This window comes from Winslowiella toletana (assembly GCF_032164335.1).
Lineage (GTDB): Bacteria > Pseudomonadota > Gammaproteobacteria > Enterobacterales > Enterobacteriaceae > Erwinia > Erwinia toletana_A.
Window position 1 is genome coordinate 1552294 of the sequence record NZ_CP134152.1, and the last position, 115343, is coordinate 1667636.

General features: G+C 54.0%; 104 protein-coding genes, 2 pseudogenes and 1 riboswitch (2 of these 107 only partly in view). Of the genes and pseudogenes, 54 read left to right on the plus strand and 52 right to left on the minus strand.

Going from position 1 to position 115343, the window contains the following annotated elements; all coding sequences use genetic code 11:
* Positions 1-863, plus strand: the 3' portion of a protein-coding gene (locus RIN69_RS07335; RefSeq protein WP_313856520.1) for a DUF6708 domain-containing protein. It extends 226 nt beyond the left edge of the window; only the last 863 of its 1089 coding nucleotides appear in the window; its start codon lies beyond the left edge, outside the window; its stop codon occupies positions 861-863.
* Positions 864-1099: 236 nt separating this feature from the next.
* Here RIN69_RS07335 and RIN69_RS23030 read toward each other — a convergent pair.
* Positions 1100-1219 (minus strand): annotated as a pseudogene (locus RIN69_RS23030) (replication initiation protein); the annotation flags it as partial.
* A 256-nt stretch (positions 1220-1475) separates the two neighbouring features.
* Here RIN69_RS23030 and RIN69_RS07345 point away from each other — a divergent pair.
* From RIN69_RS07345 to RIN69_RS07355, 3 genes are read left to right on the plus strand one after another with little or no spacing between them, the layout of a single operon-like run.
* Entirely contained in the window at positions 1476-1736 is a 261-nt protein-coding gene (locus RIN69_RS07345; protein ID WP_313856521.1) for a toxin VasX, read from the plus strand.
* Entirely contained in the window at positions 1733-2056 is a 324-nt protein-coding gene (locus RIN69_RS07350; RefSeq protein ID WP_313856522.1) for a hypothetical protein, read from the plus strand. The genes RIN69_RS07345 and RIN69_RS07350 overlap by 4 nt, the downstream gene beginning before the upstream one ends.
* Complete coding sequence (locus tag RIN69_RS07355) at positions 2049-3143, plus strand: DUF6708 domain-containing protein (RefSeq protein WP_313856524.1); 1095 nt, start codon at positions 2049-2051, stop codon at positions 3141-3143. Before RIN69_RS07350 ends, RIN69_RS07355 begins: the two co-directional genes overlap by 8 nt.
* A gap of 936 nt (positions 3144-4079) precedes the next feature.
* On the opposite strand, the gene RIN69_RS07365 is transcribed toward RIN69_RS07355, so the two are convergent.
* The gene (locus RIN69_RS07365) at positions 4080-5528 is read right to left on the minus strand and encodes an AlkA N-terminal domain-containing protein (RefSeq protein WP_313857630.1); all 1449 of its coding nucleotides are present in this window, start codon (positions 5526-5528) and stop codon (positions 4080-4082) included.
* Between the two features lie 191 nt (positions 5529-5719).
* Between RIN69_RS07365 and RIN69_RS07370 the strand changes: the two genes are divergently transcribed.
* The 3 genes from RIN69_RS07370 (at position 5720) to pnuC (ending at position 8173) form a co-directional block, all read left to right on the plus strand.
* Complete coding sequence (locus RIN69_RS07370) at positions 5720-6217, plus strand: methylated-DNA--[protein]-cysteine S-methyltransferase (protein ID WP_313856525.1); 498 nt, start codon at positions 5720-5722, stop codon at positions 6215-6217.
* Between the two features lie 155 nt (positions 6218-6372).
* Positions 6373-7434, plus strand: a complete 1062-nt coding sequence (nadA, locus tag RIN69_RS07375) for a quinolinate synthase NadA (protein WP_313857631.1) — start codon at positions 6373-6375, stop codon at positions 7432-7434.
* A gap of 22 nt (positions 7435-7456) precedes the next feature.
* On the plus strand, positions 7457-8173 hold the full coding sequence (pnuC, locus tag RIN69_RS07380; protein ID WP_313856526.1) for a nicotinamide riboside transporter PnuC: 717 nt from the start codon (positions 7457-7459) through the stop codon (positions 8171-8173).
* Positions 8174-8177: 4 nt separating this feature from the next.
* Here pnuC and zitB read toward each other — a convergent pair whose 3' ends face one another.
* The 4 genes from zitB to RIN69_RS07400 form a co-directional block, all read right to left on the minus strand.
* The gene (gene zitB / locus RIN69_RS07385; RefSeq protein ID WP_313856527.1) at positions 8178-9110 is read right to left on the minus strand and encodes a CDF family zinc transporter ZitB; all 933 of its coding nucleotides are present in this window, start codon (positions 9108-9110) and stop codon (positions 8178-8180) included.
* Positions 9085-12228 (minus strand): hybrid sensor histidine kinase/response regulator, encoded by a 3144-nt coding sequence (locus RIN69_RS07390; protein WP_313856529.1) that lies wholly within the window; start codon positions 12226-12228, stop codon positions 9085-9087. Before RIN69_RS07390 ends, zitB begins: the two co-directional genes overlap by 26 nt.
* Positions 12210-12803, minus strand: a complete 594-nt coding sequence (locus RIN69_RS07395) for a response regulator transcription factor (protein ID WP_313856530.1) — start codon at positions 12801-12803, stop codon at positions 12210-12212. The genes RIN69_RS07390 and RIN69_RS07395 overlap by 19 nt, the downstream gene beginning before the upstream one ends.
* Positions 12804-12897: 94 nt before the next feature.
* Positions 12898-13242, minus strand: coding sequence for a YbgS-like family protein (locus RIN69_RS07400; RefSeq protein WP_313856532.1), 345 nt, complete (start codon positions 13240-13242; stop codon positions 12898-12900).
* Between the two features lie 291 nt (positions 13243-13533).
* Between RIN69_RS07400 and aroG the strand changes: the two genes are divergently transcribed.
* Positions 13534-14586: a 3-deoxy-7-phosphoheptulonate synthase AroG gene (aroG, locus tag RIN69_RS07405; protein ID WP_313856533.1), complete on the plus strand. Its 1053-nt coding sequence runs from the start codon at positions 13534-13536 to the stop codon at positions 14584-14586.
* A gap of 591 nt (positions 14587-15177) precedes the next feature.
* Positions 15178-19446, plus strand: a complete 4269-nt coding sequence (locus tag RIN69_RS07410; RefSeq protein WP_313856534.1) for an SET domain-containing protein — start codon at positions 15178-15180, stop codon at positions 19444-19446.
* Positions 19447-19533: 87 nt separating this feature from the next.
* Here RIN69_RS07410 and gpmA read toward each other — a convergent pair whose 3' ends face one another.
* The 8 genes from gpmA to treB form a co-directional block, all read right to left on the minus strand.
* Positions 19534-20286, minus strand: a complete 753-nt coding sequence (gene gpmA / locus RIN69_RS07415) for a 2,3-diphosphoglycerate-dependent phosphoglycerate mutase (RefSeq protein ID WP_313856535.1) — start codon at positions 20284-20286, stop codon at positions 19534-19536.
* 233 nt (positions 20287-20519) lie between these two features.
* The gene (galM, locus tag RIN69_RS07420; RefSeq protein ID WP_313856536.1) at positions 20520-21569 is read right to left on the minus strand and encodes a galactose-1-epimerase; all 1050 of its coding nucleotides are present in this window, start codon (positions 21567-21569) and stop codon (positions 20520-20522) included.
* On the minus strand, positions 21563-22711 hold the full coding sequence (gene galK / locus RIN69_RS07425; protein ID WP_313856537.1) for a galactokinase: 1149 nt from the start codon (positions 22709-22711) through the stop codon (positions 21563-21565). The genes galM and galK overlap by 7 nt, the downstream gene beginning before the upstream one ends.
* Entirely contained in the window at positions 22708-23760 is a 1053-nt protein-coding gene (galT, locus tag RIN69_RS07430; protein WP_313856538.1) for a galactose-1-phosphate uridylyltransferase, read from the minus strand. Before galT ends, galK begins: the two co-directional genes overlap by 4 nt.
* 236 nt (positions 23761-23996) lie before the next feature.
* A complete protein-coding gene (gene modF / locus RIN69_RS07435) occupies positions 23997-25469 on the minus strand; it encodes a molybdate ABC transporter ATP-binding protein ModF (protein WP_313856540.1) in 1473 nt (490 codons plus the stop codon).
* 75 nt (positions 25470-25544) lie between these two features.
* On the minus strand, positions 25545-26327 hold the full coding sequence (modE, locus tag RIN69_RS07440; RefSeq protein WP_313856542.1) for a molybdenum-dependent transcriptional regulator: 783 nt from the start codon (positions 26325-26327) through the stop codon (positions 25545-25547).
* 95 nt (positions 26328-26422) lie between these two features.
* Positions 26423-28093: an alpha,alpha-phosphotrehalase gene (gene treC / locus RIN69_RS07445; RefSeq protein ID WP_390902501.1), complete on the minus strand. Its 1671-nt coding sequence runs from the start codon at positions 28091-28093 to the stop codon at positions 26423-26425.
* Positions 28094-28149: 56 nt separating this feature from the next.
* Positions 28150-29568, minus strand: a complete 1419-nt coding sequence (gene treB / locus RIN69_RS07450) for a PTS trehalose transporter subunit IIBC (RefSeq protein ID WP_313856544.1) — start codon at positions 29566-29568, stop codon at positions 28150-28152.
* Between the two features lie 235 nt (positions 29569-29803).
* Between treB and treR the strand changes: the two genes are divergently transcribed.
* From treR to RIN69_RS07480, 6 genes are all read left to right on the plus strand, one after another.
* On the plus strand, positions 29804-30760 hold the full coding sequence (gene treR / locus RIN69_RS07455; protein ID WP_313857633.1) for a trehalose operon repressor TreR: 957 nt from the start codon (positions 29804-29806) through the stop codon (positions 30758-30760).
* A gap of 90 nt (positions 30761-30850) precedes the next feature.
* Positions 30851-31006: an AcrZ family multidrug efflux pump-associated protein gene (locus RIN69_RS07460; RefSeq protein ID WP_313856546.1), complete on the plus strand. Its 156-nt coding sequence runs from the start codon at positions 30851-30853 to the stop codon at positions 31004-31006.
* A gap of 142 nt (positions 31007-31148) precedes the next feature.
* Positions 31149-31925, plus strand: coding sequence for a molybdate ABC transporter substrate-binding protein (modA, locus tag RIN69_RS07465; protein ID WP_313856547.1), 777 nt, complete (start codon positions 31149-31151; stop codon positions 31923-31925).
* Complete coding sequence (gene modB, locus RIN69_RS07470) at positions 31922-32611, plus strand: molybdate ABC transporter permease subunit (protein ID WP_313856548.1); 690 nt, start codon at positions 31922-31924, stop codon at positions 32609-32611. Before modA ends, modB begins: the two co-directional genes overlap by 4 nt.
* The gene (gene modC, locus RIN69_RS07475) at positions 32611-33669 is read left to right on the plus strand and encodes a molybdenum ABC transporter ATP-binding protein ModC (protein WP_313856549.1); all 1059 of its coding nucleotides are present in this window, start codon (positions 32611-32613) and stop codon (positions 33667-33669) included. The genes modB and modC overlap by 1 nt, the downstream gene beginning before the upstream one ends.
* Positions 33670-34707: 1038 nt before the next feature.
* A complete protein-coding gene (locus RIN69_RS07480) occupies positions 34708-34848 on the plus strand; it encodes a hypothetical protein (protein ID WP_313856550.1) in 141 nt (46 codons plus the stop codon).
* Positions 34849-35392: 544 nt separating this feature from the next.
* Here RIN69_RS07480 and RIN69_RS07485 read toward each other — a convergent pair.
* From RIN69_RS07485 to RIN69_RS07510, 6 genes are all read right to left on the minus strand, one after another.
* Positions 35393-36034 carry a reverse transcriptase domain-containing protein gene (locus RIN69_RS07485; protein ID WP_313856552.1) on the minus strand — a complete coding sequence of 214 codons (642 nt, stop codon included), beginning with the start codon at positions 36032-36034 and terminating at the stop codon, positions 35393-35395.
* Positions 36035-36060: 26 nt separating this feature from the next.
* Positions 36061-36393: a hypothetical protein gene (locus RIN69_RS07490; RefSeq protein WP_313856553.1), complete on the minus strand. Its 333-nt coding sequence runs from the start codon at positions 36391-36393 to the stop codon at positions 36061-36063.
* Between the two features lie 51 nt (positions 36394-36444).
* Positions 36445-37008 carry a fimbrial protein gene (locus RIN69_RS07495; RefSeq protein ID WP_313856554.1) on the minus strand — a complete coding sequence of 188 codons (564 nt, stop codon included), beginning with the start codon at positions 37006-37008 and terminating at the stop codon, positions 36445-36447.
* 69 nt (positions 37009-37077) lie between these two features.
* Positions 37078-39624, minus strand: a complete 2547-nt coding sequence (locus RIN69_RS07500; RefSeq protein ID WP_313856555.1) for a fimbrial biogenesis usher protein — start codon at positions 39622-39624, stop codon at positions 37078-37080.
* A gap of 133 nt (positions 39625-39757) precedes the next feature.
* Complete coding sequence (locus RIN69_RS07505; protein ID WP_313856556.1) at positions 39758-40459, minus strand: fimbria/pilus periplasmic chaperone; 702 nt, start codon at positions 40457-40459, stop codon at positions 39758-39760.
* Positions 40460-40530: 71 nt separating this feature from the next.
* A complete protein-coding gene (locus RIN69_RS07510) occupies positions 40531-41124 on the minus strand; it encodes a fimbrial protein (RefSeq protein WP_313856557.1) in 594 nt (197 codons plus the stop codon).
* 525 nt (positions 41125-41649) lie between these two features.
* Between RIN69_RS07510 and RIN69_RS07515 the strand changes: the two genes are divergently transcribed.
* Both RIN69_RS07515 and RIN69_RS07520 read left to right on the plus strand, forming a co-directional pair.
* The gene (locus RIN69_RS07515) at positions 41650-42390 is read left to right on the plus strand and encodes a winged helix-turn-helix domain-containing protein (RefSeq protein WP_313856558.1); all 741 of its coding nucleotides are present in this window, start codon (positions 41650-41652) and stop codon (positions 42388-42390) included.
* A 1-nt stretch (position 42391) separates the two neighbouring features.
* The gene (locus RIN69_RS07520; RefSeq protein ID WP_313856559.1) at positions 42392-42853 is read left to right on the plus strand and encodes a hypothetical protein; all 462 of its coding nucleotides are present in this window, start codon (positions 42392-42394) and stop codon (positions 42851-42853) included.
* Between the two features lie 299 nt (positions 42854-43152).
* Here the strand turns inward: RIN69_RS07520 and RIN69_RS07525 are convergent.
* Positions 43153-44287: pseudogene (locus RIN69_RS07525) on the minus strand (transposase).
* Between the two features lie 104 nt (positions 44288-44391).
* On the minus strand, positions 44392-45222 hold the full coding sequence (locus RIN69_RS07530; protein WP_313856560.1) for a pyridoxal phosphatase: 831 nt from the start codon (positions 45220-45222) through the stop codon (positions 44392-44394).
* A gap of 157 nt (positions 45223-45379) precedes the next feature.
* On the opposite strand from RIN69_RS07530, the gene pgl reads away from it, so the two are divergent.
* A complete protein-coding gene (gene pgl / locus RIN69_RS07535) occupies positions 45380-46375 on the plus strand; it encodes a 6-phosphogluconolactonase (protein ID WP_313856561.1) in 996 nt (331 codons plus the stop codon).
* A 60-nt stretch (positions 46376-46435) separates the two neighbouring features.
* On the opposite strand, the gene RIN69_RS07540 is transcribed toward pgl, so the two are convergent.
* The 4 genes from RIN69_RS07540 to bioA form a co-directional block, all read right to left on the minus strand.
* Positions 46436-46912 carry a kinase inhibitor gene (locus tag RIN69_RS07540; RefSeq protein WP_313856562.1) on the minus strand — a complete coding sequence of 159 codons (477 nt, stop codon included), beginning with the start codon at positions 46910-46912 and terminating at the stop codon, positions 46436-46438.
* A 19-nt stretch (positions 46913-46931) separates the two neighbouring features.
* On the minus strand, positions 46932-47612 hold the full coding sequence (locus RIN69_RS07545) for a type 1 glutamine amidotransferase domain-containing protein (protein ID WP_313856563.1): 681 nt from the start codon (positions 47610-47612) through the stop codon (positions 46932-46934).
* Positions 47609-48664, minus strand: a complete 1056-nt coding sequence (locus RIN69_RS07550) for an NADP-dependent oxidoreductase (protein WP_313856564.1) — start codon at positions 48662-48664, stop codon at positions 47609-47611. The genes RIN69_RS07545 and RIN69_RS07550 overlap by 4 nt, the downstream gene beginning before the upstream one ends.
* A 75-nt stretch (positions 48665-48739) precedes the next feature.
* Positions 48740-50032 (minus strand): adenosylmethionine--8-amino-7-oxononanoate transaminase, encoded by a 1293-nt coding sequence (gene bioA / locus RIN69_RS07555; RefSeq protein WP_313856565.1) that lies wholly within the window; start codon positions 50030-50032, stop codon positions 48740-48742.
* 90 nt (positions 50033-50122) lie between these two features.
* Here bioA and bioB point away from each other — a divergent pair, with 90 nt between their 5' ends.
* From bioB to bioD, 4 genes are read left to right on the plus strand one after another with little or no spacing between them, the layout of a single operon-like run.
* On the plus strand, positions 50123-51154 hold the full coding sequence (gene bioB, locus RIN69_RS07560; RefSeq protein ID WP_313856566.1) for a biotin synthase BioB: 1032 nt from the start codon (positions 50123-50125) through the stop codon (positions 51152-51154).
* The gene (bioF, locus tag RIN69_RS07565; RefSeq protein ID WP_313856567.1) at positions 51154-52308 is read left to right on the plus strand and encodes an 8-amino-7-oxononanoate synthase; all 1155 of its coding nucleotides are present in this window, start codon (positions 51154-51156) and stop codon (positions 52306-52308) included. The genes bioB and bioF overlap by 1 nt, the downstream gene beginning before the upstream one ends.
* Positions 52289-53047 carry a malonyl-ACP O-methyltransferase BioC gene (bioC, locus tag RIN69_RS07570; protein ID WP_313857635.1) on the plus strand — a complete coding sequence of 253 codons (759 nt, stop codon included), beginning with the start codon at positions 52289-52291 and terminating at the stop codon, positions 53045-53047. Before bioF ends, bioC begins: the two co-directional genes overlap by 20 nt.
* Positions 53040-53714 (plus strand): dethiobiotin synthase, encoded by a 675-nt coding sequence (gene bioD, locus RIN69_RS07575; protein WP_313856568.1) that lies wholly within the window; start codon positions 53040-53042, stop codon positions 53712-53714. Before bioC ends, bioD begins: the two co-directional genes overlap by 8 nt.
* Before the next feature lie 33 nt (positions 53715-53747).
* Here bioD and RIN69_RS07580 read toward each other — a convergent pair whose 3' ends face one another.
* Positions 53748-54464: an ABC transporter ATP-binding protein gene (locus RIN69_RS07580; RefSeq protein WP_313856569.1), complete on the minus strand. Its 717-nt coding sequence runs from the start codon at positions 54462-54464 to the stop codon at positions 53748-53750.
* A 249-nt stretch (positions 54465-54713) separates the two neighbouring features.
* Between RIN69_RS07580 and RIN69_RS07585 the strand changes: the two genes are divergently transcribed.
* Positions 54714-54929 (plus strand): hypothetical protein, encoded by a 216-nt coding sequence (locus RIN69_RS07585; protein WP_313856570.1) that lies wholly within the window; start codon positions 54714-54716, stop codon positions 54927-54929.
* A 390-nt stretch (positions 54930-55319) separates the two neighbouring features.
* Positions 55320-57344 (plus strand): excinuclease ABC subunit UvrB, encoded by a 2025-nt coding sequence (uvrB, locus tag RIN69_RS07590; RefSeq protein WP_313856571.1) that lies wholly within the window; start codon positions 55320-55322, stop codon positions 57342-57344.
* A 46-nt stretch (positions 57345-57390) separates the two neighbouring features.
* Here uvrB and yvcK read toward each other — a convergent pair whose 3' ends face one another.
* Entirely contained in the window at positions 57391-58299 is a 909-nt protein-coding gene (gene yvcK, locus RIN69_RS07595) for a uridine diphosphate-N-acetylglucosamine-binding protein YvcK (protein WP_313856572.1), read from the minus strand.
* Positions 58300-58536: 237 nt separating this feature from the next.
* Positions 58537-58677, plus strand: a riboswitch (molybdenum cofactor riboswitch).
* On the opposite strand from yvcK, the gene moaA reads away from it, so the two are divergent.
* From moaA to RIN69_RS07635, 8 genes are all read left to right on the plus strand, one after another.
* Entirely contained in the window at positions 58665-59654 is a 990-nt protein-coding gene (gene moaA / locus RIN69_RS07600; RefSeq protein ID WP_313857637.1) for a GTP 3',8-cyclase MoaA, read from the plus strand. (Overlaps the previous riboswitch by 13 nt.)
* An 18-nt stretch (positions 59655-59672) precedes the next feature.
* Complete coding sequence (gene moaB / locus RIN69_RS07605; protein ID WP_313856573.1) at positions 59673-60188, plus strand: molybdenum cofactor biosynthesis protein B; 516 nt, start codon at positions 59673-59675, stop codon at positions 60186-60188.
* A gap of 2 nt (positions 60189-60190) precedes the next feature.
* Positions 60191-60676 (plus strand): cyclic pyranopterin monophosphate synthase MoaC, encoded by a 486-nt coding sequence (gene moaC, locus RIN69_RS07610; RefSeq protein WP_313856574.1) that lies wholly within the window; start codon positions 60191-60193, stop codon positions 60674-60676.
* Positions 60669-60914, plus strand: a complete 246-nt coding sequence (moaD, locus tag RIN69_RS07615; protein WP_313856575.1) for a molybdopterin synthase sulfur carrier subunit — start codon at positions 60669-60671, stop codon at positions 60912-60914. The genes moaC and moaD overlap by 8 nt, the downstream gene beginning before the upstream one ends.
* 1 nt (position 60915) lies before the next feature.
* On the plus strand, positions 60916-61380 hold the full coding sequence (gene moaE / locus RIN69_RS07620; RefSeq protein ID WP_313856576.1) for a molybdopterin synthase catalytic subunit MoaE: 465 nt from the start codon (positions 60916-60918) through the stop codon (positions 61378-61380).
* Positions 61381-61464: 84 nt separating this feature from the next.
* Positions 61465-62283: a CPBP family intramembrane glutamic endopeptidase gene (locus RIN69_RS07625; protein WP_313856577.1), complete on the plus strand. Its 819-nt coding sequence runs from the start codon at positions 61465-61467 to the stop codon at positions 62281-62283.
* Positions 62284-62368: 85 nt separating this feature from the next.
* Positions 62369-63460 (plus strand): DUF1615 domain-containing protein, encoded by a 1092-nt coding sequence (locus tag RIN69_RS07630; protein ID WP_313856578.1) that lies wholly within the window; start codon positions 62369-62371, stop codon positions 63458-63460.
* A gap of 116 nt (positions 63461-63576) precedes the next feature.
* On the plus strand, positions 63577-64287 hold the full coding sequence (locus RIN69_RS07635) for a Bax inhibitor-1/YccA family protein (protein ID WP_313856579.1): 711 nt from the start codon (positions 63577-63579) through the stop codon (positions 64285-64287).
* A 79-nt stretch (positions 64288-64366) separates the two neighbouring features.
* Here RIN69_RS07635 and RIN69_RS07640 read toward each other — a convergent pair whose 3' ends face one another.
* From RIN69_RS07640 to RIN69_RS07650, 3 genes are read right to left on the minus strand one after another with little or no spacing between them, the layout of a single operon-like run.
* Positions 64367-65323 carry a lysylphosphatidylglycerol synthase domain-containing protein gene (locus tag RIN69_RS07640; protein WP_313856580.1) on the minus strand — a complete coding sequence of 319 codons (957 nt, stop codon included), beginning with the start codon at positions 65321-65323 and terminating at the stop codon, positions 64367-64369.
* Positions 65323-66564 carry a cardiolipin synthase ClsB gene (clsB, locus tag RIN69_RS07645; RefSeq protein WP_313856581.1) on the minus strand — a complete coding sequence of 414 codons (1242 nt, stop codon included), beginning with the start codon at positions 66562-66564 and terminating at the stop codon, positions 65323-65325. Before clsB ends, RIN69_RS07640 begins: the two co-directional genes overlap by 1 nt.
* A complete protein-coding gene (locus RIN69_RS07650; protein ID WP_313856584.1) occupies positions 66561-67322 on the minus strand; it encodes an endonuclease/exonuclease/phosphatase family protein in 762 nt (253 codons plus the stop codon). Before RIN69_RS07650 ends, clsB begins: the two co-directional genes overlap by 4 nt.
* A gap of 182 nt (positions 67323-67504) precedes the next feature.
* Between RIN69_RS07650 and RIN69_RS07655 the strand changes: the two genes are divergently transcribed.
* The 4 genes from RIN69_RS07655 (at position 67505) to RIN69_RS07670 (ending at position 71897) form a co-directional block, all read left to right on the plus strand.
* Positions 67505-67897: a YbhQ family protein gene (locus RIN69_RS07655; RefSeq protein ID WP_313857640.1), complete on the plus strand. Its 393-nt coding sequence runs from the start codon at positions 67505-67507 to the stop codon at positions 67895-67897.
* A 227-nt stretch (positions 67898-68124) separates the two neighbouring features.
* Complete coding sequence (rhlE, locus tag RIN69_RS07660; protein ID WP_313856585.1) at positions 68125-69576, plus strand: ATP-dependent RNA helicase RhlE; 1452 nt, start codon at positions 68125-68127, stop codon at positions 69574-69576.
* Between the two features lie 124 nt (positions 69577-69700).
* Positions 69701-70636, plus strand: coding sequence for a tRNA dihydrouridine(16) synthase DusC (gene dusC / locus RIN69_RS07665; RefSeq protein WP_313856587.1), 936 nt, complete (start codon positions 69701-69703; stop codon positions 70634-70636).
* Between the two features lie 67 nt (positions 70637-70703).
* On the plus strand, positions 70704-71897 hold the full coding sequence (locus RIN69_RS07670) for an MFS transporter (protein WP_313856589.1): 1194 nt from the start codon (positions 70704-70706) through the stop codon (positions 71895-71897).
* An 87-nt stretch (positions 71898-71984) separates the two neighbouring features.
* On the opposite strand, the gene RIN69_RS07675 is transcribed toward RIN69_RS07670, so the two are convergent.
* The gene (locus RIN69_RS07675; protein WP_313856590.1) at positions 71985-73118 is read right to left on the minus strand and encodes a L,D-transpeptidase family protein; all 1134 of its coding nucleotides are present in this window, start codon (positions 73116-73118) and stop codon (positions 71985-71987) included.
* A gap of 186 nt (positions 73119-73304) precedes the next feature.
* Positions 73305-75119: a glycoside hydrolase family 15 protein gene (locus RIN69_RS07680; RefSeq protein WP_313856592.1), complete on the minus strand. Its 1815-nt coding sequence runs from the start codon at positions 75117-75119 to the stop codon at positions 73305-73307.
* A gap of 176 nt (positions 75120-75295) precedes the next feature.
* Between RIN69_RS07680 and RIN69_RS07685 the strand changes: the two genes are divergently transcribed.
* Entirely contained in the window at positions 75296-76075 is a 780-nt protein-coding gene (locus tag RIN69_RS07685; RefSeq protein WP_313856594.1) for an SDR family oxidoreductase, read from the plus strand.
* Positions 76076-76114: 39 nt separating this feature from the next.
* On the opposite strand, the gene RIN69_RS07690 is transcribed toward RIN69_RS07685, so the two are convergent.
* The gene (locus tag RIN69_RS07690) at positions 76115-76690 is read right to left on the minus strand and encodes a DedA family protein (protein ID WP_313856596.1); all 576 of its coding nucleotides are present in this window, start codon (positions 76688-76690) and stop codon (positions 76115-76117) included.
* Between the two features lie 224 nt (positions 76691-76914).
* Here RIN69_RS07690 and RIN69_RS07695 point away from each other — a divergent pair, with 224 nt between their 5' ends.
* The 3 genes from RIN69_RS07695 (at position 76915) to RIN69_RS07705 (ending at position 81294) form a co-directional block, all read left to right on the plus strand.
* On the plus strand, positions 76915-77502 hold the full coding sequence (locus RIN69_RS07695; RefSeq protein ID WP_313856598.1) for a Yip1 family protein: 588 nt from the start codon (positions 76915-76917) through the stop codon (positions 77500-77502).
* A gap of 179 nt (positions 77503-77681) precedes the next feature.
* Entirely contained in the window at positions 77682-78617 is a 936-nt protein-coding gene (pbpG, locus tag RIN69_RS07700; RefSeq protein WP_313856600.1) for a D-alanyl-D-alanine endopeptidase, read from the plus strand.
* 241 nt (positions 78618-78858) lie between these two features.
* Complete coding sequence (locus RIN69_RS07705; protein ID WP_313856603.1) at positions 78859-81294, plus strand: DUF3772 domain-containing protein; 2436 nt, start codon at positions 78859-78861, stop codon at positions 81292-81294.
* Between the two features lie 54 nt (positions 81295-81348).
* On the opposite strand, the gene dld is transcribed toward RIN69_RS07705, so the two are convergent.
* Positions 81349-83091 carry a D-lactate dehydrogenase gene (gene dld / locus RIN69_RS07710; RefSeq protein ID WP_313856606.1) on the minus strand — a complete coding sequence of 581 codons (1743 nt, stop codon included), beginning with the start codon at positions 83089-83091 and terminating at the stop codon, positions 81349-81351.
* A 93-nt stretch (positions 83092-83184) separates the two neighbouring features.
* Positions 83185-83880: an MgtC family protein gene (locus tag RIN69_RS07715; RefSeq protein WP_313856608.1), complete on the minus strand. Its 696-nt coding sequence runs from the start codon at positions 83878-83880 to the stop codon at positions 83185-83187.
* Between the two features lie 614 nt (positions 83881-84494).
* Here RIN69_RS07715 and bglX point away from each other — a divergent pair.
* The 3 genes from bglX to idi all read left to right on the plus strand — a co-directional run bounded on the left by bglX (position 84495) and on the right by idi (position 89422).
* Positions 84495-86792, plus strand: a complete 2298-nt coding sequence (gene bglX, locus RIN69_RS07720) for a beta-glucosidase BglX (RefSeq protein ID WP_313856611.1) — start codon at positions 84495-84497, stop codon at positions 86790-86792.
* Positions 86793-87619: 827 nt separating this feature from the next.
* Positions 87620-88729, plus strand: a complete 1110-nt coding sequence (locus tag RIN69_RS07725; RefSeq protein WP_313856613.1) for a suppressor of fused domain protein — start codon at positions 87620-87622, stop codon at positions 88727-88729.
* Between the two features lie 159 nt (positions 88730-88888).
* On the plus strand, positions 88889-89422 hold the full coding sequence (idi, locus tag RIN69_RS07730; RefSeq protein ID WP_313856614.1) for an isopentenyl-diphosphate Delta-isomerase: 534 nt from the start codon (positions 88889-88891) through the stop codon (positions 89420-89422).
* 49 nt (positions 89423-89471) lie between these two features.
* Here the strand turns inward: idi and RIN69_RS07735 are convergent, their stop codons facing one another.
* Positions 89472-90941: an MFS transporter gene (locus tag RIN69_RS07735; protein ID WP_313856615.1), complete on the minus strand. Its 1470-nt coding sequence runs from the start codon at positions 90939-90941 to the stop codon at positions 89472-89474.
* Between the two features lie 243 nt (positions 90942-91184).
* On the opposite strand from RIN69_RS07735, the gene osmF reads away from it, so the two are divergent.
* From osmF to RIN69_RS07755, 4 genes are read left to right on the plus strand one after another with little or no spacing between them, the layout of a single operon-like run.
* Complete coding sequence (gene osmF / locus RIN69_RS07740) at positions 91185-92105, plus strand: glycine betaine ABC transporter substrate-binding protein OsmF (RefSeq protein ID WP_313856616.1); 921 nt, start codon at positions 91185-91187, stop codon at positions 92103-92105.
* A gap of 57 nt (positions 92106-92162) precedes the next feature.
* On the plus strand, positions 92163-93323 hold the full coding sequence (locus tag RIN69_RS07745; RefSeq protein WP_313856617.1) for an ABC transporter permease: 1161 nt from the start codon (positions 92163-92165) through the stop codon (positions 93321-93323).
* Positions 93320-94255, plus strand: a complete 936-nt coding sequence (locus RIN69_RS07750) for an ABC transporter ATP-binding protein (protein WP_313856618.1) — start codon at positions 93320-93322, stop codon at positions 94253-94255. Before RIN69_RS07745 ends, RIN69_RS07750 begins: the two co-directional genes overlap by 4 nt.
* Entirely contained in the window at positions 94255-94986 is a 732-nt protein-coding gene (locus RIN69_RS07755; RefSeq protein WP_313857641.1) for an ABC transporter permease, read from the plus strand. The genes RIN69_RS07750 and RIN69_RS07755 overlap by 1 nt, the downstream gene beginning before the upstream one ends.
* Here the strand turns inward: RIN69_RS07755 and RIN69_RS23035 are convergent.
* The 9 genes from RIN69_RS23035 to RIN69_RS07800 all read right to left on the minus strand — a co-directional run bounded on the left by RIN69_RS23035 (position 94967) and on the right by RIN69_RS07800 (position 101336).
* On the minus strand, positions 94967-95074 hold the full coding sequence (locus RIN69_RS23035) for a membrane protein (protein ID WP_052896699.1): 108 nt from the start codon (positions 95072-95074) through the stop codon (positions 94967-94969). The genes RIN69_RS07755 and RIN69_RS23035 overlap by 20 nt on opposite strands.
* Before the next feature lie 75 nt (positions 95075-95149).
* Entirely contained in the window at positions 95150-95683 is a 534-nt protein-coding gene (locus RIN69_RS07765; RefSeq protein ID WP_313856621.1) for a DUF3833 domain-containing protein, read from the minus strand.
* A 37-nt stretch (positions 95684-95720) separates the two neighbouring features.
* Positions 95721-96227, minus strand: a complete 507-nt coding sequence (locus tag RIN69_RS07770; RefSeq protein WP_313856623.1) for a DUF2878 domain-containing protein — start codon at positions 96225-96227, stop codon at positions 95721-95723.
* Positions 96224-97453, minus strand: coding sequence for a cyclopropane-fatty-acyl-phospholipid synthase family protein (locus RIN69_RS07775; RefSeq protein ID WP_313856624.1), 1230 nt, complete (start codon positions 97451-97453; stop codon positions 96224-96226). Before RIN69_RS07775 ends, RIN69_RS07770 begins: the two co-directional genes overlap by 4 nt.
* A complete protein-coding gene (locus tag RIN69_RS07780; protein ID WP_313856625.1) occupies positions 97453-98169 on the minus strand; it encodes a DUF1365 domain-containing protein in 717 nt (238 codons plus the stop codon). Before RIN69_RS07780 ends, RIN69_RS07775 begins: the two co-directional genes overlap by 1 nt.
* On the minus strand, positions 98166-99431 hold the full coding sequence (locus RIN69_RS07785; RefSeq protein ID WP_313856626.1) for an NAD(P)/FAD-dependent oxidoreductase: 1266 nt from the start codon (positions 99429-99431) through the stop codon (positions 98166-98168). The genes RIN69_RS07780 and RIN69_RS07785 overlap by 4 nt, the downstream gene beginning before the upstream one ends.
* Positions 99432-99435: 4 nt before the next feature.
* Positions 99436-100152 carry an SDR family NAD(P)-dependent oxidoreductase gene (locus RIN69_RS07790; RefSeq protein WP_313856627.1) on the minus strand — a complete coding sequence of 239 codons (717 nt, stop codon included), beginning with the start codon at positions 100150-100152 and terminating at the stop codon, positions 99436-99438.
* Positions 100149-100592, minus strand: coding sequence for a nuclear transport factor 2 family protein (locus tag RIN69_RS07795; protein WP_313856629.1), 444 nt, complete (start codon positions 100590-100592; stop codon positions 100149-100151). The genes RIN69_RS07790 and RIN69_RS07795 overlap by 4 nt, the downstream gene beginning before the upstream one ends.
* Positions 100593-100604: 12 nt before the next feature.
* Complete coding sequence (locus RIN69_RS07800; protein ID WP_313856631.1) at positions 100605-101336, minus strand: MerR family transcriptional regulator; 732 nt, start codon at positions 101334-101336, stop codon at positions 100605-100607.
* Between the two features lie 146 nt (positions 101337-101482).
* Here RIN69_RS07800 and RIN69_RS07805 point away from each other — a divergent pair, with 146 nt between their 5' ends.
* From RIN69_RS07805 to RIN69_RS07815, 3 genes are read left to right on the plus strand one after another with little or no spacing between them, the layout of a single operon-like run.
* Positions 101483-102046: a helix-turn-helix domain-containing protein gene (locus RIN69_RS07805; RefSeq protein WP_313856632.1), complete on the plus strand. Its 564-nt coding sequence runs from the start codon at positions 101483-101485 to the stop codon at positions 102044-102046.
* Positions 102043-102579 carry a GNAT family N-acetyltransferase gene (locus RIN69_RS07810; protein ID WP_313856633.1) on the plus strand — a complete coding sequence of 179 codons (537 nt, stop codon included), beginning with the start codon at positions 102043-102045 and terminating at the stop codon, positions 102577-102579. The genes RIN69_RS07805 and RIN69_RS07810 overlap by 4 nt, the downstream gene beginning before the upstream one ends.
* Before the next feature lie 55 nt (positions 102580-102634).
* Positions 102635-103057: a GNAT family N-acetyltransferase gene (locus RIN69_RS07815; protein WP_313856634.1), complete on the plus strand. Its 423-nt coding sequence runs from the start codon at positions 102635-102637 to the stop codon at positions 103055-103057.
* Here the strand turns inward: RIN69_RS07815 and RIN69_RS07820 are convergent.
* Positions 103039-103326, minus strand: coding sequence for a hypothetical protein (locus RIN69_RS07820; RefSeq protein WP_313856635.1), 288 nt, complete (start codon positions 103324-103326; stop codon positions 103039-103041). The genes RIN69_RS07815 and RIN69_RS07820 overlap by 19 nt on opposite strands.
* Positions 103327-103601: 275 nt before the next feature.
* Between RIN69_RS07820 and dinG the strand changes: the two genes are divergently transcribed.
* Both dinG and ybiB read left to right on the plus strand, forming a co-directional pair.
* Complete coding sequence (dinG, locus tag RIN69_RS07825; protein WP_313856636.1) at positions 103602-105755, plus strand: ATP-dependent DNA helicase DinG; 2154 nt, start codon at positions 103602-103604, stop codon at positions 105753-105755.
* Positions 105756-105815: 60 nt separating this feature from the next.
* Positions 105816-106793 (plus strand): DNA-binding protein YbiB, encoded by a 978-nt coding sequence (gene ybiB, locus RIN69_RS07830; protein ID WP_313856637.1) that lies wholly within the window; start codon positions 105816-105818, stop codon positions 106791-106793.
* An 81-nt stretch (positions 106794-106874) separates the two neighbouring features.
* On the opposite strand, the gene RIN69_RS07835 is transcribed toward ybiB, so the two are convergent.
* From RIN69_RS07835 to hutH, 3 genes are all read right to left on the minus strand, one after another.
* Positions 106875-108029: a M20 aminoacylase family protein gene (locus tag RIN69_RS07835; protein ID WP_313857643.1), complete on the minus strand. Its 1155-nt coding sequence runs from the start codon at positions 108027-108029 to the stop codon at positions 106875-106877.
* A 143-nt stretch (positions 108030-108172) separates the two neighbouring features.
* Entirely contained in the window at positions 108173-109858 is a 1686-nt protein-coding gene (gene hutU, locus RIN69_RS07840) for a urocanate hydratase (protein ID WP_313856638.1), read from the minus strand.
* An 11-nt stretch (positions 109859-109869) separates the two neighbouring features.
* Positions 109870-111414, minus strand: a complete 1545-nt coding sequence (gene hutH, locus RIN69_RS07845) for a histidine ammonia-lyase (RefSeq protein ID WP_313856641.1) — start codon at positions 111412-111414, stop codon at positions 109870-109872.
* Between the two features lie 223 nt (positions 111415-111637).
* On the opposite strand from hutH, the gene hutC reads away from it, so the two are divergent.
* Positions 111638-112393, plus strand: a complete 756-nt coding sequence (gene hutC / locus RIN69_RS07850) for a histidine utilization repressor (protein WP_313856643.1) — start codon at positions 111638-111640, stop codon at positions 112391-112393.
* Here the strand turns inward: hutC and RIN69_RS07855 are convergent.
* Together RIN69_RS07855 and RIN69_RS07860 are read right to left on the minus strand one after the other, a co-directional pair.
* On the minus strand, positions 112377-112919 hold the full coding sequence (locus tag RIN69_RS07855) for a HutD/Ves family protein (protein WP_313856645.1): 543 nt from the start codon (positions 112917-112919) through the stop codon (positions 112377-112379). The genes hutC and RIN69_RS07855 overlap by 17 nt on opposite strands.
* Positions 112920-112938: 19 nt before the next feature.
* Positions 112939-114294, minus strand: a complete 1356-nt coding sequence (locus RIN69_RS07860) for a formimidoylglutamate deiminase (protein WP_313856647.1) — start codon at positions 114292-114294, stop codon at positions 112939-112941.
* Positions 114295-114379: 85 nt separating this feature from the next.
* On the opposite strand from RIN69_RS07860, the gene hutI reads away from it, so the two are divergent.
* Positions 114380-115343 carry the 5' portion of an imidazolonepropionase gene (gene hutI / locus RIN69_RS07865; protein WP_313856649.1) on the plus strand. 254 nt of this gene lie beyond the right edge of the window, so the window shows 964 of its 1218 coding nt (coding positions 1-964); its start codon is at positions 114380-114382; its stop codon lies off the right edge, out of view.

Below are 115343 nucleotides of genomic sequence, written 5' to 3' on the forward strand. Positions count from 1 at the left end.
CTTTCTTTTTTTGCTGGTCATTTTTCGGTTTCTTTGTTTGGCAACTGATTACAACCCTGGTGCAGGGAGAGTTTGTTTTTTTTGACTGGTTTTTTTTTATAGGTATGTGGAGTGTTGCCCTTCTTATTTCTTGGGCAACATATCGATTAATGACCTCTGAGATGTTTTTCAGTACCTATTACCCGATCCGCTTTAACCGTAAAAACGGGATGGTGTATGTCCACCAGTCCGGTGGAGATGTTTTATCAGTACCGTGGCAGGATCTTCGTTTTGTTCTGACTGGTGGAAAGAATTTCACCATTACAGAATGGACCATTACAGGGTGTGTTATGGCAGATGACGGGGACGCGATCACGCGGACCTTCCCCCTTCCGATTAATCTGGCCTGGGATCCCGAAGACCTGACCATGTGCTGGGAATTTATCCGCTGTTATATGGAAGAAGGTGACGAATATCTTCCGGATCTGGTGGATACGATACCCTGGTGCCCGCCGGTGGAAAATCAGAAAGAGGGCTGGCTGTTCGGATTACTCTATCTCAGTAAGCAGTACGGGCGGCTCGGATTGCTGGTAAATGCACTGCAGTTTCCCTTCTTTTTCATCATCAGCTTTTCACGCTGGCTGGTCATGAAAACCAGTAAGGTACCGATCTGGCCTGCGGAGATAGCTGCGACCTGTCAGCCGGATGAAAACGACCCGGTCAACAAGGGGGCTGAGCACAATCCGCCGCAGGTCTGGCGGCCAATGCTGGGGCTACAGGGTAGAACGCGCTATGCACAAAGCTTTGCCCGGGAGCGCGAGGCGATGGACCGGATTACCGCCCGCCTGAGAGTCAAATATGGTGGGCAGGAGAGCGCAGACTGACGGCCTACCAGGTCACGAACCGAAAAGGATCTCCTCGAGATCCTTTTTCTTTGTGCGTAATCTCCTGCTCTGTAAACGAAAAAAACTGGCAGATGATTTTTCCGATGGACAGAAAATCCAGGCAGATTCTCTAGCCGAGGTAACTGGGTGTACCAGGCCGCAATTACCAAATCTGCTCTCCCGGTGTAGCTGTACTCAAGCCACAACTTCAGGACCTCTTTAGTACTCCTTAGTTGCACACCCCTGTTACCAATGGCTGCTGCCACTTGCGCGTTGTCGTGCCTTACCGGGTTGGACTCAAGATGATAGTTACCGGAACGGGCGCAGCAGTCGGACTGAACGATGGGTTCGTTCACCCGGTCGCTGTAAGCGTCACCTTCGCGCTCTGTCCCGCACCTGTCGCTGGATGCACCGCAGGTGCCTTTGCGAAAAGGATTTTGTCCGTTTCTCTTTTTCCGGAGGTCGTCAGTCCTTTGCCTCTCATCGTGTGCCTTCAGGTATCCAGTAAATTTCGCTTATGTCATGCGTGGTGTATGATGAGGAGATAACCACCATAAAAACAGGGGCATAGTGCCGGTCAGCCTCCCTGACAGGAAAAGGAACTGACTCATCATGAGCAACGCGAAGGGATGCAAATTCTGCCGGCGCTACGGTTTACCCGTCTTACCGGTTCGTCCGGCAGTCATGGAAAAAGGCGACAGGCTGCCGACGCCGCCAGGCAGCATCACTGTGGCGGCGGAAGGCGAGGCCGACTACGCCGCCCGGCTGATGCGGCAGGGGTATCTGTATATCCTGGCGGAACGCTCACAGCGCTGGATGAACTATTACGCCACCGGCGACGGTTATTTTTATCCGCTGCCGGTGTCGGGATGATGACCGTTGGTGGAGGCAGCAGAATATCCGTTGCGCTCCTCACCTCATTGTTTGGCGTATCGCGGGCCACTCTGGCCGGCTTCCAACTGGCGGCGTTTTTGCTGGGACCAGCGGGGATTTTTGTCGGGATGCTGCTGGCTCTGGGAGCGGGAGCCTGGCTGTTAACTCACAGCCGCAATAATATACAGAGCTGGCTGCTCAGCACGCAGTGGCGGCGGGTGCCGCCGGGTGAGAACGATATTCCGGCTATTTATCCGGACGCACTTATGGAAAAGGATGGCTATATGGCCCTGAACGCACAGGGAGCGGCACATGTTTAATCCCTTTAAACGACTCCCTATCGACCCGTCAAAGCGGTTTTACACCGGGTTTCTCCGGCTCAGTGATGAAAATGTTAGCCGGATTTATTCGCACACAACAGGCGACCCGGATGTGAAAGGGATTTACGGGTTCGACAGCGTGGTGCGGCTGAACTCGACCTATCTCGAGCTGGTTGATCGTTCTTACAACTGGCGTGGGACGTGGACGCTGGCCGGGGCTTTCTTTTTTTGTCTGATATTTATAGGCACCTTTCTCTCATTGATAGTTCCTATGCTCTGGGAGGGCGGGTATCCGCTTCAGACTTGGATATATTTGATTGTGGTATGGTGCTTAATATCACTTCCACTCTCTTGGGTAACATACCGGTCGATGACCTCCGAGATATTTTTCAGCACCTACTATCCGATCCGTTTTAACCGTAAAAACGGGATGGTGTATGTGTACCAGTCCGGTGGGACTGTGCTGTCCGTTCCGTGGCGGGATATCCACTTTGTTCTGTGTTCAGCAAAAATGCCATTATCAACGCAGTGGACCATTGTGGGGTGCACTACGGAAGAAGACGGGGACACGGTAGCGGAGGTGATCCCCCTTCCGATTGATTTGAGCCAGGGCCCTGAGGTCATACTCATGTACTGGGAATTTATCCGCTGTTATATGGAGGAGGGCGATGAGTACCTCCCGGACCTGGTGGACACCATTCCCTGGTGCCCGCCGGTGGAAAAACAGAAGGAAGGCTGGCTGTTCGGTCTGCTCTACCTCAGCAAGCAGTTGTTCGGGCGGCTCGGTCTGATTGTGAATGCGCTGCAGCTGCCCATTTTCTTCGTGATCAGCTTTCCGCGCTGGCTGGTGATGGCGACCAGCAAAATTCCGGCATGGCCGGCGGAGGTGGTTGCGGCCTGTCAGCCGGCTGCAGACGATCCGGTAAATAAGGGGGCGGAGAATAACCCGCCGCAGGTCTGGCGGCCGATGCTGGGGCTACAGGGTAAAACGCGCTATGCACAAAGCTTTACCCGGGAGCGCGAGGCGATGGACCGGATTACCGCCCGCCTGAGAGTCAAATATGGTGGGCAGGAGAGCGCAGACTGACGGCATACCAGGTCACGAACCGAAAAGGATCTCCTCGAGATCCTTTTTCTTTGTGCGTAATCTCCTGCTCTGTAAACGAAAAAAACTGGCAGGTGGTTTTTCCGATGGACAGAAAATCCAGGCAGATTTTCTAACCGAGGTAACTGGGTGTACCAGGCCGCAATTACCAAAACTGCTCTTCCGGTGCAGCTGTACTCCAGCCACAACTTCAGGACCTCTTTAGTACTCCTTGTTGCACACCCCTGTTACCAATGGCTGCTGCTACTGGCGCTTTGTCGTGCCTTTCCGGGTTGAACTCAAGATGATAGTTACCGGAACGGGCGCAGCAGTCGGACTGAACGATAGGGTCGTTCACCCGGCCGCTGTAAGCGTCACCTTCGCGCTCTGTCCCGCACCTGTGGCTGGATGCACTTCAGGTGCCTTTGCGAAAAGAATTTTGTCCGTTTCTCTTTTCCGGAGGTCGTCAGTCCTTTGCCTCTCATCGTGTGTCTCAGGGACAGTCAGGTATCGAGTAAATTTCGCTTATGTCATGCGTGATATCGCCATGCCGGAGCCGGGCATGGCAGACGTTATCGGGCGGTGAGAGCAGTGGCACCGTGGTTACCTTTACGGGCAGAAGAGCGGGAGATGCCGTTTTTCGGTATGTACGTCGCGGTCGGGATATCCGGCCTTCGCTCTGCCAGAGGCGTAACCATTTAAAGACCAGATTATCATTAACGCCTTATTCACGGGCAAGCCCGGCAACGCTCGCCCTCTTCTTCACTGACCTTGAGTGCCGTTTTGACCAGTAATATTGCAGACAGGAACGTCGTTGTTGTGTACTCACGGAGGTGTCCACCTGTAGAAATAAGTGGATGCCTTAACGACAGAGCCTGACGAAGAGAACCAGACGATGCTGAGTTGACGCTTACCTACGCCCAATGGCACCTTCCTTTTCTACGACATATTTTTCCAGATATGCATCACCGCATAACTGCGCCACGGTCGCCATGCCTGCGACATCTCTTCAGCCTGTTTTGCGCTAACGCCCCCAAGATTGTTTCTTACCGCAATATCCTCTTTCGGAAAGGCATCCGGCCAGCGTAGCGCGCGCATCGCAATATAGTTAGCGGTCCACTGGCCGATACCTGGCAGCGTCACCAGTTGAGCTATCGTTTGATCCGGGTCGTTGCCCGCCTCAAGCCGAAGATCACCGGATGCACAAGCTTGCGCCATGGCAATAATGCATCTGGCTCGGGCACTGACAATCCCGAGGCTGGCGATATCATCGATACTGGCATCGATAACACGGGTCGCCAGTGGTGACAGGCGGCTGAGTCCGGCAAACGGTGTGGTAATCGGGTCGCCAAAAGCGTCGGCAAAGCGACAGGCAATAGTGGTCGCGGCTTTAACGGTGATTTGCTGGCCGAGAATCGCGCGGATCGCCATTTCGAAGCCATCAAATGCGCCGGGTACCCGCAGACCTGGATTAGTGAGCAGGCTCTGTTGCAGCAGCGGATGCTGTTGCAAATGGGCAGCAATCAGATCCGGACGGGCACTGAGGTCAAACAGGTTGCGTAAGCGCCGTAACAGTGCTGGCAGCACCGGGGTTAACGAATGGGTAAACTCGACCATTAGCGCGTGTTTCGCCGGCGCATGCGTCACGCGCACCCATCCGGTATGGCTGCCAAGACGGACGGTGCGTGCATAACTGTCATCAGTGATTAATTCCACATCTTTAATCGCGCGCAGGCTGAGAAACGCCAGCATCGCCTGCCAGTCGTAGGGCGGGCGGTAGCTCAGTTGTAGAGTCGAGGTTTCACTATTGATTAAGCGATAGTTCGGATCAACGGCTGCTTTCCGCAGGCGGCTGGGCGACAGGCGATACTGGCGATTAAACGCATCATTAAAGCGGCGCAGGCTGGAAAAACCACTGGCAAAAGCAATCTCAGTGACTGGCAGCTGAGTCTCGGTCAGCAATTGCTTGGCTAACAACAGACGCCGCGTCTGCTTCAGTTCGCGCGGCGAAACGCCGAGCTGTTGGTTCACGATACGCCGTAGCTGGCGTGAGCTGATACCCAGCTGTCCGGCAATAGTATGCAGGCTCTCTTCTTCTGCAACATTTTCATCAATCCGCTGCACTAACAGTTCGGCGATACGGTGCGCGTTGTCAACCGGCGCATGGCCGGGGGCCAGTTCAGGGCGGCAGCGCAGGCAGGGGCGAAAAGCGGCTTTTTCTGCCGCTTCGGCACTGTCGAAAAATAGGCAGTTTTCCTGGCGTGGCGCTTTCACCGGGCAGATCGGGCGGCAGTAAATACCGGTTGAGGTGACACCAACATAAAATACGCCGTCGAAACGCACATCGCGCGAGGTGAGTGCCTGATAAGCGGCATTGTTATCCATGATGCGGAACTCCTGACGGTAAAAGTTAACGCCACTGTAGAGCAAGCCATCACCCGCGACTGGCCATTTTCGGACATGAAACTATTTTAACCTGATGGCCGAAAACGGCCAGTTGTTGCCGGCAAATCAGCGATAATCGCTGTCATTAGTGCGGTTGTCATCCCGACGCCGCAGCAGCAACCAGAGAGCAGAAAATGGCTTACTACTACAAACTGATGACATCGCCGGTAGGCGTACTGACGTTACTGGCCAGTGATAACGGACTGGCCGCGGTACTGTGGCAGGATGACGATCCGCAACGGGTGCGTCTGGGCCCGGCTGGCGAGCATAACCTGCATCCGCTGCTGCTGGAAACTGAACGCCAGCTGAATGAATATTTTGCCGGTCGGCGACGCAACTTTGAACTGCCACTGGATTTTGTTGGCACCGAATTTCAGAAAAAGGTCTGGACAGCACTGGTGGCGATTCCGTTTGGCGAAACCCGCAGTTATGGCGAAATTGCCAGACAGATTGGGCATCCTAAAGCGGTGCGTGCCGTTGGCGCCGCAAATGGTAAGAATCCGATTTCAATTGTCGCCCCTTGTCATCGGGTGATTGGTGCCAACGGCAAACTCACCGGCTTTGCTGGCGGTCTGGCGACCAAAGCGTTTTTACTGGATATCGAAACCGCCCGGTCGACAGCATCGGAATGATCCGCGTCACAACTTGCGTTTAAAGATAAAAATTCAGCGACAGGCACAAACAATTTCGCTATCGTGTTTAGCATATAAAACATCTGGCGCTTAATGCCGGATTGAATGCTGAAATTTGGCTTAATACGTTAAGTCGAAGAAACGAGATGGGTGATATGAGCTTGATGTTCGATCCGGAAACCGCAGTGTATCCATTTCCGCCAAAACCGGCGCGATTGTCTGCCGATGAAAAACATTATTACCGGGAAAAGATTAAGCGTCTGCTGAAAGAGCGCAACGCGGTGATGGTGGCGCATTATTATACCGACCCGGAAATTCAGGCGCTGGCGGAAGAGACCGGCGGCTGCATTTCCGATTCGCTGGAGATGGCGCGCTTTGGCAGCAACCATTCAGCATCGACGCTGCTGGTTGCGGGCGTGCGATTTATGGGCGAAACAGCGAAGATTCTTAGCCCGGAAAAGACCGTGTTGATGCCGACTTTGCAGGCGGAGTGCTCGCTGGACCTCGGCTGCCCAATTGAAGAATTTAATCAGTTTTGCGACAGCCATCCGGATCGTACCGTGGTGGTGTATGCCAACACCTCTGCGGCAGTTAAGGCACGCGCCGACTGGGTGGTGACCTCCAGCATCGCGGTTGAGCTGATTGAACATCTCGACAGTCTGGGTGAGAAGATCATCTGGGCGCCGGATCGCCATCTTGGACGCTATGTCACCAGGCAAACCAATGCTGATGTGCTGTGCTGGCAGGGGGCCTGTATTGTGCACGATGAATTTAAAACCCAGGCGTTGCAGCGGATGAAAGCGCTTTATCCGCAGGCTGCGGTGCTGGTGCACCCGGAGTCACCACAGGCGATTGTCGATCTGGCGGATGCGGTGGGATCGACCAGTCAGCTGATTCAGGCGGCGCAAAATCTGCCGCATCCGCAGATGATTGTGGCGACCGACCGCGGTATTTTCTACAAAATGCAGCAGGCGTGTCCGGATAAAGAGCTGCTGGAAGCGCCGACCGCTGGCGAAGGTGCCAGTTGCCGCACTTGCGCGCACTGTCCGTGGATGGCGATGAACGGATTAAAGGCGATTGCCGACGGACTGGAGCAGGGTGGCAGTCAGCATGAAATTCATGTTGATGAGGCTTTACGCCAGGCGGCATTGATCCCGTTGAATCGTATGCTATCTTTTGCTGCAGATCTCAAACTCAAGGTAAAGGGCAACGCCTGATATCCCGCCATAAGGTGCCAGTATGGATTTTTTTAGCACGCAGAATATTTTGGTTCATATCCCAATTGGAGCAGGTGGTTACGATCTGTCATGGATTGAAGCTATCGGAACGCTCGCTGGCCTGTTGTGTATCTGGCTGGCGAGTAAAGAGAAGATCATTAATTACCTGTTTGGCCTGATCAACGTTTCACTGTTTGCGGTAATTTTCTTCCAGATTCAGCTTTATGCCAGCCTGTTACTGCAGCTGTTCTTTTTTGCCGCCAATATTTATGGCTGGTACGCCTGGAGTCGTCAGAACGCCGATCATCAGGCCCAGCTGAAGATCCGCTGGCTGTCATTGCCAAAAGCGATTGGTTGGGGCGTTGCCAGCGTGGTGGCGATTGCTTTGATGACCCGCTTTATCGATCCGGTGTTCGCTTTCCTGACGCGAATCGCGGTTGAGATGATGCAGGCGCTGGGCTTCAGTGTGGCAATGCCGGAATTGCAACCGGATGCCTTCCCATTCTGGGATTCGTGCATGATGGTGCTGTCGATTGTGGCGATGATTCTGATGACGCGTAAATACGTCGAGAACTGGCTGCTGTGGGTGATTATCAATGTAATCAGCGTCAGCATCTTTGCCCGTCAGGGAGTCTATGCGATGTCGCTGGAATATGCGCTGTTAACCTTGATTGCGCTGAACGGCTGTTGGCTGTGGATGCGCAGCGCGCGTGAAAATGGTTCGCGCGCGCTCTCCTGATACCTTAGTGCTGGTGGTGGTGGGTGTGCGGCTGGCCGGAATGGCCTAAATCACAGTCGTCACCGCCACAGGGCTGATACTCCATCTGCACCGTGGCGTGATCGATCTGATAATTACGGTGCAGATAATCATGAATACGATGTAACAGCGCATCGTGATCGTGAGGCGGAATCACCTGAACGTGCAGCGTCATTACCGGTTTTTCTCCCACCTGCCAGATATGCACATGATGCACATTGCGCACTTCTGCAATACTCAGGGTTAAATCGCGTTTCAGCTTATCGGCATTGACTGAACTGGGTGACCCTTCGAGTAGCTCGTGAAAACTCTCTTTCAGCAGTGACCAGGCGCTACGCAGAACCAGCGCCGAAACCAGAATCGACAGAATCGGATCGATGGGCGTCCAGCCGGTGGACATAATAATCAGCGCGGCAACGATCGCGCCGACCGAGCCGAGCAAATCGCCAAGCACATGCAGTGCCGCAGCCCGCACGTTAAGATTTTTCTCTTCACTGCCACGATGCAATAGCCAGAACGACAGAATATTCGCCAGCAGGCCCGCCACCGCGACCCCCAGCATCAGTCCACCGGCTACCGGCTCCGGCTGATAAAACCGACGTATCGCTTCCCAGACTATCAGTACAGTAATCACCAGCAGCGCCAGCGCATTTACAAAAGCGGCCAGCGTGGTGAGGCGCAACAGGCCAAAGGTGTGGCGCGCATTCGGTTTACGTTGGGCAAAGTGCATCGCCATCAGCGCGACCAGCAACGCTGCCGTATCGGTCAGCATATGTCCGGCATCCGCCAGCAGCGCCAGTGAACCGGAGAGCAGTCCGCCTGCCACTTCGACCACCATAAAAACCGCAGTAACGATAAATGCAGCCAGTAACCGGTTACGATTACCACCGCCTTCAGTGTGATTGTGTTGATGCGCCATAATCTTCCAGTTTTTTCAGTAATTTCTCAGTTAATGATATCAACAAATTCCATTCCGGCACGCAGATGGCATGCTGTTTCGCCTGTTCAATAATCTGCTGACAAAGCGCTTCCCCCTGCTGATAGCCCAGCAGCAGCCAGCTGCCTTTAATACGGTGAGCGATCTGCTCTGTTTCTTGCCACTGTTGCTGGCGGATTGCCGCCGCCAGTGCCTGGCTGTCGTCGCGCAGCGCCGCACGTAAGGTATCAACAATACGCGGCACAAAGTGTGGCTGATGGTTAGCCAGCCGCTGTATACGTGCATCAAGGTCGTCGAATGGCTGCCGAGCGTGCTGGTGCAACAGCGCGGCAATATCCGCCAGCGACACCGGTTTTAACAGAAAGGCATCGGCAAAGGTGAGGGCAGCCGACTGCGCATCAGCAGAACAGAGTACCAGCGTCGGTGGCTGCGGATGATGACGATAGCGACGGCGCAAAATACGCGCTACCGTGTTGCCATCAGGGCGCGGCATACTGTAGTCGATAAACACCAGATCAAACGGCGGTGAATTGCTGGCCCGCAGCAGTTCTGTACCGTTGTCGAAGGTGATCGCGTTTACGCCAAAATGCGCCAGCTGTTGCTGCATCACCAGCAGATTCGTCGGATGGTCGTCTACGATGGCGACCCGCAGCTGGTTAAGCGGCGGATTAGCGCTCTCAGCCGCGGCTGGTGGCGCGATCGATAAACTATCAGCCTCGACGCTGATCAGCGGCAGCCACACCGTGACGGTGGTTCCCTCGCCCTGCAGCGAGTGCAGTTCGATGCTGCCGCCCATACGGCTGATAATCTCGCGACAGATGGATAAACCTAAACCACTTCCCTGTACCGACAGTGCTTTACCGGACGGCGTCTGATACCAGGGCTCAAACAGCCGCGACTGCTCATCCGCCGCAATACCGCTGCCGTTGTCGCTGACCTGCAAACAGAGCTGTGCAGCGTCAGTTTGCGCCAGCGTCAGGCGGATAGTGCCGTGACGGGTAAATTTAATCGCATTGCTCATCAGGTTATTGGCGATCTGCTGCAAGCGCTCACAGTCCAGCATCACGGTTTGCGGTAGCGGCGTCAGCGCCGCAATCTGTAACTCCGGGCCATCGTCACGCAGTAACGGGTGATAAAAATCATTTAGCTGTGCCAGCCACTGTTGCAGGTCCACCGCGCGCGGGTGCAGCGTAAAGGTATTACTTTCGATCTTCGCGTGATCCTGCAGATCGTTCAGCAAGGTCATCAGCGAAGCCGCGCTGCTGTGGATCACCGTCAGATTAACGGCCTGCGGCTGTTTCGCCAGCTCCACTTCCAGCAGGCCAAGTATCGCCTGCATCGGTGTGCGCAGCTCGTGGCTGACGGTCGCCAGAAACTGACTTTTCATCTGGTTGGCGCGCAGCGCTTCTTCACGCTGCTGCTCCAGTTGACGACGCTGGCGCAGTTCGCGCCGCTGCTGGATATAGCGGCGCAGCAGCAGAATCAGCAGAAAAGCAATCGCGAACAGCGCGGCGATAAACAAAAATAGCGAGACTGGCCGCATATTACCGCTGTCACCGTTCGCCAGTTGAGGATTATTACTCCAGTTCTCGCGCATGCGCTGCTGGGTTTCAGGTGGAATCTGTTGCAGACCCTTATTCAGTATCGAACGCAGCAGCGGCTGCCCGGCGCTGATCCCCATGGCAATCGGCCAGGCGGTATCACTGGCGGCAAACGCCAGATGAATCACGTCATTGTAGCGCGCCTGAATCAGCCAGCGCGCCGACAGAACATTATCCACCAGTGCATCCAGCTGGCCATTAGCCAGCGCGTCATACAATGCTTTACTGTTGTCGAACGGAATCACATTCAGCCCACTGGGAACCAGCTCAGCCGCGATATCGCCGCGCCTGACGCCGATGCGCATGCCCGATAAATCCTGCCAGCTGAGAATGCTGCGCGGCGAATTGGCGGTATAAACGCCCCACAGCGCGCGCCATACCGGCAGCGAGTTTCCCTGCATATTGTCATTGCCGGTTAGCGGCAGCATCAGTTGCAGCATTGGACGCGGCTGTTTCAGCAGGCTTTTGGCCTGTTGGCTGTTGTCTACCCAGCGCGGCTGAAAGCGCAGCCCGGTATTCTGACCGATGGCATTAAGTAACTCGACGCTGTAGCCGCTGGCCGTGCCGTTGGCGGTGCGATAGCTCCACGGATAGTCGTCGGCCAGCGCCGCATAGTCAATCACCGGATGTTGTTCGATCCACTGACGTTCCAGCGTGGTCAGACGGGCGGTATTGGTATCGAAATAGCGCGGCAGCTGGCTGTTCCAGCGGCCCTGAATCTCGTTGACCACATCCATTGGCAGCTGGCTTAAGAAACTGTCGAGTGCCGCCGTCAGTGCACTGTCACCGCTGACCGCCAGTAAATTCAGCTGACCGGGATCCATCGGCGATTCCAGCTGATAGATTTGCCCCTGTTGCAGCTGATTGAGCAAGAATCCGGCGCTGGTCTCATCGGCCACCACATAGTCAGTTTGCTGATTAAGCAGGGTGTAAAGCGCCTGCAAATCGCTGTCGAGCGTCAGCCACTGATGCTGACGGGCAAAATCGACATTAACCCGTTGCAGCGTCTGTTTACCAATGGCGATGCGGACACCCTGGGTATTAAACATTACTGGCCGCTGATTGTTGCGGTTGCGATAGATACGCAGTGGGCTGCTGTACCATGGCTGAGTCGCATACAGTCCGGCAGGTAACGGATATTGCGGTATGCCGAACAGCAGGTCGAGCTGGCCCTGTTGCAATGCCGCAAGCATCGCCGGCCAGTCTGGGTAGCCGACAATTTCAAACTGTAATCCGCTGCTGTGGCTCAGCAACGCCAGATAGTCGGCGTTAATGCCATACAAATCGTTACCGACGGCGATATTCCACGGCGTGCTGTGGTCATCAAGAATACCGACGCGTAAGCGTTTACCTTGCCACGGACGCAGTTCCGCGGTGGGCATCATTCCGCCGGGTAGCGAAACGCTGCTGATAGCGTGATACGCCGCCGGTGCACTGGCACTGACCAACAGGCAGAACAGCGCCAGCATGCGCAGCCACTTCACTGCTGCGCTTTCCATATCGCGGCGAGGTCGACCACCGAGCTGGCACCGGTTTTATCCAGAATATTCTTTTTATGGGTGCTGACGGTTTTATTGCTGATATGCAATTGCTCAGCAATTTGCAGGTTAGAAAGCCCGCGTGCCAGCAGCGCAAGAATTTGCATCTCTTTGCTGGTCAGACTGGCGGTAGCTGTATTGCCCGACTCGCTGAGATCGGGAAACGCCTGCTGCCCGCCAAGGATTGCCAGAATGGCGGCCAGTAGCTTTTCCATCGGCTGACGTTTGGCAATATAACCGGCCGCACCCGCCGCTTGCGCCATGCGGATATACAGCTGCTCCTCCTGAGCGGAGTAGATCAACACTGCCTGATGTTCATCACGGTGTTTCAGCCGCTTAAGCAGTTCCAGCCCGTCGCTGTCGGGCAAGCCAATATCGAGAATGATTAAATCAACCGGGCGATCGCGCAAAGAGTCGCGTGCCTGTTGTTCGCTACTGACGGCAAAAAGCTGAAGCGGAATCGGCGAGCGCGTCAGGGCAGCTTCGAGCGCCACCTGTACCAGTGGATGATCGTCGATTAACAGCAGAGTGGCCATGATGAGATCCGAATGTAATCAAGGCGTTCAGCATAGCGGAGCGGGGGAGGGATGCAACAAAATCAAAGGAGAGCCGAAGCTCTCCTGTTAGTGATTACTGCGTGGTGCCGTCGGTTTTGGTGTTAACGTCACCGCCACCCACTTTAGTTTCCACTTTTTTATTAACGTCGGGGCATTTACCGTCTTTGCACTGGGCGTTTTTATGAATCTCATCAGCAGTCATATTGCTGCTGTCGGTTGCGGTGCTGGAAGTACCGCTGCCGGTGTTGATTTGGCTGTTATCAACATTGTTCGGTTGCAAATTCTGTTTTGCGCCGCCTGCTGCTGCACCCGCATCTGCGGCCTGATTAGCAGTACCGTTGTTGCTGGCGGCCATTGCTGCACCACTACCCAAAGTCATGGCGGCGGTTAAAAAAACGATTGCGAACTTCTTCATCATTTTGCTCCTGTTAATTTTATTGGTGGCCGAGCTCAACCCGATACGGCGTGTAAACTGTTAAAAAATCATATCGACAAAATAAAATCGCGACTTTAGACCACAATTCAAACAATTGTGGTGTGAATGCGATCTTTTTAAGTGTTTACGCTTAAAAGTGTAGTAAAGCAGGCTTAAAACGCAAATCGGTTATGATGCAAAAAACCGCAGAGTCGATTTACACCACAGTTTCTACGGGATAAATTGGTCGGGTTAGCCCGATGCGCATTGGGCAAAGAATTTAATGGAAAAGTTATGAATTACCAGAATGATGACTTACGAATCAAAGAGATAAAAGAACTACTTCCTCCTGTTGCACTGCTTGAAAAATTTCCGGCTACGGAAAAAGCCGCTGAAACCGTCTCCCGCGCTCGTCAGGCAATTCACAATATTCTTAAAAATAAAGACGATCGTTTGCTGGTGGTGATTGGGCCTTGTTCGATCCACGATACCGAAGCAGCAAAAGAGTATGGTGCACGCCTGCTGAAACTGCGTGAAGAGTTGAGCGACAGCCTTGAAGTCGTGATGCGCGTCTATTTTGAAAAGCCGCGCACGACGGTTGGTTGGAAAGGGCTGATCAACGATCCGCATATGGATAGCAGCTACCAGATTAATGACGGGCTGCGCATTGCGCGTAAGCTGTTGTTGGATATCAATAACAGTGGTCTGCCTGCCGCCGGTGAGTTCCTTGATATGATCACCCCACAGTATATGGCCGATCTGATGAGCTGGGGCGCGATTGGCGCGCGCACCACCGAATCACAGGTGCACCGTGAACTGTCATCCGGTTTGTCCTGCCCGGTAGGTTTTAAAAACGGTACCGATGGCACAATTAAAGTGGCGATTGATGCAATCAATGCCGCCAGCGCGCCGCACTGCTTCCTGTCAGTGACCAAGTACGGTCATTCAGCGATTGTCGAAACCAGTGGTAACAGCGACTGTCATATCATTTTGCGCGGTGGTAAAGAGCCAAACTACAGCGCGCATCATGTCAGCGCGGTTAAAACCGGGCTGGAAAAAGCCGGGCTGCCGGCGCAGGTGATGATCGACTTCAGCCATGCCAACAGCAGCAAACAGTTCCAGAAGCAGATGGTGGTGGCAGAGGATGTTGCCGGACAGATTGCCGGTGGTGAGCAGGCGATTATGGGCGTGATGATTGAAAGCCACCTGGTGGAAGGCAATCAGAATCTGGAGAGCGGCGAACCGCTGGTCTACGGTAAAAGCGTGACTGATGCCTGCATTGGCTGGGAAGATACCGAAACGGTTCTGCGCCAGCTGGCGGCGGCGGTGAAAGCGCGTCGCGGCTAATTTTCGGCAGCAGAAAACAGCATGATAAATCCGCCTTTCGGCGGATTTTTTTCTTCGCGCTAACCTGAACTGCGACAAATGTCGCTAACAGTACAAAAGGAATTAATTAAATCATCATAGCGTGAATTAATATTTTTGAAATCTAAAAAATAACAATAGTTAATTAATGTTTTTATTATTAAATAATATTAAATTTTTATAAGGGTCGTCAGCGTTTTTCAGAAGTGAAAATAAAAACTTTTCATTATTGTTGATGTAAGAATTAATCAGATTTTATCTTTCTCGCAGTGCGTGATTCTCCCTTTAATGTGATATCAGCAATGGAATGCGCTTATGCCAGTAATAATAAATGATATTGTTCGTATGTTTAATAATTTAGCTATTGGTAATGATCACGATTCACTATTTAGTTTTCGCTGTCATGAGATCAGAAATATCAGCACATCGCTTTCAGATAAAGCGAATAAGCAGTGTGAGAAAATGTGGCAGGAACTGAGTCGCCTGCAGCCGGTATCACCCGGACAAGGAATTTTGCCAGTAATCAGAGATATTTCCTCGCTTCCCGCGCTATCTTCACCGAGGGGTGAGGGAATGGCAAAGAAGATCACGCGAGCTGGCGTACTTGCCCTGTTGAGTGCGCATACGAAGGATTCTGGAATGCTGCACCGCGTCGATAACGCCGTTAACCGGGTCATGCAGCATCTTCTGCCCTGGGCACCAGCACAAGCGCAGCAGTATTCGGCATCGGGCAAGCCAGCTGACGTTGCCGGGAGGCCTGGCAGCTTGCCGAAAAATATTGACACCGATCGCTTGAGTCAGCAGTTGGATGAGTTTCTGCTACGTACTAATCTGTCGCTGGATAAAAATCAGCGGCAACAGCTGATGGCCAGTCTTTCAGGAACAGAGATTATTTTTATCACGCCTCCTGCTGCTGAAAATTCCCGACAGGAGCGGGCGCATGCCGATGAGATGAAAACGCGAATAATGCTGTATCAGGTGTCACTCAGAGATCAGCGACTGGCCGATGGCAGCGTCGGTGCGCGTATGGTTGGCTGGGGGGAGAAACAGAACAAAAACAGTTACGCATTATTTTTGCAGGGTCACCAGTCGGGTAGCCGGGCACATTTTCTGGCCTCGGGAACCATGGCGCTATTAGGCAAATTTTCGCAAACGCTTGGTGAATTGTTCAGGGGGGAAATTCTCGATCCTGAGCCAGGAGAATCCAGTGGCGAGCGATGGCTAAGACTGGCATCGAATGTGGTTATGCCACCGGAAATGGCGGCGGGTAAGGCATTTCGCTTCAGATTGACGCCGGCGATAAAACCGGTGCTGGCGTTGCCCGGGACGCTGATTACCCATTCAACAAGCGGGCTGACGCTACAATCGGTGCTGCAAACTAAGATTGCCGGGATGCGCTGGCATCTGTTTCCACAAGGAGGGCAGCTCGCTACGGCGGTGCCAGTGGGAAGCTCTGCCGTGACAGGGCGCATGGCAACGCGTAATCCACGGAATAATAAATGGCGGATCGAAAACATGCCTGGGGAGTATCGTTTCACTCAGAGTTCAACCCCGGGCTTCTTTGTAAAAAACAGCGATGGCTATTTTGCGGTTACTCCCTCGCTTGATGACGGCACTATGCGACTGTCGGACGGGCAAAAAATTTATTTTAATCAGCATACTCAGCAATGGGCGCCATTCTATGCCGGTAACACACACCTGCATGCCCGCAGCCTGGCGGTGATACCCGAAGCAGCAATGACTGCCGAACCTGGACGGCAGGGGGTGCTGACCACCCGCTCCGGCTCGGAGCGCAGAGTATGGCAAACACAGCAGGGAAAATATTATCTGGAAGTCCGGTCGCAGGCTGACAATCCAGGAAGTGCAAAAATCGATTATATCGAGGGCTGGCCCGAAGGCGATTTTTTCACTGTCAGAGGCAGTGAAGATGCACCTTCGCCTCAGCTGCCAGTATTAAAATGGCAGCCGTCGACCAGCAGATGGGATATCGTCACTTCACCCTTCAGCCAGCTAACCGCGGCCGAAGGAAAAATTGATGCCGGCTGGTTGCGCAAGGATGTTGCCCCGCAGGCGCTGACGCCGGTTGCTGGCAGGCCGGGATTGTACAATCTGGAGCACCGCTACCTGTTGCGCTGGCGCGCTGAAGCAGAGGGTGACATGAGCTATCTGGCGCTGGTGCCGACCGAACATCCGGCCCGTTATCATCCTGAGCAGGCGGGCGCGGACGATATGCGTTTCCACTTCGATGAGAATCAGCAGCAATGGCAATTTGCCGCGCTGGAGCACAAGGCATTTGCCGATGTGCCAGATGCGCTGAAAGTGCAGCCCGATAACCCTTTCTCTGCCAGCTATGCGCTGCCGGGATACCAGCTTACCTACCGCAGTCGCGGTGAGATTTTTATCCATACAGGCAGCGATAAGCAGGGGGCGGCGCAATATATTGCGGTTAAGCAGAATGAAGTTAATCCTGACCTGTTCACTTTGCCGCTGGAGAATAACGACGGGACGGATAGTGAGTGGTTATTTCGTTATCAGCGCGATGAGGAAGTTTATGAGCTGGTGGAAAAGCGTTTGTGCCAGCGAAGTAAGCGGGCTGATGAAGAATCTTGTGCCGGCCCGTCGTGGATCACTGACGGCGAGAAGAGCTGGCTGGCGCTTCATCCGCAGCGAGATAATGAAAGCAAGGTCGACTATGCCCGCCGTCTGTTTAACTACCCACCTAATCGCCCCTCTGACAATGCAATTGCCTTTCATACCGGGATCGATCGCCAGACACTCCTCAGCAGTTTACATCAGCTTCCTCCCCGGCAACCGCAACCACCCATCAGTCAGATTAAACGCCCGGCGCAGCAGGGTATAGAGACTGGCGCAGAGGAGAGTCAGAGCGGCGGAAGCAAGTGGGGGAGAAAAAAAATCAATAAAGCGGCGATGAGAAACTGGGAGCAACAGATTGTTATTCACCAGGAACCCGGAGAAACGGCACTCGATTATGCCGTGCGCGTGTACGACGATTCGCTCACTGTCATGAAGTTTGCCGATATTGCTAAGATGGCGGGCGTCGATGAGTTTACCTTGTCAAATCGGCTAAGCGAACTGTGGCTGGAGAAGCGAACACTGCGGGACGAAGAAAAGCAATGGTTACGAAACTATCCGCGCCAGCAGGGTGAAGGTGACACCGCTTATGCTGTGCGTTTGCTCGGCTTACGTGAAGAGCAGCTGGCTGACGGAACGCTGGTGAGCGGGACGGTCGACAAAAACAGCATCACCAGTTTTGCCAGGGCGACATTGCAATCGGTGATGGTCACCCTGCGCGAACGGAATAAATTGTGGTTGCACAGCCACCCGAGATTAACAGAAGAGTCTGCCGCGCCGACGGATGACTTCGAAAGCTGGCAGCAAAAAAGCATTTTGTTTGCGCGACGCCTGCTTCAGCAACGTGATGAACCCCCGAAAGCGATGCTGGTAAGCATCAAGGATATTGCCACCTACGCCGGTATCGAACCTCACTTTTTACGACAAAAGCTGGAGACTGAAAAGGCCAGCTGGCTGGAAGATATCCCGCGGTTGCCAGATGAAGAGACCGACAGCGATCAAGATGGCCTGGTTATTCAGCATAAAAATCAGCGCTATGCGCGACGGCTGGCTGAACAGCGCGAACAGCAACAAATGAGCTGGCTGATTTCAAATAAAGAGATCGCCGCTCATGCCCGAGTCACCGTTAATGCGCTGCGGGAAACGCTTCAGCCAGAATTCAGCGCTTCGCTGCCGTTACCGATAAAGCCAGATCCTGACTCCGGCATAGTAACGGATAACCGGTTGCTGAGAAGTCAGTGGTCAGACTTTCGAGCGCTGTTGGTTGACGCCAACGATCTGTCCCGTAGCCTGACTAAAGAGCTGATCGCTTCTCCGGTTAGTGCCAAACCCACTTTCAAACCGCAAGGCAGGCCGGGAACGGAATGGACTAAACGATGGGAAAAGTTTAGTGCGCAAGCGCAAGCGCTGGTCGACAGCGATGGTGCCAGTCAGGCGGCATTTACCAGAGATAATCTGAAAGTTGTCTATGATGAACAGCAACCGCAGGTAGGTTTGCAGGTTCAGGCGAAGAGAACGATTCCAGCCTCGACCTTTATTGGCGGCTACAGTGGCGTCTGGCATCCAACGGATGAGTCACTGACCACCGAATACCGAAAAATGGGTTCTGAGAAGGTGCTGACTTATCTCTGGGGAACCAACACTGAGGGATCGGTCAGTGGTTTACAAAATGCGAATAAACTGGCGTTGATTAATACCGCCAGCCTGCGCGGGCTTCCGGCGCTGGGTGAGAATAACTTAGCAATCGGTTATATCAATGATATTTTGCCATTTTATTATACCACCAGAGAAATCAAAGAGAATGAGCAGCTGTTGGTTGATTATGGTGACAATTACAATCCAAAATATCTGCTGCAAAAAACTGTGGATAACGATAAATTTACCGTCATTGCCCGTTCAGAGCAGAAATACTTTGTCATTCATGACTGGAACAACGGCTATCAGGTATTTTCTCCTGACGGCATAAATAGTCCGGTGCCTAAAGGCAGCATTGCTTATCATCTGAAAGAACGAATGGGTGACAGGGGAATTATTCGTTACGATGTTATGGCTAAAAAAGGCCGCAAGAACAGCGTAATTAAAATAAGTGATAATGAAAATATCTATTTTGCCCTGGCAACTGCTATCAGCAATGGTGGTGGAGAGGATATTATTCAAGAGAACGTTAGCCGGATGAAACAGGCTGTGGTTGCAGCACATCCTGAAGATGCACTTAATATTAAGCTGGAACAGCCTGACGACAGGAGATAAAAAAAGCCCCATCAAAAAATGATGGGGCTTTTTATTATGCGCCGACCGGATGGTTTAACCGATCGGCTATCGCTGGTCGGCGAATGATTACTTCGCTTTGCCCTGGTTAGCGACGGCTGCGGCTTTCGCGGCAATCTCATCGGCATCACCGAGGTAATAACGTTTCAGCGGTTTAAAGTTCTCGTCGAACTCATACACCAGCGGAACACCGGTCGGGATGTTCAGCTCAAGAATTTCATCTTCGCTCAGATCATCGAGGTATTTTACCAGCGCACGCAGTGAGTTACCGTGTGCAGCAACGATCACGCGCTCACCGCTTTTAATGCGTGGCAGAATGGTTTCATTCCAGTAAGGAATTACGCGATCGATGGTCAGCGCCAGGCTTTCGGTCAGTGGCAGTTCTGCGTCAGTCAGTTTGGCATAACGCGGATCGTGGCCAGGGAAGCGCTCATCTTCACGGGTCAGTTCTGGTGGGGTGATGGCAAAGCCACGACGCCACTGCTTAACCTGCTCGTCACCGTATTTTTCAGCGGTTTCAGCTTTGTTCAGACCCTGCAACGCACCGTAGTGACGCTCATTCAGCTTCCATGATTTCTCAGTTGGCAGCCAGGCCTGATCCAGTTCGTCAAGAACGTTCCACAGGGTGTGGATGGCACGTTTCAGCACGGAGGTATAAGCAAAATCGAAAGCAAAGCCTTCTTTTTTCAGCAATTCGCCTGCTGCTTTGGCTTCAGTACGACCTTTATCGGACAGATCGACATCATACCAACCGGTGAAGCGGTTTTCGTTGTTCCACTGGCTTTCGCCGTGACGTACCAGAACCAGTTTAGTTACAGCCATAGCTTAACTCCTTAATCATCTGACATTTCTATGAAAGCGATTATACCCATGTCGGCCGAAGCTGCAGCCCGATTCGTCTCTCTCATTGACCGGAGTCAATGATTCAGCGGCGGCAACGGCAGTAACACCGGGTAATGATTGCCATTCTGACAACCTGTATCTCTCTACCATAGCTGAAATCTGCGCACTGCGTAAGCCTGAGACGAACGCAGTGCGCGTTTTTCATCCGGAATTTAACCGGCAGTCAGGGTATAACGCGTCACGGACTGCCAGCGTTCACCTGGCTGCAACCAGCAGCTGGCCTGGGGCCATTCAGCATGGTTAGGCGAATCTGGCAGGAATTCACTCTCCAGTGCGATACCGTCGAAGGCGGCATACTCGCCCTGTCCACGCGCGGGAGTACCGTCAAGATAATTGCCGGAGTAGAACTGCAGCGCCGGGGCAGTGGTGTGCACCGTCAGCTGTAATTGTCCGTCAGCCGACCATAGCTCGGCAGCTGGCTGGCTGTCATCACCCTGCGCATTGAGCAAAAACGCATGATCGTAACCGTTTACCACTCGCTGGTCTTCATCCTGCAAAAACTGTGCGGCGACGGTTTTCGGCTGGCGAAAATCAAAACTGTTCCCGGTCACCGGTTTTAATTTTGTTCCGTTGGCGTCCGTTAGCGGAATGCCGTTACTGTCGACCGGCAAATAGCAGTCTGCCAACAGTTGCAGACGATGCTGACGTGCATCGCCATGCTGCGCATCCAGATTAAAATAGGCGTGGTTGGTCAGATTGACCGGGCAGGGCTGGTCGACCGTTGCCTGATATTCAATCGACAGGCAGTTATTGTTATCGAGGCGATAGCATACCGAGGCCAGCAGATTGCCGGGAAAACCCTGATCGCCATCCGGCGAATCAATGCGGTAACGCACTTCGGTTTCACTCTGGCTGACGATCTGCCAGCGGCGCTTATCGAACCCTTCCGGACCGCCGTGCAGCTGATGCTGGCCCTGATTAGCCGCCAGCCTGATATTGCCCTGTTGCAGCGTGGCGTTGGCGATACGGTTAGCGTAGCGGCCAACGGTGGCACCGAGGTAGGCCGCCTGATTCAGATAATCTGATGGCGTGGCACAACCTAACAGCGCCTCACGTACCGTGCCGTCTTTCATCGGCACGCGCGCCGAGAGCCAGGTGGCTCCCCAGTCCATAAAGGTCACCACCATACCGTTTTGATTGCGCAGCACGGTAATACGCCACGGCTGGCCGTCCGGCGCCAGCGAATGAGGTTGATTTAGCATTGACCGGCTCCTGCTGATGCTTTGCAGATATACACCGTCTCTTGAATGCCCGATTTGGCCTGATACTGTTCGGCCAGCGCCGCTTTAACGCTGTCGACCCGATCAACAGGCATCAGCGCAACCACACAGCCGCCGAAGCCGCCGCCGGTCATACGCACGCCGCCTTGATCGCCAATCACCTCTTTAACGATATCGACGATCATATCGATCGGTGGCACGGTAATTTCGAAGTCGTCACGCATCGACGCATGGGACTCGGCCATCAGCACGCCCATGCGCGCCAGGTCGCCACGGCTTAGCGCATCGGCAGCCTCCAGCGTGCGGGCATTTTCCGTCAGCACGTGGCGCACGCGTTTTGCCACTTCCGCATCAAGCTGCTGCTCAGCCGCGTGAAATTCGCTGATATCGACATCGCGCAGCGAAGACTTACCGAAGAATTGCGCGCCGGCTTCACACTGCTGGCGGCGGGTATTGTATTCACTGCCGACCAGGCTGCGGCGGAAGTTAGAGTTAATGATCACCACCGCGATCTCTTCCGGCATTGATACCGGACGAGTACCCAGCGTGCGGCAGTCGAGCAGCATTGCGTGGTCCTGTTGGCCCAGCGCCGAAATTAACTGATCCATAATGCCGCAGTTACAGCCGACGAACTGATTTTCGGCTTCCTGACCATTCAGCGCGATCTGCGCGCCATCAATCGGCAACTGGTAAAGCTGCTGTAATACCGTGCCGACCGCCACTTCCAGCGAGGCCGACGAGCTGAGACCGGCACCCTGCGGCACGTTGCCGCTGATCACCATATCAACGCCGCCAAAGTTGCTGTTGCGCAGTTGCAGATGTTTCACCACACCGCGCACATAGTTGGCCCACATTTTGTCCTGAATACTTTCGATTGGCGCATCCAGCGAGAAGATATCCTGCTGATTGTCGTAGTCCACCGCGATAACGCGCACCTGGCGATCGTCACGCTTTGCGCAGGCGATCACCGTCTGATAATCAATGGCGCAAGGCAGCACAAAACCATCATTGTAATCGGTGTGCTCGCCAATCAGGTTCACGCGGCCCGGTGCCTGAATAAAATGGGTTGGCTGATAGCCAAACTTATCGTTAAAAATCTGCTGGGTAACGGCTTGTAAACTCATTGTGATGCTCCGGTCTCGCGGAAATGAATATCGCTGACAGAACGCAGGCGTTCTGCCGCCTGTTCCGCCGTTAAGTCCCGCTGGGTTTCAGCCAGCATTTCGTAGCCGACCATAAATTTACGCACGGTCGCCGAGCGCAGTAACGGGGGATAGAAGTGGGCATGCAGCTGCCAGTGAGTGTTTTCTTCACCATTAAACGGTGCGCCGTGCCAGCCCATCGAGTAGGGGAAGGAGCACTGGAACAGATTGTCATAGCGGCTGGTCAGTTTTTTTAGCGCCAGCGCCAGATCCTGACGCTGGGCATCCGTCAGATCGACCAGTCGTTTAACGGTGGCTTTCGGCAGCAGCAAGGTTTCAAATGGCCATGCCGCCCACCACGGCACTACCGCCAGCCAGTGTTCGGTTTCCACCACCGTGCGGCTACCGTCATTTAATTCACGCGCGCAGTAATCCACCAGCATCGGCGAGCCGTGCTGCTGGTAATAAGCGCGCTGTAGCTCATCTTCACGTTTGACTTCATTGGGTAGAAAACTGTTGGCCCAGACCTGACCATGCGGATGCGGATTGGAGCAGCCCATTGCCGCGCCTTTGTTTTCAAACACCTGTACCCAGGGATAGTGCTGACCGAGATCGGCGGTTTGCTCCTGCCAGGTACGCACCACCTGTTCCAGCGCCGTCAGAGACAATTCCGGCAGCGTTTTGCTGTGATCTGGCGAGAAGCAGATCACCCGGCTGGTGCCGCGTGCGCTCTCGCAGCGCATCAGCAGGTCGTCGGTTTGCGGCGCATCCGGGGTGTCGGTCATCAGTGCGGCAAAGTCGTTAGTGAACACATAGGTATGGCTATAGTGCGGGTTTTTATCGCCGGTCACACGGGTATTGCCCGGGCATAAAAAGCAGTCAGGATCGTGCGCCGGTAATTTATCTTGCGACGGCGTTTCCTGTGCGCCTTGCCACGGACGTTTAGCACGGTGCGGAGAAACCAATACCCATTGGTCAGACAGTGGGTTGTAACGGCGATGCGGATGATCGACCGGGTTAAATTTTTCCATTTTCAATCCTGATAACCGAATAAAGCCAAGAGTGCCTGAGTAAAAAGTAGCACATTCAGGCCGATGAAAGCGTGATCAAGTCTGAATAAATGGAATCGTTTACACAAGCTTAATAATCTTAATTATCAGTCTGGATGATGGTGATTAACCATGAAGGAGTTGAAAATAGCCTGAGTGGTGGTAGCGGTTACATTGTCAGGTTGCAGACCGGTGATTAACCGGTCTGCCATCAGCCGTTAGCTCAGGGCTTCCTGCTGATAATGATAGATTTCACCCTCGGGGACAAAAGTTAAGCGGTGGGTAATACACTGCGGTGCATCCTCCGCATGATGTGAGACAAACAGCAGCTGGGTTTGCCCCTCGCCAATCAGCACATCAATAAAGCGGCGAACCAGCAGGCGGTTAATCGGGTCCAGCCCCTGTAACGGCTCATCAAGAATTAATAGCGCCGGATGTTTGACCAGCGCACGCGCGATCAGCACCAGCCGTTGCTGACCCCATGACAGACTGTGGAATGGCGCATCGGCACTGGCTTTATCCATGCCGAGCAGCGCCAGCCAGCGCGTTGCCAGATGCTGCTGACGATCGGAAACTGCCTGATAAATCCCAATTGAATCAAAGTAGCCGGACAGGATCACGTTGCGCACGCTGGAGCTGACGCGGTAATCGAGATGCAGACTGCTGCTGACATAACCGATATGTTGCTTGATATCCCAGATGGTTTCGCCGCTGCCGCGCCGGATGCCAAACAGCGTCAGATCGTTGCTGTAACCCTGGGGATGATCGCCGGTGACCAGGCTCAGCAGGGTGGATTTTCCGGCACCGTTCGGCCCGACAATCTGCCAGTGCTGACCCGGTTTCACTTCCCAGCTTAGGTGGTGCAGAATGGCGCGATCGTTATACGACACCACGCCATCGTTCAGCACGATAAGCGAGGCATCGGCCGCCAGCGGGGGGGTAACGCTTGCATCATCGGCTTCCGGCAGCGCCATACCCGCCAGTTTTTCACTGTGTGCCAGCTGCGCCACCAGCGCCTCGGAGAGAATTTCCTGACGCGCGCCAAGGTGCGTCAGGGTACATTCCGCCAGTACCCCAACGTGCTCAACATAGTCAGGAATATCATCAAAGCGGTTCAATACCAGTACCAGCGTCAGCCCCTGCCGATGCAGTTCGCCAAGCAGCGTCGCCAGATTGCTGCGCGACTGCACGTCAAGGCCATCAAACGGTTCATCGAGGATCAGCAGATCGGGTTGCGCCATCAGCGCCTGACACAGCAGGGTTTTGCGCGTCTCACCCGTGGAGAGATATTTAAACCGGCGTTCCATCAGATGACTGATACCGAATTGTGCCGCCAGCCGCTGCGCACGGGCGGCATCCGTTACCTCATGCTGGATAATTTGCGCGGTGGTGCGGCCGGTATCATCTTCACCCGGGCTGAGTAAATCGGTATTGTTGCGCTGCCACTCTTCTTCCACCAGTTTTTGCAATTGTTCCAGCGAAAGGCGGGCGGGGCGCTGAAACTGGCACTGACGCGTGCCGGTCAGCTGGGTCAGTTCGCCAGAAAGCGCACGCGCCAGTGAGGATTTGCCGCTGCCGTTAGCGCCAACAAAAGCCCAGCTTTCGCCGCTGCGCAGGGCGAGATCGTTGAGAGTCAGTATTCGGGTATCGCTAAGACGAAACGTGCCTTGCGTAATTTGCAATACAGCCATTTTACATCCCATTTTATGCATTGTATTAATGGTTTTAACCACTGGCTGACACAATGTCAAACAGGATGCGGGCTTTCACAGCAGTGTGGCGATGATAACGCGATCGGCATTGAAACAGGCGGTAACGCTGTCGCCAGGCTGAAAGTTTTGCTGCTCCATCAGCTGCGCGGGTACCGTGGCACAGAGCGTTTCACCGCTGGCCAGCGACAGCAGCACTTCACTCTGATGCGGCGCGCGTTCAATGTCGCTGATGGTGCAGGCCAGTTGATTATCGGCTTCGCTGCTGGCACGCGTCAGCTCCACCCACGGCGCTTTGATCAGTATCAGTACCTCTTTACCGGCGCTCAGCTGCAGGCGATCGGCACTCTGTTCGGTCAGTGCCACCTTAATCCGGCTGACGCCATCGGCCAGCAGTACTTCAACATGCTGTTGCACCTGCAAACGGTCGCGCTGGGTCACCGTGCCAAACAGCTGATTGCGCGCGCTGGTTTGCAGCGAAAACCGCGAGATGGCGGCCAGCAGACTGTCCAGCGGCAACTGGTCATCCTGTAATACGTCGAACGCTTTTTGCTGGATTTGCTCCATTAACTGAAACAGCTGGATCAGACGGTCGCCATACTGCGTCAGCACCGCGCCGCCGCCGCCTTTACCGCCGGTCGCGCGTTCAACCAGCATCCGATCGGCCATCTGGTTCATTTCATTGATCGCATCCCAGGCGCTTTTATAGCTGATGCCTGCCAGTTTCGCGCCCTGGCTAATTGAGCCGGTGTGCTTGATCTGCTTCAGCAACGCGATACGCCGCGGATCGGCAAACAGTTTTTGTTGCAGCTTGATGATGAGTGAAATGTCGGCCTGCATAGAATTTTCCGGCAATAAATCATGGAGCAGAGTGTAAAGCACAGGCAGGAATTGTTACAGGGGCGGAGAGAATTCCACCCCCGACAGGATCAGGGTTAAGGCTCCAGTAGCCACCATGCTGCTTCATAAGGTTGTAGCGTTAGGGTGTCTGCCGACGGCTGAGAGCCGGGATAGTTGCTGTAAAGCAGCCACCAGTGGCTGCGATCTGGCAGCAGATTCTCACTCAGCGTCAGCGGTTCGCCACTAAGGTTAGCGATGACCCGCAGCGTAGTACCGGCTGTCTGGCGCTGATAACACCATAAATGCGGGTGATCGGGTGCTAAATCGGTATAGTCACCGTGGGTCAGCACCGGCAGGGTTTTACGTAACGCAATCAGCTGCTGATAGGTGTACAGCACCGAGTCACTGTCGGCCTGCGCCTGTGCGACATTAATCTGGCGATAGTTATCGGCCGGTTCAATCCAGCTGTCACCCTCGGTAAATCCGGCGTTGCGCCCGGCATCCCACTGCATCGGCGTGCGGCTGTTATCACGTGATTTCTGACGCAAAATGGCCAGTAGCTCTTCGGCATCGCGCCCCTGTTCGCGCAGCGTATTGAACATATTCAGGCTTTCCACGTCGCGATACTGATCAATCTGCGTAAAGTGAGGATTAGTCATGCCGATCTCTTCGCCCTGATAGATATACGGCGTGCCCTGCATGCCGTGCAGCGCCATCGCCAGCATTTTGGCCGCCACGTTGCGCAGCTCACCTTCGTCACCAAGGCGCGAGACGATGCGCGGCTGATCGTGATTACACCAGAACAGCGCGTTCCAGGCATAGCCGTGCATACCCTGTTGCCACTCCGAGAACAGCCGTTTCAGCATCAGCAGATCCGGTTTGGCACGGCTCCATTTTACTCCGCCCGGATAGTCAATTTTCAGATGATGAAAATTAAAGGTCATCGACAGCTCTTGGCCATCTAACCTGGCGTAGCGGCGGCAGTGCTCAAGCTGAGTGGAGGACATTTCACCGACCGTCATCAGTCCGCGCGGCTGAAACACATCCCGGCTCATCTCATGAAGAAACGCATGAATGTTAGGACCATCGGTATAGAAGCGGCGGCCATCTCCCTGATGGTCGTCTGGAAAATCCGGATGTTTCGATACCAGGTTAATCACATCAAGACGTAAGCCATCCACGCCTTTATCCGCCCAGAAATGGCACACCTGTTTAAGTTCGTTGCGTACCGCCGGATTTTCCCAGTTCAGATCGGCCTGCTCGACGGCGAACGAGTGCAGATAATACTGTCCGCTCTCCTGGTGCCATTGCCATGCCGGGCCGCCAAACTTCGAATGCCAGTTATTCGGTGCTTTACCCTCGACGCCATCGCGCCAGATATAGTAGTCGCGCAGTGGGCTGTGCGGATTGCAGGCGTCCTTAAACCACGCGTGTTCGGTCGAAGTGTGGTTAAACACCATGTCCATCACTACGCGTATATTGCGCTGATGCGCTTCTGCTACCAGCCGCTCGAAATCCGCCATGGTGCCAAAGGCGGGATCAATGGCGTAGTAATCGGCAACGTCGTAGCCATTATCCACCTGTGGCGAGAGGTAAACCGGCGTCAGCCAGATGGCATCGACACCCAGCCACTGCAGGTAGTCGAGGCGCTGAGTGATACCATTAAGATCGCCGACACCATTACCACTGCTGTCCTGAAAACTGCGTGGATAGATTTGGTAAATAACGCCGTTCTGCCACCAGGGAGTGGGGGTGTTGTTCATCATAAAACGTCCTGTATTAGCGCGGTGGTGCAAAATTTCTGCGCCACCGGGTTTAAAAATTACATTACCGGCAAGGCATTCATGCGGGTTTTACGTTTGTAAACTGCGATGGTCAGCACCAGCGGCACCACAATCGCAACCATCATCGCGATGCTGTAGATCTGCCAAAATTGCGGCTGAATCGACAGAATGCCGGGTAAACCGCCGACGCCAATACCGTTTGCCAGCACGCCAAAGCTGCCGCAAATCAGCCCGGCACAGGCCGAACCGATCATTGCGCACAGCATCGGGAAGCGATATTTCATATTGATGCCGTACATAGCCGGTTCGGTGACGCCGAGATAGGCAGAGATCGCGGCTGGGACCGATATTTCGCGTTCGTTGGCTTTACGGCTGATCAGGATAATTCCCAGCACCGAAGATGCCTGAGCGATATTCGACAGCGCGATAATTGGCCAGACCGGTGTGCCACCGAGGTTCTGAATCAGCTGTAAATCGATAGCCAGCGTGGTCTGATGCACGCCGGTAATCACCAGCGGTGCGTAGAGGAATCCAAATAAGGCGGCACCAATCGGAGCGAAACTGCCGGTCATCAGCCCTTTTACCGCCCAGGCGACGCCATCACCTATCATGCGTCCCAGTGGACCGATCAGCGTATGGGCGAGGAATACCGCCAGCAGCAGCGAGACCACCGGCACCACCACCATATATAAGTAAGCCGGCACCCAGCGTTTCAGGCGCAGTTCAATAAATGCCAGCGCCATACCGGCCAGCAGTGACGGGATCACCTGTGCCTGGTAGCCCACTTTCTCAATGGAAAACAGCCCAAAATTCCAGACTTCCGGTATTTGTTGGCCGATCTGATAGGCGTTCATCAGCTGCGGCGAGACCAGGGTGATGCCAAGCACAATGCCCAGCGCCGGGGTGCCGCCCATTTTTTTGACCGTTGACCAGCAGATGCCCACCGGCAGATAGAAGAAGATCGCTTCGCCAATCAGCCACAAAAAGTCGTACACCGTTTGCCAGAACGGATGCCCCTCGGTTAATGGCCGATCGCCAAACAGCGGCACATCACCGATAACGTTGCGGAAACCGAGAATCAAGCCGCCGCTGATCAACACCGGCAGCAGTGGGAAAAAGATTTCGGCAAAGTGAGAGATCAGACTCTCATGCCAGCTCATATTTTGACGTGCGGCGCGTTTGGCGCTCTCTTTATCGCTGGAGTCCAGTGCGGCACGTTGCAATAACAGCTTGTACCAGTCATCAACATCGACGCCGATCACTACCTGAAACTGGCCGGCATTGGTAAAGCAGCCTTTTACCATCGGCAGGAATTCAATCGCCTTGGGATCGGCAATCGTTGGATCATTTAGCACAAAGCGTAAGCGGGTAATGCAGTGCGTGACGGCGGCGATATTGGCTTTACCGCCAACCAGCGCAATCAGGCGATCTATATCCTGGGGATTGGATTTTTTCATTATGTTTTCCTGCCAGTTTCACGGAAGAGACAAGGGCAATCTGGAGCAGCGTGAAGATATCGGGTTCCGCGGGATAACATAAGTGGGAACGTTCCCATTTATGATTGCTGTCACAAAAAATCTGCGTTTTCCGGCTAAATTTACCGGACAGATCGCTACCGACGGCAGAGGTGGTACACTCAGCAAATTGGCTTTATGGCAGCGTTGCCCCGAACAAGGCTTACCTTTCAATACCATGCAATCATCTCAACCGCGTCTTACCATTAAAGATATCGCTCGTCTTAGCGGCGTCGGTAAATCTACCGTCTCCCGCGTGCTGAATAATGAAGGCAAGGTGAGCCAGCAAACCCGCGAGCGGGTAGAGGCGGTGATCCGCGAACAGGGTTTTATTCCGTCGAAATCTGCGCAGGCGATGCGCGGGCAGAGCGATAAAATCATCGGCATTATTGTTTCCCGTCTTGATTCCCCTTCGGAAAATCAGGCGGTACGGGCAATATTGCCGCTGCTGTATGAGCAGGGCTACGATTCCATTCTGATGGAGAGCTTATTAAACGCCGAGCTGGTAACGGAGCATTTGCGCGTGCTGCATCAGCGTAATGTCGATGGAGTCATTCTGTTTGGCTTTACCGGGCTGCACAGTGAGATGCTGCTGGAATGGCAAAGTAAAATGGTGGTGATGGTGCGTGAATACGCCGGATTATCCTCGGTATGCTTTGACGATGCCGGCGCGGTCAGCTTGCTGATGAAGCGATTGCACCAGCAGGGCCATCAGCAAATCAGCTATATTGGCGTGGACGAAAAAGACGAAACCACCGGACGTCTGCGCCATCAGGCATACCGCGATGCCTGCCAGCACTATAATCTGACGCCGCATGCGGCGCTGGGCGATCTCAGCTATCAGAGTGGCTTCAACCTGGCGGCGCAGGTGATTAAACCCGACACCAGCGCGCTGATTTGTGCCTCGGATACCATTGCGCTGGGGGCGATCAAATACGTGCAGCAGCATCCGCAGACGCGGTTAAAAATTTGCAGCATTGGTCATACTCCGCTGCTGAGCTTTCTGTTTCCCGATACCGTGTCGGTGGATTTAGGCTTCAGCGATGCCGGACAGGCAGCGGCGCAACAGCTGGTTGGATTGCTGAACGGGCAGTGCGAAATTCGCCAGCTGACGGTTCGCTGTCAACTTGATTGAGTCAGTGCAATGTAAAGCGCACAAAAGGTCAGTGCACTTTTTTCTGCTGCCGTTACAATAGTTTCTTTGCACAGCTCAGTTGAGGCTTCCATGTTTGAATTATTAAAAAGTCTGGCATTCGCTGTCATCATGGTGCCGGTAGTGATGGCTCTTATCCTCGGTGCGATTTATGGCCTGGGTGAAGTGTTTAACATCATCTCCAAAATTGGCCATCGTGACGACCAGCCAGCTAAAAACCGCCAGTAATCCTGTTTTCAACGCCTGACTCTGTCAGGCGTTCAGTTTTATCCCCCCCCCTCAATTTTCATCACCGTTTGCCGATAAACCACATGACAGCTTTTGAATTGTCGTTATATCATTAAATATATAACGTAACCTGGAGAGTGCTATGTCTGTTAAATTGAGCCGCTGGTTTACCGGCGCCGCGATAACGTTATCGCTGGCGGGCCACGCGGTGGCGGCTGACAATACCATTACCGTTTTTGCTGCGGCTTCGCTAACTAATGCGCTTGAGGATATTGCCACGCAGTATCAGCAGGGAAAGCCGGTTAAAATCGTCTCATCATTCGCCTCATCTTCGACGCTGGCGCGCCAGATTGAGCAGGGCGCGCCAGCGGATCTGTTTATCTCTGCCGACCAACAGTGGATGGACTATGCCATCGATAAACACAGCGTTGATAAGCAGACGCGTTACACGCTGCTGGGCAATGAACTGGTACTGATTGCCCCGACGGCCAGCCAGCCACAGCCGGTCGATATCAGTAAAACCACTGACTGGAAAAGCCTGCTGAAAGGTCAGCGGCTGGCGGTCGGCGACCCGGATCATGTGCCTGCCGGCATTTATGCTAAAGAGGCGTTACAAAACCTGGGTGCCTGGGAGACGCTTTCTCCGGTGATGGCGCGTGCCAACAATGTGCGTGCAGCGCTGGCGCTGGTCGAGCGCGACGAAACGCCTTACGGCATTGTGTATGGCTCCGATGCGGTTGCCAGTAAAAAAGTGAAGGTAGTCGGAATCTTCCCGGCTGACAGCCACAAGCCGGTGGAGTATCCGATGGCGATTGTCAGCCAGCATCCTTCCGCCGCCGTCAGTGCCTTCTTTCAATACCTGAAAAGCCCGGAAGCGGCGGTCATCTTTAAACGCTATGGATTTGCACCGCGGACATGATATTGAGTGATGCCGAATGGCAGGCGGTTGAACTGAGCCTGAAAGTCTCCACGCTGGCGGTAATCTGCAGCTTGCCGCTCGGCATCCTGATGGCGTGGATTCTGGTGCGCTGTCATTTCCCCGGTAAAGCGTTACTCGACAGCGTCATCCATCTGCCGCTGGTGCTGCCACCGGTCGTGGTCGGTTATCTGTTGCTGGTGGCGATGGGACGACGCGGCTTTATCGGCGAATGGTTATATAACTGGTTTGGCTTCAGTTTTGCCTTTAGCTGGCGCGGCGCAGCACTGGCTTCGGCGGTGGTGGCCTTTCCGCTGATGGTCCGCGCTATACGTCTGGCGCTGGAAGCGGTCGATACCCGTCTGGAACAGGCGGCGCGTACGCTGGGAGCCGGGCGCTGGCGGGTATTTTTCACCATAACCCTGCCATTGACGCTGCCGGGTATTATTGTTGGCACCGTGCTGGGTTTTGCCCGCTCACTGGGCGAATTCGGTGCCACCATTACCTTTGTGTCCAATATTCCGGGTGAAACGCGCACGATTCCACTGGCGATGTACACGCTGATTGAAACGCCGGGTGCTGAAGGCGCGGCGGCACGACTCTGCGTCATTGCTATCGTGCTGGCGCTGGCGTCGCTGCTGGTTTCCGAATGGTTGGCCCGCTGGGGCCGTAAACGGCTGGGGGCCTGATGCTGGAACTTAACTTCACTCAGCAGCTGGGTAACCATCAGCTGACGATAAACGAAAAACTGCCGGCGAAGGGCATCACCGCAATTTTCGGCGTATCCGGTGCGGGGAAAACCTCGCTGATCAACGCCATCAGCGGCTTAACCCAGCCGCAGCAAGGCTTTATCCGGCTTAATGGTCGGATGCTGAGCGACGCAAAAAACCGGATTAATTTACCGCCGGAAAAGCGTCGCGTCGGCTATGTATTTCAGGATGCGCGGTTGTTTCCACACTATCGGGTACGCGGTAATTTGCAGTACGGCATGGCGAAAAGCATGAAGCCGCAGTTTGACAGCCTGGTGCAGCTGTTGGGTATCGAACCGTTACTGGCGCGCTTTCCCTGGTCGCTATCCGGCGGCGAAAAACAGCGGGTGGCAATTGGGCGTGCGCTGCTGAGTGCGCCGGAAATTTTACTGCTGGATGAACCGCTGGCTTCGCTTGATATCCCGCGTAAACGTGAGCTGTTACCTTATTTGCAAAAGCTGGCGCAGCAGGTCGATATTCCGCTGCTGTATGTCTCGCACAGCCTGGATGAAATACTGCATCTGGCCGACAACGTGCTGGTGCTCGATCAGGGCAAAGTAAAAGCGTTTGGCGCGCTGGAACAGGTGTGGAGCAGCAGTGCGATGCGGCCTTGGCTGCCGCGTGCCGATCAGAGCAGCGTGCTGCGCGTGCAGGTGCAGGAACAGCACCCGCGCTATCAGATGACCGCGCTGTCGCTTGGCGATCAATCTATCTGGGTCAGTCGGCTGGAGCTGCCGCTGAAAACGCCGCTGCGCATCCGCATTCAGTCCGCTGATGTCTCGCTGGTATTGCAGCCGCCGCTTAACAGCACCATCCGAAATGTGCTACCCGCGAAGGTGACAGAGCTGCTGGACATTGAGGGGCAGGTCGAAGTCAAACTGCAGATCGGTAACAGCGAGCTGTGGGCGCGAATCACGCCCTGGGCGCGCGATGAACTGGCGATCAAGCCGGGCATGTGGCTGTATGCGCAGATTAAAAGCGTGTCGATCACGCCCTGATTACAGCACTTCGCGATAAATGATTTCTGCAATGCCCGGCTCGAGATTGGTGCCGATAACCCGGCGCAGCCAGGCTTTGGTATCGTCTTCCAGGTAGAGTTGCGTTTCCCGTTCGCGGAGTTGGTCAGTACACTCCCGGTAATAGGGTTGCGTGCCTTTTACAACATCGTCAGTAAGGGAATGATGTGCCTGGACTGCCGCCAGTCAATACCCTCCAGCAGCATCGCTAACTGGGCAGGCGTCAGGAATACCGTCCAGTGCAGAAGGCCAGGCGAAGCGGCCTTCGCTCTGCCAGGGCGCATCCATTTAAAGAGCCGATTATCATTAACACCAAATTCGCTGGCCTTAAGCGTCAATTTGACCAGTTTAAGTTCAGTTCAGGGATAAATCGTTGTGTGGCCGCGACTCCTCCTGTGCTTAAAATCCAGGTCAGATTTTTCTACGGGCCAGGGGGGTGTACTTCACTGTCACGACGTAACCTGGCCGTCAATGTAGATATTTTACCAAAGTGATGCTTAAATTTGTCGTTGCAGTCGTATCACTATCCCCCGAGAGTTTTTAGTTCTTCCTACGTAAATACCAAAACTGGTGCCATCATAACTACCTTAATATCCGGGTTGATATTGCAAATCTGATTAAGTATTACCGTTCAAGTCATCTCCTGGACACGGTCGACCTGGGTATCCTTCCGGGGCGTATCCCTGTAGACATTAAGTGGAAGAGAATCTGAGTCTCTGACGAGTACGAAATCCATGTTCAGTGGTGCTTATTCGGGCACAATCGATTTTTGCAAAAGTACACTTCCGTACACCCATTGCCATTACAACGTTATCACCATCGAAACAGGGTAGCGGCGAATTACACTATTGCTCGTTTTACAGAATCGACAGTGTCATTGTCAGAGTCCACCGATAACTCCCCGGGGCTAAAGGTGCGGAATTTGTCCGTGGCCATCGGAGTTCATAATCAGATACTTCTGTCAGGAATCGCCCGAACGTTACGACGTTTGTACCTTCCGTAGCGGCAGACTCTGCACCCATGAAAATCATACCAGGTTTCTCTGCGGACGGGTTGTCCGGCGAGGATTCCAGCCGCCATGCAATTGTTCCTTGCATAGGTTGTCCATCGGCGCATGTGGCGCAGTTTATTGCTACCGGTACTGGGGTTTCGGTCGACTGACCGGGGTTGATATCACCCAGATGCAAAGCCCCTGGTAGCTGCAGGGTAGGTTGCGGCTTCGGAAAGGTATTTTCCAACTGTACATGGATGCGAACTATTTCCACCATTTCAGTGATTACCATGGCTGCAAGGGTCCGCTGGCTGGGGCGATACGCACAATAGAAGGAGTACTGAGAGTTTTCGGTGACGCCCGCCATGTTTCCGATAACGAATTTCGAAGGATGCATGGACCAAGTACCTTGGGTTCCCCAAGAACCAACCGAATGGTTGTACCGAAAAGGTGTACCAGGGATACTATCAGACGCCTGTATAGCAGTAGTATATAGAGCGTCCAACGAGGCGTTGCATATGACGTAGGCGGGGCCAGGGCGGTCGGGCGTATAGATAGCTCGGTCGATCGTTTCCGTGGGGAAAACCCACCCAGATTGTTCCTGAAAATTCGCTAGAATGAAATACCTAGCAGCCGTGACGTATGTCGGGTGCGCTTCAGCGGTACACACCGCAGCGGAGGTGATGATGAGTAGCAGAGCTGTGGGTATGAGCTTCATGATGGTTTACCCCATGTTATTGATTTTGGTGTTAGGGACGACAAGTCAGGTCGAGTGCGAGTTGCGGAGGTACGGTTAGCATGACTCAGACAGCCTTTTGTCCACCTCTTCCATCGTTCATCATACATATGCACCCGTTGCCGGGCTTGGTTATCGGATTTGCCCTGCCGGCGAGCTTGCTCATAAAGCCGCATACGTCTTTTGATGTGATTATCTAACGCGCGTGGAGCTATGGCGGGCGGGCAGTCTGAAAACCAGACACCCAGCCAGTCAAAGCCGTTGCAAATTCGCCCGCTCTGCGTTTTATCGGGATGTCGCTCAAAACCACACAGGTCAAAAAACGCTGCCAGCCTTGCAATATTTCGCCGCAACTGCCAGCGCGTGCGAGTGAAAAACAGAAAATCATCCATGTATCTGACATAAAATATCTCATGCGGATCCAGACTCCGGTAAAAATCGTCAATATGATGTAGCAGACTGCCACCAAACAAAGGGCTCAGCGCACACCCGCGCGGAATAACGCTTGAAGGCGTGTGTATCTCGCCACCTGATTCCACACTGTAATTGATGTACTGGATTATCAGTTCATAACAGATAGGATCGGTTACGTATTGACTCACCAGCGAAGTAAGCTGCACCTTGTTGATATTTCGGTAATATCCTCTTATGTCCGTTCGATGGACGATTTGTACTGCTCTGAATGCAGAGCATGGCTGACTTCGCGCAGGCTTTGCCTGACAACTTTACCTTTAAGGTGGTGACAGGCTTCAGGCCGAGGTAACTGACTCTCTATCTGCAAAGCCACCCACTTAAGTACAAGATCATCCACAGCTGACCACATCTCTCTGGCGGACTGACCTTGTCCGTAAAGCTCCATAGGTAAAAGGTGAAAGCATCCCTGAGTTACCGTGCGAAAAAAGTCTCTTTTATCACAGGCCAGCGCCATCTCAGATGCCAGATATCTGCATTTGCCGGAGCGTTTTTTCTCTGGTTGCACAGCCATCCATAGGCAACGTAAAAACAGGTCAAAGGATCGTCAGCCATTTTGTTACTGATAATCGAACCGCAGGTTGACAACTGAACTAAAACTCCCTGCTTTTACCGTTTCCTGCGTACTGACATAAGCCGCTTTATACGTAAGAGTATTATCTACTGCAGGTTGCAGGACGCTTGTTTCTTTGATGCTGCCATCAGGTCTGAACAGAGTTTTACCGTCTGTCTGATAAAAATACAGGCCAACTCCGGCAGCGCCACCGGCCGCCGTGTTTGCAAAAGCAGAGAGGTCATCGGCGTCTGTTCCCCCTGACGCCGTAACAATCACGCTGCTCGTCGCCTCGCCACAGTTCTTAAGGGTGATATCAATTGTTTTCTCGCCCCCCGTTCGCCCCTTTCCTGAGAGGTCTCGATCGCCGATATCAGGCAGTCTGATGTTCTGCACTGCAGAAGACGTATCTACAGTGCAGGAGTTAGCCAGTACGCGACCAGTGATGTTGAGGGTCGCGGTGTTGCCATCGGCGTTAACTCCGGATATCAGGCTGCTGCTCAGCAGCATAATGACACCAGGCAATGAGGCCATTCCCCTTAACGTCAATTTTTTTTTCACCTTTGGCATAATTGTTCCCTTGTGATTCTGTGTTCAAATGCGTAACACATATAATTTCTCTGACTCTTGGCACTACTCTCAGCTACAGATACTGTTGATCCTGACTACAGGTTGGTCTTGATTTTTTTCGGGCAGGCGATATGGGGCTGAGCATGTGCGCCCACTACCCCAGTCTGCTTTTACCGCTCCGCTCTCTGACATGCCTGAGAGATAGACCTGCCCCTCATCGCCTACTATGCCGCCGCGTTCTCCCACTGTTACGGTCGTACCAAACGGCAGGAGCTTTCCGTTATGCGTCAGCGTCATCAGCACGCGGCTGCCCGTGTTCGCCTTAAAGGTTGCCCGGACCACGGCGCCGCGGGTCGGTACCACCCGGCTGACGGCATCATCAATTTCTGTTTGGTCATCCAGCGAGGCCGTATCCAGCGCCACGCGATTCTCTCTGTACATTGATGCATAAGGTTTAATGGCATACCCTCTCCAGTCTGTACGCACGCCAGTCTCGTTCTCCAGCGCCACACCGGACACGCCGGGTGCGGCGACCAGCACGCTGGTTTCCCCCAGAGACTGCCCGAGGGTTAGCCCCCCTGCGTGCAGAAGCGCGCCGCCTGATAGTCCGTAGTTCACCTGACGATAGCCGCTGCTGTAGCTATATCCAGCCCGCGTGCTGCCATAAGTGCCACGATAATCTGCCCCCAGGCTACCACTGCTTCCCCCTTCTGAGCCATATCCCTGGGATGCATTCCAGCTCAGGTTATCTCCCTCCAGTGCGGTACCGCTGAGCCCCGCCTGATGAGTAATCGTCCCCCGGCTGTCGCGGCTGTCGCTGTATGTGGCGTAAGTGTTACCGGGCCCCCTGTTGCCCGCTATCAAAGAACCAAGTGGCACAGACAGAGACAAAAACGCTGCGCCCTCTGAACCTGCTCCGCCTGAGGAACGGCTGTGACTGTAATTCAGGTTGTAGTTAACGCTCCCTATGGCGCTGCTGAATCCGACCTGAAGAGAGTCGCTGGTCTGGTTCGTATTGCGGTACGTCTGCCGGACGGCGGAGAGATAAAGCGAGCCCTGCTTACCAATACGCTGCGATATGTTTGCCTGAAGCTTTGAACGACGGCTGTTATACAGGTTGTAATAGTCCGTGTAGCTCTGTTGAGCGGGTCTGCCGTCGGTGGTTAACTCATCCGTTTCATAAAGCCAGCCTTTCATGGCTTTCAGGGCTGTTTCATCCAACGTGTGAAAGCCCTGAGAAGAGTAGCGATAGCCTGTCAGCTGTACGGTGGTTCCCAGCGAGTTCAGCGTACGGGCGTACAGCATGCGTAGAGAATGTCCCTGATGACGAGAACCGTCAGCAAGTGTACTGTCGGCCTGCGTGACGTCGACTGAAAATGCACCTAACGTCCCCATATTCAGTCCGCTGCCCAGAAGCCCGGCAAAGTAGTTTTTTGAGTACTGCATCCCGCCATAAACAGTGACGTCACGGGGCAGTCCCCATACCAGGGTTCCCTGGAAAAAGTCCGGATCTTCATAGCGGTCGCCGGTTGATCGGTAGCGTCCGGCGGTCAGGGTATACTTCAGCCGTCCCTCACGCAGCAGGACCGGAACAGAGGAGTAGGGGATGGTGAATACCCTTGCGACACCATCAGCCTCTGTGACAGTCACTTCAAGGTCGCCGCTTGAGCTGACGGGATAAAGATCGTCAATTGCAAAGGCACCCGGAGCCACAAAAGTCTGGTAAATTGTGTAGCCATTCTGCCGGATGGTGACCCTGGCGTTAGTGCTGGCCGTACCGCGTACCACGGGTGCAAATCCTCGCTGGCTATCCGGAAACATGGAGTCATCCGTTGCGAGTTGCACGCCGCGGAATCCCAGCGAGTCAAATATATCGCCGCTGGTTGAACTGTCACCCACCACCATCTCACTGCGCAGTGGCATGATGGCCCGCCCGGCATAGGTTTTGATGTGCTGCCATTGATGGTAGCTACTGTAAGGACTGCTGGATTGATTCCATGTCCGGTAATCACGAAGTCGCCACGGGCCCAGATTCAGGCCGCTGTTGAGATTGAGATAGTGACTGCTGCTGTTACCGCTGCTGCCTTTGCTGGTATTTCCGCTGAAGTTGTAATTAAGCAGGGCAGCATTAATTCCCTCATCCCAGCGTTCAGGAGAAATATAACCGTGCACGCTTTTGTGCATGGCGGCTTGCGGGATACTGATGTCCAGACGCATGTGTTGAAAATCGAATTCAGTATATGCATCTGGAATATTTTTACCCGGCGATATGCATGATGTGTCATCCTGGTCGTCGAACGCAGGAAATGCCACGGTGTTTATACCAAAACTATCAAGTTCTTTACGCGTCAGGCAGGCCATAAGTCCGGTTTTGTCCCGGATGTCAGAACGGCTATTATTTTCACTCTTTGCATTTTTTTCATGGTCGGCAGCATCAATAAATTGCAGATCGCGCGTAGTGACAAGTGTTCCGTTTACGAAAATATCTACTTGATAGGTTCCCGGAAGCTGTGTACCTGCCTTTTCAAAACGAGACAGGTCTGCCACCATTTGTGGATCGGAGGCGATTAATTCCGGTGCAAAATAAAGCTCAGCGTGAACGGCTGCTGGTAGCATAAAAGTTATGCCCGAAAGTATCCAATATGCAGCGGAATTAATACCGTGGGCATGGCGGTTTTTTTCAAATGCAAAGTGGAAAATCATAAACAGTCCGAAAACAGCTGGCTTAATAAACCTAAAGTATGTAACCCTATTTCAACACGGCATTAATTACCGGCGTTGCGGCACCGAAATCATTGATAGTGCGGAAAGCTATATTGCTGCCAGTACCGACCGGTAGTGGCAGGGAGATATTGTTGCTGGGGCCTACCATGGTGTCAGGCAATTTATGATCGCCGACTCTGATTTGTACCAGCGTGATATGGTAAGGGGTCGGATTTTCAATGCTTACATTATTGCCTTTTCTGTGAAAAGTCAGTTCAGCTGGTGCCTTATCGATGGCGGGCTTGAGACCATCCGGACGAACAAAAAGCTTTATCCGCGTGACAGCCGCTACCATCAGAATATTTTTTCCTTCCATGTTCTTTTTGTCGAGCGATGGGATGGATTTCGTATTGAAGTAATACAAGGTTTCCTGATCGGTTCTTACCGGCTTTCCTGCATAAATCATCCTCAGGGTATTTTCATTTCCGGGGCTGCTGACGTAAAGTGGCGGAGTCACGATGAAATCCTGACTTTTATTTCCATCAGCATCTTCCACCCATGACTGAACCATAAAACTTGCCTGGTCTGACATATTACGCACAGACATTGTGGATTGCTTCTGACCTGCAGGGTAAATAACCCGCGTTCCCCCAAGAGTTATTCCTCCGGCCGATGACTGAAATGACGCCACTGTGGCGGCTGAGATCGCGAGGGCATATAAGGTATTACGGAACAGGGTGCGAGACATATTTTGTCCTTGATTATGATGAGCCAAGCGCTCCTGCCTCCATTAAAGAATGGGACAGGAGCGACACAGGGTTACTCGTAAGTAACCTGGAAGTTAACTGTGGAGTTTGCAGAGCCGGCTACGACGCCATCGGCAGTGGCAACATATGCTGCACTGAACGGGATTTCGTTCGCGCCAGCATAGATTTTTTGAGCGGCTGTAGCGGCGCTTCCATCAACGGTCACTGGTATATTGTTTTGCAGGATCTGAAGACCCACGTTTTTGGCAGCAGAGGTCGTATCACCGGCACCGCTTGCCGCAGAGGAGATAGCCAGAGTAGAGCTGTCGCCTGCGGTTGCCCCATTGAACGTGATTGAAGCGCTAGTGTAGCTGACAGCTTCGGTTTCATCCCCGGAATTATCAGGTGTTAAATCACAGCCCGTAAGCCTGATGGTAAATGGTACAGTCGAACTTGTATCACCTTTAGCAGAAAGGCGGTTTGCTGGGATCTGCCCCAAAACGACCGTCTGTCCATCGGACGTCGCATCAACCGCACACGGCGCAGCGATGACAGCCCCGGTAAAGTTAATTTTACCACCATCAACGGTTACAGAATCGGCAAATGCAGGAACAGTACCAAACATCATTACTGCAGGTATTAAAGAAGCTATAATATTTTTTTTCATTTATAAAAATCCTTATAAAATGCTAATTAAACTCAATTGCCGCTGCTAACCCACCTCGGATGTACGAAGTTCAATTATTAGGAGCAATCTATCTATTTACATTATCAAAAAAATCATACTAAACAGAATGTTCTGCTTGTACACATTTTCGATGTGGATATTACAACAAGAAAAGTTAATCTTAAGGAACTATATAATTCAAAAAAATAAAATTATAACAAAAAAACTTGAAATTATGACATTTTGAAGCATAATGTTCTGCATTGCTGGTTCCGGTAACGTGGGCGAAGCAGTCCAGGATTGCTTTAATGCACACCTAATTTAAATGTCGAAGCTTCCCAGAGGATTACTGAAACGCTGTTGGAATCAGATAATCTTAAAAATTGAAAATGTTACAACCCATCAAATTAAATAATTTTAACCTCGTTAAAGTCTATAAAAAAAGTTGCTACTATTTTTTATTTAATTTATAGTACTAGCAGTGAAAGGCGCTTGCATTTTTATTTTTTTTCTGGGGTCGAAAAAATGAACTACCTTATTAAAAATGAAATAATTTATAATTCATTTGATGGTTCCTTAAGACATATAAAAGATGAGCTGGAAAATTCTATAGTTATTTCAAAAATAGCGAATAGTATTTTACTCTTACTCATTAGCAGGCAGGGTGAGGTTATCTCCAGAGACATGTTTTTCTCTGAGGTGTGGGACAAAGAAGGTCTGATTTCTTCGACAAACACACTAAACCAATATATGAGTAAGTTAAGAAGAATATTTTCTGATTTCTTTCCAGATGAGACGATAATTACAACTATTCCCAGGATCGGATACCTTTTTACTAAGGATATCAGTGTAAGTGCTATTACCATTAAAGAGATGGAAGTTGAATCATCAGTCAGTATAAAAAAAAAGCTTTTTTGTTTGGCTTCATTAATTATTATTTCCACAATATGTGTTTTTTTTATCAGTGATAAAATTACTATGAAATCAGATAATTCAACACCGAGATTGGTTTATTATCATGAGTCATGTCCTGTTTATGAGGTTTCAGGACCTAAAAGTCTGGAAGTAAACGATTTAAAAGATGAGTTTATTCATAAAGCTATATTTGCAAGCAAATTAAGTTGTGAAGTTAATTCAATTTTTTACATATTTGCTAACAAACTAAAACACATAAATAAAGAATCAAGTGTTTTAGTGTCCAGGTGCATTGAAGGGAGTAGTCAAAAAAGCACTTGCGTAAATGTATATTTCACTATCTGGAAATAGTATGAAAAAGAAAATTTCTATTTTTTTACTAATCTTAGTGACCGCATTAATTATCTATCTGAACAGAAGCAGGAATATCGATCTGACCTGCTCGACTATCTTAGTACAGAAAAAAGATAATCTGAATGAAAAAGATCTCTTCAGTATAACGCTTACAATCATTTTATATAAAAATGGTCAGGGTTTAATTCACGCATACGGGGAGGCATATGATAATGAAAAAAGCTTCAAGGTAAACAGGAGTGTAGTATTAGATTATGTAAAGTTAGAAGAATCAACTTATGAAATGACGATGAAGTCAGTCATTAAGCCTTCTTTGGATAATGTTCCAGAAGAACTAAATGTTCAATATTTCAAAGGGTTAAGTTCGGGGTCTGTGCGGATCATTACCTTTTCAAAGTTGGATGATAACGTTATCGCATCAATAAGTTCTGGTGCGTATTTTATATGCGTAACACCTTGATGATATAGATTAATTTATTTTTATATAAGATAATTAGACTTGATATGCTTAAAGTAACTACCAAACTTTCCGGCTTACACCAGCCAAAGCTTCTGCGAATTCTCTAAAACCACAGCCCACATCCTCCTAAATCATATCGGCCTTAGAGCTATAGTTCTTGCAGGACCCATCACTGCCGTAGACATCAGTTCTGTGACGACCTAACCGTTGTAGTCGTGTTTACGAAAAAGCTAAGAGGCCGCTCAATTAAACGCATTCAGATTTTCCGAATCTATTCTTTCTGCACTTTGATACTTCTTTCAAGGCAGTGAGTGTTTAGTGGTCAACAAAACTGGCCACTGCTCTAAAGTTTTCCATAACAATCGTTCTGATTCATTCGTCGTCAAACTACCATTATATTGATGAGGTCTGAGCTGGCTGTAATTTCACGTGATGTAATTCGTTATCGCCGCATTGGCTTAAGTTAAGTTTGCATACACGTTATCCGGCACACACTTCGTTTTCAGGCTTTAATTTATCTAATGTCACCACGGTAACTGTCTAAAATTACTGGTTATATAGTAAATTTCTTGATCCGAGTGATACAACAAATTAGTCGGTTTTTCCCATGCTTTACAGGCCATCGGCAGCGCTTTCGCTGTCAGTGCTGAACCTGAGAAAAATGACATCGCTTAGCCGACCGGTTTACGGGCAAATAAATCGTTTACAGCAGCCAGATAAGCTCAGCGTTTTCCCGTCCAGATATAAGTCATATCAACGCATCAGGCCTGATTAGGCTCAAAAACAGCTAACTGACGATCCTGATAATTAGAGAACCCAATGTGTTCCTTAAACTCCTTCTTACAACGATGGCCGGGCTGCTGACAGCTGATAATATTGATCGCCTTCTTTAGCTTTGTTGCCCTCCAGCGGCTCAATTTTATAACTTTAGTTGTGACCATAGCGGCAATGCTGCGCGCTCCTGCTGAGTCGTTACTTTCGCGATAAACTTAACGTTCAAGGCTCAGTAATGCCACTTTCGTGAAATCAGACTTTTTGGCTGCCACCAGTATTTATAGCTGCCGAGATGGATCCCAGACACGTTGCACAGAATGGCAATCGGAAACCGCGCCCTGAATTTCTCAACTAATAAGAACTGTTCAGGGAGTATGAAATCAAGAGCGCGGTAGCTTTCTTTAAAATATCTCTCTATTTCAACGTGTTGATGTCTTTTCTAAAGCTCGCATATTTCAATCTGTACAGGTTTCATTGGCGAAGGAGTGAGCGACTTTCCACCACGTTCTTCTTTAAGTTGTCGAACCCCTTGTTCATAGTAGATTTGCCAACATTCATTGCCGTGGGAGCAGCGGCAATAGTGTAATGCTGATCGAGTACAAGCTGGGCATCTTCGAGGCGAAACTCGGAGCTAAAATTGCGTTTGTTAAGTCCCGTCATAGTTTTGACTGTGAAGCGATGATATCACCTCTATTCAGGTGGTCAAATTCAGTGTGCCGCTACAATTTATGACGTCTTAACCTAACTGACATTCAGACAATCTTTTATGCGGGTAGACTGGCAAAGCACTTTTTAACTACCTCTGAAATTCCAGATTCAGCATTAGTACCTATCACTAAATCAGCACATTCTTTCACTTCATCTACGGCATTACCCATAGCCACGGCAAGACCAGCATTTTTTAGCATACTAAGATCGTTATGGTTATCCCCAAAAGCAATAACCTGGTTCATTGATAATCCCTGCGATTCAACCCATTGTGCTAATCGTTTACCTTTGCTATTTCCCAATTGTGCAATATCAACCTGATCGTGCCATGACCATTCGCACGCCAGACCGAGCTGTTGTTCTACGCTGTCAGCGAACTGCTGTAATGCGCTGGTGTCTGGGTGGGAGAGGGCAAATTTCCAAATTGACTGTGCCGATTGCGCCGCTTCAGCCAGGCTGTCGACCTGCAGGAAGGTCGGACGCTGCGATTCCGGCAGTGACTGCGCCCAGTTAAGCGTGCGGGTGACGTGACCGGTGGCGTTCTGATACAGCATCGCGTTATCGACATACAGCAGACCATGAATCGACTGCTGCTCGAGCATTTCAATCACTCTTTGCGCCTGCGGTTTGGCCAGTGGGTCGGACGCCAGCACCTTTTTCGCCTGATAATCATACAAATAGGTGCCATTACAGCAGATTGCAGGTGTATCTAACGCCAGTGCCTGATAAAAAGGATGGATAGCCACGTGATGACGACCGGTGACGATCAGCACTTTTACGCCAGCCTGTTGCGCCTTCGCCAGTGCTTCCAGCGACTCAGGGAGTATGGTTTTATTGGGGGTCAGCAGGGTGCCGTCGAGATCAAGGGCAATTACGCGATAGCTCATAAGTCATTCCGGTGGTAATTATTAATAAGTCAATGATACTACACCTTGCTGCTGTTTCGACCAAACCAGCCGGTGACAAATCCAACTGACGGGCTGCCGTAAAACACGCTACGCTTTGCGGCAGGTCTCTCTTTCAGGCATTGAACAAGGAGCATTCATGAAACAAGTTGTCTACACCGCCAGCCCCGAAAGCCAGCAAATCCACGTCTGGCAGCTCAGCGAGCAGGGCGAGCTGACGTTACTGCAGGTGGTTGACGTCGCCGGACAGGTTCAGCCAATGGTAGTGAATCCGACCCAGGGTTATCTCTACGTCGGTGCCCGCCCAGATTTTCGTGTGATCGCCTTCCGTATTGCTGAAGACGGTACGCTGACAGAGGCCGGACAGGCTTCGCTGCCGGGCAGCCCGAGCCATATTTCCACCGATCGCAACGGTCGCTTCTTATTCAGCGCCTCGTATAATGATGCCTCTTTCAGCATCAGCCCGATTGGTACAGACGGCTTGCCACAGGAGCCGAGCCAGGTGATTGGCGGACTGGAAGGCTGCCACTCGGCCAATGCTGATATCAGCAATCAGACGGTGTTTGTCCCGGCGCTGAAACAGGACCGCATCTGCCTCTATTCGCTGAGCGCTGATGGCAAGCTGGAACCGCGTCAACAGGCGCAGGTGACTACCGTTGAGGGCGCAGGGCCGCGCCATATGGCGTTCCATCCGAATCAACAGTATGCCTATTGCGTGAACGAGCTCGACAGCACCGTAGACGTCTGGCAGCTGAACAATGCTAATGGCGAAGTGGAACGCGTACAGAGTCTGGATATGATGCCGCAGGGCTTTAGTGATACGCGCTGGGCGGCCGATATTCACCTGACGCCGGATGGCCGTTATCTCTACGCCTGTGACCGTACCGCCAGTGTGATAACTGCATTCCGCGTCAGTGAAGAGGGTGGCCTGCTCGAAGTGGTTGGCTATCAGCCAACTGAACAGCAGCCGCGCGGGTTTAATATCGACCACAGCGGCCAGTATCTGGTGGCGGCAGGACAGAAGTCGCACCATATCGAAGTGTATAAAATCGCTGCTGAGACCGGGCTGCTTAACCCGTTAGCACGTTACGCGGTAGGCCAGGGCCCGATGTGGGTGGTGATTCACCAGCTGTAATTATCCTGGATGCCAGTTTCTAAAGTGGGCGGCGAAATGTCGCCCACTTAATTTGCTGAATTAATTGAAAATTACAGTTAATGATGCGCTGCCCAGGGTATGGAAATGCACATTAAAACCGAGCACGGCACCACTGTCGTGTTCATCCACTTCCAGCTTTTCCACATCTAACGCATACACGGTAAAGATATAGCGATGCGATTCACCTTGTGGTGGCGCAGCACCGCCGTATCCGGCATGACCAGAATCGGTACGGGTCTGTACCGCCTCGGCAGGCAGTTCGGCAATGCCGGAACCCGCACCCTGCGGCAACACCGTAATATTGGCCGGAATATTCGCCACGCCCCAGTGCCACCAGCCGGAACCGGTTGGCGCATCAGGATCGTAACAGGTGACAACAAAACTTTTGGTGCCGGATGGCACCTCATCCCATGCCAGATGCGGAGAGATATTCTCTCCCTGATAGCCTTTGCCGTTAAACACATGGCGCAGCGGCATCTTCTCTCCGTGATTGAGATCCTGGCTGTAAATTCTCATCAACGCTCCTGTATATAATTTATTTCTGCAGTAACTTCAGTAACGCTTCAGCGGCGGCGGCGGAAGAGGCGGGATTCTGCCCGGTCACCAGCTGACCATCGGTCAGGCTAAGTACGCCCCAGTCATCGGTACGTTCAAACTGTGCGCCCAGCTGTTTCAGCTGATCTTCCACCAAAAAAGGCACCACGTCGGTCAGCCCGACCGCCTCTTCTTCACTGTTGGTAAACCCTGTCACGCGCTTGCCGGCCACCAGCGGCGTGCCGTCAGCATTCTTAACGTGACGCAGTACACCGGGCGCATGACAGACCGCGCCAATCGGTTTACCGCTGGCATACAGGTTTTCAATCAGCGCGATGCTGTATTTATCTTCGGCCAGGTCCCACAGGGGGCCGTGACCGCCGGGATAAAACACCGCGTCATATTTGCTGCTGTCGACAGTTTCCAGCTTCAGGGTATTAGCCAGCGCCTGCTGCGCGGCGGAGTCCTGACGGAAGCGGTCGGTATCGGCAGTTTGTGCCTCAGGCTGATCGCTGACCGGATCAAGCGGTGGCTGCCCGCCCAGCGGTGAAGCCAGCACCACATTGGCACCGGCATCTTTAAACACATAATAGGGTGCGGCAAATTCTTCCAGCCAGAAGCCAGTCGGCTTGCCGGTGTCGCCCAGTTTATTGTGGGAGGTTAATACCATCAGCACTTTCATTTTTGTTCTCCGGGTTGATCAGCGGCAACGCGTACCACCACTTTGCCAAAGTTTTTACCTTCCAGCATACCAATAAAGGTTTCCGGGGCGTTATCCAGCCCGTCAACCACATCTTCGCGGAACACAAAGCGATCTTCCGCCACCCACTGGCTCATCTGACGGAAAAATTCCTCAAAGCGATGGGCATAATCCTGGGTGATGATAAAGCCCTGCACGCGCAGGCGTTTACGCAAAATGGCGCCCTGGAACTGCGTCAGGCGGTCCGGGCCGGCTGACGGACCAGTCGCATTATAGCTGGCGATCAGCCCGCACATCGGGATACGCCCTTTGCTGTTCATCAGCGGCAGTACCGCATCAAATACTTTGCCGCCAACGTTTTCAAAGTAGACGTCGATGCCGTCGGCAGCGTAGCGTTTCAGTTTTTCGGCCAGATCGTCCTGATGGTGATCCAGGCACTTATCGAAGCCCAGCACGTCCTCGGCGTAGCGGCATTTTTCCGCACCGCCAGCGATACCAATCACATGGCAGCCTTTCAGTTTGGCGATCTGTCCGACAATCGAACCCACTGCACCGGTTGCGGCAGCCACCACCACGGTTTCGCCCGCCTGCGGCTGACCAATATCCAGCAGCCCCATATAGGCGGTAAAGCCGGTCATACCGAGCATACCCAACGCCCAGGAAGGGTGCTTGAGTACCGGGCCGCTCAGTTTAAACAGGTCGTTGCCGTTTGACAGGGCAAAGTCCTGCCAGCCGCTCTGGCTGACCACCCAGTCACCCGGCGTATAGTCATCATGGTTAGATTGTTCAACAATCGCGACGGTGCCGGCACCCATCACCTCATCAATCGCCACCGGTGGCACATAGGACGGGGCATCGCTCATGCGTCCGCGCATATATGGGTCGAGCGACAGCCAGACGGTGCGCAGCAGTACCTGCCCCTCTGCCGGGACAGGGACATGCTGATGCTCAATGCGGAAATTGGCTTCAGTCGGGGCACCGTGAGGGCGCGACGCCAGTACTACACGGCGATTGGTGTCTGTTAGTTGCGACATAATCGGCTCCTTTGCGTTTTAGTCAGTGACTAAAAGCGTAGCGCATCACTACTCGCCGTGCCCGCTGGCAGGTGTTCAGTGCCCCTGAAACAGCACAGGCTGTTCAACCGCGGCGATAATTGCATCGGTCAGCTGCTTAAGCGCTGATGCTTCAATCACATACGGTGGCATCAGGTAGATTAAGCGACCAAATGGCCTGATCCAGACGCCTTGTTCAACAAAGAACTGCTGGATTTCCGCCATCTTCACCGGCTGGTGCGTTTCAATCACGCCGATGGCACCGAGTACGCGCGCATCGGCCACCCGCGGATGATCGCGCAGCGGTAACAGCGCGCTGCGCAGCTGCTGTTCGATGCTGGCAACCTGATCCTGCCAGTGGTTTTCCGCCAGTATCGCCAGGCTTTCGCTGGCTACCGCACAGGCCAGCGGATTGCCCATAAAGGTCGGGCCGTGCATAAAGCAGCCTGCTGCACCGTTACTGATGGTCTCTGCCACCTGACGAGTGGTCAGCGTGGCAGAGAGCGTCATGGTGCCGCCGGTCAGAGCTTTACCAACGCAGAGAATATCCGGCGTGATATCGGCATGTTCACAGGCGAACAGTTTGCCCGTGCGGCCAAAGCCGGTGGCGATTTCATCGGCGATCAGCAGTACCTGATGCTGGTCACACAGCTCACGCACCCGCTGCAAATAGCGCGGATGATAAAAACGCATGCCGCCCGCGCCCTGCACAATCGGCTCCAGAATCACCGCCGCCAGCGACGATTTATGGTTGCCGATCAGTTGTTCAAACGAATCGACATCGCGCTCCAGCCAGCGGTCGTCAAAGCGACACTGTGGCGCATCGGCAAAGCGATGGCTCGGCAGGTAACCCTGATACAGGCTGTGCATCGAGTTTTGCGGATCGCAGACCGACATCGCGGCAAAAGTATCGCCGTGATAACCGTTACGAAGGGTGAGAAATTGCTGACGCTTTTCGCCGCGCGCCTGCCAGTATTGCAGCGCCATTTTCATCGATACTTCGACCGCTACCGAGCCGGAATCGGCGAGAAATATACACTCCAGTGCCGCTGGCGTCATCGCCACCAGCTTACGGCACAGCGCGACCGCTGACGGATGCGTAATGCCGCCAAACATCACGTGCGACATCTGGCCGATCTGCTGCTGCATTGCCTGATTGAGGCGCGGATGGTTATAACCGTGGATCGCCGCCCACCAGGATGACATGCCATCGACCAGCAGGCGTCCGTCGCTCAGTTGCAGTGAGGTTCCCTCAGCCGCAACGACCGGATAGCAGGGCAGGGGATCGGTCATCGAGGTATAGGGGTGCCAGATATGATTGCGGTCAAAAGCGAGGTCGGATGGGGTCATAGCGAGACTTGTAAACCAAAATAAAAAGATTTAGTTTACAAGTATAACTCAGCAGTGAATATTTACGACCCCCTTTTTTTGGAGCAAGCAATGGCAAACCGTTGGACAATCGCACAGGCGCAGGCCCTGTTTAACAAGCCTTTTCTCGAACTGATGTTCGAAGCGCAGCAGGTGCATCGCCAGCATTTTGATCCGCGACAGGTGCAGGTCAGTACCCTGCTTTCAATCAAAACCGGAGCCTGCCCGGAAGATTGTAAATACTGTCCGCAGAGTGCGCGTTATAAAACCGGTCTGGAATCCGAACGCCTGATGGAAGTCGAAGAGGTGCTGGCGTCAGCACGCAAGGCGAAAGCCGCCGGCTCCAGCCGTTTTTGTATGGGCGCAGCCTGGAAAAATCCGCACGATCGCGATTTACCCTACCTTGAGCAGATGGTGAAAGGGGTCAAGGCGATGGGCATGGAAACCTGCATGACGCTCGGCACGCTGAACGACAGCCAGGCGCACCGCCTCGCTGACGCCGGTCTCGATTTTTACAATCACAACCTCGATACCTCGCCAGAATTTTACGGCAGCGTGATCACCACCCGCAGCTATCAGGAGCGTCTGGATACGCTGGGTAAAGTGCGCGATGCCGGGATTAAAGTCTGTTCCGGCGGCATTGTCGGGCTGGGCGAAACGGTGAAAGATCGCGCGGGTCTGCTGGTACAGCTGGCGAATTTGCCGGTGCCGCCAGAAAGCGTGCCCATCAATATGCTGGTGAAAGTGAAAGGCACGCCGATGGCTGATAACGAAGACGTCGAGCCGTTTGATTTTATCCGCACCATTGCCGTGGCGCGCATTATGATGCCGGCTTCCCATGTACGCCTGTCAGCCGGTCGCGAGCAGATGAGCGAGCAGACGCAGGCAATGTGTTTTATGGCCGGAGCCAACTCGATTTTCTACGGTTGCAAATTGCTGACTACGCCAAACCCTGAGGAAGATAAAGACCTGCTGTTGTTCCGCAAGCTGGGGCTGAATCCTGAGCACACCACCACTGACGCAGGGGATAACGAGCAGCAGCATGTGTTGACCGAGCAGCTGTTTAATGCCGATAGCGATAAGTTTTACAACGCGGCGGTCTGATGAGCTGGCAACACCGCATACAGCAGGCGCTGACGCAGCGCCGGGAAACCGGCCGACTGCGTCAGCGCATCCTTAATCAACAAGGCGATGCGCGCTGGATTGAGGTCAATAACCAGCGTTATCGCAACTTTTCCGGTAACGATTATCTTGGACTGAGCCACGATTTACGGGTGATACGTGCCTGGCAGCAGGGGGCTGAACGCTACGGCGTTGGCTCTGGCGGCTCGGGGCACGTCACCGGTTATACCGCTGCCCATGCCGAGTTCGAAGCGCAGCTGGCCGACTGGCTCGGCTATTCCCGCGCCTTGCTGTTTATTTCCGGTTTTGCGGCAAATCAGGCGCTGATTGCGGCGTTAATGGCGAAAGGTGACCGTATCTTCGCCGATAAATTAGCGCACGCTTCATTGCTGGAAGCCGCGAGCCTTAGTCCGGCAACCCTGCGTCGTTTCAGCCACAATCAGCCCGCCAGCCTGCAAAAATTGCTGGCCGGTGACAGCGCAGCGGAAACGCTGGTGGTGACCGAAGGGGTATTCAGCATGGACGGCGATGCCGCTCCGCTGGCGCAGCTGCATCAACTGGCACGGCAGGCCAGCAGCTGGCTGATGGTGGATGACGCGCACGGGATTGGGGTGCTGGGCGAGCAGGGGCGTGGCAGCTGCTGGCAGCAACAGATCAAACCGGAATTGCTGGTGGTCACCTTTGGCAAAGCTTTTGGCGTCAGCGGGGCCGCGGTGCTCTGCGATAACGATACCGCCGACTATTTGTTGCAGTTTGCCCGTCATCTGATTTACAGCACCTCAATGCCGCCTGCGCAGGCCTGTGCGTTACAGGCAGCACTCAGGGCGGTTCAGCAGGGCGACGAACTGCGGCAGCAGCTGGATGAAAATATCGCCCGTTTTCGTCGTGGCGCAGGCGAACTGCCCTATACCCTCGGCGATTCACAAACGGCGATCCAGCCGCTGATCGTCGGGGAAAACCAGGCCGCCGTGGCGTTAGCTGAGCGGTTACGCGCGCGCGGCTGCTGGGTGACAGCGATCCGCCCGCCTACCGTGCCGCCGGGCACCGCAAGACTGCGGATTACGCTGAATGCCAGCCAGCAGCCAGATGATATCGATGCACTACTGGAGAGGCTGTATGACGCTCAGGGTGAATAAACAGGCAGTGGCGCAGGCATTTGGCCGCGCCGCGCACAGTTATAACCAGCATGCTGAGCTGCAACGACGTTGCGGTGAGCAGCTGATGTCGCTGATCGATATCTCCCCGTATCACCGCATACTGGATGCAGGCTGTGGCACCGGCTGGTTCAGCCAGCGCTGGCGCGAGCGCGGTTGCGAAGTGACAGCGCTCGATCTTTCTGCGGCGATGCTGGCACAGGCGCAAAATTGTCAGGTCGCGCACCACTATCTGCATGGCGATATCGATGCGATACCGTTGCCCGATCGGGCGGTCGATCTCTGCTGGAGTAATCTGGCAGTACAGTGGTGCGATGATTTAGCCCATGCGCTTAACCAGCTGTGCCGGGTGACGCGCGTCGGCGGCAAGGTGCTGTTTTCCACGCTGGCAGCCGACTCGCTCAGCGAAGTGCGTGATGCGTGGTTACAGGTTGACGGTGCGGTACATGTCAATCCTTTTCTTCCCGTTGAACAGATCGCCGCTGCCGCTGCCGGAAGGTCAATGCAGCTGAGCCAGCAGACGCTGACGCTGGCTTTCCCGGACGTGCTGTCGGCGATGCGTTCGCTAAAGGGGATTGGCGCAACCCATGTGCATCAGGGCCGCAGTGCCGGACTGATGACCCGCCAGCGTCTGCAGCAGCTGGAGAATGTCTGGCAACGCGACGCGCGCGGTTTTCTGCTCAGTTACCATTTAGTGTTTGGAGTGATTCATTGTGAGTAAACGCTGGTTCGTCACCGGAACCGATACCGAAGTGGGAAAAACCGTCGCCAGCAGCGCCTTGTTGCAGGCGGCGGTGCGGGCAGGCTATTGTGCTGTCGGCTACAAGCCCGTGGCATCGGGCTGTGAATCAACGCCCGCTGGGTTGCGCAACAGCGACGCGCTGGCGCTGCAAAAATACAGTGCGCTGGCATTGGATTATCATGAGGTGAATCCGCTGGCCTTTCTTGAGCCGACTTCGCCGCATATCGTCAGCGCCGAGCAGGGCAGAGCGATTACGTTCAGCCAGATGTCGGCCGGGCTGGCGCAGCTCAGTGCTAAAGCGGACTGGGTGCTGACCGAAGGGGCAGGCGGCTGGTTTACGCCGCTTTCTGAGCAGACGACGTTTGCCGACTGGGTCAGGCTGGAACAGCTGCCGGTAATCCTGGTGGTCGGAGTTAAGCTGGGCTGTATTAATCATGCCATGCTGACCGCGCAGGCGATTGCCGCCGCCGGATTGCCGTTCGCTGGCTGGATTGCTAACGATATTGCGCCGCCAGGTAAGCGGCATCAGGAATATCTCGCCACGCTGCGCCAGCGGCTGCCGGCGCCGTTTTTAGGCGAAATCCCGTGGCTGACCAGCCCTGAAGCATTCGACCACGCAGGCGACTTCCTGCGGCTGCCAGATTAACCGGCGCGGGACGATTGATGTCGTCCCGCTCTGTTACGACGCCGTCAGCCACATATTGACCATACTGTCATCCAGCTGGGCAACCTTACCTTGCGCCACATTACGTCCACGATGCAGCAGCAGAAAGTAGTGCGCCACGCGGCGAATCACCGACAGGCGCTGCTCCAGCAGCAGAATCGTCAGGCCAAAATCATGATTAAGACGATAAATCAGGTTGCCCATCTCCTCCTCCAGCCACGGTGACATCCCCTCGGTCGGCTCATCAAGAATCAGTAATTTCGGCTGTAACACCAGCGCGCGTGCCAGCGCCAGCTGCTGCTGTTGCTCGACAGGCAGCTCGCCGCTGCGTTGATGGCGCAATGCGTAAAGATGTGGAAACAGGTCATACACCATGGCGGGAATGGCGCAGTGGCGGTCGTTCTGTCCGGCCAGTAGCGCAATCAGTAAATTTTCTTCAATGGTTAACTGCGAGAAAATATGGCGCCCCTGCGGCACATAGCCGATGCCCATCCGCGCCCGGGTCTCCATCGGTTGCAGCAGCAGATTTTTCGGCGGCGCGCCATTTTCCTGCCACGTCATGCTGCCGCTGTTGACCGGCAAGTTGCCCATAATGCAGTTGACCAGCGTGGTTTTTCCCATGCCCGGACGCCCGATAATTCCGGTACAAGTACCGGGCGGCAGATCGAGATCAACATCCCACAAAATATGGTTCTGACCATAAAATTGATTAACCGCACGTAAACTTAGCATCGGGCACACTCCTTCGGGATTATCTTGCGCTGGCAACGGGCTTTGCTGGCCCGGTGTTTATAAGCGCGAGGTAGTAAAGACGTGCTGCAATTAACAGGCCAGCTCGTATCAGAAAAAGTTAACTTTTACCTTTGGCGAGTAATTAAGCCTTTCAATTAGTCAGTGGAGTTAAATAATCACATAAGGTTAACAGTGGCCTGCACTGTTACGGTGCTTATGACTGGGCTGAGTGGTGCAAAGGGAGCGGAATTGGGCAATATCGACGAGAAGCGCATCCCAAAAACAATGTCCGAAAACAGTGGCATGGCGCGGCAAGTTATGCATTGCATAGGCCGTTTAGCGATAAGAAAAGATGAAAAAAAGCGAAAAAAAAATATTTCAGCGCGCAGAACGGGTGCAGCACAGATTTATACACACCTGATGTTTCGGGCGCTGAAATCAGTTATCCACTATTCCTGTGGATAACCTTGTGCATTAGATACTGAAAACATGTGATAAGCGAGAGCGGACGCGGCTTCGGCTTTAACTGATGCTTATCTCGACTCAGGAATCAATTGAAATGAAATCAACAAGTTGATGAAAATCAAGCCTGCGGCATTTCCGACATTTCCTCTGTGACGCTTTCGCGACAGTGCGCTTGACAAATGTTAAAGGTTCAAAACTTCTGGGGATAACCTTATCGACCTGTCCTCAGGCATTTGTCCAGTAAAGTCGGAGAAAAGTCAGTGATTACTCTGAGACCACACATTGTGCGAAATAACTGTTATTATATCCAGTATAATTTTCTGGAAAATTTGCCAAGGGGGAGTAGAATTACACTCCGGTTCGCGCTTTTCTTCTTCAGGTAGCCCATCAATGAGCAAAGTTTTTAAACTTAATTCCGCATTTAAACCTTCTGGCGACCAGCCCGAGGCAATTCGACGCCTTGAGGAAGGGCTGGAAGATGGTCTTGCCCATCAGACGCTGCTGGGGGTGACCGGCTCAGGAAAAACCTTTACCGTCGCGAATGTGATTGCCGATCTTAATCGCCCGACGATGGTGCTGGCGCCAAACAAAACGCTGGCTGCGCAGCTGTACGGCGAGATGAAAGAGTTTTTCCCCGATAATGCGGTGGAGTATTTCGTCTCATATTACGACTACTATCAGCCCGAAGCCTATGTGCCAAGCTCAGATACCTTTATCGAGAAAGACGCCTCGGTGAACGAACATATTGAGCAAATGCGGCTCTCGGCCACCAAAGCGCTGCTGGAACGCCGCGATGTGATTGTGGTGGCTTCGGTATCGGCGATTTATGGTCTGGGCGATCCCGATCTTTATCTGAAAATGATGCTGCATCTGACGCGCGGCATGATAATCGATCAACGCTCGATTCTGCGCCGTCTGACCGAATTGCAGTACACGCGCAATGACCAGGCGTTTCAGCGCGGGACATTCCGCGTGCGCGGCGAGGTTATCGATATCTTTCCGGCGGAATCCGATGAAATTGCGCTACGCGTTGAGCTGTTCGATGAAGAAGTCGAGCGGCTGTCGTTGCTGGACCCACTGACCGGCCAGGTGCTGGAGGTGCTGCAACGCTATACCATCTACCCGAAAACCCACTACGTTACGCCACGTGAGCGTATTTTACAGGCGATGGAAGAGATCAAAGTTGAGCTGGCGGATCGTCGTCAGGTGCTGCTGGCCAACAATAAGCTGCTGGAAGAGCAGCGCCTGTCGCAGCGTACACAGTTCGATCTCGAGATGATGAACGAGCTGGGTTACTGCTCCGGGATCGAAAACTATTCGCGCTACCTTTCAGGTCGTGGACCGGGCGAAGCGCCGCCGACGCTGTTTGACTATCTGCCAGCTGATGGCCTGCTGGTGGTGGATGAGTCGCACGTTACGATTCCGCAAATTGGTGGCATGTATCGCGGCGACCGTGCGCGTAAAGAGACGCTGGTGGAGTATGGCTTCCGTCTGCCGTCGGCGCTGGATAACCGCCCGATGAAATTCGAAGAGTTTGAAGCGCTGGCACCACAGACCATTTATGTCTCCGCGACGCCGGGTAACTACGAGCTGGAGAAATCGGGTGAAGAGATTATCGATCAGGTGGTGCGCCCGACCGGTCTGCTCGATCCGATTATCGAAGTGCGTCCGGTCGGGACTCAGGTCGATGACCTGTTGTCTGAGATCCGTAAGCGGGCGGCGATTAACGAAAGGGTGCTGGTGACCACGCTGACCAAGCGCATGGCGGAAGATCTGACCGAGTACCTTGAGGAGCATGGCGAAAAGGTGCGCTATCTGCACTCGGATATCGATACTGTCGAAAGGGTGGAGATTATCCGCGATCTGCGCCTCGGCGAGTTCGATGTGCTGGTGGGGATCAACCTGCTGCGTGAGGGGCTTGATATGCCAGAGGTGTCGCTGGTAGCGATACTGGATGCCGACAAAGAGGGCTTCCTGCGCTCCGAACGTTCGTTGATTCAGACCATTGGTCGCGCCGCGCGTAATATCAACGGCAAGGCGATTCTGTATGGCGATCGCATTACCAACTCGATGGCGAAGGCCATCGGCGAGACCGAGCGCCGCCGTGAGAAGCAGGAGCAGTACAACAAAGAGAATGGCATTGTGCCGCAGGGCCTGAACAAGAAAATCGCTGATATCTTGCAGATTGGACAGGGCACCGGCAAAAACAAAAACAAAGGGCGTGGCAAATCAACCCGCGTGGCGGCCGAGACCGAGGGCAGCTACCTGGCGCTGACGCCGCAGGCGTTGCAGAAGAAAATTCATGAGCTGGAATCACTGATGCAGCAACATGCGCAGAATCTGGAGTTTGAAGAGGCTGCGGCGGTGCGCGATCAGTTGCATGAGGCGCGTGAACTGTTTATTGCGGCTTCCTGATTGGGTGCGGCTATCCGGCGGGCTGTGAAATCTGGCCCGCCGGAAGTCAGGCAATCGCCTGAATAGCATGTTCCAGCGCAATACGCAGCAGCTGGCGGTCGTGACGGTGTTTGATATCAGCGGCTTCCAGCGGCTCACGGATCAGCAGACGATCCTCTACTCCCTGGGTTTCTCGCTGCGGGCCGGTTACCACCGCATCAATGACTTTCTTACCGATCACTTTTTCCATCATTGTCAGCTTGTCGGCCAGCGTCAAATCAGCGGCTGCCGGGCTGACTTCGCGACCGAGATTATCAATAAACACCATCGTTGCCGGCGTGCGGCGCAGTGCCTGGGCCATATCAGGCATTAGCAGAACCGGCATCAGGCTGGTATAGAAGCTGCCGGGACCGATTAAAATCAGATCGGCTTCGCCAATGGCCTCAATCGCTTCACGGGTGGCGTTTACCGCTGGCGAAAGCATCAGCTCCTGCGGTGGCAGCGTTAACTGATCGATATCGGTTTCGCCATAGACCCAATTACCCTCAGCATCGAGCGCCACTAAATCGACCGGCTGTTCTGACATTGGAATCAGAAAAGCATCAACTTTCAGCAGGTTACGGATCAGATTAATCGCTTCAATCGGTCGCACGCTGAGGTGGTCGAGCGCTTTCAGCATCAAATTACCGAGATTATGGCCCGATAATTCGCCATTACCGTTAAAACGGTACTCAAACATCGCTGAGGCGACGCTTGGTTCAGTAATTAACTGATTAAGGCAGTTACGCATATCGCCCCAGGCGATGCCGCCTTCCGAGCGACGAATACGGCCGGTCGAACCGCCATTGTCGGTAGTGGTGACGATGCCGGTCAGTCTTGAACCCAGGGGTGACAGCGCTGACATCACGCGACCTAATCCGTGTCCACCGCCGAGTGCCACCACGCGGTCTAAATCCGCTAGTGTGCGATTACGCATTCACCAAAACTCCTCTGTCGCTCATCTTTGCCGGTTGCGGCTCTTTATAGCACAAACTGCTTATGCTCCGCATAACTGACGGGTATCAAAGTTATCGGGAGGATATTAGCTTATCATGCGGCGAAAAGGTGGTGAAAAGTGTCTAACCGACCGCTATGTATCAACATATACAACGAAACTGTTTCTGGCAACGCCATAAGGTTAGCGCTAAAATTATTTCACCATGACTTGCAGGGATTCTGCAAATCACACTCTAGCCTTTGTGCCTAAGTCCGCGAAACGCGAGATAGGGCACACTGGCCGTAGCCTCTGAGCTGCCAGGGTGCAGAAAGAAATGACTGCATCTCCCAATCTGGAAAGGTGTTCTGGTGTCACAACTTATTGATAATTTTGAGCGTAAGTTTTACTACCTGCGCTTATCGATCACTGATGTATGCAACTTTCGTTGCAACTACTGCCTGCCTGACGGCTACAAGCCGCAGGGCACCACCAATAAAAGCTTCCTGTCGCTGGATGAGATCGGCCGGGTTACCCGTGCGTTTGCGGCTTCGGGTACTGAAAAGGTGCGGCTGACCGGCGGTGAGCCGTCTCTGCGTCGTGATTTTGTCGAGATCATTGCTGCCGTGCGGGAAAATCGCGCTATCCGTCAGCTGGCGGTGACCACGAATGGCTATCGTCTCGAACGCGATGTGGCGGCATGGCGTGCCGCCGGACTGACGGCGCTGAATGTCAGCATTGACAGTCTTGACGCCCGCCAGTTTCATGCGATTACCGGACAAGATAAATTTCATCAGGTAATGCGCGGTATCGATGCCGCCTTTGACGCTGGTTTCGACAAAGTCAAAGTTAATACCGTACTGATGCGCGATGTTAATCATCACAGTCTGGATACCTTCCTCGACTGGATCAAAACCCGGCCAATTCAGCTGCGTTTTATCGAGCTGATGGAAACCGGTGATGGCGGTTCCCTGTTCCGTAAGCACCATATTTCTGGCGAAGTGATTCGCGACCAGCTGATTAATCTCGGCTGGCAGCGCCTGCCGCGCGCGCGCAGCGATGGCCCGGCGCAGGTGTTTCGTCATCCGGATTATCAGGGCGAAATCGGGTTGATCATGCCCTACGAAAAAGACTTTTGCGCCAGCTGTAATCGTCTGCGCGTGTCGGCCATCGGCAAGTTGCATCTGTGCCTGTTTGGAGACGGCGGCGTATCACTGCGCGATTTGCTGGTCAGCGATGATCAGCAGCAGGAGTTACAGGCGCGTATCGCCGCCAGTCTGCAAACCAAAAAGCAGACTCACTTTCTGCATCAGGGTAATACTGGCATCACTCAGAATCTCTCTTTTATTGGCGGCTAACCGGCCTGGAGAAGTCCAATGGGTAAAACTCAACCCGAATTTATCTCTGCGGCGATTGCCGTATTAACCGTTTCCGATCGTCGCGATGCGTCGAACGACAGCTCCGGTGACTATCTGCGTGAGGCCGCTACCGACGCCGGCCATCAGGTGATTGACCACGCGATTGTCAAAGATAATAAGTATCGCATCCGCGCGATTGTCTCCAGCTGGATTGCCAGCAGTGATGTGCAGGTGATTCTGATCAACGGCGGTACCGGATTTAATGCTGGCAACAGCACGCCGGAAGCATTGCTGCCGCTGTTCGACCGGGAAATTGAGGGTTTCGGTGAACTGTTTCGTATGGTGTCCTACGAGGATATCGGCAGCGCTACACTGCAATCGCGCGCATTGGCCGGTATGGCCAACCAGACGCTAATTTTTGCTGTACCGGGTTCCGGTAATGCCTGCCGCAGCGCGTGGGAGCGCATTATTGTCGATCAGCTTGATGCCCGCACCCGCCCGTGTAATTTTATTTCGCACTTAAAGAAGCCGTAACGATGTCACAATTAACCCATATCAATGCCTCAGGTGAGGCGCACATGGTGGACGTTTCCGCCAAAACTGAAACGGTGCGCGAAGCACGCGCCGAAGCCTGGGTGGTGATGCACCCTGATACCCTGCAAATGATTATCGACGGCAGCCACCATAAAGGCGATGTGTTTGCCACGGCACGTATCGCCGGGATTCAGGCAGCGAAACGTACCTGGGAATTGATTCCGTTATGTCATCCGCTGATGCTGAGCAAAGTGGAAGTCAGCTTGCGCGCCGAACCCGAGCACAGCCGGGTGCGCGTGGAGTCACTCTGCCGCCTAACCGGAAAAACCGGCGTGGAGATGGAAGCGCTGACCGCGGCGTCGGTGGCGGCCTTAACTATCTACGATATGTGTAAAGCGGTACAAAAAGATATCACCATCGATAATCTGCGCCTGCTAAGTAAAAGCGGCGGCAAGTCCGGAGATTTTCAGGCGGTGACCCATGCTTAACGTGCTGTTTTTTGCCCAGGTGCGTGAGCTGGTGGGGACCGATCGTTTAAGCCTGAATGCCGACTACCCGGATGTCGAGAGCCTGCGCGCGGCGCTGGCAGAACAGGGCGATCGCTGGGCGCTGGCGCTGGAGTCCGGCAAACTGCTGGCCGCGGTTAACCAGACGCTGGTGTCAATGCAACACCCGCTTAATGCTGGCGATGAAGTCGCCTTTTTTCCACCGGTAACCGGAGGTTAGAATGGAGACCCGTATTCGCGTCGGCCATCAGCCATTTTCGATGGCTGAAGAGTATCAGTGGCTGGCTGCCTGTGATGAAGATGGCGCGGTGGTAACTTTTACCGGCAAGGTGCGTAATCATAATCTGGGGGATAATGTCTCCGCGCTGACGCTGGAATATTATCCGGGAATGACGGAAAAAGCGCTGGAAGAGATTGTTGCCGAGGCGCGTCAGCGCTGGCCGTTACAGCGCGTGACGCTGATTCATCGCGTTGGCGAACTGTTTCCCGGTGATGAAATTGTGATGGTGGGGGTAACCGGCGCGCACCGTGCAGCGGCGTTTGCCGCCGCCGAGTTTATGATGGATTACCTGAAAACCCGCGCACCGTTCTGGAAGCGCGAGGCGACAGCCGATGGCGATCGTTGGGTGGATGCGCGAGACAGCGATCGGCAAGCTGCAAGCCGTTGGAATTCATCAGCCGGGTAGCGCTGCCTGCTCTGTAAGGATAAGATTAGCCGGCTGTCACTAAAAAGGTGGCGCCGAAGTTACTCAAGGTTAAAAGGATTTTTTATGTGGGTTTTACTGGCTGGCTCGTTACTTACCGCTGGATTTAACCGCAGCGTTGGCATACTGATGCTGGTGCTGTCCATTCTCTGGGCCGCCTCTATCGGGGTGGTCGAGCCATTGGGCCTGTGGGGAATGGTGTGCGTGGCGATCATTGCATTGCTGCTCAGGCGTTACCGCCATATCCAGGCGATTGCTATCAGCGCTGAACTGCTTTTACTGTTTATTGCCCTGAATTTACTCAGCCATTTTTTCCCCGGATTCAACAATCCTAAACTGCTGGATAATGTGCGGGTTGGCGCGCTGAGTGCGCCATTTTCGATGTATTACAACTTCGATAAAGCATTGATTCCTTTTGTCCTGTTGGCTGCTCTGCCGACGCTTTATTGCTGTAAGCCACTGCGCCGCACCCGGCCCCGTAACTGGCTGCTGCTGATCGCATCGGTGCCATTGCTGCTGCTGCTGGCTACCGCCGTCGGAGGCCTGAAGCTGGAGCTGCATTATCCGACATGGTTCTGGCAGTTTGCGCTGGCCAATCTGTTTTTTGTCAGCCTCGCCGAAGAAGCACTGTTTCGCGGTTATTTGCAGCGCCGTCTAAGCCAGCTTATTGGTCCGGTCTATGGCTTACTGGTCAGTGCGCTGCTGTTTGGCATCAGTCACCTGGCGGGCGGCATGTTGCTGGTGGCGTTTGCTTCGCTGGCCGGGGTGATTTTCGGGCTGGCGTGGATGTGGAGCGGCAGTCTGTGGGTCGCAGTGCTGTTTCACTTCGCACTCAATTTGCTGAATTTGCTGTTTTTCACTTATCCGATGTACCAACCCGCCTGATCCGCGGAAAATGGTCTAATCTGATGGATTCGCTGCGGCAGCCTGGTTAAGGTGCCTGCCGCAGATAAAAATCATAAGGATCGGCATGTTATCCCCAGTTCGCCCGCGCGGCATTTTGCTGTCAGTCTTATTAGTGCTGGCAGGATGTAGTAGTAAAAAAACCATTGAAGCTCCCGCCAAAAGCCCGGCGGAAGTCAAAGCGCAAATAACCCGGTTAATGCCGACGAAAGTCAGTAACAAATCGGCGTGGGCGACGGATATCTATACCGCCCTGCGTACGCAGGAGATTGAGCCGAGCAAGGCCAATATTTGTGCCGTGATTGCCGTAACCGATCAGGAATCGACTTTTGATGCCAACTCGCCGGTGCCGGGGCTGCCCAAAATTGCCTGGGGTGAGATTGAACGTCGTGCCGCAAAAGTTCATGTGCCACTGTTTATGGTGCGCACCGCGCTAATGATCAAGTCGCCTGATGGCAAAAGCTACAGTGAACGCCTCGACAAGGTACGCAGTGAAAAGGAACTGAGCGCCATCTTTGACGACTTTATCGATATTGTACCGATGGGGCAGACGCTGTTTGGCGATCTTAACCCGGTTCATACCGGCGGACCGATGCAGGTCAGCATCGCTTTCGCTGAAGCCAACGCCAAAGGCTATCCGTATCCGATTGATGGCTCGATTCGCCGTGAAGTGTTCAGCCAGCGCGGAGGGATCTGGTTTGGTACCCGCCATCTGCTGGGTTATCCGGCAAACTACAGCCAGCCGCTGTATCGTTTTGCCGACTTTAACGCCGGCTGGTACGCCAGCCGAAATGCGGCGTTTCAGGCAGCGGTCACCCGCGCCAGCGGCATGAAGCTGGCGCTGGACGGCGATTTAATCCTGTACGGTTCTGACAAGCCCAGCTCGACTGAACTGGCGGTGCGTACGCTGGCCAGGCAGCTGGACATCAGCGATCGGGCGATTCGTCGCGCGCTGGAGAAAGGCGATACGCCGGAGTTTGAAAAAACCGACTTGTGGAAGGACCTGTTCACGCTGGCTGATAAGACGGCGGGTAAGCGTCTGCCGCGTGAGGTATTGCCGGGCATTAAACTGGAAAGCCCGAAAATCACCCGTAATCTGACCACTGCGTGGTTCGCCCAGCGGGTCGACAGTCGCTATCAGGCCTGTATGGCGCGTTAATAAATACTCAACGGCGGGAAATGAATCAAAAACTGCAACAATAGCAAATAGCAAAAATGGCCCAAATTGTGCCAAACTTTAGGTAGTGATTTCACTTTTACGCTAAGGAGCGCGTTATGGATCGATATCCACGTTCTAACGGTTCGATTGTTCAGCAGGCCGGAACCGGTCTGCAAACCTATATGGCCCAGGTTTATGGTTGGATGACCTGTGGCTTACTGTTAACCGCCTTTGTTGCCTGGTTTGCGGCGAACACGCCGTCGGTGATGCAACTGGTGTTTGCTAATCAGATTACCTTTTTTGGTCTGATCATCGTTCAGCTGGTACTGGTGTTTGTGCTGTCCGGTATGGTGCATAAGATGAGCGGGGCAGTGGCCACCGCGCTGTTTATGCTCTATTCAGCGCTGACCGGTTTAACCATGGCCAGTATTTTCCTGGTTTACACCTATTCATCGATTGCCAGCACCTTCTTTATTGCTGCCGGGATGTTTGGTGCCATGAGTTTCTGGGGCTACACCACCAAACGCGATCTTAGCGGCATGGGCAATATGCTGTTTATGGCGCTGATTGGTATCGTGCTGGCAACGCTGGTGAATTTCTGGCTTAAAAGCACCGCACTGATGTGGGCAGTAACTTATATCGGGGTGGTGGTGTTTGTGGGTCTGACCGCTTACGACACGCAGAAACTGAAAAATATTGGTGAAGGCATCAATGTCGACGATAAAGAAAATCTGCGTCGTTTCTCGATTATGGGCGCATTAACGCTCTATCTGGACTTTATCAACCTGTTCCTGATGCTGTTACGCATTTTCGGCAACCGCCGTTAATCGCAGCAATCTGTTTGTCATCTCCAGGGGAGCCGATAATTGCTCCCCTGGAGTCTTCCAGTATTAGCCGGTAACGGCCTTACATATTCTGCTCATTCTTCTTGCGCAAGCTATTGGCGCGGCCTTCCAGCCCTAAATAGAGCACCAGCGCCAGCAGCAGCGGGGCAATAAAATAGAGCACGCGATAGGCCAGCAGCGCAGCAATAATGCTGCCGTGGGAGGCATGCTGACCGCTTAACAGCGCAAGGAACACCGCTTCCAGCACGCCGATCCCGGCCGGGATATGCACGATGACCCCGGCGATACTGCTGATCAATAACACCCCCAGTACAATCGGATAATCCACCTGTTGCGCCAGCAGCAGCCAGATAATTGCGCCCATTACCATCCAGTTAGCGCTGGATACCACGAACTGAAACAGCGCCATACGCAGCGACGGCAGCGCCAGCTTCTGGCCTTTGATCGTCCAGCGACGGCGTTTTGAAAAAGTGCAGAGCGCAAGATACACCACCACCAACGCCAGCAGCGCCACGCCAATTATCCGCAGGGTTCCCTCGCCGATAAACCAGCCTTTGGGAATGGGCACCATGCCCCAGCTAAACACCACCCCGGCCAGCAAGATATAGCCCAGCCAGTTAGTGGCAATACTGAGTGAAAAGATGCGCGTAATGGTACTGCCGGACAGGCCAAGACGCGAATAGAGGCGGTAGCGCATCGCCACGCCGCCAACCCAGGTGCTGAGCGTCAGGTTAAAGGCATAACAGATAAATGACACCAGCATCACCTGGCGTTTGGCCAGCTTGTGGCCACAGTAAGCACGGCCGATCAGATCGTACAGGCCGTAGGTCAGATAGCTGACAATCACCAGCGCAACCGCCGCGAGGATCGCCGTTCGGTTGTAATTGATGATGACGTTATACACATCCTCCCAGTTAACCTTTTTCGCGTAAATCACCAGCAGCACAATCACGGCGGCAAAAAACAGCCAGGTGAGGATTTTTTTTGCCAGCTTCCACTTCGGATGCGCTTTTGACATTACGATTTCGCTCCCTGGTTATCGGTATCAATCCGGTCCTGGGTTTCCATTTCCGGCTGAACCGGTGGCTCGACCAGCGCCAGTTTAGGCGTATGGGCAGGTAACCAGCCGGCTATTGCCGGGAAATGACGCAGAAAATGGAACACAATGACGCTTTTGGCAAGATGCCACCCGTTGCGTTTCGGCAGCTGGCTCTCATCGACGCGCTGGCAGTCTTCGGCGATCAGCCGATCAAGATTATCGCGTAACTGCTGGTTAAATTGTCCATCGTGAATGATCAGATTGGCCTCAAGATTAAGCGACAGGCTGAGAGGATCGAGATTACTGGATCCGACGGTCGCCCATTGCCGATCTTTCACTGCAATTTTGCCGTGCAGCGGTCTGCGAATATATTCATAAATCTCTACTCCGGCATCGGCCAGATAGTTATACAACAGCTCTGCACCGACTTTAACAATCGGCATATCCGGCTCGCCCTGTACAATCAGTCTGATACGCACGCCTCGCTGCGCGGCATTGCGCATTTCACGCAGCAGGCGATAACCAGGGAAGAAGTAGGCGTTAGCGATAATCACATCCTCGCGGGCACTTTGCAGCATATCAATATAATTCTGCTCAATATCGTCGCGATGTTGGTCATTATCACGGAAGACAAACAGCGCCTGTGCATCGCCGGGAGTACGATTCTGCGCCGGACGGTGTGAACGGTGCCACCAGCGGCGAGTGGGCTGTTCGCTACCGATTTGCTGCTGCACATAGCGCGAGATATCTTCGACGATCGGCCCTTTGACCTCAACGGCATAATCCTGTTTAGCCTGCGGGCCGAAGCTGGTGATATGCTCGGCGGAAAAATTAATGCCGCCGACAAAAGCGATTTCGTCATCGGCCACCACGATTTTGCGGTGCAGGCGGCGGAACAGGTTGGTGCGCATTCCCAGCACCAGCGGTCGCGGATCGTAATAGATAAAACGCACGCCAGCCGAGGTCAGGCTTTGCACATAGTCGTCTGACAGGTCCGGTGAACCGTAACCATCGACCATCATTTCAATTTTGACTCCGCGCTGTGCGGCTTCCAGTAAAACACCGTGCAGCTGTTTGCCTACTTCATCCTCGAACAGAATGAAGGTCTCCAGCAGCAGACTGCGCTGAGCACGGCGGATAGCGCCGTACACGCGCGGGAAGAACTCCTCGCCATTTTCCAGCAACCGGATGCGGTTGCCCTCACGCCATTGCATTGTCATAGATGAATCTCCACGGCCAGCGGCGCGTGATCGGAGAGGTGGGACCAGGGTTTGCGCGGCAGCGCCTGCGGATGGCTGGCACTGGCGTTGCGTACATAAATGCGATCAAGGCGCAGCAGCGGAAAACCGGCGGGGAAGGTGCGCGCCGGTTTGCCGTTTTCACGGCTGAAAACTTCTTCCAGTGCGGCACAACGCTGCAAGCGCTGACTGGCGCGCTGCTGCCAGTCGTTAAAATCACCGGCCACCACCACCGGCGCATCAGCAGGTAGCGATTGCAGCATGTCGCACATCATATCCAGCTGCGCGCTACGGTGGGCTTCACGCAGGCCCAGATGCACGCAGACCACATGCAGGGTAACATCATGATTCGGCACCTGTAGCTTACAGTGCAGCATTCCGCGCTTCTCCGTGCCCTCGACCGAAATATCCAGATTTTGATACTCAACAATCGGGAAACGCGACAACACCGCGTTACCGTGATCGCCTTCCGGGTAGACCGCATTGCGGCCATAGGCGTAATCATCCCACATGGTATCGGCAAGAAATTCGTAATGAGGTGTGTCGGGCCAGTTTTCGACGCGTAACGGATGCGTTTCATGGGTGCCCATCACCTCCTGTAAGAAGACAATGTCTGCCGCCGTTGCCCGTACCGCATCGCGCAATTCTGGCAGGATAAAACGCCGGTTTGAGGCGCTGAAACCTTTATGGGTATTGATCGTCAGGACTTTAAATGAAAATCCTTGCGCATTTTGTGGCATACTGGGTGCGCTCTCCTTTTGGATTTGTTAAGGATAAAGTGTAGTCTTTGTCACAAAAGAGTGCCGATATGAGCGGTAATTTGCGGCATTATCCGAAAATTGCGTTAGTCTGAGGGAAGTGTCACCGACACCTGTCGGTAACAGCTTGGGCGACCTTAAATTGGGTCTGCCAGGAGAAAATGATGAAATGGTCGAACCGTATTCAGATTGTCACCGGACAAACCTGTGTACATATTTCACTGCATCTGTTGCTAATCGCCGCCCTGGTATGGGGCTGGAAGCATCAGTCGCTTATCCAGGTCAGCATGGTTTTACTGGCGATGTACAGCAGCGTATTTGTTGCAATGATGCTGACACAGCGCATCCCGCGCTGGCGTAATGTCGGAGATTTTCTCGAAGACGTTACCACGACTTACTACTTTGGTGCCGCGATGCTGGTGCTGTTCCTGCTGTCACGGGTGATTCATAACAACCTGTTGGTCGGCGGAATTGGCCTGCTGATGCTCGCAGGCCCGGCGGTGGTGTCGCTACTGGCGAAAGAGCCGGCGCGCACCGCACAAAAAAAGCGCAGCTGAAGGCTGTAAATAAGAAGAGGCTGAGCAATCAGCCTCTTTTTTTATCTGTTAATCCTGGCCGTTAGCGGAACCATTAGGGAGTTGGCGGCGGTGATGCTACAATCAGAAGCTTACGCACCGTAGTTTGTGCCCCCCTTTCAAACGTCAGGCTTGCCTGGCGTCAAGTTATCCCCCTGGAAACTGCACCGTTGAACACGGTCAGGGCGGACCCGGAGTTACTCTAATTTATGTCATTTGATTCCCTCGGCCTGAGTGCCGACATTTTGCGTGCTGTTGAAGAGCAGGGTTACCGTGAGCCAACGCCAATTCAGCGTCAGGCGATTCCGGTGGTTCTGGCAGGTCGTGACCTGATGGCCAGCGCACAAACCGGTACCGGCAAAACCGCTGGCTTTACTCTGCCGCTGTTACAGCTGTTAAGCAGCAGCGAGCCGCACGCCAAGGGCCGTCGCCCGGTGCGTGCGTTAATCCTGACGCCAACCCGTGAGCTGGCGGCGCAGGTCGGCGAAAACGTCCGCGATTACAGCAAGTATCTGAATATCCGCTCGCTGGTGGTGTTTGGCGGCGTGAGCATTAATCCGCAGATGCTGAAACTGCGCGGTGGCGTGGATGTGCTGGTGGCAACACCGGGCCGTCTGCTCGACCTCGAACATCAGAACGCGGTGGATCTGTCGAAAATTGAAGTGCTGGTGCTGGATGAAGCTGACCGCATGCTGGATATGGGCTTTATCCACGATATTCGTCGCGTGCTGGCGAAACTGCCTGCCAAACGTCAGAACCTGCTGTTCTCTGCCACCTTCTCTGATGAGATCAAGTCACTGGCGGAAAAACTGCTGACCAATCCTGAGCAGGTTGAAGTGGCGCGTCGTAACACCGCTTCTGAACAGGTGACCCAGCATGTGCACTTCGTTGATAAGAAGCGTAAGCGGGAGCTGTTATCTTTCCTGATTGGTCGCGATAACTGGCAGCAGGTGCTGGTGTTTACCCGCACCAAGCACGGCGCTAACCATCTGGCAGAGCAGCTGAATAAAGACGGCATCACCGCAGCGGCGATCCACGGTAATAAAAGCCAGGGCGCGCGTACGCGTGCACTGAGTGATTTTAAAGATGGCGGCATTCGCGTGCTGGTGGCAACCGACATTGCCGCGCGTGGCCTCGATATCGAAGAGCTGCCGCACGTGGTCAACTATGAGTTGCCTAACGTACCGGAAGATTACGTTCACCGTATCGGTCGTACCGGGCGTGCGGCGGCTACCGGTGAAGCGCTGTCGCTGGTGTGCGTGGACGAGCATAAACTGCTGCGTGATATCGAACGCGTACTGAAACGTGAAATTCCACGTATCGCCATCGACGGTTACGAGCCGGACCCAAGCATCAAAGCTGAGCCGATCCAGAACGGTCGCGGCAGCGGCGGCGGTGGTCGTGGTGGCAATGGCGGCGGCGGTCGTGGCCGTGGCGCAGGTCAGGGCCAGGGGCATCGCGGTCAGAGCAGCGGTGAACGTGGTCAGGGCGCGAATCGTAGTCAGGGCAGCGGCGAACGCAGCCAGGGCAATGGTCAGCGTCGTCAGGGTGCAGGTGCCTCATCTGCCGGTCGCGGTGGCAAAGCGGAAGGCGGCAGCAATGGCGCGCCGCGCAGCAATGTGACTCGTCAGCGTCGTTCGAACCCGTCCAACAACGGTTAATCGACAGTAAAGGGCCAGCGATGCTGGCCCTCTCTTCATCTGCGGCAGCGATTGCCGTCTCCAGACTTTCACATCCCGACGAAAACTCGTAAACTTGCGCGTCAATTTTTGTGAGTGTACAAACATGCGGGTTTTACTGGCTCCAATGGAAGGCGTTCTCGACTCTCTGGTTCGTGAGCTGCTGAGCGAAGTGAATGATTACGATCTTTGCATCACCGAGTTTTTGCGCGTGGTCGATCAGCTGTTGCCAGAAAAATCATTTTACCGCCTCTGCCCGGAGCTGCATTACGCCAGCCGGACGCCGTCAGGTACCCGTGTGCGCGTGCAGTTACTCGGTCAGCATCCGCAGTGGCTGGCGGAAAACGCGGCGCGTGCGGTGGCGCTCGGTTCATGGGGCGTGGATCTCAACTGTGGTTGCCCGTCAAAACTGGTCAATGGCAGCGGCGGGGGGGCCACACTGCTGAAAGATCCCGAACTGATTTATCGTGCTGCTAAAGCGATGCGTGCAGCGGTACCGGGCGATCTGCCGGTAACGGTAAAGGTGCGCCTTGGCTGGGATTCCGGCGATCGGCAGTTTGAAATCGCCGATGCGGTGCAGCAGGCCGGTGCGACCGAGCTGGCGGTACATGGCCGCACCAAAGAGGATGGCTATAAAGCGGAACGCATCAACTGGCAGGCGATAGGCGATATCCGTCAGCGTTTAAGCATCCCGGTGATCGCCAATGGTGAAATCTGGGACTGGCAAAGCGCGCAGGATTGCCTCGCGACCACCGGTTGCGATGCGGTAATGATTGGCCGCGGTGCGCTGAATGTGCCGAATCTCAGCCGGGTAATTAAATTTAATCAGCCACGTATGCCGTGGCCCGAAGTGGTACAGCTGTTGCAGAAATATACCCGGCTGGAGAAGCAGGGCGACACCGGACTGTATCATGTGGCGCGCATCAAACAGTGGCTGGGCTATCTGCGTAAGGAATATGCGGAGGCGACCGATCTGTTCAGTGAAATTCGTGCGTTAAAAACCTCAGCTGAGATTGCCACAATCATTTCGCAACAATCTTAGCAAGATCTGTTAACCATTGATGGGTATCATATAATTTCTGTCATCACTGGCTAAAACGGCTTTTACCATGTCATCAGCAGCAGCGCTCAGTAACTTTCAGCTCAATAAACGTATTATCTCGGTGATTATTTTCACTTTCTTTTGCTATCTGTCAGTGGGCTTGCCGCTGGCGGTATTGCCGGGATTTGTCCATAACCAGCTGGGTTACAGCTCCTTTCTGGCCGGTTTAATCATCAGTATTCAATATTTTGCCACTCTAATCAGTCGCCCACAGTCGGGACGTCTGGCTGATATTCTTGGGCCGAAACGTGTCGTAATGCTGGGGCTGGTATGCTGTGGTATGAGTGGCGTATTGTCGATTGCCGCGGTGCTGGCGCAAACGCTGCCCTGGCTGAGTCTGCTGCTGCTGGCAATCGGGCGGGTATTCCTCGGCGTTGGCGAGAGTTTTACCAGCACCGGTTCTACCCTGTGGGGCATCAATGTGGTCGGCACGCTACAAACCGCGCGCGTAATTTCGTGGAACGGCGTGGCAACCTATCTGGCGATGGCAATCGGTGCGCCGCTGGGGGTGATGCTGAATCAGCTGTTTGGCATCGCCGGTTTTGCCTCACTGATTATCCTGATGGCGGTAGTAGGATTCTGGATGGCCAGCAAAAAACCGGCGATTAAGGTGACGGTGGCCAACCGCATTCCGTTTCATCAGGTTTTTTCCCGCGTCTGGCTGTACGGTCTCGGTCTGGGGCTGGGCACCATCGGCTTTGGCGTGATCGCCACCTTTATTACCCTCTATTTCGCCAGCCGTGACTGGAACGGCGCGGCTTTCGCCCTGACGTTGTTCAGCCTCGGTTTTATTGCCATGCGGCTGGTGTTCAGCAATATGATTACCCGCTTTGGCGGTCTGAAAGTGTCGCTGGTGTCATTTCTGATTGAGTGTGTCGGCTTGCTGATTATCTGGCAGGCGGCGACGCCGTGGCTGGTGGATGTCGGCGCGTTTATGACCGGTGCGGGCTTCTCGCTGGTGTTCCCGGCATTGGGCGTGGAAGCGGTGAAGCAGGTGCAGCCGCAAAACCAGGGCAGCGCGCTGGGGACCTATTCTGCGTTCCTCGATCTCGGGCTGGGTCTGACCGGGCCGGTCGCCGGCATTCTGATTGGTCACTGGGGGATGCAGTCGATTTATCTGGCAGCGGCAGGGGTGGTGCTGACGGCAGTGCTGATTACGCTGCGGCTGTTAAGCTTGCCGCCAGGAAACCCGGCCGGGTAAATTTTGCTGTCGAATCAGGCTGAGTGGTGAGACTTTACAATAAAAAACGGGCCGCGAGCGGCCCGTTTTAATGTCAACCTGCAACCGTTACAGCGAGGTATCGCTGGCAACCGGTGCGTCGGTTTGAAGAGTATCCTGATTAGTAATCGGTGCTGCGCCATCAGTCGGCTCGGTTGCACCCTCAGTCGACTCAACTGCGCCGGCACTCTGCGGCGTCGCTGGCGTCATCGCCTGCTCCTGCGGCAGGGCGTTATCCGATTCCGGAATAACTACCGGTGCAGATTCACCGTTTTCTGACAGGCCGTTCACTTTGGTCGGCATACCGCTGCGTGCTTTCAGCGCAGTGTCCATTGCTGCCTGATTCACTGACGCATCAACCACCACTTTACTGACGGCTGGGGTGATGGTGATTGGCACCGGCTCACGTGAATTAAACTGCTCTTCGGTAGTGGAGAGCGGATTGTGAATTTCCACGTAGCGTGAACCGTCTGGCTCGATGCTGGCTTTCACCGGCTGGTTAATAAACTGAACGCGGGTGCCAACCGGCACATTGTCGAACAGCCATTTAATGTCGTCAGCACGCAGACGTACGCAACCGTGGCTGACACGCAGGCCAATACCGAAGTTGGCATTGGTGCCGTGAATGGCATACAGGCGGCCGATATACAGCGCGTACAGACCCATCGGGTTGTCCGGACCCGCCGGGAAGACATCCAGCAGTTTTTCACCGCGAGCGGCGTACTCTTCATGCATCTTCTTGGTTGGTGTCCAGGTCGGGCCATCTTTCTTACGTTGAACGCTGGTGACCCAGTCCATCGGCGTATCTTTGCCTAACTCACCGATACCGATTGGCAGCACCACCACGGTGTTGGTGCCTTTCGGATAGTAGTAAAGACGCATTTCAGCGCTGTTGATGATAATGCCTTCGCGTGGTGCGTCCGGCAGAATCAACTGCTGAGGGATGATCAGTTTACTGCCTGCCTGTGGCAGATAAACATCCACACCAGGGTTAGCTTCAAGCAGGTTGCTGAGGCCCATCTGGAACTGTGCAGCAAAGGCCTCCAGCGGCAACTTGCTGTCTTGAGGAACGGTAATTTCCAGGTTTTCACCGATCAACCGGCTATTTTTTTCCGGAAGTGGATAAACCACAGCAAAAGCAGAGTGGCTGAATGCCGCAAATGCCAGTGCCAGTGTGACGATCGCGCGAATGGTCTTTTTCATAGTTCTTCAGGTGTTAGCGCCTATAAGGCTGTTAATAGTCGACCCAACTTCCGGTCTGTGACCGGGTGCACATTATATGTGCATAATGCCTCCGGAAGGAATCAGGAATTTTCGTCGTTGAACTAACTTTACGTAAAATTGTCGCTCCGGACGCCAGCTTTAACTGGCGGATCGTGTTTTTTTGCATCAGGGCTGCCAGAGTGGCACTTCACCACTCAGTTTCCGGTTAAGAAAGAATGCGGCGCTGATAAGTGCCAGATGACTGAGTGCCTGCGGCGTATTGCCCAGTGGGTAGCCGCGTGCGTCAAACTCTTCCGCATACAGGCCGAGTGGATTGGCATAACTTAGCAGCTTTTCAAACTCAAAGTGCGCTTCATCTACCCGACCGGCACGCGCCAGACACTCAACGTACCAGAATGAGCAGGCAACAAATGCCCCTTCCTCACCTTCCAGACCGTCGGCAGGGGTTTCTTCAACGTTGTAGCGGCGCACTAAGCCATCGCTGACCAGATTCTGTTTAATGGCATCCAGCGTTGCCAGCCATTCCGGATCGGTCGCACCGACAAAACGCACCAGTGGCATCAGCAGCATCGAGGCATCCAGCGCATCACCGTGGCGGGTGGCGGTGAAGTGGCCGAGTTCATCACTCCAGAAATTGTTCCAGATATCGGCGCGAATCTCTGCGCGTACCCGGTCCCAGCGTTCATAAGGCATCGACAGCGAGCGTTTCATTCCCAGCCGCAGCGCACGGTCGAGCGCCACCCAACACATCAGGCGCGAGTGCAGAAAATGCTGCGGTTCGCCGCGCATTTCCCAGATACCGGCATCGGGCTGGTTCCAGTTTTCACAGACGTGATCGATCATCCGGCAGACATTTTCCCAGCCGCGATGCGAAATCGCCTCGCCATATTTATTCGCCAGGTAGATGGCATCCATCAGCTCGCCATAAATATCCAGCTGGGTTTGCCGCCAGGCATCATTACCGATGCGAACCGGCGCGGAGCCAGCGTAGCCGGAGAGATTCAGCAGCTCGAGCTCATGCAGTTCAGTGCCGCTGTCCAGCCGGTACATGATCTGCAATTTCTCTTCTTCATCATGGCTGTTTTCAACACAGCGACCAACCCATTGGGTAAAGTCTTTCGCTTCCGAGACATAGCCCAGCCGCATCAGCGCGTACATACTGAAGGAGGCGTCACGAATCCATGAGGCGCGATAATCCCAGTTGCGTTCGCCACCCAGCTCTTCCGGCAGGCCAAACGTGGCGGCGGCGGCAATTGAGCCATGTTGCCATGAAGTCAGTAGCTTAAGCACCAGCGCTGAACGGTTGACCATCTCTTGCCAGCGCCCGTGATAATTACTTTTAGCCGACCAGTTGCGCCAGAAATCAGAGGTTTCCTGAAAGCAGTAGTCGGTTTCCAGATTGTTGAGATGATCGTCTTCGGCGCAACCAAACATAAATTCGGCGTGTTCACCGTCTTTCAGCGTAAAACTGGCGACGGCGGCGGCACCCTCGACGGTTAACGGCTGGGTTCCTGCCAGACTCATCGTCGGCTGTCCGGCGGCAGAAAACTCAACTAAACCCGCTTTCAGACTGGCTTGCGTATTGGCGCGGGCATAATCATGCACCGGCGCGCAGCGCAGTTGAAAGCGAGCTTCTCCACGAACCATTTTTACCCGGCGAACAATGCGCGGCTGTTTATCCTGCTGCTGACAAAGCGGCATATAGTCGGTGATTTCCGCCACGCCCTCTTTTGCCAGCCAGCGGGTTTGCAGAATGTTGGTATCAGGCAGATAGAGTTGCTGGCGGCGCGCGTCGGTCCACTCCGGGGCAATACTGAATAATCCGGACTCATCGCTGTCGAGCAGGGCGGTGAAGACGGATGGGCTGTCGAGATTAGGCCAGCAGAAGTAATCAATGGTGCCATCATTGGCAATCAGCGCGCAGGTTCTCAGGTCGCCAATCACTCCGTGATCGCCAATTTCTCGCTTAACTTGTTTCATAAGGCTCCCGTTAAATAGCGTTATTTCCAGTTGTCACTATAGTCAACGAATGGCGTGACTGACGGCAGGAAGCTTAACGAAGTGTAAATTAAGCTGAAGATATCTATAGCAAAATGCTGCTTTTACCCCAGCGTCTATACTTGCTGGTCAGCCATAACTGAGTTCAGGAGGAAAGCATGAGTAAGCCAACGAACAAAGTGGCGATCGTCACCGCATCGGATTCCGGAATTGGTCAGGCATCGGCAATTATGCTGGCGCAGCAGGGATTTGATATTGGTATTACCTGGCGCTCAGACAGTGAAGGCGCAGAGCAGACGGCGCAGCAGGTGCGCGACCTCGGCAAGAAAGCCGAAATCGAACAGCTCGACCTTGCCGATCCTCAGCAGGGTGGTAAGTCGCTGGAGCAGCTGATTGCCCGGATGGGGCGCATTGATGTGCTGGTCAACAATGCCGGGGTCAATATCAAAGCTGATTTTCTTGAAACCACTTTTGAAGACTGGCGCAAAGTGTTTAGCGTAAATGTTGACGGAGCCTTTGTCTGCGCGCAAATTGCTGCGCGACATATGGTTAAGCAGGGCGAAGGGGGACGTATAATTAATATTACCTCGGTGCATGAGCATACGCCGTTGCCAGGCTCAGTTGCCTACAGTGCCAGTAAGCACGCGCTGGGAGGCCTGACCCAGTCGATGGCACTCAGTCTGTTACCGCATAAAATTTTGGTCAATGCGGTCGCCCCGGGAGCAATAGCCACGCCGATGAACCAGATGAACAGTGGTGATGCGCATCAGATCCCGATGCCAGAAATTCCCGCCGGGCGCCCCGGTGATTCGCGTGAGATCGCCAGTATGGTCGCCTGGCTCTGTTCGCAATGGTCGAGCTACACCACCGGCCAGTCATTTATTATTGATGGTGGTTTTAGCCTGGCGAATCCGCAGTTTTTTATGCAACGTCAGTGACGATTATACGGGCGACGATGGCGTCGCCCGTAAAGAAAGCTACTGCTGTCGATTATCTGACCAGCGGCGAAACGCCACGCGGGCACCCCAGACCAGCGCGATTGCCGCCCCCAGCCACAGCAGATGCTTCAGGTGCTGATCGAGCTGGTGCAACCACGGAGCAATCACTCGTCCGCCAACGTAGCCCAGCGAAACAAAGATCAGCGCCCACAGCAGTGCGCCAATCACGTTCAGCAGCAGGAATTTGGCGGGTGACAGTCGGCTGGCTCCAATAATTACCGGGCCGATTAGCCGGAAGCCGTACATAAAGCGCACGCCAATCACAAATAGCGACGGCCGACGACGAATCATCTTATTGGCTTTAACAATCTTATCCTGATGTTTTTTAAACCGGCCGAGAATCGTCGTGCCGTAATAGCGACCAACAAAAAACAGCACTTGATCGCCAATGATGCCACCCAGCGCGGCAATCAGTACCACCCAACCATAATGTAGCAAGCCTTCATGTGCCGCCACGCCGCCTAATAAAGTAAAGGTTTCACCTTCTGCAAGGCACCCTATCAACAGCGCCCAGTAACCGTATTGTGAAATCAGTCCATTTACATCGATATGCAAAACTCACCTTCCTGTCAGTGCGCGTGAACCGCTAATTTTATACCCGGATTGCCATGACTTCAGGTAAAAGCGCTAAATTCCGCACTTTTCATCTCTCGCTTGATTATCGCTGATGAAAAAGTACGCAAATAAACCGCCGGAAATGCCAGCGACATTTATACTTAGCTTAAGTCCACCGATCGCAGGTGAACGTTGGCGGTTAGTCGTATCAGAGGAGTGATTTTATGAATCATGTCTGGGGACTTCTGGCGCATCCCAATCAGGAAATGCGCGAAATCAAGCAAGAGGACGAGAGCGTTTCCCATCACTACACTCATCATGTACTGGTGATGGCGGCGATCCCGGTAATTAGCGCGTTTATCGGCACCACCCAACTGGGGTGGAATCTGGGTGCAGGACGCACTATTCAACTGTCTCTGATCACCGGTATTGCGTTAGCGGTAATGTTTTATGTGCTCATCCTCGGTGGCGTGGCGGTGATGGGGCGGGTCATTCACTGGATGGCGCGTGACTATCCGCAGCGACCCAGCCTGCAACGCTGTACGGTTTTTGCCGGTTATGTTGCCACACCGCTGTTTTTGAGCGGGCTGGTGGCGCTCTATCCGCTGGTATGGCTGTGCCTGTTTGTCGGTGCGCTGGCGCTGGTTTATACCGGTTATCTGTTATACGTCGGCATTCCGCTGTTCCTGAATATTGACCGTGAAGAGAGCCTGCGTTTTTCCGGTTCGACACTGGCCATCGGCATCCTGGTGTTTGAAGTATTACTGGCACTGACGGTAATGATTTGGGGCTACGGATATCTGATGTTTTAATCCACAGTGCCGCTGTGACTCAGCGGCACTTTGTTTACGACCGGAAACGAATCTCCAGTAGGAATTTACTTAAGTGCCGGAGTATGATGCAGCTGCCAGCCCCCGCGTGGCCTCACTTTTCGCGGATGGCGGCCTGTGTATTGCACAGCTAAACATCAACCCGTTTAAGTTTTGACACGATGCCTGCAAAAATCCGTTATTCGCTTTTGAGTTTAGCCATTCTTTTTTCTGGTCAGGGCATGTTCAGCCAGGCCGTCGCCAGCCAAAATATCACCAAAGTGGCCGCGTCTGCGCAGCCAGAAATCGCCTCCGGCAGCGCGATGGTAATCGATCTAAATACCAATAAAGTGATCTTCGCCAGCCATCCTGATCGGGTGCGGCCGATTGCTTCCATCACCAAAGTGATGACCGCGATGGTGGTGCTGGATGCACATCTGCCGCTGGACGAAATGTTAAAGGTTGATATCAGCCACACGCCGGAAATGCGTGGCGTCTATTCCCGGGTACGTCTTAACAGTGAGATCAGCCGTAAAAATATGCTGTTACTGGCGCTGATGTCATCGGAAAACCGTGCGGCGGCCAGCCTCGCGCATCACTATCCGGGCGGCTATAATGCGTTTATCCGCGCGATGAATGCCAAAGCGCGCGCGCTCGGCATGAGTAACACCCGTTACGTCGAGCCGACCGGCTTGTCGATTAATAATGTCTCCACCGCGCGCGATCTGACTAAACTGCTGATTGCCTCTAAAAAGTACCCACTGATTGGTCAGTTGAGTACTACCCATGAAGATATGGCGAACTTCAGCAGCCCGAATTACACCCTGCCTTTCCGCAATACCAATCATCTGGTTTACAAACCTGACTGGAACATTCAGCTGACTAAAACCGGTTTTACTAATGAGGCCGGACACTGCCTGGTCATGCGGACTACGATTAATCAGCGCCCGGTGGCGCTGGTGGTGCTGGATGCTTTTGGTAAATATACCCATTTTGCCGATGCAAATCGTCTGCGTAGCTGGATTGAAACCGGTAAGGCCGCGCCGGTTCCGGCGGCTGCTCTGAGCTATAAAAAACAGAAAGCCGCGCAGGTCGCCAGCAACAGCACGGTTGAATAGGCAGTTTTCCCGCCTTCCTCTGTCACCTGGGAGGGCGGTTCAACGCGCTAATTGCGCACCGATCGTCACTTTTGTCAGCAGACAAGCGCAGCGCATTACTGTTACTTATTAACTATAAGTTATCTAATACTTAACCATTTATCCTATAGTTAAGGGTGTTGTAACAGCATAAACTAATTTGCTGTCGTGCTGCGGCCTGCTGCCGCGCCAGTCATTGATAACCGCATGGGTCGCTCTCGCTATGTCAACGTTGTTCACTTTTATACGTGTGTGTTTACTGGCGTTTATCACGCTGACACCAGCATTAAGTATGGCAGCGGATGCTATTTCGCCGCCTGTCGCTAATAGCGATGAAGCGCCGAAGGTTAATGCCTCGGCTGAACTGCAGAAAATGCAGAAAATACTCGATAAAATTAAAGGGCAGGTTTCCGGCGACAATAATAACGACGGCAAACTCGGGCAGCTTAATGATATGGCGCTGGAGCTTTCCAGCAGCGCCGATACTCTGGTTCAGGCACTGATTCCACAACGGGCGCAGCTGGTTGCGCAACTGGCGGTGCTTGGCCCGGCTCCGACGGCAGAGAGCGGTGTTAAAGAGACGCCGGAGATGACGCGTCAGCGTAAATCGCTGGAGAGCCAGAAAAGTAAACTGGACGATCAGATCAAGCAGGCTGAAGCGCTTAAAAACAACACGCTGAATCTGTCATCGCAAATTATCAGCCTGCGCCGTGATGCGATGAAAACCCAGCTGGCGCTGAATTCCGGCAGTATTTTTGGCACGCGTTTTTGGGCGCCGTTATTTGGTACGGATAATTCCGACGGCCAGAAAATCAGTAGCTTCGCCGACGAGTTAGCGGCAACTGCTGCACTTTCGTGGGAACCCGAGTGGCGTTTCGGCACCATCGCCTGGATTCTTGCGGCGTTGCTGGTAGCGACGCTGGGGCGACGTTATTGCGAAGAGTTTTTTGCCTGGATAAGCATTCATAAAATGCCGGAAGGGCGTCTGCGCCGCAGCTTCCTCGCCACGACTACCGCACTGACTACGCTGGTGGCGGTGTTGCTGGCATTTAACTTTATCGATCAGGCCTTTACCCGCCGGGCAGAAGTTACCCAGGATGTGCAGGACTTCGTGGATAAGCTGGTACAGCTCAGCGTGTTCTGTGGCCTGATTGCCGGCCTGGGGCGGGCATACCTCTCTACCCGCCGTCCGTCATGGCGACTGCCTGCTATCTCGAATGAGGTGGCTACCGCGCTGAAACCTTTCCCGCCGCTTACCGCCTCACTGGTGTTTATCTTCCAGACGGTGGAGTCATTTAACAGCAGCGCCGGAACCAGCATCGGTACCACGATCTGGGCCAATGGCTTAACCGCACTGCTGGTCGGCGCAACGGCACTATCGATCAGTTTCCGCACCAGCCGGGCGCGTCGCAAAATGCTGCATGCAGGTCTGCAACCTGAAGTGCGTTCCACACTGGTTGGCCTGATTCAGCTGGCGATTACTCTGACCGGGTTAGCAATACTCGCCTCGCTGGTGATTGGTTACGTCACCCTGAGCCGCTTTCTCAGTTATGAGCTGATCTGGATTGGCATTGTGCTGGGCTCTTTCTGGATGCTCAGCCAGTTAGTTCAGGATAGCTGCGAAAGCCTGTTGTCGACCAATAATACCACCGGTAAACGCTTGCAGACCTCGCTGAATATTGAGGAGCGCCATCTGTCGCAGGCGGCAGCACTGCTGTCGGCCATCGGTAAAACCGCCCTGGTGCTGTTTGCCGCCGTCGCCATACTGAACGGCACGCTCGGCACCTCAACGCCGATTGAGTTGCTGCAAAAAGCGATCGAATTCTGGGGTGGTAAAGGGCTGGAATCGCTGAATATTGTGCCCGCGCATCTGGTGAATGCTTTTCTCTGCCTGGTGGTCGGCATTTATGTACTGCGTTCGGTAAAACGCTGGCTGGATAAAGACTTTCTGCCCAAAACCACCATGGACACCGGCATGCGCGTGTCGCTGGTGACGCTGTTCAGCAATGTTGGCTACGTGCTGATTATTTTGCTGACGCTCTCAACCATCGGTTTGCAGTGGAACAAACTGGCGTGGATAGTCAGTGCATTATCAGTCGGTATTGGTTTTGGCTTGCAGGAGATCGTTAAAAACTTTATTTCCGGCTTAATTTTGTTGACCGAACGTCCGGTTAAAGTTGGTGACCTGGTCAGCATTAGCGGCATTGAGGGCGATATTCGTCGCATTAATGTGCGCGCCACTGAAATTCAGCTCGGTGATAAATCGACGGTAATTGTGCCTAACTCACAGTTTATCTCGCAAAACGTGCGTAATGCTACGATGGGCAACGCGCAAGGGGTGGCGACCATTACGCTGACGTTCCCGCTGGATATTGATCCGGTGCTGGTGCGTCAGCTGCTGTTGGACGTGTATAACGATAACGAGCGTATTCTTGATACGCCGGAGCCGTCGGTGTCATTTAAAGACTTAACGCCAGGTGGCATTGTACTGAGCGTTACCGGCAACGTCGCCAGCCCACGTCAGGTGAGTGGGGCGAAAAGTGATTTGCTGTTCGATATTCTTACTCGCTTACGTAAAGAGGGCGTGGTGCTGTCATCGCCACAAACCATGGTGATTGAACGTAAGAACGGCAATATGGTGCTGAAAGAGGCGGAGTAGGCAATTGTAAGGGAGCCGTTTTCGGCTCCCGTGGTGATGATCAAACTAAAGCGTTCAGCTATCTTTCTGCACATCCTTGCCGCAGTCGCATGCTCCCCAGTGTTTTATTTTGCTGGTTTTACCAATCCCGGGATTAAAACTGTTGGTAGGATCCAGCTGCTGATAAAACGCTTTCAGCTGTGGTTTCGCCTGATACAGATGACCGACGTTATGCTCTGCCGGATATTCCGCACCGCGTGCGGCGAGGATCGCCAACATTTTTTCTTTCAGCGCATGCGCATCAACGCCTTTCCTGACGATGTAATCCTGATGAAATACGTGGCACATAAAGTGGCCGTAATACAGTCGATGTACCAGTGCATCATCAAACTCTGGCGGCAACTGCTCAAACCAGTCACGGTCGTTGCGGCGCAAGGCAATATCCAGCGCCAGAATGTCTTCCACTTCATTATGATGCACCGCGTGATAACGCACCGCCGCGCCTGCCGCTGCGAAGCGATGTAAAAAGGCCTTCGCCCCTTCCTGCGCATCGCATTCAAAAAAGTCGCCTTCAGCCTGCTGGAAAACCTGTTTTAGATAATCACGTGCCTCTGCTACCCCTTCACCGGACATTTTCAGCATCAGATGGTGCTCAAAGCGATCACGATACTGCTTCAGCCGTTTCGGCAGGTGGGAAGGCAGCCATGAGCTGACTTTTTGCAACAGGCGATCGCTGGCATTTGGCTTGAGGAAGCTCAGGCGATTCAGCAGCGCATCGGCGCGGCCTTTAAGGGTGAAAAACAGCGGCATCTTATCGGTGCCGAGCTTATCGATCATCACAAAGGTATCTTTACCGTACACTTCGGCGATATCGAAAATATCCCGATGCATATATTCACCGGCGACCGGCAGATTTTTGAAGTTAGCCAGCATATGACGACGCAGATCATCCAGTACCGCAGTGTGATTAGTGCCGATATAAAATACCTGCTGCGCGCTTTCGGCAGCAAAGGTATCAAGCCGCACGGCAAATACCGCCAGCTTACCGGCGCAGCCGGAGGCTTCAAACAGGCGACGCTCATCGGCGTTAAAACGGGAAGGGGTATCGGCTTCGACGTCACGTACCCGTTCAGCATAATCACTGTCGGACGCGTGGCGATGGTCATTTAACACATCACTGGCACGCCAGTTTTCATCATCGAGTTTGCCGAGAATCTGCTCCGGTGAGCTGCCAAGATTGATCCCCAGATGATTGACCAGCTGTAACTGACCTTTTTCGTTGATACGGGCATACAGCGCCATCTCGGTATAGGCCGGACCGCGTTTTACCAGCGATCCGCCGGAATTATTACAGATGCCGCCCATAACCGACGCGCCGATGCAGGAGGAACCAATGACCGAATGGGGTTCTCGTCCCAAAGGTTTCAGCACTTTTTCCAGCTGATAAAGCGTGCTGCCAGGAAACGCCAGTACCTGTTTGCCGCCATCAATTAACTGGATCTTATCCATGCGTAAGGTGCTGATAATCACGATATCACGCTGATAATCGTTGCCCTGCGGCGTTGAACCTTCCGTCAGGCCGGTGTTGGCTGCCTGCATCAGAATAATTTTATCGGCGTCAACGGCGGCTTTCAGTACCTGCCATAACGCTGACAGGCTGCCGGGAAAAATAACCGCCAGCGCATCGCCCTCGCCGGAGCGGAAGCCTTTGCGGTAGCGTTCGGTTTTACGTGGATCGGTAAGTAGGTGCTGATGACCGACGATACGGGCAAATTCGGCGAGCAGAGATTTATTGGCTGATTTTTCTGAGGTGTGCATATCCATTGTCCTTTTTTGTGTCACGCCAATACTGTAGCGCAACCCGCATTATCACGGTGGTGAAATTCACACCACCGCGATAATACTCAGCTATCAGGACGTTGCGTCGGCAATACGCCAGTGGACGGCGCTGACGCTTTTTTCCAGACTGATACGGCAAACAATATTTTCCAGTTCGCGCTGTGCATGGGGGAATCCGAAGATATCGGCGCAAACTTCCAGCTGGCCTGGACGATCAATATCGGCGCTGCACAATGATTGCAGACGTAATGCCACCCCGTTCAGCGCCTGCAGAATCAGCGTACGGACCAGAATTTCATCTTCGGCGCCGCAGGTTATCTGGATACGATAGCACTGCTCGGTATCCACTTCTGGCGCTTTTGGTTGCAGATTAATACGCTGTGCGGCTTCGCGCAGCAGGATATTGGCGCAGAGTAACACCAGCGTGGCGGCGGTGGCGTTGGCAAATTGACCCAGGCCGCAGAGCACGCCCACTGCCGCAGAACACCACAGAGTCGCAGCGGTGTTCAGGCCGCTGATATTCAAACCCTGGCGCATAATCACGCCAGCACCTAAAAAACCAATGCCGGAAACCACTTGCGCCGCAATTCGTCCCGGACTGTCCGGTGAAGTGCTGGCAGAACTTAAAATAAAAATTGCCGCCCCGGTGGCGACCAGCGCATTGGTGCGCAGGCCTGCCATCCGTTGACGCCACTGGCGCTCAGCGCCTATCACTGCGCCGAGCAAAACTGCCAGCGCCAGATGCACGATAAATGGGGACCATGCCATGATAATTACTCACTTTTTGCGCGCCATCACGGCGGGCAGGGGAAACTGTTATGCGTAAAACGCATCTGAAAGAGCTGAATAATCAGCGAGTTTTCAGCAGCTACGCCCCGGAGGAAACAGGCTATGGCTGGGCACATTCAGAGCTGAGCTAATCAACGATAAGATAAAACGCATAATGCACCTTTATTCAGGGCAAATCCTGCCCGGAAATATGCGGATAAAAACGGGATGCATCAGCGATAACGCTGGAGTGATGACACTACCCGCCGTGATGTACGGCAAGTAACGTATCGGGGATAGGTTATTTTGCCGTGGAGGTTAATCGACTACTTTGACTGTCCAATGGGGTTCTCCAGGAAAATTTTGCCGGACTATAAGCGGCCTTAGCTCACCTGTAAAGGAAGAAATCGCTGTGGTTTAATCGCGGTTAAGCTATCGCAAAAAAAACATTCTGCCGCTAGCATTGAGTGAACCGTGATTTTTTTGCTGGTTTTATCATTGCGATAAGTTGTTGTCGGGTATCAGTCGCCAGATTGTGGCAAACTGCTGCCATCCTTGTTGCTCAGTTACGCAATAAATCGTTACCGCGCAGTTACTTGTGAGATGCCAATCTGATGAAATGGATTTACTCTGTCAGCCTTGCTGTCACGCTGGCGATGCAGCCAGCCTTTGCCGATGTTCAACCGGCGCAACATCCGTTGACCCCGCAAGCCCGTGATGCCTTTGTCAGCGACCTGCTGAAAAAAATGACGCTCGACGAGAAAATCGGTCAGCTACGACTGATCACCGTCGGTCCGGAAAACACTAAAGAGGTGATCCGTGACATGATCCAGCAGCAGCAGGTCGGGGCGATTTTTAATACCGTCACCCGTCAGGATATTCGCGCGATGCAGGATCAGGCGATGCAACTCAGCCGTCTGAAAATACCGCTGTTCTTCGCTTATGATGTGATTCACGGTCAGCGCACCGCGTTTCCGATCCCGTTAGGGCTGGCTGCCAGCTGGGATCTGGATGCGTTAGCCGATGTCGGACGTATTTCGGCTTATGAAGCCGCTGACGATGGCCTGAATATGACCTGGGCACCGATGGTGGATGTCACCCGTGAGCCGCGTTGGGGCAGGGTATCGGAAGGTTTTGGTGAAGATACTTACCTCACCGCTGAAATGGGCCGCACGCTGGTGGAGTCGATGCAGGGTAAAAGCGCGGCAGATCGTCACTCGGTGATGACCAGCGTGAAACACTATGCCGCCTATGGCGCAGTGGAAGGGGGGCGCGATTACAATACCGTGGATATGAGCCCGCAGCGCCTGTTGCAGGACTATTTGCCACCGTACAAAGCCGCGCTGGATGCCGGTAGCGGCGGCGTCATGGTGTCGCTGAACTCGCTAAACGGCGTGCCGGCCACTGCCGACAGCTGGCTGCTAAAAGATATTCTGCGCGATGACTGGAAATTCAAAGGGATTACCATCAGCGACCACGGGGCGATCAAAGAGTTGATCAAACATGGTGTGGCCAGCGATCCTGAAGATGCGGTGCGGCTGGCGCTGAAATCCGGCGTTAACATGAGCATGAACGATGAGTATTACAGCAAGTATTTACCGGGGCTGGTGAAGCGCGGCGAGGTCAGCGAGCAGGAAATTGACGACGCCACGCGCCACGTGCTGAATGTGAAATACGATATGGGTCTGTTCAACGATCCCTACAGTCATTTAGGGGCGAAAGAGAGTGACCCACAGGATACCAATGCTGAAAGCCGCCTGCATCGTGCCGAAGCACGCGATGTGGCACGTAAGAGCATGGTGCTGCTGAAAAATCGGCTGGAAACGCTGCCGCTGAAGAAAAGCGGCACCATTGCGCTGGTCGGGCCGCTGGCTGACAGCCAGAATGACATTATTGGCAGCTGGTCGGCGGCGGCAGTTTCCGGGCAGGCGGTGACGCTGTTGCAGGGGATGAAAAATGCCACTGACGGTAAAGCGACAATACTGTATGCCAAAGGCGCTAACGTGACCGACAACAAAGGCATTCAGGATTTCCTGAACCTGTATGAAAATGCGGTTAACAAAGATACACGCAGCGCACAACAGATGCTGGACGAAGCGGTTGCCGCGGCGAAGCAGGCTGATGTGGTCGTTGCCGCGGTCGGTGAAGCGCGTGGTATGGCGCATGAAGCCTCCAGCCGCAGTGATATCACGATTCCGCCAAGCCAGGTGAAGTTGCTGGACGCGCTGAAAGCGACCGGCAAGCCGTTAGTGATCGTACTGATGAACGGTCGCCCACTGGCGCTGGTCAAAGAGCAGCAGCAGGCCGATGCAATACTGGAAACCTGGTTCAGCGGCACTGAAGGTGGGAATGCGATTGCCGATGTGTTGTTCGGCGATTATAACCCGTCGGGTAAATTGCCAATGTCCTTCCCGCGTTCTGTCGGTCAGATTCCGATTTACTACAATCATCTGAACACCGGGCGTCCTTACAACTTTGAGAAACCGAACAAATATACCTCCCATTATTATGACGCTGCCAACGGTCCGCTGTTCCCGTTTGGTTATGGTCTCAGCTATACCAGCTTCAAGGTATCGCCAGTAACCCTGTCTGCTGACACGATGCCGCGTGATGGCACGGTCAACGCCAGTGTTACCGTCACTAATACCGGCAAGCGCGATGGCGCAACGGTGGTACAGATGTACCTGCGCGATCAGGTTGCCAGCATCAGTCGTCCGGTTAAAGAACTGAAAGGCTTCAAGCGAATTATGCTGAAAGCTGGCGAGTCACAAACCGTCACCTTCCCGATTGACGTTGATGCGCTTAAGTTCTGGAATGCGCGACTGCAGCAGGTTGCCGAGCCGGGTAAATTCAGCGTGATGATTGGGCTGGATTCTGCTGATACCGAAGAGGCGGAATTCACCTACCTGTAGTGATTAGCAGGCATGGGGGGATATCCCCCATGCCTTTTCAGCCGCGTCCATTCTCTTTCCATGTTTTAATAAACCAGTGAATAACGAAATAAAATAGCTCAAGAAGCTTAATTATTCCTAAGGGAATAATTAACACAAGAAGGATGCGGGTGTACTGGCAGGGGATATTAATAAGTGTGTTTTCTATAAGCTTTAAGTTTTTAAAAACAGCGAGTGTCAGTAGTAGAACAACGAATGATATAATGGTTCTCGATAATTTTGATGCATTATATATGGATTTCATGATTTCCTTATCATAATACGCAGATGTTTTTAAATAAACTTCATGGATGAAATACTAACCGGGCCAGGAACCGCCGCGACTGTTAAGGTTAATGCCGTACTGACTATGCTGGGTCGATTATCGCCAACTGTTTATACATTGATAACTGATACTGGTTACATTAACTTATTAAGCAACGAATTCACGTTGTTATTTTTGAGCGCTGAATGGTAATTTGTATACTCGAGTGACATTCAATGTCAATAATAAGATATGACTCCTGTGTTAGAAATATCATGATTATTTCAAGAATAATTATGCTATGTGGTTAAAATATACAGGGTTGTATTTACTACAGCTGGTTAATCTTTTAAATAACAGTACCCAGTCAGCATCACACATAATAAAGCAACCGAAAAACGCGCGGCAAAATTTATCACTGCCAAAATTTTTTAATTGGGCATTTCATCATTTGAGAGTTTTACCCTTGTGCTGACGTGGCGCGGCAGGCGATCCTGCTCTATTCTCGGGGAAAAAGGATTCCTCCACGCTACGTTGAGGCTTTATGACACAGTCGCATCTGATTGCTGAGATCGCTAATCAGCAACAAACGCTTACCGCCGTCATCGAACAGGATGAGCGTGCTGCCTATTTCTATATCTGGCCTGCTGAGCCTTTTCGCTCACAGTATGCCGTGCGCGGCTGCTGGTTACGCAATCTGTTACCGGCACCTCAGCAGGAGGATCGTCAGGCGATGGAGCAGGGCGTTGCGCCGCTGCTCAGTGCCGAATATTGCCGTACGCTGGAGGCTGAACCGCCGCTTGATGCTGCCGGTATTCAGATTATCTGGGAGCCGACCGACGACGGTGCCGCGGTGTGGTATCAGGGACAGCTGCTGGCGGTGATTCCGGGCTGGAGCCTGTATCAGGATCGGCAGGTCAGTTTTTCGGCGGGTTGTATTAAACCGAACCGCCTGACCGCACCGCTGGGTTCAGCGTCCACCAATCAATATTATGCACTCGCCGGGCAACATCGCCTGTTCTGGCGCGACTGGCATGACGGTCATCTGTGGGAGCCAATGCAGCACGAGATGCTGCAGTGTTATGCCGCGCAGTATGGCGAGTCACTGAAATATTACGCCATCGACCAGGGTAACTGGCCGCCGATGGCGATTTCTCAGCACTATCATCAGGGCGTCTGGTATTTCCTGACCCTCGGCATGAGCATCAGGCCGATGCCGTGGGTCGATTTCCTGTATGAAGATCTGTCGCCGCAGTATCGCCGCACTGAACTGGCGATGGCGATTGATGCCGACGTGATGACAGAAGATAACGCGGTGCAGATGGCTAGTGCGCTGGCCGGTTTCGCCCATCTGCCGTGGGCCAGACTAAGTTGGATTGGTGAAGGCCATACGCTGGAATCGTCGGTGGCACCGGTTGGTTTTGAGGGCTTTATTTTGTCAGGCGCACTGGCGCGTGATGAGGGGCAATTCCCGCTGCCAAAGCGCGAGGGTGAGAAGGTTAATCTACTGTGGGCCAGCCCGGTGACCACTGCCGAGCGCGAGTTTGCTCAGGCCGACGAAAATGGCGGTTATCAGCTGGTGGCGCGTCTGTTACAGTACGGTTCCGGCCATATCTTCCGCCCGCGCCAGCAGGTGGTGGAGACGGACAGCTAACGGCGCTTCGCGCCGGTAACAAACCCTTTGCGCGTTTTTCAGGTGGAATAATCCCTGCCTTGATTTATTGATGCTATTTGACATAAGTCTGAACGATTTTGTGCGGAAAATATGGCGAAGGATATGCCAGAATAGTGAGATTAGTCTTAAGGAGTCGTCATGTCCGCGATTGAAGTTATCCTGGTCGATCACCTCGATCGGCCAACCGGCAGAATGGAAAAGCTGGAAGTACACGAAAAAGGCTTACTGCATCGCGCGGTGACGATATACGTGTTTAATTCCAAACATCAGCTTTTACTGCAGCAGCGCGCCAGTGATAAATATCACTGCGGCGGGCTGTGGAGCAACACCTGCTGTGGTCATCCTTATCCGCAGGAATCCACTCAACACGCCGCTGAGCGACGCCTGTTTGAAGAGATGGGGCTGCGCCTGACGTTGACGCCAATGTTTGAGCTGAGCTATAACCTGCCGATGAGTAATGGACTGACCGAACATGAGTACGGCCATGTCTATTTTGCTATCAGTGACGATCTGCCACGTCTGAATCCGCAAGAGGCCGATGACTGGCGTTATGCTGATATCGCAGCGGTTAGCCAGGAGATCGCGCGCGATCCGCTGGCGTTTACGCCGTGGTTTCTACACACTTTTGCACGCATTCCTGAGCAGCTAAAACGCTTTACCCGCCAAACCTGACGCTGTCAGCTTCGCAAGCAATGGCCGGGTGAAGCCCGGCCAGACGTGATTAATCAGCAAAATCCTCCGCATCCACATCGTAACCTGATGGTTCCCAGCGAATCAGCAGCAGCGCCAACAAGCCTGCCAGTGGAGCGACTGCTATCACCCAGAACACGCCGGTATCCAGCGTTGCCGCCAGCAGCGGAAACAGAAACAGCGACAGTGTCGAACTGGCGCGCATCAGCGTTTGATTGAAACCGACACCGACGCCACGCAGGGAAGTCGGATAGCTAAGAGAAGCGTAGGTCATGGTATGCGAACCGGGGCCAAAGCCCTGACCGAGCAAGAAAATTGCCAGCATAGCGATCGCCAGTGCGGCTTCCTGTCCCCCTTCCGGTCGGCCAATTACCGCCAGCCCGATCAGTGCGACCAGCTGGAAAGCGTAACCCAGCACCGTCATTTTCCACGCGCCAAAGCGCGGAACCAGCCGCACCGCCAGCACGCCGCCAACAAAGGCAAACAGCAGGTTCAGCACCAGCGACACCAGAATGGTGGTCAGCATCGACTGGGCAAAAAAGCTGGAGATAATCACCGGCAGGCCAAATGCGACCGCGTTATACGCGAAAGAAGAGGCGACCGAAATCACCGTCGCCAGTATCGTGCGCCTGAGATAGATTCCCTTCAGCAATTCGCCATAATTCCGCCAGCTGGCGCGGCGTGGCGGTTTGGCTGGCGTCAGATCGGCATCGTTGGCCACTTCAGCATTGATACCATAAGAGCTGCGGAGTATTTGCGCCGCGCCTTGCAGATTTCCCTGATTCGCTGCCCAAATCGGTGACTCGCTCATATAGCGACTGCGAATGGCGATAATAATCAGTGCCGGAACGGCACCAAAACCTAAAATCAGCCGCCACAGCCAGTCTGTATGACTTTCTGGCAAGATCCCATACAGCAGCAGTACCAGCAGGTAAGAGATACTGATGGCGGCGTACCAGGTCGGGCACCACATGGCAATGCTGGCAGCTTTATTACCGCGCCCTTTCAGACGGGAAAATTCTGCCAGAAAGGCCATTGCTACCGGCAGATCGATGCCGACCCCCAGCCCCATCACAAAGCGCGCGCCTGCGAGTACGTACTCGTTAGGTGCAAAGGCGCAAGCCAGAGCCGCGATGACAAAGAAGAACATATCGGCCATAAAGACCCGATAACGACCAATTTTGTCGGTGAGATAACCGCCAATCAGTGCACCGACAATGGCACCAAAGGTGATAGCCGAGGCCACCATGCCGGTGCCAGCCGGGGAAAGATTAAATTCGCGGGTGACGTCTTTGATACCAAATGCCAGCGCGCCAAGATCGTAGGCATCAAGAAATACGCCGCCCAGCGCAATTCCTATCACGATGCGCGCATTGCTGCGCGCCTGAGTACTGTTATTGACCAGCTGCGAGACGTCAGCTGCACTACGTATTATTTCCGCCTTGCCAGACGGCACTTCGCCAACCGACGCGACGTGCGCCGAAGATGTAATTTCAGACATGATGTTGTGAACACATTATTAGAATTGAATCAACAGCATACCCAGCCATCTGCGCAGATTAAATTCTATCTGGTTATATGTGATAGCCAATTGAACCTTGCAAATTGTCTTGCTGCTATCCCAGGGGCAGTAATCGCGTCAGTAAAATTAGCCCTTCCTGCAAGTCGTAGAGACAAGTTTGCGCTACGCTTTTATAGCCTGCTTCGGCTACCGTCTGTCTCATGGAAAAAAGGATAAATAAAGATGGCTTTCAATATATTGCGTAGCGGCCTGTTGGGATTTACCGCACTGATGACGCTGGTGGCCAGCGCGTCCGCTGCCGATGCGGTGCGTGTCGGCTCGAAAATTGACACCGAAGGTTCACTGCTGGGAAATATCATTTTGCAGGTGCTGGATAAACATGGGGTAAAAACCGTCAATAAAGTTCAGCTCGGCAATACGCAGGTGGTGCGCGGGGCGATTATCGCTGGTGAACTGGATATCTATCCGGAATATACCGGCAATGGCGCGTTCTTCTTTAACGATGAGCAGGATGCGGCGTGGAAAAATGCCGCAGCGGGTTATGAAAAGGTCAAGAAACTCGACCAGCAAAAAAATCAGCTGACGTGGTTAACACCGGCACCGGCGAACAATACCTGGACAATTGCAGTGCGCAGCGACATGGCGCAGAAGAATAAGCTGAATTCGCTGGAGGATCTCAGCCGCTATCTGAAACAGGGGGGTGAGTTCAAGCTGGCGGCGTCGGCAGAGTTTATTGAACGGGCGGATGCGCTGCCGGCGTTCCAGAAAGCCTATGGTTTCCAGCTGAAGCAGGACCAGCTGTTGTCGCTGGCCGGTGGCGATACGGCGGTAACGATTAAAGCCGCGGCGCAGCAAACGTCCGGCGTCAATGCCGCCATGGCGTATGGCACCGACGGCCCGGTGGCTGCACTGGCCTTGCAAACCTTGAGCGATCCGAAAGGCGTACAGCCAATCTATGCGCCAGCGCCGGTGATCCGCGATGCGGTATTGAAACAGTATCCGGATATCGGCACATGGTTACAGCCGGTGTTTGCTTCACTGGATGAAAAAACGTTGCAACAGTTGAACGCGAAGATTGCCGTTGAAGGGCAGGATGCAAAAACTGTCGCAGCGGACTATCTCAAACAGAAGAATCTGCTGTAAGTCCATTTCGCAACCTGAGCCGGGCGAGCGCTGCTTTTCCGGCAAAACGGGGAAATTTTGCCAATTAAACTACACAATCGCGTACTTCTGACGCTGGCGCTGCTGCTGGGCCTTGCCCTTGCGGCCTTGCCATTTTTGACTTATGCCCCCAACCGTCTGGTTTCTGGCGAACCGCTGGCGCTCTGGTCGCTGCTGCAAGGCAGTGACAGATTGCTGCTGTTGCCGGTTGCGCTGTTGCTGCTGTGTGCATGGTGGCCGGTAAGCCGGCTAAATCTGGCCTTAATAGTCCTATGCAGCGAGCTGTTACTGACCTTGATGCTGGCACTCAGTGGCCGTGAAGCCACCGCGCTGGCGCAGCAGGGCAGCCCGCTGGCGCGCACCGCGTTTGGCAGCGGGTTGTGGTTGGCGGCGGCACTCTGCCTGCTGATTACCGCCGATGCGCTATCACGTGTTATCCGCAGCGCTTTCTGGCGCCTGCTGTTGAATGCGCAGATGTGGCTCCCGGTGATCCTGCTGCTGGCGCTCGGACAGCTCGATCAGCTGGCGTTGCTGAAAGAGTACAGCAATCGTCAGGAGGTGTTCGATCAGGCGCTGTCGCGTCATCTGCTTCTGCTGTTCAGCACTCTGTTGCCGGCATTGCTGCTGGGCATTCCGCTCGGACTGATCTGCTATCGCCAGCCACGCTGCCAGTCGGCGGTATTTTCACTGCTGAATATTATTCAGACCGTGCCGTCGGTGGCCCTGTTTGGCCTGTTAATTGCTCCGCTGGCGGGGCTGGCCAACGCTTTTCCGCTGCTAAGTCGCTGGGGCATCAGCGGTATCGGGATGGCTCCGGCATTAATTGCGCTGGTGCTTTATGCACTGTTACCGCTGGTGCGCAGCGTGGTCGCGGGCTTGCAGCAGGTTCCGGCTGGGGTGATTGAAACCGCGTACGGCATGGGCATGACGCGAAGGCAGGTGTTCTGGCATGCCGAGGTGCCGCTGGCACTGCCGGTGATGTTAAGTGGCTTACGGGTTGTCGCCGTACAAACGGTGGGAATGGCAGTGATCGCCGCACTGATTGGTGCCGGTGGCTTTGGCGCGATTATTTTTCAGGGCTTACTGAGTAGTGCACTGGAGCTGGTTCTGCTCGGCGTGATCCCGGTGATCGCTCTGGCGGTGGTGGTAGACACGCTGTTTAAATTTATTATTTCGTTGCTGGAGATCGATCGCCGATGATCAACTTTAATCAGGTAACTAAATACTTTGACGGCAAGGCGGCGATCAGTGACTTAACCCTGAATATTGCCGCCGGCGAATTTACCGTACTGATTGGCACGTCCGGTTCTGGTAAATCGACCACGCTGAAAATGATCAATCGCCTAATTGAACATGATGAAGGCACCATCCGTTTTGCTGGTGAAGAGATTCGCCGGTTTAATCCGCAGGTGTTACGGCGGCGCATGGGCTACGCGATCCAGTCTATCGGCCTGTTTCCGCACTGGACGGTGGAGAAAAATATCGCCACCGTTCCGGCGCTGCTGAACTGGCCGAAAGCGCGGGTGCAGCAGCGTGTGGCTGAACTGCTGGCATTACTTAATCTGGATGACGAGCTTCGCCATCGTTATCCGCATCAGCTTTCGGGCGGTCAGCAGCAGCGGGTTGGCGTGGCGCGTGCGCTGGCCGCCGACCCGGAAGTGTTATTGATGGATGAGCCTTTCGGTGCGCTTGATCCCGTCACACGCGGTGCCTTGCAGCAGGAGATTATTCGTATTCATCAGCTGTCGGGGCGTACTATTGTGCTGGTCACTCATGATATTGATGAAGCGCTGGCGCTGGCGGACAAAATTGTGCTGATGGATGGCGGTAGGGTGGTTCAGCAGGGTAAACCGGTGGAGCTGCTGACGCGGCCGGCAAACCAGTTTGTACGTGATTTCTTTGGCCGCAGTGAGCTGGGCGTACGCTTGTTATCACTCGGCAATGCGGGTTCAACGGCGCGACGCGGTGAATGGCAGGAGGATGAACCGATTGCTGCGGATACGACGCTGCGGGAGGCTCTTTCGCAGTTTATTGCGCGCCAGACCGACAAACTGCCGGTAGTCGACGGGCAGCAGAAACCGCTGGGCGTGCTGTATTTTTCCGATTTGCTGCATCAGCGGGAGAAATTATGATGCGCTGGCTACGCGACCCGTTGTGCTGGCTGCTGCTGCTGTTTGTCGCATTGCTGTGGGCGCTACCCCACAGCGGCGCGCTGTTTGCCCACTGGTTTCCACAGCTGGAGCGTCCGCTGTATCAGCAGGAAAGTTTTGCGCAGCTGGCGCTGGCGCATATTCAGCTGGTGGCAATTTCCAGCCTGCTGGCGACCTTGATCGGCGTCGGCGCGGGAATTCTGGTGACGCGCGGTGCCGGGCGCGAGTTTCGCTCAATCGTCGAAACGCTGGTCGCCGCCGGGCAAACCTTTCCGCCGGTCGCGGTACTGGCGATTGCGGTGCCGGTTATCGGCTTTGGCGAACGTCCGGCGGTGATTGCGCTGCTGCTGTATGGCTTATTGCCGATCTTACAGGGCACGTTAGCCGGGATCTCAGCGGTGCCTGCCAGTGCGCGTGAAATTGCTGAAGGGGTCGGCATGAGTGCGTGGCAGATTCTGTATAAAGTGGAGTTGCCGCTGGCGTCACCGGTGATCCTCGCCGGTATTCGAACCTCGGTGATCATTAATATCGGTACGGCGGCAATTGCTTCAACGGTGGGGGCGAAAACGCTCGGTACGCCGGTGATTATCGGTCTGAGCGGTTTTAATACCGCTTATATTATTCAGGGGGCGATTCTGGTGGCGCTGCTGGCCATTATCACCGACAGGCTGTTTGAGCGATTATTGCAGCGGCTTAAGAGGCATGCAAAATAATGGCATAACCCACCAGCATCAGGCCGCCGACGCCGCCAATCGCCATCACCAGGAAGCCAGAAATAATTGCGGTTTTTTTCAGGTTCATTGCAGTGCCTTAATCATAAAAAAGAGGGCAGATCATAACGCGATCTGCCCTCGCATCATAGACGATTAAAGGCTTTTATTGCCCGGCGGCGTCCTCTTTGTTAAAGAATATCGTTACCCGGGCCACTTCAATGCCGAATTTTTTCATTGAGGTGACGTTCAGCAAATGCTGCGCATCCTGCTGAAAAATCCAGTCGTCAAAGTCGAGGCGGTAGCTGGATGAATCGGTTTTAACCTCCATCTTGTAGCGCCAGTTAAAGGCGTTACCCGCTGCATGTCCAATTGCGGTACCAATAATATCGTTCGCTGTGCCAACATAGCTGCCATCTTGCTGACGACGAATCTGCCAGACGCGAGTCTGCTTTTCACCGTCATCATAGACAAACTGCTCATGCAGAGTCAGGGTTTCACCCAGCACTTCGCCGCGAATAGTCACTTCAAAACGGCGTATCTGTTTACCGCTAAAATCCTGCACCATTCCCCAGGCGCGACTCTGACCATTGAAATACTGGAAAATATCGATTTTCGGCGTGGCCGACTGATATTCATCGATGCTGGTGCCGCAGCCGCTGACTAACAGACACATTCCCAGACAAAGCGCTTTCCACATTCTGTTTACCTCCGGTCGGATTGTGACGAATATCAGGCTAGTCGTCAGCGGTGATGGATTTATCTTTCGCTCGCAGAATCCAGCGGGCAACCGGTAAATAGATCGCCCAACCGCAAGCCAGCAGCGGATAAACCAGTGATGGCGCATGCTGAAGCTCCATAGCGCCCAGTTGTTCGCCGATAAAATAGCTCAGTGGGCCGCCCACCGCGCCCAGTGGAATCAGCCAGAGTAGCGGCAGATTAAGTGTCGCCATTACCAGCCGCCACCAACAGGCAAAACCCAGCCATAGCGCCAGCATCCACAGGGGTAACCAGTGGCTGCCGTTAAACTGAAACAGATCCAGCGCCAGCCACAGGCTGTCGAGCGCGATCCCCAACGCCATCAGGCTGATTATCTGCCAGCGGCTGCCGCCAGCGGAAAACAGCAGTGCCAGCACCGCAATTGTCAGCGCTATCCATTCGGTGCGCTCGCGCAATCCAACCGCCAGCGCCCAGAAAGCATCAAAGCCGAGGGTCAGCAGCCAGAAGCGCCAGCGCGCTGTCATGCGCGCGCGGCCGTCAGCTGAACGGTGCCGATGGTGCGCGCCATAAAGCCTGCTTCGCAATAACAGAGGTAAAACAGCCACATACGGCGGAATCGCTCATCGAACTGGCTGTTTTTCAGCTCTGGCCAGGCATGGTCAAATCGCTGACGCCACTCGCGCAGCGTACGCGCGTAATCATTGCCCATTTCAAATACGTCCTGCACCTGATAGTCACTCACTTCACTGAGCGTCTGTTGCAGCAGGGTGGTTGAGGGTAAAAAACCGCCGGGAAAGATATAGCGCTGAATAAAGTCGACGCCTCTGGCGTAACTACTGTAGCGCGCCTCGCTGATGGTAATCGCCTGCAATACCAGACGGCCCCCCGGCTTTACCAGCTCCTGACAGCGCTGGACAAACAGCGGGATATAGCGACGACCCACGGCTTCAATCATCTCAACTGAAACCAGTTTGTCGTACTGACCTTGTAACGTGCGATAGTCTTCGCACAGCACCGTCACGCGGTCGCTCAGGCCAGCCTGTTCGATGCGCTGTTTTGCAAACTGATATTGCTCACGCGAAATAGTCGTGGTGGTGACGCGGCAGCCGTACTCGCGCGCAGCAAATTCCGCCAGCGCGCCCCAGCCGGTGCCGATTTCCAGCAGATGATCGCCGGGGCGCAGTGCCAGTTTGACGCACAGGCGGCGTAGTTTGGCTTCCTGAGCCTGCTCAAGGTTGCTGCTGGTGTCGCGAAACCACGCGCTGGAGTACTGCATCGAGCGATCGAGAAAGGCGCTGTAAAAATCGTTGCCAAGATCATAGTGGGCGGCAATATTGCGTTTTGCCTGGCGCACGCTGTTGCGACGAAAACCGTGGATCAGCTTGTTCAGTGGGGTAGTCAGCCAGCTCAACCGAGCTTCCATCTTATCCATCACCGCCATATTCAGCGCCAGCGTCTGGATAACCGCCGTGAGATCGGGAGTGTCCCAGTCATCATCCATATAACTTTCTGCCGCTGCGATGCTGCCGCCGAGCAGCACCCGGCGATAAGCGCGGGTATGTTTTACCTGCAGTTCTGCCTGCAATGAGGCCTGTGAATCACCAAAAAACTGCTCGCCAAGGTGCGGATCATAAATGCGCAAGCCGGCACCACGCAGTTGGCTTAACAGAGCGAAAATCACGCGGCGTGAGGCAGAGTGTTTCTTACCGGGCTTACTGCCGTGCGTGATACTGACTTCTGAAGTGCACATTATTTTTTCTCCGACTTCGGATGGTCATACACTGGCGCACCTTTGCGCCATAATTTAAAAGCCTGCCAGTAAATCGCCAGCGCGGTACGCGCAGTCATCAGTGGAAATCGCCATAAATGATAGCGCAGATTTTTGCGGGTCAACGCCTGACGACGCAGATGCAGCGTGGCATCGAACTCGCGACCGGCGCGGTGGTTTTCAATATGCACAGAAAGTGACTTTCCCGGCGCGGAGAGCCGCCAGTGATAGATCATATCGATCGGATTAAACGGTGAGACATGAAAGACTTTTTCCGTGGTTTCACTGCCGTCCGGCTTCACGGCATAGGTATGGCGCTCATTCCACGGCGTATTGCGCACTTCTGCCAGCATCCAGCGCAGCCGATCGCTGGCGTCATACAGATAGTAAAAATTAACCGGGTTAAACGAGCAGCCAAGGTAGCGCAGCTGGCATAACAGCATCACCCGGCCGGTAAGGTGTTCACCGGTCAGTTCGGCAATGCGTTGCTGAGCGCGAGTTTTGATATCACCGCCGCCGAGATAATCCTGATGATAAAACGATGCCGGAGAAAAACGGCCGAGACGGATTCCCAGCTGCGGCAATAGCGGCAGCTCATCGAGATCAATCAGCGGCATATAGATGCTGTAGCTGAACTGATGATCGACCGGGGTAAAGCGGCGATGACGCACGTGGCCGCTGTACAGGGCGCTGTTCATAGCAGCGCGGCCTGTTCCATGGCTGCGACCACATCCAGCGCGCTGCGAATGCCATCTTCATGAAAACCGTTGTAACTCCACGCGCCACAGAACCAGCTGCGACGCTGGCCATTCAGTACCAGCCGCTGCTGCTGTGCTGCCAGGCTTTGCGCGCCAAACTGCGGATGTGAGTAGCGGTATCTTCCCAGCACTTTACTTTCATCAATCGGTTGCACCGGATTGAGCGAGACGCAGAACGTGTGCGGCGCATCGATACCCTGCAAGATATTCATATTGTAAGTGACGCTGGCCCCGGTCAGCGGATTATTCGTTTCACGATCATTAAGCTGATAATTCCAGCTGGCCCACGCGCGGCGACTTTTCGGCAGCAGGCTGACATCGGTATGCAGCACCACCTCATTGTCGCGGTAGGGCACGCCGCTCAGCATGCTGTGCTCTTCGGCTGAGGCGTCCTGCAATATTTTCAGCGCCTGATCACTGTGACAGGCGAAAATCACCTGATCAAAGCGCTGCCGGCCGTTGGCGGTTTCCAGCGTAACCCCTTGGTCATCACGCCAGACCGCGTGCACCGGGGTGTTGAGATGAAGTTTTAATTTACCGTCGAGCAACGCCATCAGACGGCGAATATACTGACGTGAGCCGCCTGGAATCACATACCACTGCGGGCGATTAACCACATCCAGTAAGCCGTGATGACTGAAAAATTGCAGGAACAGCGACAGCGGCATATTACGCATTTCGGCCAGCGAAGTGGACCAGATGGCTGCCCCCATCGGTAGAATATAATGTTGAGCAAAAAATGGGTTGAATCGTTGGCTGGTAAGGAAATCATCCAGCGTTTGATCTTCATTTTGCTGTTTCAGCCAGCGTTTTCCGCAGCGGTTAAAGCGCAGAATATCGGCAACAAAGCGCAGAAATACCGGGCTGAACAGATTGCGGCGCTGAGCAAACAGACTGCTGAGTGAGTGGCCGTTATATTCGAGGCCGCTGCGATGATTGCTGACTGAAAAGCTCATTTCGGTGTTCTGACTTTCGATGCCGAGTTCAGCCAGCAGCGCGAGAAAGCGTGGATATGTACGGTCGTTAAAAACAATAAAGCCCGTGTCGATAGCGTAGTGCTTGCCCTCCAGCTCGACATCGACGGTTGCGGTGTGTCCACCCAGCGTCGGTTCGGCTTCGAACAGCTCTACATTGGCACGATTTGCCAGCTTCCAGGCGCAGCTAAGCCCGGCAATACCGCTGCCGATAATGGCGATGTTCACAAAATTACCTCGCTATCTGCTGGGTTAACTTCCGCTGCCACGACTGTGGCAAGCGCGAGGTCAGATGCAGAATCAGGGCAAACAGACGGGGAAATACCACTTCGCGTTTACCGCGAGCCAGGCCACGACGAATAAATTTCGACGCTTGTGCCGCGCTGATTATCATCGGCATGGCGAAATCATTACGTTTGGTAAGCGGGGTGTCGACGAATCCGGGCAACACCAGCGAGATATGAATTTGTTGACGATTTAAATCTTGTGCCAGACTACGGGCGAAGTAGGCGAGGGCTGCTTTTGAAGCCCCGTAGGCTTCGGCTCGCGGCAGCGCAACAATACTGGCGGTAGAGCCAACCAGCGCCACGCGGCTACCGGGCGACAGCTGCGGCAGCAAAGCATCAAGACAGTTAACTGGCCCGCTGAAGTTTGTGCTCATCACCCGATGGACTTTCTCCGCTTCAACAATACCGTGATTGAGGTATTCGCAGGTGCCGGCGCAGAGAATCACCAGCTCGGCGCTTTTGCCTGCCAGCGCGGCACGTGTGGCTGCCAGGTCAGTAATATCGAATTCACACAATTTGATATCAGGTGCCTGTTCATGCAGTTGTTCCAGCTTATTACGGTCGCGGCCACATGCCGTCACCTGCCAGCCTTCCGCGGCGTAATCACGCGCCAGCTGGGAGCCAATTCCTGAAGTCGCGCCGGTAATCAGAACCCTTTTCATGGTTTCAGCCTTCTTTTTAATGCACGAATTGCGCTACCCAGCAGCGGTACTTTTTCATACAGCATTTCGCCGAGATCGTAATAATCGCGCTGGAAGATGACGCGGGCGTCACGAAAAGTCAGATAACTACAGCCTTCCAGCGATTGCGCTGCGCCTTTTTGTAACGCCGGGTGGGCGTAGTCCATGCGCCACAGCAGCATTGCACCCTGATCGAAAGCGTGTTGATGGGTAATTTCGAAGCGGCAATAACGCAGATTTTTCAGCAGTGCAGCAAAATAGTCGGTCAGGGACTGCAGCCCGTGATGCTGGCCGACCGGATCGACCAGCAGGATATCCTGATGATAAATCGTCGCCAGCTGATTGAGGGGTTGTGACTGCATATCCTGGTAAAATATCACCAGACTATTCAGCGTCGCCTGTTGCTCATGCTGCTGCGTCATGTTTCAGCTCCTTCAGTTACCGTGCGGCATAATGGAGAACCCTTGCTCCTGCCAGTGCACGATCTGTTCCTGCTGACCGCGGCTCAGTTTTTTTCCGGTCCAGAGGAAAACATACTGGCCGGGAAACAGCTCCGGTCGCAGCGTTTCCAGCGGTTCAGCTAACACATCAATGCGCCAGCCCTGCTGTGATAAACGCCAGGCTTCGAGCCATAGACGCGTGCGATCTTCGCTGCCCCAGCCAATCAGCAGGGCATCCTTCCCGGCTTTTTTACGCGCTCCGGTCAGGCAGAAAGCAACGTAGTCAATCAGTGCGCCATCCAGCAGGCTGCTCATGGCACGTGCGGTGCTCTGCTCCAGACCAAGACGCTGACGTACCGGAATAATCACGTTATCAATCAGCGTGTCCGCCGGATTTTCCTTGCCCATTGCGGCAATCTTGACGCGTAATTTCGCTGGTCTGACGGTACGCAATACGCCCATCAGTTCATCCTGTAACATTGTCCAGCCGTCGTTAAGGTGAACTTTTTCACCTTCCAGCAGTGCTTTAACTTTGCCAACCGGCACGCCGCTGTCGACCCAGCGTTTGATTTCGTCAATGCGCTGGATATCCTCGTCATCAAACTGACGATGGCCCCCTTCCGAGCGCTGGGGTTTCAGCAAACCGTAGCGACGTTGCCATGCGCGCAAGGTTACCGGATTAATTCCGCAGCGTTCAGCCACTTCACCGATGCTATATACGGCCATTCTTTTCCTCTTTCTGGTACATCTACTTACTAACGTTAGCTCGACTCGTTAACTTGTACAACTATTATTTGGTTGTACAGATTGACCTGAATTGAATTTCAGGTCTATTCTCATTTGTGAGATTTATTCCCAAATATGAGAAAATAATGAATCAGCCAATCAGCACCGAATACCGGCTGGCGCAGCGGCTGGCAGAACTGCGGCTGGCACAAGGCTGGTCACTGGATGAGCTGGCGGAAATTACCGCTATCAGCCGGGCGTCGCTGTCGCGCATTGAGAGGGCCGAAACCAGCCCGACCGCTTCACTGTTGAATAAACTTTGCGCTGCTTATGGCCTGACAATGTCGCGTCTGCTGAGTGAAGTCGAAGAGAATGTCGCACAACATCTGCAACCGGCGCAGCAAACGGTGTGGGTTGATGAAGAAAATGGATTTGAGCGGCGGAGTTTATCGCCACCGGCCAGCGGCTACCGTGCCGAGCTGGTTGAAGGAAAATTGCGAGCGGGCGCACGCATCGAGTACGACATTCCGCCGGTTGCGGGGCTGGAACAGCATATCTGGCTGCTTAATGGCGTACTTGAGATCGCGATGAACCAGCAGCACTGGCGGTTGACCGCCGGGGATTGCCTGCGTTTTCATCTGTTCGGTCGCTCATCTTTTCACGCGCCGGAAACGGCAGCACATTATGCACTGGTGGTATGTCGCCCATGATTGACTATGAAACACTGAGCGCTGAACAGGCGCAGCAGGAACATGCTGCCCTGTGTGAGGTTTTGAGCGACTGCGTGGCGCAGGGAGCCAGCGTCGGTTTTATCGATGCCACAGATACCGCGCCGATTGCCCGTTTTTGGCAGGATGTGGTTTACAGCATCGCCTGCGGGGATAAACAGCTGCTGGTGGCCCGACAGCAGGGTAAAATCGTCGCCACCCTTATTGTGGTGCTGGCAATGATGCCTAACGGTGCGCATCGTGCTGAGATCAGTAAGCTGCTGGTTCATTCCGCTGCGCGGCGGCAGGGCATTGCGCGCCAGCTAATGTTGCAGGCTGAACGAATCGTCATGCAGGCTAGACGCAGCCTGATGGTGCTGGATACGCGCAGTGGTGACGTGGCGGAACAGCTCTATCTCTCACTGGGCTGGCGAGTGGCGGGTGCAATTCCTTTCTTTGCTCGCTCGACGGAAGGGGGATTTGATGCGACCACGGTGATGTATAAGTTCCTCGGTCAGTCGCATGACGCAGTGTGAGGCTGTTATAACCGTTGCGCGCGAGCCGGAAGATTCGGCAGAGGCGCAATTATTGATGGCGCAGCTCTCTGCCATGCTACAGCAGATAACTGGCGACAGTGGTGGCAGCTCATTTAATCCGCATGACCTGCGGCATCCTCGCGCCTGTTTTGCGGTAGCCCGCGATCACCATGGAGCGACGCTGGGTTGCGGAGCCTTCAGGCCGCTTTCTGCTGAGGTGGCAGAACTAAAACGGATGTATGCGTCAGCGTCATCGCGCGGAATCGGATCAGCACTTCTGCTATTTCTCGAGAGCGAAGCACGCGGCTGCGGGTATCAACAAATCTGGCTGGAAACTCGGCGCATCAACCAACGTGCCGTCAGTTTTTATCTGCGTCACGGTTATCAACCCATAGAAAACTATGGGCGTTACGTCGGCAATCATGCGGCGGTCTGTTTAGGCAAGCGACTAACCGCTTTTCAGGCGTTCAGCCCCTGAATCAGGGGAGGAAGCAGCTGGGCGAAAAACACTGCGCTGACTACCCACAGAATAATGCGGGTTTTGGCGTCGCTGATATCGCCCTTGATAGCGCTGACATCGGCTTTGCTGGCGTAGCTGGCTTTAATCACCGCCACGTCGGTTTTTATGGCCTGTACATCATTTTCGAGTTTTTCTAATCTCGTTTGCATTGCATCACCTCCGGTGTGATGTTCACCAGAGTCATTAAACGCGCCTCTGGTGATGTTGGTGTGTCTGAGTCTGTTCATAATTTACCCGATATCCTTAAGGTTGTCCTGTTGTTCCGGCGATTTTTTGCACGATATTCATTCCATGTACTTAGAGTGAAGCACGAGTGACTGGCGATGAAAATTAAAAGCGGCTGAATTTGGAATGCTTCTCGCATATGGTAAACTCAGCGGCAATAAAAGGCCGGACCGGCTCGATTCCCCGTAGTGCACTGTTGTGTTTTATGATTAATTGTTGTGCATAATATAAGCTACTTCCTTTACAACTTATTGATATAAAACAGAACGAAAACTAAATGCTTACCTCCGCGCTTAAAGCGCAAATTGGTCAGTGGTATAAAGCCCTGCAACAGCAGGTTCCTGACTTTATTCCCCGCGCACCGCAGCGCCAGATGATTGCCGAAGTGGCGAAAACGCTGGCTGGCGATGAGGGAAGACATCTGGCGATCGAAGCGCCAACCGGCGTTGGCAAGACGCTGTCCTATCTGATACCTGGCATTGCGGTTAGCCGTGCGCAAGAGAAACCGCTGGTGGTCAGCACCGCTAATGTGGCGTTGCAGGATCAGATTTTCAGCAAAGATTTACCGCTGCTGAAAAAGATCATTCCCGATCTTAAATTTACCGCTGCTTTTGGACGTGGCCGTTACGTCTGCCCACGTAATTTATCCGCGCTGGCGGCGGATCAGGATCAGCAAGGGGATCTGCTGCTGTTTCTGGATGATGATTTGACCGCCAGTAAAGATGAGCGGGCGATTTGTGCCACTTTGCAAAAATCCCTCGATCGCCATCAGTGGGATGGTTTGCGCGATCACAGCCATGATGCAATTGAAGACTCGCTGTGGCAGCGGCTGAGTACCGATAAAGCCAACTGTCTCGGACACAATTGTCACTGGTATCGTGAATGCCCGTTTTTTGTCGCCCGGCGTGAAATTGAAAATGCCGACGTGGTGGTCGCTAACCATGCGCTGGTGATGGCGGCACTGGAGAATGAATCCGTGCTGCCGCCAGCGAAAAACTTGCTGCTGGTACTGGACGAAGGGCATCACCTGCCGGAAGTGGCGCGCGACGCGCTGGAGATGAGCGCTGAGATCACCGCAGGCTGGACCAGCCTGCAACTTGATCTGTTTGTGCGGCTGGTCGAGCAGTGTATGGCGCAGTTTCGTCCTAAATCGCCGCCGCCGCTGGCTAATCCCGAGCGGTTGAAAGGCCACTGCGAAGAGATTCGTGAACAGTTGCAGATTCTGTCGGCAATGCTGGCGCTGTACCTGCCAAAAGATCAGATTGAAGGCGAATATCGCTTTGAAATGGGGTGCCTGCCCGAAGAAATTCTGACCCTGTGCGCACGGCTGTATAAGCTTAACGATGCGCTGCGCGGGCTGTCTGAAGCCTTTCTCAACGATCTGAGTGATAAAACCGGCCAGTATGATGTGGTACGCCTGCACCGTACTTTGCTGCAGATGAACCGTACTTTTGCATGGTTTGAGTCGATCAGCAAACTGTGGCGTCTGGCCGCAATGGAACAGGCTTCAGGCGCGCCGGTATCAAAGTGGGTCACGCGTGAGAATCGTGACGGCAATGCGCATTTGCTGTTTCACTGTGCCGGTATTCGCGTCAGCGATCAGCTGGAAAAACTGCTGTGGCGTAAAGTGCCGCACGTGGTGGTGACTTCCGCCACTCTGCGATCGCTCAGCAGTTTTAACCGCTTGCAGGAGATGTCCGGCCTGAGTGAAAAAGCCGATGACCGATTTGTGGCGCTGGACTCACCGTTTAATCACATTGAGCAGGGTAAGTTGCTGATTCCGCAGATGCGCCATGAACCGATGATGGCGACAGAAGCGCAGCATATTGCCGAGATGGCGCACTTTTTCAGTCAGCAAATCAGCGAGGGGAAACACAAAGGGATTCTGGTGCTGTTTGCCAGCGGACGGGCGATGCAGCTTTTTCTTACCCACGTTACCGCGCTGCGCCTGATGATGTTGGTTCAGGGAGATAAACCGCGATCCCGGCTGGTGGAGCTGCATCGCCAGCGGGTGCAGCAGGGGGAAACCAGCATTCTGGTCGGCCTGCAATCCTTTGCCGAAGGGCTGGATCTGAAGGGCGATTTATTATCCCAGGTGCATATTCATAAAATTGCTTTTCCCCCGGTAGACAGTCCGGTAATTTTAACCGAGGGCGAGTGGCTGAAAAGCCTGAAACGTTATCCATTTGAGGTGCAGAGTTTGCCCAGCGCCTCATTTAATCTGATTCAGCAGGTTGGCCGCCTGATTCGTAGCCACGACTGTTTTGGTGAGATTGTAATATACGACCGACGGCTAATCAGTAAGCGTTATGGCCCGCGCCTGCTGGCGGCACTGCCGGTATTTCCTATCGAGCAGCCGCCGATGCCAGAGGGCGAGCCACCGAAGCCAGCCAAAGAAAAAAGCCTGAAGAAACCCAAACGGCGGCGCTAATTTATTGCGATATTGCTGGCAGCAATCTGCTGGCGATGACAGTTCAGGAAACCATGAGCGATGGAATATACCCGGATTATCAAAGAAGTAGGGCGCGGCAAAAATCATGCGCGTGATATCGATTTTGACACTGCACGTGCGCTTTACCGTGAAATGCTGGCTGGCGAAGTGCCGGAGCTGGAACTGGGCGGGCTGTTAATTGCCTTACGGATTAAAGGTGAAGGTGAAGAGGAGATGCTGGGCTTTTACCAGGCGATGCAGGAGCAGGTAATGCGCCTGACGCCGCCAGCAGGCCAGCCGATGCCGGTGGTAATCCCCAGCTATAACGGTGCGCGCAAGCAGGCGAACCTGACGCCGCTGCTGGCAATGTTGCTGTCGAAACTGGGTTTTCCGGTGCTGGTGCATGGCGTCAGCGACGATCCGACGCGCGTCACCAGTGAAACGGTGTTTGCCGCGCTGGGCATCCCGGCGGTGACCGATGCGGCGTCGGCGCAGGCACGGCTGGATGCCGGAGAACTGGTGTTTATGTCGGTCGCTACCCTCTGCCCACCGCTGGCGACTCAGCTGTCACTGCGCTGGCGCATGGGGGTGCGTAACAGCGCGCACACGCTGGCAAAACTGGCTACGCCGTTCGATGAAGCGGCCGCGCTGCGCCTTTCCAGCGTTTCTCATCCGGAATATATTCCGCGAGTGGCAAAATTCTTCGCTGCTATCGGTGGGACTGGCCTGCTGATGAATGGCACGGAAGGTGAAGTTTATGCCAACTTACAGCGCTGCCCGGCGATCAGCCTGATTAGCGCCGTTCAGGCGGAACCCCAGCTGCTACTGGCGCGGCAGGAAGAAGTGACGATCGCGCGTGATGCGCTGGCGTCGTCAAAAGAGGCCGATGTTACCGCAGCATGGACTCAGCGAGTGGTGAATAAAGATCTGCCTGTGCCGCAGTCGTTGCGTTTACAGATCGCCTGCTGCCTGGTAGCGAGCGGGCGATCGGCGGATATTGCCAGCGGACTGGCAGAGCTGGATGCCGTGGGATACTGATCGTCCGGGTCAATCGGGGCAACCAGCAGGTTGCCCCGATTGACCCGCGAGGCTGATACCAGCGGAATCATTTGACGCCAGTCAGCGTGGCAACAGCTGTTCCACCAGTTGTTGCCAGATACCGATACCGTGCGCTATCACCTCGTCGTTAAAATCATACCAGGCATTATGCAGCGGCCGTGAAGGTGTTGCGCCATCGGCACCAATCCAGAAATAAGCCCCCGGACACGCTTCCAGCATGCAGGCAAAATCTTCTGATGCCATCGACGGGTTCACTTCCCAGCGTACCGCTTGCTCACCTGACAAGCTGATTGCGGCATCGCGCACTTTTAGCGCCGATTCGGCATGATTCTTCGTTACCGGATAGCCGGGATACCAGCTAATTGCCCCTTCAACACCAAATGGGGTCGGCAGCGTGGTGACGAAATCATCGATTAATGCGCGCACTTTACTGCGCACCTCGCTCTGCAAACAGCGCACGGTGCCGCGCAGTTTTACCTGCTCAGGAATGACATTAATCGCTTCACCGCCGTTGATTTGCGTAATACTGACCACGGCAGAGGCGAGGGGAGAGAGGCGGCGCGCCGGGATGGTTTGCAGCGCCATAATCAGCTCGGCGGCGGTAACAATCGGGTCGGCACCACTCTCCGGCATTGCCGCATGGCAGCTTTTGCCGGTTAAGGTGATCTCAAACGAATCCAGTGAAGCCATCATCGCACCACTGTTTACCGCCACTTCACCGAGCGCCAGTCCAGGCCAGTTGTGCAGGCCATAGATGGCGTCCATTGGAAACAGGGTAAACAGACCTTCTTCGACCATTCTGCGTGCGCCACCGAGGTTCTCTTCGGCAGGCTGAAAAACAAAGTGCAGTGTGCCACTGAAATTACGCGTCTGACTCAGGTGTTTCGCCGTCGCCAGCAGAATGGCGGTATGACCGTCATGCCCGCAGGCGTGCATCACGCCGGGAGTGTTGGATTTATGCGGCGGGTTACCCAGTTCAGTGATTGGCAGCGCATCCATATCGGCACGCAGGCCGATGACCGGACCCGGGCCATTTTCCAGCGTGCCGACGACGCCGGTTCCGGCCAGACCCACGTGCACCTGCAATCCAAAAGAGCGCAGCTTTTCGGCGACCATGTTTGATGTCTGATGCTCCTGATAACCCAGCTCGGGTTGCCTGTGCAGCTGGTGTCGCCAGGTGATGGCTTCTTCGATCAATGAAACAGGAATGGTCATAAATAGTCTCTTCTCCATGCTGATGCCACTTATCCGCTGCGTGGTCTGACGCTAATCATTCGGCTTCCACTTTAGATGCAACCGATGCACGGCGTCTATCAGTCCCTGAAGAAAATCGTTAATAGACTTATCATGTTTAACGATTATTTCATCATTGGCAGATTCAGCTGATGCTGCCGGGCGCAGGTTTCGGCCTGGGAATATCCGGCGTCGGCGTGCCGCATTACGCCGGTGGCCGGGTCGTTCCACAATACCCGCTCCAGCCGCACATCGGCCTGCTCACTGCCGTCACAAACAATCACCATGCCCGCATGTTGCGAGAAACCCATACCGACGCCACCACCATGATGCAGACTGACCCAGGTGGCACCGCCCGCGGTGTTCAGCAGAGCATTCAGCAGCGGCCAGTCAGAAACTGCATCAGACCCATCTTTCATTGCTTCGGTTTCGCGATTTGGCGAGGCGACGGACCCACAATCGAGATGGTCACGACCAATCACCACCGGTGCTTTCAGCTCGCCGTTGCGCACCATTTCATTGAACGCCAGGCCTGCCAGATGACGCTCGCCAAGGCCGAGCCAACAGATACGCGCCGGTAATCCCTGGAAGGCGATACGCTCCTGCGCCATATCCAGCCAGCGATGCAGGTTAGCGTGCTGCGGGAATAACTGTTTCAGCTTCGCATCGGTTTTATAGATATCCTCAGGATCGCCGGAAAGCGCTACCCAGCGAAACGGCCCCTTACCTTCGCAGAACAGCGGACGAATATAAGCAGGGACGAAGCCCGGAAAATCAAAAGCGTTTTCTACTCCTTCATCCAGCGCGACCTGGCGGATATTATTACCGTAATCCACGGTGGGGATGCCCATCTGGTGAAAATCAAGCATCGCCCGTACATGCATTGCCATCGAGGCGCGTGCGGCTTTCTCCACCGCTTTCGGGGCGCTGAGGCGTTTTTCAGCCCACTGTTCAACACTCCAGCCAGCCGGCAGATAGCCGTTAAGCGGATCGTGTGCTGAGGTCTGATCGGTAACGATATCCGGCCTGATGCCGCCTGCCCGGGCGCGCTTAACCAGCTCCGGCAAGATTTCTGCCGCATTGCCCAACAGACCGACGGAGATCGCCCGCTTCTGCTGGTTAGCCTCGCGGATAATTTTCAGGGCTTCGTCAATGCTGTATGCCTTGTAATCGAGATAGCGGGTGCGCAGCCGAAAGTCGATGCGCGACTCCTGGCACTCCACTGCCAGCACTGAAGCCCCCGCCAGCACGCCAGCCAGTGGCTGCGCACCACCCATGCCGCCCAGCCCGGCGGTAAGAATCCACCGGCCGCTCAGGTCACTGTTATAGTGCTGACGGCCCGCTTCGACGAAGGTTTCAAAGGTGCCCTGCACAATGCCCTGCGCGCCGATATAGATCCATGAACCGGCGGTCATCTGGCCGTACATCATCAGCCCGGCTTTATCCAGCTGATGAAAATGGTCCCAGTTGGCCCAGTGCGGCACCAGGTTGGAGTTGGCGATTAATACCCGTGGTGCATCGGCATGGGTGCGGAACACGCCAACCGGTTTTCCGGACTGCACCAGCAGCGTCTCTTCCGGCTGCAATGCGCGCAGCGAACGCAGAATCTGCTCAAAGCATTCCCGGTTGCGTGCGGCTTTACCGATGCCGCCATACACCACCAAATCTTCCGGGCGTTCGGCAACATCAGGATCAAGGTTATTCTGGATCATGCGCCAGGCGGCTTCAATCAGCCAGTTTGCACAATGTAATTCGCTGCCGTGAGGTGCCCGAATTTCACGGGCAACGGCGCTGCTGATCGATTCACTCATCTGTTGGCTCCTTATCCTGCGTGGCTTGGTAGCAGGGCGGTGATCACATCGGGCCAGTTGTTACTGCTGGCCCACAGGCGCATTTGTTCGATATCGGGTGCCATCAGGCGGTCTTTTTCGAGAAAAGCCACGCGTTCCCGCACGGTCCCCAGCTGTTGTTCCAGCAGTGGCGAACTTTGCAGCGGGCGATGAAAGTCGATGCCTTGTGCGGCGGCCATCGCTTCAATACCTACAACGGCCGCGGTGTTAAAGCACATTGCACCGAGACGGCGTGCGGCGTAGGTGGCCATTGAGACATGATCTTCCTGGTTGGCGGAAGTGGGCAGACTGTCGACGCTGCCTGGATGGGCCAAAGATTTGTTTTCGGAGGCCAGCGCAGCGGCAGTGACCTGAGCGATCATAAATCCTGAATTGACGCCGCCGTCATTCACCAGGAACGGCGGCAGGCCAGAGAGACCGCTGTCCAGCAACAGCGCCATGCGCCGCTCGGAAATTGCGCCAATTTCTGCGATCGCCAGCGCAATAATATCAGCAGCAAATGCCACCGGTTCGGCGTGGAAATTGCCGCCGGAAATCACGTCACCGCTTTCCGGGAATACCAGTGGATTATCGGAAGCGGCATTGGCTTCAATCTGCAATACTCGCGCGGCATGATTCAGGTTATCAAGACAGGCACCCATCACCTGCGGCACGCAACGAATGGAGTACGGATCCTGCACCCGTCCACAGGCCGCATGTGAAGTCAGAATTTCGCTGCCTGCCAACAACTCAGAGACGGCGGCAGCCACTGCGATTTGTCCCGGCTGGCCGCGCGCCTGATGAATACGCGCATCAAAGGGTTTTATCGAGCCTTTAATTGCTTCCAGCGACATCGCACCGGCGACCAGCCCGGCGGCGAAGGTTTTCTCCGCTTCAAACAGGCCGCGCAATGCCAGTGCGGTTGATACCTGGGTGCCGTTAAGCAGTGCCAGTCCCTCTTTCGGCCCGAGTACCACCGGTTCCAGTCCGAGCTGTTGTAGCGCGTCAGGCGCATTCATCAGCTTACCGGCAACGCGGACCTGGCCTTCACCCAGCAGCATCAGCGACAAATGTGCCAGCGGAGCCAGATCGCCGGACGCGCCCACTGAGCCTTTTTCCGGTATGCAGGGCATGACGCCAGCGTTAAACAGGGTGATCAGCATCTCGATCAGTTCGATACGCACGCCGGAATGCCCGCGCGCCAGGCTAATAATTTTACTGGCCATCACCAGGCGTACGACTTCATCCGGCAGTAACTCTCCCAGCCCGACACTGTGCGACAGCACCAGATTGCGTTGTAGCTCAGCCAGACGTGCCGCCGGAATCGAGGTTTGTGCCAGTTTGCCAAAGCCGGTATTGATGCCGTAGGTGACTTTGCCTGTCGCGACAATAGCGTTCACTGTTTCATGTGCTTTCAGCACCGCTTCACGTGCGCTGTCAGCAAGCCGAAGCGTGACGCCGCCATGGTAAATGGCCTTAAGCATCGGCAGACCTACTTCTCCGGGTATCAGATGACATTCATCGGTACTGAACGACATGGTATACTCCTGTATATACAAGTTTGGCGCGGATTAAACCCATGTGCAGCCGCATGGGTAACACTGTCGAGTGAAGCATAAGTGTATAGTGTTGTCTATACAACCTAATGCCTTAGTGCCAGAGCGATCACAAAACGGAGCAGGGGTACAGGGATGCAGATGTCTATACATTTATGCCCTCAGTCAGTAGACTTAACTTACGACGTTTTTTAAGGAACTTTATATGGTCGGGCAGACTGCCATTTCGCAACTCGCAGCCGCCATGAGCGATCAGCCTGCGCCAATCTATCAGCGGGTAAAACAGGCGATTGTCAGCCAGATTGCCGCCGGCGTGTGGAAAGCCAATCAGCGCGTGCCATCCGAAAGTGAGCTGGTCAATGAATTGGGCGTTAGCCGCATGACGATTAACCGGGCGCTGCGCGAACTGACCGGTGAAGGTTATTTGATTCGCATGCAGGGCGTGGGAACGTTTGTGGCCGAAACCAAGGGCTACACCGCAATGCTGGAAGTGCACAATATTGCTGAAGAGATTGCCCAGCGCGGCCATCAGCATCGCTGTAAAATTCTGCAGCTAAGCGAAATAAAAGCCGATCCGGAACAGGCCGCGGTATTAGGATTATCCACTGGCCAGTCGATTTTTCATTCGCTGATGGTGCACTATGAAAATGAACTGCCGGTACAGCTGGAAGATCGTCTGGTTAATCCGCAGATGGCACCGGACTATCTGCGGCAGGATTATGACAGCCAGACGCCCTATACCTATCTGATGCGGGTTGCACCACTGACTGCCGGTGAGCATATCGTTGAAGCCGTTCTCGCCGATGTCCGCCAGCGTCAGTATCTGTCGCTGGACGAGCATGAACCCTGTTTACTGATTCGCCGCCAGACATGGAGCGAGGGTAAAATCGTTACTTACGCCCGACTGCTTTATCCCGGTTCACGCTATAAGCTGCTTGGTCGCTTTAAAGGGCACGGTTGATTGCAGCAAACAACATCAGTGCATCCGCTGTTAGTGGCGTAATGACCTCGCCGCTGACGTGCCACCAGCAGCCTTCTCCGCGTGACAGCGTTTGTTCGCCGACGCACCACTGACCGGCAATCACCCAACACACGCCACAATCGCTTTGCTGCGCACGGCCGCTGATCACCACCGTGGCGCAGCAGCGATCGTGGCGGGTCATAATATTAACGTCGAGACTCTGACCGCCGGTCAGCCGGGCAAATATCGGCTGTTCGCCAGCAAAACAGAACGGCTGATTCAGTTCCAGCAGCTGCATGGGTGACAGAGGCGAGTGCAATTCCACACTGTCTCCGGCGACTAATGTAATCACCCGATCCACGCCGGGAAATACGGAAAAGTCGCCGTTGTTGGCGAGGGTGGCAATGCTGGCGCGCCAGTCAAACGAGCTAGTTTCTGGCGGAAAGCTGACGATCTCACGGGTTTCGCCACCACCATTACGCCATTTGTTGATTGGCAGATCGTCGGTTCGATAAAAATGCATCATGAAACCCTTATCCCCGTCTTTACTGTAAGGCTTTCATCACGGCGGCAAAGCGGGCATCCGCTTCGGACTGTAGCGCATGATGACCGGCATTAATCACCTGTTTTCCCGCCACCCAGACATCGCGGATCTGCGAACCGCTGCCGGCGAACAGCCAGCGGTTCAGCAGCGCACTGTCGTGGCAGCTGGCTAACCAGGCGTCTGGCTCCAGTACCAGCCAGTCTGCACGCTGGCCTACGGCCAGTGAGCCGATGGCTACGCCGCAGGCCTGTGCACCGCCGGATGCTGCCTGCTGCCACAGCAGGTCGCCTGTTGAACGTTGCTGTGGAGTGATGATGCGGTTACGCCGCCGGTCGCGCAGCCGCTGACCATACTCCAGCCAGCGCAGCTCCTCTGTGACATTCAGTGAGACATGACTGTCGGAGCCGATACCCCAGCGCCCGCCCTGGGCAATATAGTCGGTGGCCGGAAAAATACCGTCTCCGAGATTGGCTTCGGTAGTCGGGCAGAGTCCGACCACCGCGCCGCTGGCAGCAAGACGAGTAATTTCCTGCGGCTCAAGGTGGGTGGCGTGAACCAGGCACCAGCGCGCATCGACGGCAAAGCGCTCCAGCAGCCAGTTCACTGGGCGCTCACCGCTCCATGCCAGCGAATCGTTCACCTCTTTTTCCTGTTCGGCAATATGAATATGCACCGGCAGTTCAGGCGAGCTGGCCGCCAGCACCTGCTCCATTTGTTGCTGAGTCACCGCGCGCAGCGAATGGAAGCACAGTCCCTGATTGTGCAGCGGTTTGTTGCGCAGTAGGTGGCGCAGATTTTCCTGTTGGCGCAGATAGCTGTCGCTATGCTGGATAAAACGCTTTTGCGCTGGCTGCGGCGGTTGGGCACCAAATCCGCTGTGGCTGTATAACACCGGCAGCAGCGTCTGACCGATTCCAGCCTGTTCGGCAGCAGCAATCAGCTGTTGCAGCATCTCATCCTGCGCATAAGGCTGGCCGTGGTGGTCATGATGCAGATAGTGAAACTCCGCAACCTGGGTATAACCGCCTTTCAGCATCGCGATATACAGATAACGCGCGATATCACCCAGCTGGGGGGGTGACAGCTGCTGTACCAGGCGATACATCAGCTCGCGCCAGCTCCAGAAGCTGTCCTGTGGATCGCCCGCTACCTCCGCCAGCCCGGCCATGGCGCGCTGGAAGGCGTGCGAGTGCAGATTAGCCATCGCCGGGATGACGGCACCGGATAAACGCACTGCCTGCGCGGCGTGACTGTCAGGAGTAATACTGGCAATAAATCCTTGCGCGTTGACCTCGATACGCACCGAATGCCGCCATCCTTCCGCCAGCAGTGCACGCGTCGCAAAATAACTCGACATGGTTGATCCTCAGGCTTTGTGGTTGTATATACATATACATACTTTAGCAGTTTCTGTAAATCAATCGCAGGATGTGGGAGAGCAAATGGCGGACGAAATACGCTGTGACAGTGTGTGGTTCGGCGCGGATGTGGTCACTATGCGCAACGGGCGGTACAACATCATTAGCGATGGCGCGATTGCGGTGCGCGATGGCGTGATTGTCTGGATCGGTACGCGCGCGCAGTCGACGAAGATCGCCGCCACGCAGCGCACCGATTTTGCCGGGGGCATAATTACGCCTGGCCTGGTCGACTGCCATACTCACCTGGTGTTTGGTGGTGACCGCAGCCATGAGTTTGAGCAGCGGTTAAATGGCGTCAGCTATGCGGAGATTGCCGCGCAGGGCGGTGGCATTCTGGCGACGGTGCGCGCTACGCGCGAAGCGACCCTCGGGCAACTGGTCAGCAGCGCTCGCTGGCGAATCGAACGCTTACTGGCTGAAGGCGTTACGACGCTGGAGATAAAATCCGGTTACGGCCTCGATGAAGCCAGTGAAATACGCATGTTGCAGGCGATTCGCCAGCTGGCGCAGCAGCTTCCGGTTGATGTACTGGCAACTTGCCTGGCGGCACACGCGATTCCACCTGAATTTGAACATCACCCGGATGGCTGGATTGAGATTATCTGTCAGCGTCTGCTGCCGAAAATCAGAGCCGAACGGCTGGCTAATGCGGTGGATGCATTTTGTGAACATCTGGCTTTTTCTCCGGCGCAGGTAAGCCGGGTATTTGAGCGGGCGCAGCAGCTCGGTTTACCGGTTAAATTGCACGCTGAGCAGCTCTCTTCACTTGGCGGCAGCGCGCTGGCGGCACGATTTAATGCGCTTTCAGCCGATCATCTGGAGTACGCCAGCGAAAGCGACGTGCAGGCAATGGCGCAACATGGCACGGTCGCGGTGCTACTCCCCGGCGCGTTTTATCTGTTGCGTGAGACTCAATTACCGCCGGTTGCGCTGTTCCGCCAGTATCAGGTGCCGATGGCGCTGGCCAGCGATGCGAATCCTGGTA

Coding starts and splice junctions, on each gene's coding strand:
- RIN69_RS07640 (WP_313856580.1), bottom strand. CDS start 65,323: ATGTCAAAAGCGCATCCGAAGTGGAAGCTGGCAAAAAAAATCCTCACC.
- osmF (WP_313856616.1), top strand. CDS start 91,185: ATGGCTTTCAATATATTGCGTAGCGGCCTGTTGGGATTTACCGCACTG.
- uvrB (WP_313856571.1), top strand. CDS start 55,320: ATGAGCAAAGTTTTTAAACTTAATTCCGCATTTAAACCTTCTGGCGAC.
- pnuC (WP_313856526.1), top strand. CDS start 7,457: ATGGATTTTTTTAGCACGCAGAATATTTTGGTTCATATCCCAATTGGA.
- bioA (WP_313856565.1), bottom strand. CDS start 50,032: ATGACCCCATCCGACCTCGCTTTTGACCGCAATCATATCTGGCACCCC.
- treC (WP_390902501.1), bottom strand. CDS start 28,093: ATGATGAACAACACCCCCACTCCCTGGTGGCAGAACGGCGTTATTTAC.
- RIN69_RS07410 (WP_313856534.1), top strand. CDS start 15,178: ATGGCAAAGAAGATCACGCGAGCTGGCGTACTTGCCCTGTTGAGTGCG.
- RIN69_RS07630 (WP_313856578.1), top strand. CDS start 62,369: ATGTTATCCCCAGTTCGCCCGCGCGGCATTTTGCTGTCAGTCTTATTA.
- RIN69_RS07805 (WP_313856632.1), top strand. CDS start 101,483: ATGAATCAGCCAATCAGCACCGAATACCGGCTGGCGCAGCGGCTGGCA.
- RIN69_RS07540 (WP_313856562.1), bottom strand. CDS start 46,912: ATGAGAATTTACAGCCAGGATCTCAATCACGGAGAGAAGATGCCGCTG.
- RIN69_RS07625 (WP_313856577.1), top strand. CDS start 61,465: ATGTGGGTTTTACTGGCTGGCTCGTTACTTACCGCTGGATTTAACCGC.
- RIN69_RS07670 (WP_313856589.1), top strand. CDS start 70,704: ATGTCATCAGCAGCAGCGCTCAGTAACTTTCAGCTCAATAAACGTATT.
- bioC (WP_313857635.1), top strand. CDS start 52,289: ATGACGCTCAGGGTGAATAAACAGGCAGTGGCGCAGGCATTTGGCCGC.
- RIN69_RS07820 (WP_313856635.1), bottom strand. CDS start 103,326: ATGAACAGACTCAGACACACCAACATCACCAGAGGCGCGTTTAATGAC.
- modE (WP_313856542.1), bottom strand. CDS start 26,327: ATGCAGGCCGACATTTCACTCATCATCAAGCTGCAACAAAAACTGTTT.
- RIN69_RS07770 (WP_313856623.1), bottom strand. CDS start 96,227: ATGACAGCGCGCTGGCGCTTCTGGCTGCTGACCCTCGGCTTTGATGCT.
- moaB (WP_313856573.1), top strand. CDS start 59,673: ATGGGTAAAACTCAACCCGAATTTATCTCTGCGGCGATTGCCGTATTA.
- RIN69_RS07390 (WP_313856529.1), bottom strand. CDS start 12,228: ATGGAAAGCGCAGCAGTGAAGTGGCTGCGCATGCTGGCGCTGTTCTGC.
- RIN69_RS07635 (WP_313856579.1), top strand. CDS start 63,577: ATGGATCGATATCCACGTTCTAACGGTTCGATTGTTCAGCAGGCCGGA.
- RIN69_RS07650 (WP_313856584.1), bottom strand. CDS start 67,322: ATGCCACAAAATGCGCAAGGATTTTCATTTAAAGTCCTGACGATCAAT.
- RIN69_RS07685 (WP_313856594.1), top strand. CDS start 75,296: ATGAGTAAGCCAACGAACAAAGTGGCGATCGTCACCGCATCGGATTCC.
- RIN69_RS07355 (WP_313856524.1), top strand. CDS start 2,049: ATGTTTAATCCCTTTAAACGACTCCCTATCGACCCGTCAAAGCGGTTT.
- hutH (WP_313856641.1), bottom strand. CDS start 111,414: ATGTCGTTCAGTACCGATGAATGTCATCTGATACCCGGAGAAGTAGGT.
- dusC (WP_313856587.1), top strand. CDS start 69,701: ATGCGGGTTTTACTGGCTCCAATGGAAGGCGTTCTCGACTCTCTGGTT.
- RIN69_RS07780 (WP_313856625.1), bottom strand. CDS start 98,169: ATGAACAGCGCCCTGTACAGCGGCCACGTGCGTCATCGCCGCTTTACC.
- zitB (WP_313856527.1), bottom strand. CDS start 9,110: ATGGCGCATCAACACAATCACACTGAAGGCGGTGGTAATCGTAACCGG.
- RIN69_RS07350 (WP_313856522.1), top strand. CDS start 1,733: ATGATGACCGTTGGTGGAGGCAGCAGAATATCCGTTGCGCTCCTCACC.
- RIN69_RS07735 (WP_313856615.1), bottom strand. CDS start 90,941: ATGTCTGAAATTACATCTTCGGCGCACGTCGCGTCGGTTGGCGAAGTG.
- galT (WP_313856538.1), bottom strand. CDS start 23,760: ATGGAAAAATTTAACCCGGTCGATCATCCGCATCGCCGTTACAACCCA.
- bglX (WP_313856611.1), top strand. CDS start 84,495: ATGAAATGGATTTACTCTGTCAGCCTTGCTGTCACGCTGGCGATGCAG.
- dld (WP_313856606.1), bottom strand. CDS start 83,091: ATGCACACCTCAGAAAAATCAGCCAATAAATCTCTGCTCGCCGAATTT.
- RIN69_RS07855 (WP_313856645.1), bottom strand. CDS start 112,919: ATGATGCATTTTTATCGAACCGACGATCTGCCAATCAACAAATGGCGT.
- RIN69_RS07545 (WP_313856563.1), bottom strand. CDS start 47,612: ATGAAAGTGCTGATGGTATTAACCTCCCACAATAAACTGGGCGACACC.
- RIN69_RS07460 (WP_313856546.1), top strand. CDS start 30,851: ATGTTTGAATTATTAAAAAGTCTGGCATTCGCTGTCATCATGGTGCCG.
- RIN69_RS07860 (WP_313856647.1), bottom strand. CDS start 114,294: ATGTCGAGTTATTTTGCGACGCGTGCACTGCTGGCGGAAGGATGGCGG.
- modC (WP_313856549.1), top strand. CDS start 32,611: ATGCTGGAACTTAACTTCACTCAGCAGCTGGGTAACCATCAGCTGACG.
- RIN69_RS07695 (WP_313856598.1), top strand. CDS start 76,915: ATGAATCATGTCTGGGGACTTCTGGCGCATCCCAATCAGGAAATGCGC.
- moaC (WP_313856574.1), top strand. CDS start 60,191: ATGTCACAATTAACCCATATCAATGCCTCAGGTGAGGCGCACATGGTG.
- gpmA (WP_313856535.1), bottom strand. CDS start 20,286: ATGGCTGTAACTAAACTGGTTCTGGTACGTCACGGCGAAAGCCAGTGG.
- rhlE (WP_313856585.1), top strand. CDS start 68,125: ATGTCATTTGATTCCCTCGGCCTGAGTGCCGACATTTTGCGTGCTGTT.
- idi (WP_313856614.1), top strand. CDS start 88,889: ATGTCCGCGATTGAAGTTATCCTGGTCGATCACCTCGATCGGCCAACC.
- treR (WP_313857633.1), top strand. CDS start 29,804: ATGCAATCATCTCAACCGCGTCTTACCATTAAAGATATCGCTCGTCTT.
- RIN69_RS07815 (WP_313856634.1), top strand. CDS start 102,635: ATGGCGCAGCTCTCTGCCATGCTACAGCAGATAACTGGCGACAGTGGT.
- RIN69_RS07790 (WP_313856627.1), bottom strand. CDS start 100,152: ATGAAAAGGGTTCTGATTACCGGCGCGACTTCAGGAATTGGCTCCCAG.
- RIN69_RS07370 (WP_313856525.1), top strand. CDS start 5,720: ATGGCTTACTACTACAAACTGATGACATCGCCGGTAGGCGTACTGACG.
- dinG (WP_313856636.1), top strand. CDS start 103,602: ATGCTTACCTCCGCGCTTAAAGCGCAAATTGGTCAGTGGTATAAAGCC.
- clsB (WP_313856581.1), bottom strand. CDS start 66,564: ATGACAATGCAATGGCGTGAGGGCAACCGCATCCGGTTGCTGGAAAAT.
- modA (WP_313856547.1), top strand. CDS start 31,149: ATGTCTGTTAAATTGAGCCGCTGGTTTACCGGCGCCGCGATAACGTTA.
- treB (WP_313856544.1), bottom strand. CDS start 29,568: ATGAAAAAATCCAATCCCCAGGATATAGATCGCCTGATTGCGCTGGTT.
- bioB (WP_313856566.1), top strand. CDS start 50,123: ATGGCAAACCGTTGGACAATCGCACAGGCGCAGGCCCTGTTTAACAAG.
- hutU (WP_313856638.1), bottom strand. CDS start 109,858: ATGAGTGAATCGATCAGCAGCGCCGTTGCCCGTGAAATTCGGGCACCT.
- RIN69_RS07705 (WP_313856603.1), top strand. CDS start 78,859: ATGTCAACGTTGTTCACTTTTATACGTGTGTGTTTACTGGCGTTTATC.
- nadA (WP_313857631.1), top strand. CDS start 6,373: ATGAGCTTGATGTTCGATCCGGAAACCGCAGTGTATCCATTTCCGCCA.
- RIN69_RS07550 (WP_313856564.1), bottom strand. CDS start 48,664: ATGTCGCAACTAACAGACACCAATCGCCGTGTAGTACTGGCGTCGCGC.
- RIN69_RS07800 (WP_313856631.1), bottom strand. CDS start 101,336: ATGGCCGTATATAGCATCGGTGAAGTGGCTGAACGCTGCGGAATTAAT.
- RIN69_RS07655 (WP_313857640.1), top strand. CDS start 67,505: ATGAAATGGTCGAACCGTATTCAGATTGTCACCGGACAAACCTGTGTA.
- RIN69_RS07795 (WP_313856629.1), bottom strand. CDS start 100,592: ATGACGCAGCAGCATGAGCAACAGGCGACGCTGAATAGTCTGGTGATA.
- RIN69_RS07715 (WP_313856608.1), bottom strand. CDS start 83,880: ATGGCATGGTCCCCATTTATCGTGCATCTGGCGCTGGCAGTTTTGCTC.
- RIN69_RS07530 (WP_313856560.1), bottom strand. CDS start 45,222: ATGAGCTATCGCGTAATTGCCCTTGATCTCGACGGCACCCTGCTGACC.
- RIN69_RS07505 (WP_313856556.1), bottom strand. CDS start 40,459: ATGTCTCGCACCCTGTTCCGTAATACCTTATATGCCCTCGCGATCTCA.
- RIN69_RS07515 (WP_313856558.1), top strand. CDS start 41,650: ATGAACTACCTTATTAAAAATGAAATAATTTATAATTCATTTGATGGT.
- RIN69_RS07495 (WP_313856554.1), bottom strand. CDS start 37,008: ATGCCAAAGGTGAAAAAAAAATTGACGTTAAGGGGAATGGCCTCATTG.
- ybiB (WP_313856637.1), top strand. CDS start 105,816: ATGGAATATACCCGGATTATCAAAGAAGTAGGGCGCGGCAAAAATCAT.
- galM (WP_313856536.1), bottom strand. CDS start 21,569: ATGCTAAATCAACCTCATTCGCTGGCGCCGGACGGCCAGCCGTGGCGT.
- RIN69_RS07500 (WP_313856555.1), bottom strand. CDS start 39,624: ATGCTACCAGCAGCCGTTCACGCTGAGCTTTATTTTGCACCGGAATTA.
- aroG (WP_313856533.1), top strand. CDS start 13,534: ATGAATTACCAGAATGATGACTTACGAATCAAAGAGATAAAAGAACTA.
- RIN69_RS07725 (WP_313856613.1), top strand. CDS start 87,620: ATGACACAGTCGCATCTGATTGCTGAGATCGCTAATCAGCAACAAACG.
- modB (WP_313856548.1), top strand. CDS start 31,922: ATGATATTGAGTGATGCCGAATGGCAGGCGGTTGAACTGAGCCTGAAA.
- RIN69_RS07765 (WP_313856621.1), bottom strand. CDS start 95,683: ATGTGGAAAGCGCTTTGTCTGGGAATGTGTCTGTTAGTCAGCGGCTGC.
- RIN69_RS07510 (WP_313856557.1), bottom strand. CDS start 41,124: ATGAAAAAAAATATTATAGCTTCTTTAATACCTGCAGTAATGATGTTT.
- bioF (WP_313856567.1), top strand. CDS start 51,154: ATGAGCTGGCAACACCGCATACAGCAGGCGCTGACGCAGCGCCGGGAA.
- RIN69_RS07520 (WP_313856559.1), top strand. CDS start 42,392: ATGAAAAAGAAAATTTCTATTTTTTTACTAATCTTAGTGACCGCATTA.
- RIN69_RS07680 (WP_313856592.1), bottom strand. CDS start 75,119: ATGAAACAAGTTAAGCGAGAAATTGGCGATCACGGAGTGATTGGCGAC.
- RIN69_RS23035 (WP_052896699.1), bottom strand. CDS start 95,074: ATGAACCTGAAAAAAACCGCAATTATTTCTGGCTTCCTGGTGATGGCG.
- RIN69_RS07775 (WP_313856624.1), bottom strand. CDS start 97,453: ATGTGCACTTCAGAAGTCAGTATCACGCACGGCAGTAAGCCCGGTAAG.
- galK (WP_313856537.1), bottom strand. CDS start 22,711: ATGAGTTTACAAGCCGTTACCCAGCAGATTTTTAACGATAAGTTTGGC.
- RIN69_RS07580 (WP_313856569.1), bottom strand. CDS start 54,464: ATGCTAAGTTTACGTGCGGTTAATCAATTTTATGGTCAGAACCATATT.
- hutC (WP_313856643.1), top strand. CDS start 111,638: ATGGTCGGGCAGACTGCCATTTCGCAACTCGCAGCCGCCATGAGCGAT.
- RIN69_RS07750 (WP_313856618.1), top strand. CDS start 93,320: ATGATCAACTTTAATCAGGTAACTAAATACTTTGACGGCAAGGCGGCG.
- RIN69_RS07395 (WP_313856530.1), bottom strand. CDS start 12,803: ATGGCCACTCTGCTGTTAATCGACGATCATCCACTGGTACAGGTGGCG.
- moaE (WP_313856576.1), top strand. CDS start 60,916: ATGGAGACCCGTATTCGCGTCGGCCATCAGCCATTTTCGATGGCTGAA.
- RIN69_RS07810 (WP_313856633.1), top strand. CDS start 102,043: ATGATTGACTATGAAACACTGAGCGCTGAACAGGCGCAGCAGGAACAT.
- RIN69_RS07480 (WP_313856550.1), top strand. CDS start 34,708: ATGAAAATCATACCAGGTTTCTCTGCGGACGGGTTGTCCGGCGAGGAT.
- yvcK (WP_313856572.1), bottom strand. CDS start 58,299: ATGCGTAATCGCACACTAGCGGATTTAGACCGCGTGGTGGCACTCGGC.
- RIN69_RS07755 (WP_313857641.1), top strand. CDS start 94,255: ATGCGCTGGCTACGCGACCCGTTGTGCTGGCTGCTGCTGCTGTTTGTC.
- modF (WP_313856540.1), bottom strand. CDS start 25,469: ATGGCTGTATTGCAAATTACGCAAGGCACGTTTCGTCTTAGCGATACC.
- pbpG (WP_313856600.1), top strand. CDS start 77,682: ATGCCTGCAAAAATCCGTTATTCGCTTTTGAGTTTAGCCATTCTTTTT.
- RIN69_RS07345 (WP_313856521.1), top strand. CDS start 1,476: ATGAGCAACGCGAAGGGATGCAAATTCTGCCGGCGCTACGGTTTACCC.
- pgl (WP_313856561.1), top strand. CDS start 45,380: ATGAAACAAGTTGTCTACACCGCCAGCCCCGAAAGCCAGCAAATCCAC.
- moaD (WP_313856575.1), top strand. CDS start 60,669: ATGCTTAACGTGCTGTTTTTTGCCCAGGTGCGTGAGCTGGTGGGGACC.
- RIN69_RS07400 (WP_313856532.1), bottom strand. CDS start 13,242: ATGATGAAGAAGTTCGCAATCGTTTTTTTAACCGCCGCCATGACTTTG.
- RIN69_RS07835 (WP_313857643.1), bottom strand. CDS start 108,029: ATGACCATTCCTGTTTCATTGATCGAAGAAGCCATCACCTGGCGACAC.
- RIN69_RS07675 (WP_313856590.1), bottom strand. CDS start 73,118: ATGAAAAAGACCATTCGCGCGATCGTCACACTGGCACTGGCATTTGCG.